A 115,343-nucleotide genomic window follows, 5' to 3' on the forward strand; every position below is an offset into this window, starting at 1 on the left:
CTCTTCGAGCATGACGAGGATCATGCCGATGGAGATGAGAGACTTCTGCATGTTCCAGACGTGCGATGCGATGTCGGCGACATAGCGATAGGGGACGATGAAGGGATGGATGAAGAAGCAGATGGCCCAGATGAAGAATCCGGTGAGGATAGCGAGGCGTCCTGTGCTGCGGCCGGGGAGACGGCGGCGGAACTTGAGTCCGGCGATGAGGTAGACGCCGGCGAGCGACCAGTAGACGGCATCTCGATACTGGCCATAGTAGGCAAGCAGGCCGATGGTGATCCATCCGGCGAGATGGATGATTGTGACGCGCTGCGGGCGGCGAAGAAGGATCGAGCTGGCAATGGCAATGATGATTCCGAGAGCGACCCAGGGATAGTAGGCCACTCCCTTGAAGATGTGCAGGCCATAGGTGGTATTGATGGCCAGCAGGGGAAGGCCGTTGAGGGCGAGATAGAGAAAGCGTGTCCTGGCAGGGATGGGGTGCTTGCGGGAGTCCCAGGTGAAGACCATGCCGGCGAGCAGGTAGCAGTCGAGAACGACGATGTGCAGGATGGTGGCAGGCAGGCCGTTTTGCGCATAGAAGATGTGCGCCATGGATTCGACGAGCGTAATGAGCAGTCCAGCAATCCAGATATCGGCTTGCTCCTGCGGGTGCCGACGGCGCATCAAGAGCAGAATGGCGATTAAGATCGCCAAGGCAGAGAGGTCGGGGAGAAAAGAGTAGTTCATCAGGCTGGTTGCTTTCGTTGGTTAGCAGGCCCTTCTTTTGCCGACAAAAGAAGAGGGGCCCATGGTTAGCCTGCTGCATGGGGAGTTTTTGTACCAACATTATGAGTCAAATAGCGGCCGAAGCGAAGATGAATTTATTGTCTTCGGCCGCTATTTGACCGTAAAGGCTGGAGTTGCTGGAGTTACAGGGACTATTTGCCGAGCGATGCGGCTGTGATGGTTTCCCGGATCAGTGGGGCCACGGTTGGCGGCGCGTCCGCGATGACGATGGTGTCGAGCAGCATCTGCTCCGGTTCGTTGAGCAGAGCGGCGTCTTCGCTGAAGAGAGTGAAGAGCTGTTGGCCCTGTTCGATGCGGTTGCCGAGCTTGGCGTGGGACTCGATACCCGCTTGCGCGCTGACGGGATCGCCGGGTTTGGCACGGCCTGCGCCGAGCCGCTGAACGGCCCAGCCGACCTGCTTGCAGTCCATGGAGGCGAGATAGCCGGAGCGTGAAGCCTTGAGTACGCGCGTGGCGGAAGGTTTGTGGCGGGTGGCGGGTGCGTCGAAGACGCTGATGTCTCCTCCCTGGGCTTCGATGATGCGGAGCCAGGCCTTGTAGGCTTCGCCGGACTGGAGGATCTGGTCGGAGAGCTTCGCGCCCTCTTCGGGATTGCTGGCGTGGCCTGCGAGGTGCAGCATCCAACCGGAGAGGATATTGGATAGCTCGATCAGATCGGCCGACATGGGGTGACGCTTGTTCTGCATGATGTCGACGCACTCCCAGACTTCGATCCAGTTGCCGGAGAAGCGGCCGAGTGGCTCGTCCATCGAGGTGAGGAGGGCGGCGGTGCGGGTGCCGGCGGATTCGCCGGTACGAACCATCAGCTCGGCGAGGAACTTTGATTTTTCGTAGGTGGGCATGAAGGCGCCGGAGCCAACCTTGACGTCGAGAACGAGGGCGTTGAGGCTCTCGGCGAGCTTCTTGCTCATAATGCTGGCCGTGATGAGGAAGGGGGACTCGACGGTGCCGGTGTGATCGCGCAGGGCATAGAGGGTGCGGTCGGCTGGGACGATGCGCGGTGTCTGGCCGATGAGTGCTGCGCCACACTTGCGAAGCGTATCGGCGAGTTGCTGCAGATTGAGCTGCGTATTGAAGCCGGGAATGGTTTCGAGCTTGTCGAGTGTGCCGCCAGTGTGCCCGAGAGAACGGCCGCTGATCATGGGGACGCAGATGCCGGGGACTCCAGAGGTTGTTGGGTGGGCGAGACCCGCGGCGGCGAGGATGGGGGCGATGAGCAGGGATGTCTTGTCGCCGACTCCGCCGGTGGAGTGCTTGTCGATGGTGAAGGTGTGAAGCGGTGCGGCGTCGAAGGTATCGCCGGAGAAGCGCATGGCCGAGGTGAGCGTGGCAAGTTCGCGCGGGTCGAGGCCGCGAAGGAAGATCGCCATGAGAAGTGCGGCGATCTGTGCGTCGGTGACGAGCTGGCGGTCGGGAGTGCGCTCGACGATGGCGCGAACTAAGGCGCGGATTTCGTCGTCGGTGAGGGTGAGTCCGTCGCGCTTGTGAAGGATGACGTCGATGGGATGAATGTTCATGGGAGCTGAAGAGTATCAGTTATGCGTTGTCGGTATTTAAACGGAATGCGGCAGGCAGGAGATCGTGCATCGTCATGCGCGTAAGAGAGCCGTCTTGGGCAGGGAAGAAGATTTCGGTTGTTGCGGAGCTGAACTCGTGGAGGGTCTGGCGGCAGGCTCCGCAAGGCTGGCTGGAGGCGTTATTGAGGTTAGCGATGACGGCGGCGCGAACGCGGAGGGCGGGGCCGTGCAGAGCGACGGCAGCAGCGATGGCGGATTGTTCGGCACAGGTGGTGAGGCGGTAGGAGGCGTTCTCGACGTTGCAGCCGGTGACGATGTTGCCGTCTTCGAGGAGGAGGGCGGAGCCGACGCGGAAGTGGCTGTAGGGTGCGTAGGCGTTGGCGGCGACGGCGCGCGCTTTCTGCTGCAGAGCTTCGAGTTGCTTCGAAGAGATGCCCGATGTGTTGTTTTGCGACATGGGATTGAGGCTAACGGGTGCACTTTAGCGAAGGCAAGCGGACGGGGCTAACGATCTGTGTGCCTGTCTCCGATATAGAAGATGTGGACGAGCTGACGAAAGAATTCATCGCAGAGAGCCAGGAGGGTCTGGACCGCATGGAGCGGTGCCTGACCGAGCTGGAGACGAGGCCCGAGGATTGCGCCCAGCTGGTGGGTGAGATCTTCCGGGCGGTGCATACGATCAAGGGAACGACGGGATTCCTCGGGTTCTCGCGGCTGGAGAAGCTGGCGCATGCGGGTGAACATTTGCTGGGGTCGCTTCGCGAAGGAAGGATTACGGTAAGCGAAGAGCTGATCAGCGGGCTTCTGCGCCTGCTGGATGGGCTACGGGCCATTCTTGCTTTGATCGATGAGACGGGGAGCGAGGGGCAGCGCACAGGGACCGAAGATCGTGAGCTTATCGAAGAGCTGGCCGCGCTGAACAGCGAAGCGGAAGATGACCATTCGTCTGTAAACGAGCCAACGCCCATCATCATGAAGACTGCGGAGACGCACGTTGCGGCGGAGTCGCAGGCAGAGAAGACGCCAGCGGTTGCTGCCGCAGGCGCTGGCGCAAGCAACGACAAGACATTACGTATCGATGTGGATGTGCTGAACCGCATGATGAATCTGGTGGGCGAACTGGTGCTGACGCGCAACCAGATGCTGCAGAGCGGCGTGGAGTCGACGAGCTTTCCTGAGCTTGCTCGCAGGCTCGATAGCGTGACGGCCGATCTGCGTGAGACGGTGATGCAGGCACGCATGCAGCCGGTCGGCAATCTGTTCGGAAAATTTCCGCGCATGGTTCGCGATCTGGCGCGGACGTGTGGCCGCGAAGTGCGCATTGAGTTCTTCGGCCAGGAGACGGGCTTAGACAAGAGCTTGCTGGAGGCGATCAAAGATCCGCTGACGCATGCGGTGCGGAATGCGGTGGATCATGGCATCGAACCGGCGTCGGACCGCGTGCTTCGAGGCAAGCCTGCAGAGGGATGCATCACACTGAAGGCCTTCCATCAAGGAGGGTCGGTCGTCATCGAGGTTTCGGACGATGGCGGCGGAATCGCAATGGAGCGTGTTCTGGCGAAGGCCATCGAGCGCGGTCTGGTGACGGCGGAACAGGCAGCGGAGATGAGCGAGCGCGAGGCGCTGCAACTGATCTTCCTGCCAGGCTTTTCGACGGCTGCCGCGGTGACGACGGTTTCTGGCCGCGGCGTCGGTATGGATGTGGTGCGAGCCAATATTGAGAAGGTAGGCGGCAGCGTTGAGCTTGAATCGAAAGTGGGCGTCGGAACGACGTTGCGCCTGCGGGTTCCACTGACGCTGGCGATTGTGCCTGCATTGGTGGTTCGCAGTGGCGGACAGAGCTTTGCTTTGCCGCAGACGACGCTGGTGGAGCTGGTCTACATCCCGGCGCGCGATGCCTCGCAGGCCGTGGAGCGGGTGGGTGCGGCGGAGGTCTATCGTCTGCGTGGCCGCCTGCTGCCGATGGTGTGGCTTGACCGGCTGCTCGGGTTGAAGACGTCAGCTGAAGAGCACGGGTTCTACATGGCTGTGCTTGAGGCAGAGGGATGTCGCTATGGTCTGGTCGTCGATGACCTGCTCGCCCCGGAAGAGATTGTGGTGAAGCCGTTGTCGGCGGTGCTGCGCGAGGTGGGATTGTTTTCGGGAGCGACGGTGCTTGGAAATGGCGCTCTGGCGCTGATTCTCGATATCGCAGCTACTGCGGCTCGTGCGGGTGTGAAGCCTGTGGTGGAAGAAGAAGAGGAGAAGACAGCAGAGGTAAGGCAGAAGCATGAAGAGCTGTTTCTGGTTTTCGAAGACAGGGCGCGTGAGCGCACGGCGCTTCCGCTGGAACTGGTGGAGAGGATTGAGAGTGTTCCTCTGAGCCAGATTGAGTATGTGAACGGACGTGCTTTGCTGCAGTATCGCGGCGAGCTGTTACCGCTGCGTGACGATGGCCATGTGCTTGACGAACTGGAAGCGGATGGACCGCAGCATGAGGTAGCGACGGTATTGATCTGTGGCGATGCGCATGCGAAGACGGCGTCGCGCATGGGAGTTGTGGTCAGGCGTGTGCTGGATGTTTCGGATGGAGCGCTGGTGGACCAGGACAAGGCCACGGGAGGCGTGGAGATGGCGTTGGTGAAGGAGAAGCTGACGGCGGTTTACCGCGGCCTGGACGCAGAGATGACGACGGGATGGAGGGATGTGGCGTGAAGATTGTGGCGCAGGAGTTGGAGCAGATTCACGAGGACGACAGCATCTCGTTGTGCTCGATGTTTGCAGGCGATGAGAGCTTTGGCATTGATACCGGCAAGATCCGTGAGGTGCTGGGGAAGAGAGAGCTTGAGCGTGTTCCGATGGCCCCGGTGTTTGTCGCAGGCGTTGTGCCTTATCGCGGCGATGTTCTGACGGCGGTGAGCTTTCGCGCGTTGCTTGGACTTAGTGAAAGCGAGAGGCCGGGGTGCGTGCTGGTGCTGGAAGACGATGAAGGACAGGAGCGGTTTGGGCTGCTGGTGGATTCGGTCGGCGGCGTAGTGACAGTGAGCAAACGCATGCTGGAGTCGAATCCATGCACGCTGGATTCGCGATGCAAGTGGTTGTTTGATGGCGCGTACAAGATGCAATCTGGCTTGATGATTCAGCTTGACCCGCAGAAGCTGCGTCCCTCGCGCCTGGCGGAGACGGGGATGTTTCGGCATGGAGCGCCAGGAGAAGCGGCATGAGGGTGTTGATTGTGGACGATTCCAGCTTTGTGCGGGAGTACCTGCGGCATCTGCTGGACGGCATGGGCATGGCTTGCGAAGAGGCTGCGGACGGCAGTGCTGCGCTGGAGGTGCTGGCGGCGCAACGAGACCGGGAGTTCGACCTGATGCTGCTGGATGTGAATATGCCGGTCATGAACGGCCTGGAATGCGTGAAGGCGTTGCGGCAGGCGAGACTGCAGCCAGAGATGAAGGTGATGATGGTGACGACTGAGGCCGACAACAGCTTTATCCTGCGGGCTCTGGACAACGGCGCTGACGAGTTCCTGATGAAGCCGTTTACGCAGGAGAGCCTGCGCGAAAAGATGATGCTACTTGGCTTTGCGGCTTGAAGTTGGAGCGTGACGAGATCGGTTTGAGGAAAGAAGGAAGATGCAGACGGAGACTATGAGGCAGCGTCCTCTCCGGATTCTTGCCGCAGATGATTCAGCCGTGATGCGCGGCGTGATGCGAGCGCTGTTTTTGCGTCATGGCGCCGATGGACGCGGCGCCGAGTTGCCGGGCATGGAGCTTGTAGGCGCTGCGCGTGATGGCGTGGAGTGTCTGGATGCCGTCCAGCGTTTGAAGCCGGATGTGCTTGTTCTCGATCTTGAGATGCCACAGCTGAGCGGGCTGGAGGTGCTTGACCGTTTGCGCACGTCGCGGTCGATGCTGCCGGTGATTATGTGCAGCTCGCATACGGAGCGTGGAGCGCGTGCAACGCTGGATGCGCTTGCGCGCGGGGCTTCGGACTATGTGATGAAGCCTGCCGGGCAGAGAGATTTTGAAAGCGCGTTGTTCTCTCTGGCGCAGCAGCTATTGCCGCGCATTGCGGCGCTTGCTGCCGGACGCAGAGAGAACATGATTGCGGTACGTTCCGCAGCTCCTGCTTCGACGGCTGTTCAGGAGAGACGATCGGATGCGAGCCACGAACGCCGTGCTCCGCTTGAGGTGGTAGTGATTGGCGTTTCGACGGGAGGCCCGGCTGCGCTTGAGCAATTGCTGCCGCGACTATCGGAGGATTTTCCTGTGCCGGTGCTGATTGTGCAGCACATGCCGAAGCTTTTTACGGGCGTGCTGGCAGAGCGATTAGGCAGAATCTGTCCGCTGAGAGTGGAGGAGGCCTATCACGGGGCGCAGATCAGGCCGGGGACGATATGGCTGGCTCCAGGAGATGCGCATATGGAGGTGATGCCGCAGGCTCTGAGCAACTGGGATGCCGTCAGACCTGCGCGCGGTGCGGCTATCAAGCTGCACTGGCAGGAGCCGCTGCATCACTGCCGGCCAGCGGTGGATTATCTTTTTCATTCGGCTGCGAGGTTGTATGGCGCGGGTTCTCTGGCGCTGGTGCTGACGGGGATGGGCTCGGATGGATTGGATGGCGCACGCGCGATTCATGCACAGGGAGGCGTCGTACTGGCGCAGGATGAGGCGACTTCGGCGGTCTGGGGGATGCCGGGCCGCGTGGCGGAGTCGGGCATCGCTGCGGCAACGCTGCCGCTTCAGGCACTGGCGCGTGAGGTGAATCAGTGGGTGCGTACAGGACGTCCTGCCAGAGAGACGGAGGCGCTGCGCGTAACGAACCACGCGCGTACGCGTGGGGAGGTAGCGCATGGGCTGTTCTGACGCGGATTACAGTTATTTACGCGATCTGGTATTGCAGCAGTCGGCGAATTTGATTGATCCGTCTCGCAATGCGCTATTCGATACCAGGTTGACGCCGGTGGTGCAGATGGCCGGTGCATCGAGCGTGAAAGACCTGGTGAAGATGCTGCGCACGAATCGTCCGGCGCATCTGCATCGTGCAGTGGCCGAGGCAATGACGATCAATGAGACGAGCTTCTTTCGTGACGTGAAGCCATATGAGCTTTTGCGCAGAACGATTCTGCCGCGGCTGATGGAGGAGAAGAAAAAAGAGCGGCGTCTGCGGATATGGAGCGCAGCGAGCTCGACCGGGCAGGAGGCGTACAGCATGGCGATGCTGATGCTTTCGCATTTCCCGGAGCTTGCGGATTGGGATGTGAAGATTGTCGGAACGGACATTTCGCGCCGCGTTGTCGAGTATGCGAAGCGTGGGCGGTATAGTCGTCTTGAAGTGAACCGGGGTTTGCCTGCGGGGATGTTATTGCGCTACATGGTGCGCGATGGAGAAGAGTGGGAGATCAGTGCGCAGGTGCGTGCGATGTGTGAGTTTCATTGCGCGAATCTCTGTATGCCGCTTTCCTTTCTGCCGGTCTTCGATCTGGTGCTGTTGCGGAATGTGCTGCTGTATTTTTCGCAGCAGGACAGAAGCACGGTCTTCCGCCATGTGCATCGGCAGATGGCGCGCGAGGGGTATCTGCTGCTGGGGAATGCAGAGCAGGCGGACGAATCGACGGACCAGTTTGCGGTGGAGTTCTCTACGAATGAAAGCTCGTACTTCTACCGGCCTGCGTGAAGAAGAGGTTTATTGAGGAGGCTGCTGTGCGGGTTGCTGCTCTTTTTTCTTGTCGCCTCCGCCACCGAAGATCTTCTGGAAGATGTTCTTTTTCTTTTGTGGCTGCGGTTCTGCTGGCTGCGGCAGTGCGGGCTCGGCATCGGTTCCATGCGGGGCATGGGACACCGGCTGACTGACGGGAGGCTCGGCGGGTTGCGGTTCTGGAGACGCATGTCCGCCGAGACCGAAGAGCTTCTGGAAGAAGTTCTGCGGATTCTCGTTCATCTGGCTGCAGGAGCCGGTCGGTGCGGTGCCATCGAGAAAGGCTGCGTATAGGTTTTTCTCGGGGCAGCTGGAGTCGGCGAGCAGGCCGGAGACGCGGTCGATGCGCGCGACGGTGATGCCTGAAGGCGGCGAGAAGGACTTGACGTCGGAGTACTGGGGAAGCTGGATGGCCCGCTTCATGAACTCGGTCCAGATGGGAGCAGCGGCGTCGGCGCCCTGGAGCTTGATGTCGGTGTAGTCGTCGTTGCCGACCCAGACGACACAGAGCAGGGTGGAGGTGTAAGCAGCGAACCAGGCATCGTGCTCGGTGCCGGTCTTACCGGCAGCCGGTGCGGTAAAGCCGCGTCCGCGTACGCCAGCGGCGGTGCCGTAGTTCATCACACCTTCCATGAGGGACTGGGTGAGAAAGGCGACGCGGGGATCGAGAACCTGCTTGGCTTCCGGCGAGTAGTCGGCGACGATGTCGCCGGAGGAGTTGCGCACGGAGGCAAGCATCCACGGATTGATGTGGACGCCATTGTTGGCGAAGACCGTGTATGCACCCGCCATATCGATAGGCGTGGCGTTGTAGGTTCCAATGGCCATGGAAGGGGTGCCCCGCGCATTGGTGATGCCTGCAGAGCGGGCGAGCGCGGCGACGTTGTTGTAGCCGACCTGTTGCGCAAGGGCGATAGTCGCGATGTTCAGCGAGTGCGCGAGGGCATCGGCGGCGGTGACCATGCCAGGGTATTCGCCCTTGACGAAGTTGCCGGGTATATAGGACTTGCCCCCGGTTCCGAAGTCTTGAGGATCGTCGTTGATCTTGGTAACAGCGGTGAAGGGGCCGTTGCCGTCGAGGTTGGTTCCGTTCAACGAGGTGTTATAAGCGGCTGCATAAACAAAGGGTTTGAAGATCGAACCCGTCGGGCGCTGGGCGACAGCATGATTGAGCTGCGAGGTCGCATAGTTTCTTCCGCCGACGAGAGCGAGAATCTGGCCGGTGTGGGGATTGAGAGCAATGAGCGCAACCTGCGGGTAGGTGATGGGGCCATTGTCCTGCTTGCGGGCGTAACGCTTACGCACAAGTTCGTCGACGCTCTTCATGCCGAGCTCAACAGCTTCTGAGGCGACCTGCTGCAACTCAGGATCGAGCGAGGTATAGATGCGCAGGTTCTGGTGCGCGAGGTCCTGATCGTTGATGCGCTGAACAAGCTGATCGTGGACCATGTCGACGAAGTAGGGAGCTTCGCTGGCCTCGACGTTGGGGGCAGCGAGCTTCAATGGCTCGGCCTTGGCATGCGTGGCCTCGCTGGGCGTGATGGCGTTGGTTTCGACCATCGAGTCGAGGACGATATTGCGGCGGGCCAGTGCGCGTTCGGGATGGCGATACGGATTGAGGCGGCTGGGGCTCTGAATCATGCCGGCCAGCATGGCGCACTCGGCTGTATCGAGCTGCTTCATGTCTTTGCCGAAGAAGGCCTGTGAAGCCTCGCCAAAGCCATTGATGTCATAGCTGCCGCGATGCCCCAGGTTGATCTGGTTGGCGTAAATCTCGAAGATCTGCTGCTTGGTGAAGCGTGCCTCGAGCTGAAAGGCGACGAGAATCTGGGTGAGCTTGTACTTGATGAACTCCAGCTTGTTGGAGCGGTTGGGCTCGACGAAGAGCAGCTTCGCCAGCTGCATGGTCAGGGTCGATCCGCCCCCGCGCACTTTGCGGTCGCCGATCATGTCGTGCCAGATCCAGCCGAGCATGCTGACGTAGTTAATGCCGCCGTGCTCGAAGAATCTGCGATCTTCGATGGCCAGCACGGACTGCACCATGCGCGGAGGGATGTCTTTGTAGGTGACAAGCAGCCTCTTGGTGCGGCTGTTGTCTTCGGAGAGTGCCGTAATGAGCTGCGGTTCCAGCTCATAGGCGCTTAGTTCCGCGCTGTTCTCCGCAGTGATCTTCTGCACGACGCCACCTGAGGTGGAGATGGTTGCGCCGTCGGTGGTGTGATAGCTCTCCGGGCCAGGCTTGATAAAGATGCTGTCGCCGTTGAGCTGGTAGGTGCCAAGCTGCGGATTGCTGTTGTAGCCCGCGCGCCGGAGGTCGGAGGCAATGGCAGAGGCAGTCAACTTCTGTCCGTCGCGCACTTCGCGGGGAGCAGCATAGATCTGCGAGACGTTGGCGAAGATGGGGCCGTTTTTCAGGCGATCGTCAACGATGCGCTCGTACTTGAAGTAGAGATAGCCAAAGAAGGCGACTGCGATCACAAGGCAACCGAGCACGGCGACAAGCGCCATGCGCACGAAGCGGTTTTCAAGATGTAACCGCTCGATCAGGCTGGTTCGCGTATTGCTCGATTTGCTGCTGCCGTATTTGAGTTTGACGGGCAAAGTGCTCTTTCTATAAGACGCTTAGATGGCCAAAACCGGGGATCAGGGTTGCAACCGGGATGTTACCTGTTTGGCAACCGTTGCTGCTACGGCATCGAGTGCAACCTCTTGCATAGTGCCTGCGAGACGATCGACAACCTCAACCTTGCCCTCAGCAACGCCGCGTCCAATATTGATTCGATAGGGGATACCAATGAGGTCGGCGTCCTTGAACTTGACGCCCGCACGCTCATCACGATCGTCCAGAAGGACATCGATGCCTGCGGCTTCGAGTTCTGCTGCAATTTTTTCACCTGCGGCGAGCAGGTTGGCTTCCGCGACATTGGTGATGGTAACGACAGTCTGGAAGGGAGCGATCGCCGGATGCAGCGCATAAGCCGAGCCATTGTTCGCGGCGGCGGAGGATTCGATGGCAGCGGTGAGGATGCGCTCGATGCCGATGCCGTAGCTGCCCATGATCGGCGTGACTTCCTTGCCGTCGCGGTTGAGGACAGAGGCTCCCATGGACTTCGAATACTTGTAGCCGAGCTTGAAGATGTGGCCGATCTCGACGGCTTTGCCGAGACGCAGCGGCTCACCGTTGATGGGATCTGGCTCGCCTTCATTGATGTTGCGAACGTCGGCGGTCAGCGTCGGCTTGAAATCGCGCATCGGCGTGACATTGCGGAGGTGGTACTCCTCTTTGTTGGCCCCGGCGATAAGGTTGGTGCGACCTTCGAGAGCCTTGTCGAGAATGACGAGCGTGCCCGGCTTCTTCGGATGCGGCGCAGCCTCCACGCCGATGGGGCCGAGGTAGCCTGCCGGAGCCTTGAAGATTTCGATGATCTCTTCCGGCGTCATCGGACGCAGTTCACCGCCTGCAAGCGCTGCGAGCTTGGCTTCGTTGAGCGAGTGATCTCCGCGCAGGAAGATGACCACCGGGCGCACAGCGCCGAGCTTGTCGTGGTCGGCCTTCGGCAGATCAACGATGTAAGCCATCGTTTTGATCTGATGCTGCGGCTGGACGTTGAGAAATGCGCCGACCTCTTCAATCGTGCGCTGGCCCGGCGTGTGGACGAGCTCGGGCGAGCCGTCGCCGGTGGCTGCAAGGTCTTCGACCGGGGCGAGTTTGGAAGTGGCCTTCTCGAGATTGGCGGCATAGCCGGACGGAGCGCTGGCGATCAGGTCTTCGCCTGCCTCGGTGTAGACCATGAACTCCTGCGAGGCGGAGCCGCCCATGGCTCCGGAGTCGGCTTCGACGGCAACGAACTGAAGACCGCAGCGGGTGAAGATGCGGCGATAGGCTTTGTCGTGTTTGTTGTAACTCTCATCGAGGCCCGCCTCGTCGATGTCGAACGAGTAGGCGTCCTTCATGATGAACTGACGCACGCGCAACAAGCCGGACTTCGGCCGTGGCTCGTCGCGGAACTTGGTTTGAATCTGATACCAGATCTGCGGAAGCTGTTTGTAGCTGCGCAGCTCGTTGCGCGCGATGGAGGTCATCACCTCTTCGTGCGTCATGCCAAGGCACAGGTCGGCGCCTTTGCGGTCCTTCAGGCGGAACATGTTGTCGCCCATAACCTGCCAGCGGCCGGACTCTTCCCATATCTCGCGCGGATTCAGCGCGGGCAGCAGAAACTCCTGTCCGATCTTGTCCATCTCCTGGCGCACGATGCCGACAATCTTGTTGATCGACCGGTTGCCGAGAAAGAGATAGCTGTAGATGCCTGCGCCGAGCTGGCGGATATAACCGGCGCGCAGCAGCAGCTTGTGACTGGCAACTTCGGCGTCTGCAGGAGCTTCACGAAGGGTGGGAATGAAGAGTTGGGACCAGCGATGCATGGGTTCTGTGATGACCTTTTCTGTCCGTTATGTTGATTGCTTTTTATTCTAACTTCCAGCGACCGCTTATGTGTTCAAGGAGAGGCGATAGCGGCACTTCCTGGGATGACCCTTCTGATGGATGATGCAGTCCTTGGGCACATCGACGATCTCAATGAGCTCCGCTCCTGTTAGCTCAAGCGTTCTGCGCGAGGCGATGTTCTCCGGATCACATGTAATCCATACCGGATCGATTCCTAAGTTCGCGGCTAATGGCATCAGCAGACGAACAGCACGAGCGGCATAGCGATGGCCGCGGTGCTCGGGCAAGACGCTATAGCCAATGTGGCCGGCATACATTTCGACATGCTTCGTCGAGCCGATCCTCAGACGAGCATTGCCCATCGTCTCGCCGGAGATGGCATGAGTTAGCAGAAACTGATAGGTCGGGACATGGTGCGTTATGTCTAATTCGAAGCGATCGAGACGCAGCAAGAGGTCTTGATCACGAAGCTCGCCTGGCAGAATGGGCATTTTCAGCGGAGAGTCCACATGCACCCCCGGCTAGATGAGTTCCAGCGTCCACAGATCGTGCAGGTGCAGAACTCCTTCGGCACGGCCTTCGGGAGAGGTGACGATCAGCGAGGTGATCTTCTTCTCCTCCATCAGAGCGAGTGCAGAAGAGGCAAAGGCGGAGGCTGCGATGGTGATGGGGTGCGGGTTCATGATCTCGGCGGCAGTGTGGTCGAGCGCGCGTCCCCCGTCGCGCTCCAGCAGGCGGCGCAGGTCGCCGTCGGAGATCATGCCGAGCAGGAGGTTGTCTGTGTCGAGCACGGTGGTCATGCCAAGCTTGCGACGCGACATCTCGTAGATGACCTGCGGCATGGGCGTTGCGGGCAGGACGCGGGGCAAAGCGTCGCCGGTGTGCATCAGCTCGCCCACGCGAGCCAGGCGCTTGCCCAGCCTTCCGCCGGGATGCAGCTCGGCGAAGTCTTCGGGCTTCCATCCGCGGCGCTGGCTGACTTCGAGGGCGAGGGCATCGCCGAGGGCGAGCATGACGGTTGTGGAGGCTGTGGGCGCGAGATTGTGCGGGCAGGCTTCGGTGGAGACGCTGGTATCGAGGACGACATCGCTGGCCTGAGCCAGCGTTGATGCTGCCGCACCGCAGAAGGTAATGAGCTTGTCGGCCAGCCGCTTGAGGAGAGGAAGGAGGCGCAGAAGCTCCTCGGTTTCGCCGCTGGCGGAGAGGACGATGACGGTGTCACCGTGCGAGAGCATACCGAGGTCGCCATGTACGGCTTCGGAGGGATGGAGGTAATGTGCGGGTGTCCCGGTGGAGCGTAGTGTGGCGGCCAGCTTGCGGGCGATAATGCCGCTCTTGCCGATGCCGGTTACGACGACACGGTTCTGGTGCGCGATGGAATTGAGGAGCAGCTCAACGGCCTGGTTGAAGGCGGTGAGCATGGGGCCATCGAGGCGAAGAGCAAGCTCGTTGAGCGCTGCGGCTTCGATGCGAACGAAATCGGACGGGCGCGCGGAGGTGAGATTTGTGTCGGACATCTTTGACCTTATTGAGGTTAGCAGAGCAGAGCCGATGCATAGCTGCGCCCACGAAACGAGCTTTGCGTCTAAACTGAAAGAGACAGCCTGTTTGCGGCAAATCACTGCCGGTAACGCAGGCGGAAGGGCGTAGGCGGCGATGCGGAGAGTTCTGATTCTGAGCGTGATGGTGGTGGGCATCGCGCTGTTGCTGTGGGCGGGCTGGCACAACCTGCGCGAGCGCAGGCTGGCCATGCAGCAGGCCCGCGACCGGCAGGTGGTGCTGATTCCTGAAAAGCAGGGCGAGGCCGGGGAGCAGGCAGGTGAGATGCCAGTGATGCGCGGCAAGGCTGCTCCCGCGTTTGCGCTGACGAGTCTTGAGGGGAAAAAGGTTTCGCTGGCCGACTACAAAGGCCGTCCGGTGCTGGTGAACTTCTGGGCGACATGGTGCGGGCCGTGCAAGGTGGAGATGCCGTGGTTCGAACAGTTCCGCAAGCAGTATGCTGCGCAGGGTTTTGAGATTCTCGGCCTGGCGGATGACGTGGATGCAGGCAAGGATGCAATCGCTAAGGTTGCTTCAAAAGCTGGTGTTACGTATCCGATTCTGCTGACGGATGGCAAGGTGCAGACGGCTTACGGCGGCCTGGACGTTCTGCCGATGTCGTTCTATGTGGACCGCAACGGCGTGATTGTGGAGCAGACTGCAGGACTTGGCTCGAAGGATCAGATTGAGGCGAATATCAGGAAGACGATTGCATCGGGCGCGCCGTCTCAGGCAGGTGGACAGTGATGCGAAGGCTTCTGCTCGGTATATCGCTGGCTGGTCTGTCGATGGGTGTTGCTGCGGCGCAGTCAGGATCGCTGACTTCTTCGGTTGTGAAGACGAAGCAGTACATTGTGTTTGCTTCGGATGAGCAGGTTGTGACGGCGGGGAAGAAGAGCACTGTAGAGCTGCACTTCAAGGTCAACGATGGATTTCATGTGAACTCGCACACGCCGAAATCGGAGCTGCTGATTCCGACGAATCTGACGTTGCAGCCAGCGGCCGGTGTTACGGCATCGGCAGTGGAGTATCCCGCGGGAACGGCTTTCAGCTTTAGTTTTGAGCCGGGCGAGAAGCTGGATGTTTATACAGGAACGTTCACGGTGAAGATTCCTGTGGTTGCTGCGGCGGGTTCGCACACGGTTCAGGGTGTTCTGCATTACCAGGCGTGCGATAACGCGGCGTGTTATCCGCCGAAGAGCCTTCCGGTGGAGTTCGTGTTAACGGCGAAGGCTGCGGGAGCGCTGGCGCGATAGCCTTTGCGGCCTGATTCATCAAGGGTGGCAAAGGCGATTCCCGAGCGCAATCCACAGCCGCTGCGGCAAGACGCGGTGGCATGATGAAGCGAGTTCCACCAGACAAAAGAGCTGAGGCAATGGAAGAGTTCAGAAGGCTGACCAGACTACCCGCGTATGTTTTCAACATCACCAGCGAGATGAAGGCTGCGGCTCGCAAGCGGGGTGAAGACATTATCGACTTCGGGATGGGAAATCCCGATGGCGCGACGCCAAAGAATATCGTCGACAAGCTGATTGAGGCGGCGCAGAAGACGCAGACGCATCGCTATTCACTTTCGCGAGGCATTCCGCGGCTGCGGCGCGCGATTTCGAACTGGTACAAGACGCGCTATAACGTCGATATCGACCCCGAAACCGAGGCGATCGTGACGATCGGCTCGAAGGAGGGCATCGCGCATCTTTGTCTGGCGGTGCTCGACGATGCGGACACGGTTGCGGTGCCGAATCCGAGCTATCCGATTCACATCTTCGGGCCGGTGATTGCGGGCTCGCGGGTGCAGAGCATCAATATTGCGGATGCGGCCAATGCAGACGATATTCTGGCGCGGCTCGAGGCGGAGCTGCCGAAGATGAATCCGCGTCCGAAGCTGCTGATTCTGAACTTTCCGTCGAATCCGACGGCGCAGACGGTCGATCTCGCTTTCTTCGAGCGCGTGGTGGCGCTGTGCAAGGAGCTGGGTATCTACCTTATCCACGATCTTGCGTATGCGGACCTGGTGTTCGACGGCTATCGTGCGCCGAGCGTGCTGGAGGTTCCGGGCGCGAAGGATATTGCAGTCGAGTTCTTCACGTTGTCGAAGAGCTACAACATGCCCGGCTGGCGTGTGGGCTTCATGGTAGGGAACAAGAAGCTGGTGTATGCGCTGGGGCGGATCAAGAGCTACTTCGACTATGGGACGTTTACGCCGATCCAGGTGGCTTCGATCCAGGCGCTGGAAGGGCCGCAGGAGTGCGTAAAAGAGATTGTCGATAACTACAAGGCGCGGCGCGATGTTCTGGTGCCGGGGTTGAACAAGCTGGGCTGGCCGGTCGAGCTGCCGAAGGCGACCATGTTTGCCTGGGCGAAGATTCCGGAGCGGTATCGTGCGCTGGGCTCGATTGAATTCTCAAAGAAGCTGCTGACGGAGGCGAAGGTTGCGGTATCGCCGGGTGTCGGTTTTGGCGAGCATGGAGACGGTCATGTGCGCTTTTCGTTGATTGAGAACGAGGAGCGGACGCGGCAGGCGCTTCGCGGCATCAAGCAGATGTTCCGCAATGGCTGACCCCCTCCCCTTATGATTTGCGTAAAGTATTCATAAGTCGATGCTTATTTGTAAAGTATTCAAAACAGATGGGTTACCGCTTCGAAGCGGTAACCCATCTGTTTTTCTCGTCTACTTCTTCTATTGTGACAGATTAGATGGGGTAAATCGGCACTCGATAAACAACATGGAATGAATGGGATAAGCCATTTTGGCACTTGACAGGGTTGGGAGTGGCGGGTGCGGTCAGGCCGAGCGTCTCGCAGGTGCGGCATCCTGCGAAATCCTCGGTTCCCCTTCGACCCGCTTGGCTTGCTCAGGAAGAGAGGTGCCGGTTGAGGGGCTGAAGAGACTAGCTGCTGCGGATGCGAGTGTGGATGCCGTCCCACAGGGCGATACGGGCTTCCAGCGCTTCGGCGGCGGTTTCTGCGGCCTCGGCCCAGTGCTGTGGGGTGGGGCAGAGGTGGCGCATCATGGCGAGCGCCTTGGGACCGTGCTCGTCGCCGTCGAGTTCGATGTGGCGCTCGAGGTAGAAGCGGAAGGGAGCAATGCGTCCGGGGAGTTGGTTGTCGAGGTTGCGGATGAACTGCGTGAACATCTCGGGGATGAGGTCTTCGCGGCCGAAGGTGAAGGCGGCAGCGATGCGGTGGGGCTGTCCGGTCGCGATGATCTGGAAGGTGGTGCGCACGAAGGCTGCGGCTTCGGAGGGGATGGCGGCGAGGGCTTGGTCGAGGGGCGTGCCGGAGGCGAGCGAGGCGAGGAGGGCGTTCATAGGGGCGATGTCGGCGCCGCAGCTCTGCATGGCGTGGAGGTAGAGCTCGTAGTGGGAGAGAGGCTGACCCTGGTACTCGTCGCTCTCCTCGCCGAGGACGATCTCGTTGATGAGACGGCGGGAGACGGGGTCGGCGGAGGGAGTCCATGGCACATCGACGCAGGTGAGGTTGCACTGGAGGGCTTTGAGGAGCGACATAAAGTCCCAGACAGCGTAGACGTGCGACTGCATGAAGAGGTGCAGCGCTTCGAGGGAATGGATGGAGCGGTAGAGAGAGTGATTTGTAAGGGCGGTTTGAAGCGGAACGAGGGAGGAGAGGAGGCCGGCTTCGGTGGTGGGTGTTTCGATTGATGCGGGCATTGCTTCTATTTTAGCGGGGAGATGGAGCGGGCCTCGAGAAATGCGAGGCCCGCTTCTTTTTTTCAAGCTTATTGTTTTACGACTGCGATGGCCGGGTCGGTCATGCTGTCTTCGTCCGTTTCCACATGGCCGGCGATGCGTTGCTGGAAGGTGGAGTCGGAGTCGACTTCGACGATGAAGTCGTACCAGCCGTAAGTTTTTTTGAGGTTCCAGTATTTATTGAGCGATTCACCGGATTCGATCTTGTGGGAGATTTTTTCGCCGGTGTAGACATCGGTGATGCTGATCTGAGTTGTTGCGGAGCAGTTGGTGATCTCGAGTGAGATGGCTGCGTGGTCGTCGTTGTTGCGCGTGTGGACTTCGAGGTTTGCCTTGCCCTCGCCGGAGAAGCTTCCTTTGAAGGAGCGGAGGAATCCGTTTGGGCCGTAGACCGAAAGATCATAGGCGTTCTGGTTGTTTGTCCATTGATCGGAGACTTCGGCATAAGGCCCGACAGTATAGGTCCATGGGCCGGTTTGTGTGTTGCCGGAGCGCACGTGATAGACGATAGCGGCTTTGCCGGTATTGCCGAAGGTAAGGGAGACGGCGTTGTTTTTGACGTGTCCGTGGACGAATGGCCGGTAGGGGAGAGCGCGTGCGGGACGTGTTCCGGGTTCCTGTACGGGCATGGTCTGATCGGTTGGCGGAGCTGGTTTGTAGTCGGGATGCTTTTTGTTGTCGGGCGGGAGATAGGCAACGGTGCTGGGTAGCGGAACCGTTGCTGCGTTTGGTGTAGCGAAGTTGAAAGCGGAGGTAAGATCTCCGGCGACGGCGCGACGCCAGGGGGTTATGTTGGGTTCCTTGATTCCGGAATGCTGTCTGCCGAAGCGTCGTTCGATGAAGCGGATGAGTGAGGTGTGGTCGAAGACCTCGGAGTTAACCCAGCCGCCTTTGCTCCACGGAGAGATGACGACCATGGGAACGCGCATGCCGAGGCCGTAGGGGCCTGCGGGATAGGTAGCGCTGCCGGGGAAGATTTCGTTGGTGATGGGGACGGTGGAGATGCCTTGTGTGCGGGTTTGTGGCGGGACGGGTGGAGGCATGTGATCGAAGAAGCCGTCGTTCTCGTCGTACATGAGGAAGAAGACGGTCTTGCTCCAGACGTCGGGATTGGCGGTGAGGATATCGAGGATTTGCGAGACGTACCAGGCGCCGTAGTTGGCGGGCCAGTTGGGGTGTTCGGTGTAGGCTTCGGGAGCGGCGATCCACGAGACCTGCGGGAGATTGCCGGAGGAGACGTCCTGCTTGAAGATGTCGAAGAGCGTGCCGCCCTTGAGGATGTTGGTGCCGGTTCGAGCCTTGTCGGCGAGAGGCGAGCCCTGCGGTGCGTTCTGGTACTGGTGAAAGTAGAGCAGTGAGTTGTCGCCGTAGTTGCCGATGTAGGCGTTGTCGCCGGTCCATCCCCAAGAGCCCGTTGCGTCGAGACCTTCTCCGATGTCCTGATAGATCTTCCAGGAGATGCCGGCTTTTTCGAGCAGCTCGGGGTAGGTGGACCAGTCGTAGCCGGCTTCGGCGTTGTCGATGACGGGGCCGCCGTTCTTGCCGTCGTTGCCGACCCATCCGGTCCACATGTGGTAGCGGTTGGGGTCGGTGGGTCCGAGGAGCGAGCAGTGGTAGGCGTCGCAGACGGTAAAGGCATCGGCAAGGGCGTAGTGGAAGGGGATGTCACTGCGCGTGAGGTAAGCCATGGTGGTGGAGCCCTTCTGCGGCACCCACTGGTCGTTGTTGCCGTGATTCCAGGCGGCGTGCGTGGTGTCCCAGTCGTGGGCGAGGTCTTCGAGGAACTGCAGGCCGAGGTTGGGTGCTCCTGGGTGGAAGGGAAGGACATAGTTGTTGCCGTTGCTGGGCTGCTGCCAGACGGGGTTTCCATTGGCGAGGGTGACGGCGCGGGGGTCGCCGAAGCCGCGGACGCCGCGGAGGGTGCCGAAGTAGTGATCGAAGGAACGGTTCTCCTGCATCATGAAGACGATGTGCTCGACATCTTCGATGGAGCCGGTGCGGTTGTTGGCGGGGATTTCCAGAGCGCGGGCGATGCTGGAAGGGAAGGACGCGGTGACGGCACCTGCAGCGAGGAGCTGCAGAAAGGAGCGGCGGTCAGTTGCCATGGGGAGCCTCGCAAAAGGAAGTGATAACTGCTGAGCGAGGCTAGTGGGCGTTTATTTCGAAGAGGTGACAACGGAGTGACAAGTTTGTAATGAAAGAGGCAGCACAGTACGCTGCCTCTTTTCAATGCGTTACTTCTTGTTCGCTGATTTCTTCTGGGCTTCGAGGAAGCGGCGGACTCGGTCTAGCGAGCGGGCTTTGCCGAAGACGATCATGCTTTCGAGCAGCGGTGGAGACATCGTGCTGCCGGTAATGATGGCACGGAGGAGCATGAAGTTTTCTTTGACCGACCACTGCTTTTCTTCGCCGAGTTTTTTGAGTGCGGCTTCGAGGGCGTCGTGGTTCCAGTCGGTGGCTTCGAGTGTGGCTAGCTGATCCTGTGCGAAGACGAGTGTGTCTTCAGGGGTGCGCTTTTTGGGGACCCAGACGTCGGGTGTGGGGAGGACGTTATCGGAGAAGAAGAAGCCGGTGAGGTCACCGAACTGGGTGAGCGTCTCGATGCGGTTCTGCATGAGTGCGGCGATGTGGCGGAGGTAATCGTCGCCGAAGACGCGGGTGCGGACGGCGAGGAAGAAGTCTTCGGGGGAGAGTTTACGGAGGTACTCGCCGTTGAGCCACTTGAGCTTGGTGAGGTCGAAGACGGGGCCGCCGACGCGGATGTTGGTGAAGACGAAGTGCTCGACCATCTCGGCGAGAGTGAACTTTTCGATGACGCCATCGGCGCCGGCGAAGTCGGCGGGCATGCCTCCGCCCATGAGACCGAGGAAGTTGATGATGGCCTCGGGGAGGTAGCCGGAGTCGCGATAGTAGATGAGCGAAACGGGATTTTTGCGCTTGGAGATTTTGGACTTATCGAGGTTACGCAGCAGAGGCATGTGCCAGAAGCGCGGAGCCTGCCAGCCGAAGGCTTTGTAGAGCAGGACGTGTTTGGGCGTGGAGGAGATCCACTCCTCGGCACGGATGACGTCGGTGATCTGCATGAGGTGATCGTCGACGACATTGGCGAGGTGGTAGGTGGGGAAGCCGTCGGATTTGAGAAGGACCTGATCGTCGACGTTGCCGTGCTCGAAGGTGATGTTGCCGCGGAGCTCGTCGCGGAAGGTGGTCGACGCGGTGAGGTCGTTGCCGTGTGGAGGGACGGCGAGGCGGATGGTGAAGGGCTTGCCCGCGGCTTCATTCGCGGCAATCTGATCGGCGGTGAGGTGACGGCAGGTGCCGGGATAGCGCGGGGGCAGTTTGGCGGCAAGCTGCTGCTTGCGGATGTCGTCGAGCTCTTCGGGGGTGCAGAAGCAGCGGTAGGCGGTGCCGTTTTTGAGCAGGATGTCGGCGTGCTCGCGGTAGATTTCGGTGCGCTCGGACTGGCGGTAGGGGCCGAAGGGGCCACCGGTGTCCGGGCCTTCGTCCCAGTTGAGGCCGAGCCAGCGGAGGGAGTCGAAGATCATCTGCTCGGAGGTGGGGACGAAGCGGGTGCGGTCGGTGTCCTCGATACGGAGGATAAATTTGCCGCCGCGCTGGCGCGCGTAGATGTAGTTGAGCAGGCCGATGTAGGCGGTGCCGACGTGGGGGTCGCCTGTGGGGGAGGGAGCGATGCGGACGCGGATGGGAGCTTCAGTATTGGTGCTGGTCATGATGGTGGTCAAACTTTAATGCTAGCAGAGGGTGGTGCGGATTCGTGGCTTGGTGCTGACATGAGCACCAGGCTTTGGTGACGTGGAGAAAAAATGCGGGGGTTCCTCGGCTCCCCTTCGACGCGCTTCGCTTGCTCAGGATCGCTCGGAATGACACATCGGTGGTGAAGCTATTGGTTGCGACGGATGAGGAAGAGTGCGCTTGCGAAGATGCCGGTGGCTGTTGCTGTGAGCAGGATGATGGCGTGACGGTAGGCACGCTGGGTGGCGGGTGGAGTTCCTGCGGTGTTGTCGCGGCACTGGGTGCACCCCTGTGCGTGGGTGTATGTCGTTGTGAGTGCCATGGTGGTGAAGAACAGTGCGATCCGGAGATGCTTCATTACTGGAAGAAGGCGAGGAGGGCGAAGAGGAAGATCCAGAAGAGTCCCATGGCGTGCCAGTACCAGGCGGTGCAGTCGATGAGGATCTGGCGGGTCTCGAGCAGGCGTGAGGCATAGAGTGCGGTGAGCGCAGCGATGAGAGCTCCGATGCCGAGGAAGAGATGGATGGCGTGGGTGTAGGTGATGAGGTAGAAGAAGTGGCTCGACGGGTTTGAGCTGAAGAAGACGTGCTGGATGTTGAGCTGATGCCAGGCGACGGCTTGTCCGGCGAGGAAGAGGAGGCCGAGGGCCGTGGTGGCCACGAGCCACGGAAGGACGCGGCGGGTGAGCGGCTTGCCGATGCCGAGCCATTCGTCCATGACGTCGGTTTCGCGGAACATGCTGCGGCGTGCGACTTCCATGGTGACGGAGCTAAGGATAAGGACGGCGGTGTTGAGCCAGAGGATCGGCGGGATGGCTGTGGGCAGCCACTGGTTGACGTATCGGTTGTAGACGTCGATATGGCTGGAGTTCTGCGCGACGAAGAAGGCGCTGACGATGGCGACGAAGAACATGAGGTCGCCGGCGAGGGCGAAGAAGAGTCCAAGACGGGCGCGGCTGAGTTTTTCGCGGGGCCCGCGGCGTCCCTGAGGACGATCGTTCCAGTTGTCGTTGTCACCACCGCCGCCGGTTCGCTTGTCGGTTGGTGGACGCCGACCGTGGCCCCCCTCGTGGTCGTCGAGGTGACGCTTTTTATCGCGCTCAGTATTGATAGGGGTGATGGTGGACGGCATGGACGGCCTCTCGCAGAAAGGAACGCACAAATAGCTTACTCTCGTTTGATGCTTTTGATGTCAACAGAGGCGTCTTCGATCCATTGCGGGAGGAATGATTCGTCTCCGGAAGCGGTGACGATGTACTGGCAGGGTGGGCGGTGGGCCATGAGTGGCTCGGTGGGAAGGTTGAAGCAGGGGTACCACTCAAGGGTGGTGGCCTGCCATGGATTGGCAGGCGTGGCTTCGCCGTGGCGAAAGCTACGGACGAGGTTGACGAGGAAGATGAGCTGCGAGGCGGCGAGGATGAAGGCGGAAGTGGTGATGTGGAGGTTGAGGGGGAGGGTGGCGGCGAGAAGGTGTCCGGCGGCGTTCGGGATCTGGGTGAGTTGGGCGTAGTGGCGGGGTTCTCCGGCGAGCCCCGTGAAGTGCATGGGGAAGAAGGTGTTGTATGCGCCGTAGAGGGTGAGCCAGAAGTGCCAGCGGCCGAGGCGTTCGGAGAGGAGGCGTCCGCGGCTGATGAGCGGGAACCAGTAGTAGGTGGCGGCGAAGAGTGAGAAGACGCCGGCCATGGCCATGATGAGGTGGAAGTGCGCGACGACGAAGAAGGTATTGTGCAGGTATTCGTCGAGGATGGGCTGGGCGAGGATGGGGCCGGAGAGGCCTCCGGTGATGAAGAGGGAGACGAAGCCGAGGGAGAAGAGCATGGCGGTGGTGTAGTGCGGGCGTGAGCGCCAGATGGTGGCGATCCAGCTAAGGACTTTGGCGGAGGCGGGGAGAGCGATGACGAGCGTGGTGATGGAAAAGGCCGTCGAGGCAAAGGGGTTGAGTCCGGCGACGAACATGTGATGTCCCCAGAGGAGGATGCCGAGGACACCAATGGCGAGAGTGGTGGCAATCATGAGCCGGTAGGCGACGACGGGGCGGCGGCTGAAGTTGGCGAGGACCATGGAGGTGAGTCCCATGCCGGGGAGGATGGCGATGTAGACCTCGGGGTGTCCGAAGAACCAGAAGAGGTGAAGCCAGAGGAGCGGAGAGCCGTTGCCGGGGTGTCCGGCGGCGTGGATGACGCCGGATACCTGGTCGCCGGGCGGGATGAAGAAGGCGGTCCCGGCGTGGCGGTCGCAGAAGAGAAGCAGCAGGGCAGCGAGCAGGACGGAGAAGGCGAGGACACTGAGCAGCGCGGCAGTGAACCACCCCCAGACGGTGAGCGGGAGGCGGTCCCAGGTCATGCCTTTGCAGCGAAGACGGATGATGGTGACGAGGGTGTTGATGGAGTTGATGGTGGAGGCGATGGAGAAGATGGCGATGGAGGCGAGCCAGAGATCCATGCCAAGTCCCTGGCCGGGACCTGCGGAGGGGATGGCGCTGAGTGGGGGATAGGCTGTCCAGCCAGAGATGGCGGCGCCTTCGTAGACGAAGGGTGAGGAAAGCAGAACAGCGAAGGCGAGTGCGGTGAGCCAGAAGCTGAATGCATTGAGGCGAGGGAAGGCCATGTGCTGCGCACCGATCTGTGAAGGCAGGATGAGATTGCCGAATCCTGATTGCGGTGCGGTGGTGAGCACGAAGAAAAGCATGATGGTGCCGTGCAGGGTAACGAGCGAGAGATAGTCCTCCGGCAGGATGGAACCGTGGAGCGGGAGCTTCCATGAGGGCCAGACGAGGTGCGTGCGCATGAGTAGCGAGAGAAGCGTGCCGGTGATGACGGCGATGAGCGCGAGCGTGAGGTACTGGCGGCCGATGGTGCGGTGATCGGTGGAGAAGAGGTGCGTCATGCGACGGCCTCGAATCGGTAAATACGTGTAGGCATCCTGTGAAGAAATGCGGAGGTTCCTCGACTACGCGCTACACACTCCGCTCGGAATGACACTGATTGCGGGAACGTCATTGGTGCGCTGCCTCCTGCTTTTTCTTGAGCCAGGCCTGAAAGTCTTCGGGCGGCAGGACGCGGAGGTTGGCGCTCATGCGGTAGTGGCCGAGGCCGCAGAGTTGGGTGCAGAGAATGGCGTAGGTTCCGGGAGCGGTGGGGGTGAAGTGGATGTGGATGGTTTCGCCGGGGATGGCGTTTTGTTTGAGACGTAGTTCTGGGACGGCGAAACCGTGGATGACGTCCTGCGCGCGAAGGGCGAGGTCCACCTCTCGGTTGACTGGTAAGACGAGCTCGGAGGCGACGATGTCGTCGGTCGAGTGCGGGTCGGTGGGGTCGATGCCGACGGGGTTGCCGGTGGAGGCGTCGGCGAGCTGGGGTCGCGTGATGCCGAAGGTGGCGTCGGGGCCGGGATAGCGGAAGTACCAGGCGAACTGGAGTCCTGTGGCTTCGACCTGCATGGCTTCGTGAGAAGCTCCGGTGTAGCGTGTGGCGGCCCAGAGGCGTTCGGCGCGGATGCCTAGTGTGGCGAAAAGTGTGGCGAGGAGCGCGAGTGGGAGGTATTCGATGGCCCAGAGATGGCGCGGGGTGGCGTTTCGTTTGGCGAAGAGTCCGATGAGGAGGATAAGGTGCGCGAGCGTAGCGAGAGCAGCGATGATCCAGAGGTTGAGGAGGAGGTGCTGGTCGAGCGCACGCCCATGTGCGCTGGCGTCTGTCGGGAGCAGTGCGATGGAGAGCGCAGGATGCACAAGGGAAGGATAACTTCTGCAGAGATGACTTTGCTCTGGTTCGCATCCTGCAAAGAAATACGGGGGTTCCTCGGATCCCCTTCGACGCGCTTCGCTTGCCCGGGCTCGCTCGGAATGATCCTTCTTATAAGGCAGTAAGTTACGAACAGTGGGATTAGCGGCGGAGGAGGCGTTGCCACCAGCTTCTACCGGGCTCTTCGTCTTCGTAGAGGTCGATGGGTTCCGGTTGCGGACCGAGCGGCGTGTTGTTGAAGGCGGCGAGCGGGTTGGAGACGCAGAGCAGATGCGCGTATTCGGGAGTGTATTTTTGCGCGACGAGGTTATGGGCGTCACGCAATTTGGGTGGGCGCGAGCTGACGTTGTGGGCGTCGGTGGCGAGGAAGTGGACCCAGCGTTTGGAGAGGAGATCGTGGGCCATCTTTTCGGCCTTGCGCCCCATGTGTCCGGTGACGGAGCCAGCAGTGACCTGGACGAGGACGCCGGCGCGGAGCCACTCGACGATGCGATCGGGCTCGTTCTGGAGCGTGGGGTTGCGCTCGGGATGGGTGAGGATGGGGATGAGGCCGTCGAGCTGCATCTGGTAGAAGGTTTCGCCGAGAGTGCGGGGAACGGTGAAGTCGGGAATTTCGATCAGGAGGTAGCTACCGCGGTTGATGCTAAAACGGGTGGGGTCCTCATGTGCGTGCTGGATGTTGTCGTACGACATGTGGAAATCGCAGCCGCGGCCGAGTTTGAGCTGGATGCCTTCGGTTGTAATGAGGCGCTGGAGCTGCGCGATCTTTTCGTCGATGATCTCGGGAACGTAGTTCCAGTGTCCGTTGGCGTGCGGGGTGCAGGCGACGTGGGTGATGCCGTCGGCTGCGGCGAGACGTGCCATCTCAAGCGAGAGATCGAGGCTGGTTGCGCCGTCGTCCTGGTTCCAGAGAAGGTGATGATGGATGTCAATCATCGCTGTTCAGGCTACCACCTGGTGTAGGAAGAGAGATGAAAGCGCAGATCCTTATTTGTTGCGCTCGCTCAAGATGACACTATTCGGATTACTTCGCTGCCGTAGCTAATGACTCGGCCATGGCTTTGAAGAGGAGGAGACCGTCGGCGGAGCCGAGCAGCGTTTCGCTGGAGCGATCCGGGTGCGGCATCATGCCGAGAACGTTGCGGCCTTCGCTGAGGATGCCGGCGATGTTCTCGAGCGAGCCGTTGGGGTTGGCCTGCTTTGTGACCTCGCCTGAGGTGGTGGCGTAGCGAAAGGCGATGCGATCCTGTGCGTTGAGCCGGGCAAGGGTGTCGACGTCACAGAAGTAGTTGCCTTCCATGTGGCCAATGGGCATCTGGAGGACGCGGCCTTTGGCGAGGCTGTGCGTGAAGGGCGAATCGATCGTCTCAGTGCGGAGGTGGACCTGCTTGCAGATATAGTTCTGTCCTGCATTGCGCATGAGTGCGCCGGGGAGTAGACCGGACTCGCAGAGAATCTGGAAGCCGTTGCAGATTCCCAGAACGAGTCCGCCGTTGTTGGCGAACTTTGTGACGGACTGCATGATGGGGGCGAACTTGGCGATGGCTCCGGTGCGGAGGTAGTCGCCGTAGGCAAAGCCGCCGGGGACAAGGATGGCGTCGCAGCCTTCGAGGTCGGAGGAGGCATGCCAGAGGAAGGTGACGGGCTGCCCGACGAGGTTCTCGACGACGTTGTAGGTATCGTGGTCGCAGTTCGAGCCTGGGAAGACAAGGACGCCAAATTTCATAGAACACCCGAAGGGAGGATTTGTACTTCAAGGATAACATCCGCAAGAAGCGCGAAAATTGAAGGAAGTACCTTAGATACTGCAAGGAAGCGTGTTTTTGACACCACAAATCGATGTTGGTAGCGTTAGGTTATTGCTTCACCCATGTGAGCGTTACGTCCCCGTCGTCTAGCCCGGCCCAGGACACCGCCCTTTCACGGCGATAACACGGGTTCGAATCCCGTCGGGGACGCCAAACCACTTCTTCTGCATTCTGATTCGGCGGGTCTATACGCCCTATGATGTAAACATGCCAGTTGCTGCTGTGCGGTACAAGTATCTTGATGCTTTGACGACTGCGTTTGTCGTCATCCTGCTTGTCTCCAATCTTGTGGCGCAGAAGGTTTGTCAGATTGGTCCTTTCGCCGTGAGTGGGGCGATTCTGTTATTTCCGATCACCTATATCTTTGCTGATGTCTTTACGGAGGTCTATGGGTTTTCGGCGTCGCGTCGCGCGATCTGGTTGGGCTTCTTTGGCACGGTGCTTCTCTATGTGATGGGTGCGGCTACAATTGCCCTGCCGCCTGCCCCGGGATGGCATAACCAGCAGGCGTTTTCGGCAGTTTTCAGCTTCATTCCGCGCATCCTTGCGGCGAGCCTTTTGGCGTTCTGGGCTGGAGAGTTCGCGAACTCCTATACGATGGCGCGTCTCAAGTTGCTGACAAACGGGAGCAAACTTTGGACGCGGACGATTGGTTCGACTATCGTGGGACAGGCTATCGACACGACACTCGTCGTTTTCCTGACCTTTGTAGGGACGGTTCCGCTTTCAACGCTGGGAAACATGATTTTGACCGGCTATTTTTTGAAGGTGGGCTACGAGGTCCTGGCGACTCCAATAACGTATCTGGTCATCGGGTGGCTGAAGAGAGCCGAACATGCCGATGCCTTTGACCGTCATGAAAACTTCAATCCCTTTGTTTTTCGTAGTGTGGAGCCGGAGCAAAGTTAACCTTTTCCGCATCGTTCGAGATTTGGATAGCATCTAAAGGGGAAATCCAAAGCCTGGCAAAAAAGTCGATTTCTGCATAGATCAGATTGCTGGGCTTTGTGCATTGGCCGACACGCTATAGACAGGCATATTTGCCAGTTCGAAGGAGATGTACCTTGCCCGAGATGAAGTTGAAAAATTACGTTCTGCTTGCCTCTATAGGCGTTGCTGGTCTGGCTCTTTCCGGCTGCAGCCGTCAGGCTCCTGCTGCTGCCCCGCCGCAGGCGATGCCGGTTAAGGTTGCGTCGATCACGTTTTCTCCGGTAGCCACTACGGATACGTACGTATCGACGATTAAGGGCCGCCGCTCTGCAACGATGCAGCCACAGGTGGATGGCAACCTTACGCGCATTTTGGTCAAGTCGGGAGACATGGTAAAAGCCGGCCAGGTGATGATGCAGATCGATCCGCTGAAGCAGGCTGCGACGGTGCAATCACAGCAGGGAACTCAGGCGCAGAAAAAGGCGCTCTACGACTACAACAAGATTCAGGTTGAGCGGCAACGCAAGTTGTACGAGGCCGGTGTCGTCTCACGGGATGCTTACGATCAAGCCATCCAGGCCTATGAAAATTCAAAGGCAGATTATGAGGCGAATGCGGCTCTGACGGATACGCAGAAGCAGCAGCTGGCGTACTACCAGATTCGCGCTCCGTTTACAGGAATTGTGGGAGACATCCCGGTCCATGTGGGCGATTATGTTTCGCCGACGACGTTGCTGACTACGGTGGATGAGAATGTCGATCTGGAAGCCTACATCTACGTCCCAACAGAGCGCGCTGCGCAGATTCGTACCGGTCTTGCCGTCGATATTCTGGACAGCGATGGGAACGTCGTTACGAAGTCGACCATCAACTTCCTTTCGCCCCAGGTAGACAACGGTCTGCAGAGCATCCTTGCCAAGGCCCCGATCCCACGTGGCACGAAGCTGCGTACAGAACAGCTGGTCAAGGCTCGTGTGACGTGGAATACGAATCCGTCCCCTGTGGTTCCGGTGCTTGCCGTGACACGAGTGGGCGGTCAGGCGTTCGTTTTTGTGGCTGCTGAAAAGGACGGCAAATATTCTGCGCACCAGGTTCCTGTGTCACTTGGCGAGACGTTGGGGAATACCTATCCGGTTCTGCAAGGTTTGAATCCTGGTGACAAGGTCATCCTTTCGGGGATTCAGTTCCTTCAGGAAGGCGTTCCAGTTCAACCAATCGCATAAAGCATAGACGATGATTTCCACCGCAGAGTGCTGCTTGATCTAGCGCCGCGAAGAACATTGCAAGGGCCAGTCAACAGATTGGCGAGAGGTTATCTTGGTTGACTTTTTTATCCGACGTCCTATCTTTGCCACCGTCTGCGCCCTGCTGATTATTCTTGCGGGTGCGGTGGTTATCCCAACGCTGCCGATCTCGTTGTATCCCCAGCTGGCACCGCCGCAGGTAGTTGTTACCAGCAACTACATCGGCGCCAATTCGCAGATTGTAGAGTCTGCCGTAACGATCCCGCTTGAGACTTCGATCAACGGCGTCGAAGGCATGCGTTACATGAGTTCGACAAGCTCGAACGACGGTACTTCGCAGATCACGATTACCTTCCGCACGGGTTATGACCTTTCGATTGCTGCGGTCGACGTTCAGAATCGTGTGGCATCGGCGCAAGGCCGTTTGCCAGCTACCGTAAACGCGACCGGTATTACGATTACGAAGGCCAACAGCAACTTCGTGTTCGCTGCCGGCGTGTACTCAAAGGATGGCCGTTATTCTTCGGATTTCGTCTCCAACTATCTTGACGTTTATGTGAAGGATGCGCTGAAGCGCGTTCCCGGCGTCGGTGACGTCATCATCTTTGGCGAACGTAAATATGCCATGCGTGTATGGCTGGATCCGGCGCGGCTTGCTGCTCGTGGCTTAACGGCGCTGGATGTCACCAACGCTCTATCGGAGCAGAACGTAGAAGTCGCAGCTGGTCAGCTTGGGCGTCCGCCTGCCGATAGCAAGCAGGCTTTTCAGATGGCTGTTCGTGTCGTAGGCCGTCTCTCTGATCCGAAAGAATTTGAAAACATCGTTCTAAAGAACTCGACCGCCAACGGTGGCCTTGTTCTGTTGAAGGATGTCGGGCATGCCGAGATCGGGGCAGAAAACTACGATACAGACCTCAGGTTTTCTGGCCGCGAAGCTGTTGGTATTGGTGTGCAGCAGCTTTCAAACGCGAATGCACTTGAAGTCGACAGAGAGTGCAAGGCGGTACTTGCAGATCTGGCCAAGTCTTTTCCTCCGGGACTGGAGTATATCGTTGCGTTTGACACCACTACGGTCGTCGGCGACTCGATCAACGAAGTTGTCCATACCATCTTTGAAGCGATCGCTATTGTTATTATCGTCATCTTCCTCTTCCTGCAGGATTGGCGCGCGACCATCATTCCCGCGGTAACGATTCCGGTCTCTCTGATTGGAACGTTTGCCTTTATCAAGCTGTTCGGCTTCTCGATCAATTCACTGACGATGTTCGGCATCACGCTAGCGACTGGGCTGGTAGTCGACGATGCCATCGTGGTTATTGAAAACGTACAGCGTCATATTGCCGAAGAACATTGCGACAGTCACAGAGCTACCTCCCGAGCCATGGCTGAGGTGACGAGCGCTGTTATCGCAACCTCACTGGTGCTGATCTCAGTGTTTATCCCGGTTAGCTTCTTCCCGGGAACGACCGGCATTCTGTATAAGCAGTTCTCGCTGACGATTGCGTTTTCCATTGCGATTTCTGCCTTCAATGCACTTACGCTGTCTCCTGCTCTTGCGGCAATTCTGTTGCGGCCTGAGAGGGAACATGGCGGATTCCTTGGACTTTTTGAGAAGGGATTGCAAAAGGTCATTAAGGGATATGCCTACGCGGTGACGCATGTCGTCAGAATGCGGTTTGTCATGCTCCTGTTGTTCGTAGGCGGCCTGGCGGCGACGGCGTACATGTATGTTCATGTACCGACGGCATTTGTGCCTTCAGAAGATCAGAACTACTTCATCAATATCGTCCAGACGCCTCCAGGTGCATCGCTGGCTTACACCTCAGAGGTTGCGGATCGTGCGGCTGAACTTATCCGCCAGAACGATGATGTGTTTGGCACCTTCTCCGTTATGGGCTTTTCGCTTGCTGGTGGAAGCTCGCCGAACTCAGGCGTTATCTTTGCTCCTCTCAAGCCGATTGAAGAGCGCAGCAAGAAAGGGCCGGGGCATACTGCGAAGGATATTGTTGCGGAACTGGCTCCGAAGCTATTTCAGGTGCCCGGCGGCATCGTAGCTGCATTCGAGCCGCCGGCTATTCAAGGTATCGGTTCGGTCGGTGGTTTCCAATTCATGTTGCAGGACCAGGGACGTAATACTTTCGGCGATATCGATCGTATTGCACATGCGATGGTAGCGCAGAGCCGTGATCCGAATTCGGGGCTTGTCGGTTTGTATACGCCTTACACATCGAATGATCCTCAGCTCTTTGTCTCGATCGATAGAGAGAAGGCAAAGTCGATGGGCGTTCCATTTGCGCAGATTACGGCAGCGTTGGGAACATATATGGGATCGAGCTATGTCAACGATTTCGATTTCAACAACCGTTCGTATCGCGTATACGTGCAGGCAGATCAGAACTTCCGTAAAAACTCGCGAGACCTGCGGCAGTTCTATGTTCGTTCGGATGCAGGCAAACTTGTTCCGCTGGACAACCTGGTCTCGATCAAAGAGACTTCCGGCCCGCAGGTGATCTATCACTACAACATCTTCCGCTCTGCTGAAATTGACGGTGGCGCGGCTCCTGGCCTTAGCTCGGGACAGGGACTGCAAAAGATGCAGGAGTTATTCGAAAAGAACAAGATTCAGGGAATGATGTATTCCTGGACGGGTCTTGCTCTTGAAGAGATTGAATCTGCAGGTAAGGCGGTTGTTATCTTTGGCCTTGGCTTGCTGGTCGTTTATCTCACACTCTCGGCTCAGTACGAAAGCTTCGTGCTGCCATTCATCATTCTGCTTGCCGTTCCTATGGCAGTTTTAGGAGCTCTGGGGCTTGTCTCTGCGCGTGGTCTTGTGGACGACGTGTATGTGCAGATCGGTCTGGTCATGCTGATTGGTTTGTCTGCGAAGAACTCGATTCTTATCGTCGAATTTGCAGAACAGCAGATTGAGCATGGTAAGAGCGTGCTGGATGCGGCAATCATTGCGGCTGAGCTTCGTCTCAGGCCGATTCTGATGACTTCCATCGCGTTCATCCTTGGCGTGCTTCCGCTTTACTTTGCATCGGGTGCCGGTGCGCTGGGCCGTCATTCAGTAGGTACAGCGATTGTGGGCGGCATGATTCTGTCTACAGTGCTAAACCTTTTCTTCATTCCAGTCCTCTACGTTGTGGTCAAGGGCATCCTGATTAAGTTGAGCTCGAGGCCAAGACCGCGTCCTGATGGCTGCGATGATGATGCGACTTCGATGGAGTCTCAGGAAGTTGCAGTCAACCAGTAAAGCATGAATGATTATGCGTGAGGACGCGCATAATCATTCGTATTGACGCGGTGATTTGTGGCGCGTCATTCTTGGGCTGGAGATCTGCATGAGCACCCAGCCCATTGAGCTTACTGATATTCCTCCTATTCAACTTGCGCGGCGGGCACGGTATCTCATGTGCCCGCCGCATTTCTATGACGTGAACTATGTCATTAATCCATGGATGGAGGGGAATCTGCATCGCTCTTCTCGCGAGCGAGCGGAGCTTCAATGGCGTAATCTCTATCGCGCTCTCACGCGGCTGATCGATGTGGAGTTGATTGCACCGCAGTCGGGCTTGCCGGATATGGTCTTTACTGCAAATGCTGGACTGGAGCGGTCCGGCACTGTTGTTTTGAGCCGCTTTTACCATCAGGAGCGTCAGAGCGAGGAGCAGTGTTTCAGGCAGTGGTTTCAGGAAGCGGGCTATACCGTTGTTGAGCTTCCGACTGATGTTCCGTTTGAAGGCGAAGGAGATGCGCTCTTCTCTATAGATGGCAGCCGTCTTTGGGTGGGATATGGAAGACGGACGGCGCGTGAGAGTCACCGTTTTTTAGCAAGGGCACTGCGTGTCGAAGTGATTTCTCTTCACCTGACGGACCCGCGCTTCTACCACCTGGATACCTGCTTCGCGCCGTTGGATGATGGTTATGTAATGTATTATCCGGATGCGTTTGATGCCGCTTCATTAGAGAAAATTGAGGAATATTATCCGCTGGAAAAGCGAATTCTTGTGAGCGAAGAAGATGCCATCCGGTTTGCCTGCAATGCGATTCATGTAGATGGGACGGTTGTTCTGAATTGTGTCAGCAGGGAATTGACGGGACGATTGGAGTCAGCAGGCTTTCGGGTCGTTCAAATTGATCTGTCTGAATTTATTAAGGCTGGTGGTGCGGCGAAGTGTCTGGTTATGAATCTTGCAACAGAGAAGATATCTCTAAATCTTTAGGCGCTGATGAACGTTCGCTAATTCTGCCCAGGGATTGTCCTGGAGCCGATTTTTCCACGCCGGAAAATCAATGATGAGGAACGCGGGCCGTTCCTCTGATTCGCTGAGCTCATGCCAGCTAAGCGGCATGGAGACTGGAGCGCCCGGTCTGGCGCGTGGCGAGTAGGCTGCAACGGATGTAGCTTCTCTTTCGTTGCGGAGGTAGTCGAGAAAGATCTTTCCGCTGCGAGCCGCTTTCGTCATCTTGGTCAGATACCGGCTAGGGTTTTCTTTCTCCATTTCGACGACGAAGCGGCGTGCGAAGTCTTTTAACTCCGCCCAGGTATGTGTTGGTTCGATGGGGCTTACTACGTGAAGACCTTTTCCGCCTGTGGTCTTCACGAAGCTTTCTATGCCAATGCGCTTTAGTCGTTTGCGTACTTCTTCGGCGGCCTTTTTTATCTCGGGCCAGCTTAGTGTTTCATCGGGATCGAGGTCGAAGATCAACCGATCAGGATGTTCGAGGTTGTCGTTTTTCGATCCCCAGGGATGTAATTCGAGCACGCCAAGCTGTGCGAGACTGGCAAGCATTTCACGAGAGCCGACGGTGATATAGGCTTCAATCGCGCCTGTCTTTTTGTTTGGCACATTGACGCTGCCGATGTTTTTAGGAAGCGTCGCATTGACATGCTTTTGGAAGAAGGATGGATGGCCGATTCCGTCCGGGCATCGCACCAAACTCACTGGACGGCCGGTGATGTAAGGAAGCAGCCACTCGGCGATGTTCCAGTAGTAGTCGGCTAGCATCTGCTTGGTCATGCCGGAGCTCTCATCCAGAACTTTTGCAGGATGCGTCAGACGTACGGGGGCATGCATTGCATTCGATGTGCTGGGTGGATCGTCGCCTTTGCTTATGGGATGGATATGCTGGCGTGATCGTCGCGGACCCATCGAGGCAGATGGCTCTTCACGAACGACTTCTTTAGCAGCCTTATCTTCGCGTATGCCTAGATAGGCAGACTGACGAATCAGATTATCTGCACTCCACGCGGCGAAACGTACCTGAACCACCATCTCCGGGGTGACCCATCGTGCACCCTTCTTTGCATCCTGCGGGACAGATTCGAATGCGGGTGTTTTTCGTTCGATCTTTTCCAGAGCCTCACGAAGTAACTTGTGCGTCTTTTGCGTAAAGCCGGTGCCTGTGCGACCAGCATAGATAAGCTTGTCGTCTCGAAAGTATCCGAGCAACAGTGCGCCAACTCCATAGATCCCGTTTGTTGGGAGTGTGTAACCTCCGACAACGAACTCTTGTTCGTGCAGGCACTTTGTCTTGATCCAGTCACTGCCTCGGCCGGAAAGGTATTTTGCAGAGGCGCGCTTGGAGACGATGCCCTCAGCCTGTAGCTTGCATGCCTCGCGCAGTAATTTTTCTCCGCCGGTTTCGATGTGCTCGCTTAAACGGAGCCGGTCTGCATCGGCTTGGCTGAGTAACTGTTTCAGCATACCTTTCCGCTCTTTCAGCGGGAGTTCGCGAGTATCTCTTCCATCCAGATGAAGCAGATCAAAGGCGAAATACGTGAGGGTATGTTTGGCTCCTTCCTGCAACGAAGCCTGGAGATCGGCAAAGCTTGTTGTGCCGTTGGGAGCGACGACAGCCAGTTCTCCGTCGAGCGTTACCTGGTTGACGGAGAGCTTTGCAATTTCGTCGGCGGCAGACCGCATTCTTGCAGTCCAATCCAGGCCGGTACGTGTCAGCATCTGTACGCGGGTTCCATCTTTACGGGCCTGTATTCGATAGCCGTCGAGCTTCAACTCATGCAGCCATCCATCGCCAGATGGCGGGACGTCCGCCATGGTTGCGAGTTCGGGGGGCACAAAAACGGGTTGTTTTTCCTTCGGAAGATTCTTTAGGAGGTGCTGCATTGTTGCATTCGATTGTTTTTTCTGTTCGGGGCTGAGGCTTGATGCTGGCTCTTTACGAAACCATGCCCGCTCTTGCGAACGAGTATCCTTCGAGTTCCAGACGTGATCTTCGTTCCGTGCGATCTCGTCCATTGTGCGACCTGTGACTACACTGTCAGGCTCCTCTTCGGTGATTGGCGGAGCATCCTGGGGCCGCTCGTACTCATCGTGTTCTTTGATCAGCAGCCAGTTGGGTTTCTTTTCTTTGGCCCACTTACCGCCCATACGAACGAGAGCCCATTTACCTTTGAGCTTTGTGCCGTGCAGGATAAATTTCAGACTGCCGTCGCGCAATCCGGCGTCTACATCGGGGTATGCGGCCTGGAGTTCCCATGTGCCCTGGTCCCATAGCATGACAGTCCCGCCGCCGTATTGTCCTTTGGGAATGATGCCTTCGAAGCCGCCGTATTCGATGGGGTGATCTTCAACCTGAACGGCCAGGCGCTTGTCGCCGGTGAAGTAGCTTGGGCCTTTTGCGATTGCCCAGCTTTTGAAGACGCCGTTCCAGCCGAGCCTGAAGTCATAGTGCAGGTGAGAGGCGGCGTGTTTCTGCACGCAGAAGGGAAGTGATTTTGATAAGCGAGGGGCATGCTCGCCGCTGGGCTCATCGGTGATACTGAAGTTGCGCATCGCGCGATAGCGCGCTAATTGCTCGTCAACGGCATCGGCTGCCGATTGTGTTGGTGGCGCTTCGATCTCTTTCTTTGCAGCGGATCGTTTCGTTGCAGTTTTACGAGGCGCACTCTTCTTCGAAGCCGTCACGGCCATCTCCCATTACAGGATTTGTGAACGAGCTTATGCGGATTTACGCTTTCCCGCGGACTTGCCAGGCTTCACGAGAGCGATTCCGTCTTTCGCGGACGCCTTGCTCTTCACCGAGCTCGCCGGCTTCTTCGGAGCCGGCTCTTCAGCGGGTTCGCCCACACTCTTACGCAGAGCATCCATCAGGTTGACGACTTTACCCTGACGTGGAGCAACCTCATCCTGCGGAATTGGCAGGTGCTTGATCTTGGCTTCGACCAGCTCTCGCACCGCAGATTCGTATTCATCCTTGAATGCATCTGGCTCGAACTTCGCCGCCTTGCGCTTGATAAGCTCCATGGCCAGCTCAAGGGAGTCGGCGTTGACAGGAACCTTCTTGATGTCCTTGAAGTATTCGGCAGGGTTGCGAAGCTCTTCCTGATAGCGCATCGTGTAGCCCATCATGCCGCCAAGGTTGTCGTCCTCTGCTGCTGTGATGGCGAAGACATGCTCGCGTCCACCAAAGGCGATCTTTCCCAACGCCATCTTTTTTGTCTTTTTTAGTGCAGTACGAACGACAGCAAATGCTTCAGCCTGTACGTCATCTTCGGGGACAATGAAGTAGGGCTTTTCCATGTACTCCGGCCCAATCTCATCGATTCCGACAAACTGTGTGATGGAGATCGAATGCTTGGAGGGAACGCGAAGCTGCTCCAGCTCCTTTGGCTCGACGATGACGTATTCGCCCTTGCGATACTCGTAGCCTTTGACGATCTCGTCTTTCTCGACGGGGTTTGCAGCTTCGCCAGGATTTTCTTCGAGAGAGGAGGCAAGCACCTTCTGGTGTCTTACGCGTTCGCCGGTGCTGCGGCTGATCTGATGAAAACGTATCTCGCTCTTCGACTCTGTGGCGACAAAGAGCTTTATGCCAAACGACACCAGCGATATCTGTATCTGTCCAGACCAGTAAGGACGTGCCATGCCTGCCTCATGCGAACGGCGATGTGTGCCGTTATTGGTATTTCAGGCGAAACCGCCTGTTTGCTATCTGATACCTCACCCTACTGCCGCGATGCCGGAAATTCAATACAACATTTTGTGGCTTTAAAGAGAAACACCACAAATATGGGGCGAAGTGCGGGATGCCACCTTATAGAGTGTTAGCCACGTCGCTACCGCAGAATTTCAGGCAAACCGTAAGGCCACAACACCAGCGGTCGAGAACCGGGCCTCGGCGGTCGATCCTGCCGCAGCCAGCGTATTGCCGGTCCAGCTTCCGGTCGTGATCCAATCGCCCTTCCGCAGGCCCTCCGTTCGGCTTGCACCTTCATTTGCAAGCCAGGGAAGCAGACGCATCAGGTCTCCGGCTGTGTTGGAGCCTGTTCTTTCGACACGCACGGCTCCATCGACGGTGAGTGTCACCGACTCCTTCGTGAAGTCGATGTTCTGCCAGTTGGGTACTGCGTTGCCATAAACGAATCCGCCATGCATCGCCATGTCGGCGGTGCTCGTCAACTTCGATGCCTGAGTGGGATCGACCAGGGCTGTCTCCAGAATCTCGATCGCCGGATGCATGCTGGCGATCGCTGCAATTACTTCTTCCCGCGTGTACGGCGTCTCGCGTGGAGGGAGATCTTTGCCTATCAGAAAGGCGATCTCAGCCTCGAGGCCACGATACCGGTGAACGAGGCCGCGCATCTCGCATCCGCTGCATGATATCCACGCCTTCGGCATCGGTGCGAACGAAGGCGTTGCATCCGGGGTGGGAGCACCAACCTTCCATCCGCCGATGTCTTCATAGGCCCACGACATCCTGTCTTGAATGAAATAGGCCTCATCGAGCGTCGTCGGCTGCAAACCCTTTGGTAAGTCATTGATGGGCTTGCCCGTTCTACGAGCATCGAGCAACAGGTCGGCGGCATTAATCAGGTCTTTTTCGCGGGCTCCGGTCATGGGGAACAGTGTGCACCTATCGACCTGCGCAACGCAACTCTGTCTAAAATTCTCCCGAATCCAGTTACTTTTAACCTGCGTACTCTATCCAAATAGAGTCTGGGATTTGTGCCTCGATCGAAAGGAAATCATTCAATGGGACGGCGTACTTCAGAAGGACATACCCCGCTTCGCTCATCGGATATCACGCCTCAGCCGGTATTTGAGCGCTTCCAGCAGCAACGCCGGCTTTTGCTGACAGGAGGAGCTGCTCTGGGCATTGGAGCCTTCGCAGCCAGCAGAATTCCGGGGTTAATTTCGCCATCGACGGAAGTTCATGCCCAGGCTCTGGCGGCTTCTCCCAGCAAATACACCACATCGGAGAATCAGACTCCCTTTGCCAAGGCGACTGCGTACAACAATTTCTACGAGTTCGGCACGGATAAGGATGATCCGGCGAAGCATGCGCATACCCTGAAGACGCGACCGTGGACCGTGCAGGTCACCGGCATGGTGAAGAAGCCCCTCACCCTTGATATCGATACCATTCTTAAATACCGCCCGGTTGAGAGCCGCGTGTATCGGCATCGCTGCGTGGAAGCGTGGTCGATGGTGATTCCGTGGGACGGCTACTCGCTCTCGGAGTTCATCAATCTTTGCCAACCGCTACCCAGTGCGAAGTATGTGCAGTTTCTCTCGCTGGCGGATCGCAAGCAGATGCCTGATCTTCCTTTCGGCTATAACTGGCCGTACAGCGAAGGACTCCGACTGGATGAGGCGATGAACCCACTGGCATTACTGACCTTCGGTTGCTATGGACAGGTGTTGCCTAATCAAAACGGCGCTCCGATCCGCATCGTTCTCCCCTGGAAGTATGGCTTCAAGAGCGCGAAGTCCATCGTGCGCTTCCATTTCACTGACAAGCAGCCGCATACAACCTGGAATGATCAGAACTCGTCGGAGTACGGCTTCTACTCCAACGTCAACCCCAAGGTCGATCATCCGCGCTGGAGCCAGGCGCGCGAGAGACGCATCGATAGCTCTGCATTTCCGCATTACATTCCGACCCAGATGTTCAATGGATACGCGGATCAGGTAGCCAGTCTCTACAATGGGATGGACCTCAAGCGCAATTATTGAGTTGTACTCACTCGACCGCAGATGTCAAAACGAACGATCATTCTTCTAAAGACGCTGGTGCATCTTCTCTGCCTCGCACCATGCGTGGGGTTGCTGCATGACTACACCTCGGGGAAGCTTGCGTCGGAGCCCGATCCCATTAACTCCATCACGCACTTTACGGGCGACTGGGCTATCTGGATGCTTCTGGCCTCGCTTGCGGTTACGCCGCTGCGAAGGCTTTCGCCGCAGATCGCATGGCTCATCCGCTTCCGCAGGATGATCGGCTTGTATGCCTTCTTCTATGCAACGCTTCACTTGGCTACGTATATCTTTCTGTTTTCCGGCTACGATCTTCCAACAGTCCTGGCTGGAGTTCGCTCAGGGCATCCACATATCATCATCGACCAGTGGAAGCAGGTCTGGCCTGCTATTTGGGACGATGTACTGAAACGCCGCTTTATTCAGGTGGGCTTTCTGGCGTGGCTTATCCTTTTGGCACTCGCGGCCACGTCGCCTGCTGCAATCATGAGAGCGATGGGAGGTAAGAACTGGCAGCGTCTGCACCGTCTTGTTTATCTGGCCGGAGTTGCCGCTGTGATTCATTACTGGTGGCTGGTGAAGTCCGGGGTGCTGTCTCCGTGGAAGGTGACTGCGGGGCTGACGGTGCTTCTGCTTGCTCGCCTGATCTATTCCATTCATAAACGGTTTACTCAGCAACGAACAGTTGCTCAAACCGTTAGGAATTGAGCTGCTATTTTCTGCGACTGAGTGTTCTCCACAAGGAACGAATTCCCCAGAAAGCTACGATCAACAGCGCCGCAAAGAATACGAAGACCATGATGAGGTGGATGAGCAACATAGAAGATCGTCTCGGTGTGTAAGAGTAAAGCTGTCATAGAGAAATGACAACTCCAGATTCTTGAGTAAGGTACTTTATTCACCACAACTTCTGCTGCATCATCCATGTCTAACCAGCAAGAGGTACTTTTATGCGTCTGGTCCTGCTTGCCCTTCTGGCTGCTCCACTAACGCCTCTCTTTTCACAAAGTAACGATACGGCAATGAAGCCGGCTCAAAAAACGCCTGCTACCGCCCATGCGAAACAGGCAAAGCCAAAGCCTGCGGCCAAAGAGGCGCCGTTGGCACCGCTCTCGGTACATGAGCGTACCGTGCAGCTGCTCAATCGCTTTACCTTTGGCCCGCGTCCCGGTGAAGTGGAGCAGGTACTTGCACTCGGAGCGGACAAATGGTTCGAGCAGCAGCTTAACCCAGCCTCGATCAATGATGATGCTCTCGGCAAGCGGCTCGGTGACTTCCCAACTCTCAACATGTCTCCCGATCAGGCTCTGCTTATCTTTCCCGATCGAGGGACGATTCAGGCCGTTGCCGACGGGAAACGTCCTTACCCGGCCGACCCCAATCTCGCAGCGTTGTACGAGGTACAGGTCTATAAGCTGAACAAAGATCTCGATAACAAGAAGATCAACCCTGACGGTAAGCCGGCCTTCCCGCAACCTTCTGATGCCGAACTGGCAGAGCAGAAGAAACAGGACCAGGCAACGGCTGCCCGCATTGCTGGTGATCTCTTCGCGCTGCCTCGCAATCAACGAATGGCTGCACTCATCAAGCTCCCCGTGCCGGAGCGCATCGCCTTCACCAGCTATGTTGCTGGAGATCAGCGAAACCTTCTGCTCTCCGAGTTCTCTCCACGCGAGCGCGAACTCTTCAATGCGATGGGTTCAAATGTTGGAGCTTCCTATCAGATTGGCAGCGAGCTCTCGCAGGCCAAGATTTTGCGCGCGATTCTTTCGGAGCGTCAGCTTCAGGAGGTGATGACGGACTTCTGGTTCAATCACTTCAACGTCTTCATCGGAAAGGACTCGGACCAGTGGTACACGACGAGCTACGAGCGAGACATCATCCGCAAGCATGCTCTCGGTAAGTTCCGGGATCTGCTTCTGGCCACGGCAACTTCGCCGGCGATGATGGTCTATCTCGACAACTGGCTTTCCATCGGCCCCGACTCTCTCGCTAACGGTGTTAATCCTGCCAACCCGAACTCAAAGAAAGGCAATCGTGGTTTGAATGAAAACTACGGTAGGGAGGTGATGGAACTGCACACGGTCGGCGTCAATGGCGGCTATTCTCAGGCTGACGTTACGGCGCTCTCCGCGGTTCTGACTGGTTGGACTGTCGATCGACCCAATCAGGGCGGTCCTTTTATGTTCGATCCCAAACGGCATGAGCCCGGCCCGAAGCAATGGTTTGGGCACACGATCACCGCAGCATCCATGCCTAATATGCAACCGGGAATGAGCGAAGGCGTGCAGGCGCTGACCATTCTCGCGGCCAGCCCAAAGACAGCACACTTTATTAGCTACAAGCTTGCACAACGTTTTGTTGCGGACGATCCTCCGCCTGCGCTGGTCGATCGCATGGCTGCGACGTTCCTCTCGAGCGATGGTGACATCAAAGCCGTGCTTCGCACGCTGGTACAGTCGCCAGAATTCAACTCGCGGAAGTATTTTCGCAATAAGGTTAAGACGCCCATGGAGTTCATTGCTTCGGCCTTTCGCACAACAGCAACCGATCCGGCCAATCCAGGCGCACTTGTTCAGACGCTGAGGACGATGGGGATGCCGCTCTACTTTGCGCTTCCTCCGACGGGCTACTACATTACTGCCGATCAGTGGATGAATTCGTCCGCGCTTGTGGATCGACTGAACTTTGCGTATTCGTTGACGGAAAACAAGCTGGCGAATCAGAAGTTTGATTCGGCCCATGTGCTTGCTCTGGGGCTCATGAGCCAGTCCAACGTCGCCGATCATGCAGCGACATCTACGCCTCGGCCACATTACGCCGAGACGCTTCTCAGCACGAACGAACCGGTAAGCGCGAGTGGGCAGGACGTTGCGTTAGGCGTGCTGGAAAACTCGCTGATCGGCGGAGAGGTCTCCCAGCAGACGAATCAGCTCATCCACAAGCAGATCGATCAGCTTGTAACTCCAACGACCTCCTCGTCGGAGACGCTCAATCTGCTGACCGCGCTGGTAATGGGAAGCCCGGAGTTTCAACTACGCTAAGAACAAGGCCTTCGATCAACATCGAAGGCCTTGTTCTTAGCTCTATCCTTTTAGTGTAACGTGCTGTGCCTTCACTTGCGCGCGCACAACCAGCTCTGCTGCGAGCAGGCACTGTGTCTGGTCCTGTGCTGTATGGGTGCGGTTTACGATGTCGGAGACAAACTGCGGTCCAAAGGGTAGCGACAGGTTATTGCAGTCAATGTACCGGGCCGATTCCTTATTGACGACGTAGAGATTGTTGCCGGACTTCGACCGTGTGACATCAATGTATTTGCGTACCTCAATGTAGCCTTCGGTGCCGAGGATAAATAATCTGCCGTCTCCCCATGTGCCGAGCGCATCGGGCGTGAACCAGTCGAGACGTACGTAGCCGAAACCTTTATTGCCGCGCAACATCATGTCCCCGAAGTCTTGAAACTTGGGCTTCTGCGGATGGTTCACATTGGCAACCTGCGAGGCAACAACCTCTGCCTCTGTCGAGCCGGTGTAATAAAGGAACTGATCAACCTGATGGGAGCCGATATCGTTCAGGATGCCGCCATATCGCGCCGCATCCCAGAACCAATCCGGTCTTCCTCCAGCTCCACCAGCATATGGATCGGCGCCCTTCTGCACGATCTGGTGCGGAGCGATGTTGATGGTCTGGATGACGCGGCCGATGGCTCCTTCCTTTATAAGATCGCCGGCCTTCACCGCTGCTTTCACCTCGAAGCGTTCGCTGTAGAGGATTCCGTAGATACGCTTTGTCTCGGCGATTGTTTTGCGGATTTCATCGATCTGAGCCAGCGACGTTGCACCCGGCTTATCGCTCAGGTAATCCTTGCCTTTCTTCATCACGCGAACACCAAGAGGCGCACGCTGATCGGGAATCGTTGAGCTGAGCACTAGCTGGATGGAAGAATCGTTGAGAATCTCGTCCTCAGAAGAAACGATCTTTACGTCAGGAAATCGTTTTTTGAACGCTGCCAGCTTGTCCGGCTCGGCTCCATAAGCAGAGACGAGTGTGCCGCCTCCGCGCTGAATCGCACCGACCATGCCGTAGATATGGTCGTGGCTCATGCCGCAGACGGCGAACTTGATGGAGTACTTTGGCTTGGCGTCGGCATCCTGGCCGGGCGCGGCAATCTCATGCACAACACGCGCAGGGTCGATCGCATGCATCTCCGCAAGCGCTGGAACACCTGCCATCAGACCGGCTGAACCTACTGCGCGCAAAAAATCCCGACGCCCAAACATATCCACTGCCATCTCTCGTATCTCCTGGTAGCATTTTCGCTGCACTGCGAACTATATCAATTTCAACATGCTGCTGGCTCAAGGAAAAAGAAGCTCTTTATGCCAGCCGTCTTCCTGAAGCGTGAACAGGAAGCGGTGATGCAGCCGGTTTTCCCCGGCAATCCAGAACTCGATGCGCCTGGGCTGAATGGCATAACCCTTCCACCATGCAGGGCGGGGGACTTCGTTGGGGAATTGCATTTCGTACTCGGCGACTAGCCTTTCCAGGATGTCGCGGTTCTCCAGGCGGCGGCTTTGGCGTGAGACGGAAGCGCCTAGCTGGCTGCCTCGCGAGCGTGTGTGGAAGTAAGCATTGGCATCTTCGGGTGGCAGCTCAAGCACGGGTCCTTCAACGCGGACCTGGCGCTCAAGGGTCTTCCAGTGGAAACAAAGTGCAGCGCGTGGATTAGCTGCAAGTTCGCGACCCTTTCTGCTTTCAGCATTGGTGAAGAAGCAGAAGCCGCGCCTGTCGACTTCCTTGACCAGAACCATGCGCACGCTGGGTGTTCCGTCCCAGTTGGCCGTGGCGAGTGCGGCGGCGTTTGGATCGTTAGGCTCGCTTGCAGTCGCTTCGTTCAACCATGAGTGGAAGAGTGCAATTGGTTCCGTTGCCGCTTCGATGGATCGCAGGTCCATATTCTGAAGTTTACTAGGATTGTGCTGAAGTCTGAGGCTAGAGGAGTCCTTCAAACAGGTCGGTACCGAGATGCGCAGGTTGAGCATCGTTCGTGGCCACCAGCGCGTAGTATTCCTCAGCGCCGTGTTTGGCGAAATAGCCTCGAGTTCGCTCAATCAGCGGAGTCTGTGAGATGTGTTGTTCGAAGGCTTCGCTTTTGCGCTTTTGCACCGAGCGAATGTCCAGGGTGACGGTCCATGGCATCGGGTGCGGCGGCTGACGGTCGGGGATGAAGAATCTGGTTGTCTGGTAGAACAGTCTGTCGGGCTGGAAGGCTGGGCTTATTTCGGGAAAGCGCTTTGGTTGGGCCGACCAGTGGAAGGCTGCGGTTGTCCAGAAGGAGACCATCATGTGGTCGGAGTGTGAGTTGGCTCCGCCGTCGCCGCCGAAGGTGACGACAACGTTTGGGCGAAAGGTGCGTATCCGTTCGACCAGTTGTGCGGCTGGTTCAGGAAACGGCACGTGAATCAATTGTGCATCGTGATGGTTCAGCAGTTCATATCTGGTGACGCCAAGCACTTTGCAGGAGGCTGCAAACTCGGCACGTCGCATCGCTCCCAGCTCTGCGCCTGAAGCGGTATCTCCGCGGCTGCTGGCTGCCTGTCCGTCTGTCATGCAGACGACGTACGTTTCTATTCCGCGCTCGGCTGCGAGAGCCAGAGCGCCGCCGAAGGCAAAGCATTCGTCATCAGGATGCGCGGTCACGCACATCAGTCGCAGGGGCAATCCGAGTCCTCCGCTGGCTGGGGATTGAGTTCGTCGAGGTCGAAGAGATCGCCGGAGACGAGGTCGTCGATGGCTGCATTGCGATCGGAGGCTTTGACTGGAGCGAAGCTTCTGCGGTGCAGTGCAGTTGGGCCATGCTCCTGCAGCGCGCGTCTGTGCGCAGGCGTTGCGTAGCCTTTGTGCGAGGCGAGTCCGTAACCAGGATGGATCTCGTCCAATTGGCGCATCAGAGCGTCGCGATGCACCTTGGCGATGACAGATGCAGCTGCGATCGACAGGCTCAGCGAATCGCCGTAGATGAGCCTGGTCTGATGGCAGGGATGATCGATGCGCATGGCGTCGATCAGGAGATGATCGGGCGTGATGGATAATCCTCGCACGGCTTCGAGCATTGCGAGTCGCGTTGCCTGATAGATGTTGATGCGGTCGATGGTTTCTGCGTCGATCTCGGCGATGCAGAAGGCAAGTGCTACGCGGCGAATTCTGCGGTCGAGCCGTTCGCGGTCTTTGCGTAGAAGCTGCTTGGAGTCTTTGAGTCCTGCTTTGGCGAGTCCTGCGATGCGTTCGGGAAGGATGACGGCTGCAGCGACAACAGGGCCGAAGAGCGCACCGCGTCCGACTTCGTCGACACCAGCGATGGCGCGGAAGCCGCGATAACGAAGAGCCTGTTCCGGCGCGTCGCTGCAGATGAGCTGGCGAAGCAGTTGCTGCTTGGCCGTTGCTGCAGAGACGGTTCGTTTAATGCGTACGCGCGCTGCTGTTGCCATAAAAAACTTCTGCGAGAAGTTTATAACTTTGAGCGCAGAAGAAAGCCACGGCCTGAAGGCCGTGGCTTTGTGGAAATGATGGATGAAATGAACTAGCTGGCGCGTTCGACTTCGCGCAGACGAGCTGCCTTACCGCGCAGACCGCGCAGGTAGAAGAGCTTCGAACGGCGAACTTCGTAAGAGCGAACCTTCTCGACCTTGTCGACAACCTTGGAGTTGTAAGGGAAGACGCGCTCGACGCCCTGGCCGAAGCTCATCTTGCGAACGGTAAATGTGCCCTGCGGTCCCTTGCGGCAAGCGATGACCATTCCTTCGAACGCCTGCAGGCGCTCCTTCTCACCCTCGCGGATCTTGACCTGAACGCGGACAGTGTCGCCGGGAGCGAAGTTCGGGATATCGGTCCGCTCAAGCTTCGCGGCCAGTTTCTGCATGATGGGATGGATTGACATGACTACTTCCTGTGTATGAACTCGAGTCTTCAGTTTACACCAAATCGTGCAAAGAGCGGGTGTTACATGCATTTGGATGGAGGGGTATGCGGCTTGATGCCCCGCCTGCGAATAACAAATGGCGAGGTGATACCCCCTCCCCCGGCTGATTTTTATAAGGCATTTGTTTTCATCGGGTTGCTCGATTTGCACAAGGCAAAATATTGAAAAACAAGGGCTTATATCTAAAAATATTGATTCTAAAGGTGAAAGCCCCACCCGATTGGGTGGGGCTTTCTATCTTGGCTACTGATTTAACTCTAGCAGATGGATGGGGGTAAACCGGCACTTTTCTGCGACTCTATTTGCTTTGTTTTGTGCGGTTTGTGAAATAGGGGGACTTGACAGGATTTATGGCGCGGCGGGTTATGGCGTGCGATTGCCTTCCTGTTCGAGCTCCCACCGGATTTCGTCGAGCGTGCGGAGATCCTGTCGGCTGAGGGAGGTGTTTTCGAGCAGGTCCGGGCGGTTGATCAGCGTTTTGCGAAGGGCCATTCTTCGGCGCCAGAGACGGATGGCATCGTGGTTGCCACCCTGGAGGACCTCGGGGACACCGATGCCCTGGAAATCGGCAGGGCGCGTGTAGTGAGGATAGTCGAGGATGCCTCCGGCGCCGTGGGTGGTTCTGGGTGGGGTGTCGGCGGTGTTTGGCTCGAGTGCGGTATCGTCGGCGCCGAAGCTTTCGAAGCGGGCTGAGTCAGGATGACCGAGCGCGCCGGGGAGCAGGCGCACGACCGCATCGACGATGACGGCTGCGGCGAGCTCGCCACCTGAGAGGACGTAGTCGCCGATGGAGATCTCGCGATCGCAGAGAAGCTGGTTGATGCGCTCGTCGACGCCTTCGTAGCGTCCGCAGACCATCACGACGCGATCGAGCGTTGAGAGCTCGTGCGCGAGGGATTGCGTGAAGGGGCGGCCCTGCGCTGAGAGCAGAATGACCGTTTCGCGTTTGGGGTCGCGTTCGGATTTGGCCGCAATGCCGAGCGAGGCGACGGCGTCGAAGATGGGCTGCGGTTTGAGTACCATGCCTTCGCCGCCGCCGAAGGGCCTATCGTCGACGGTGCGGTGGCGGTCGTGCGTGAAGCTGCGCAGGTCGTGCGCGGCGATGTTGACGAGACCGGTCGCGCGCGCCCTGCTGAGGATTCCGTACTCGAAGGTGCTGGTGAAGAAGTCCGGAAAGATGGTGATGATATCGAAATGCATGGAGATATTCAGTCTCTTAGGGTATCGAATCTGGAGTGGTACACCAAAGTTGCAGACGAATTGACTACGAAGTAATGGGTTTGGCAATGAAATTTCATGCAGGATGACTTAACCTCGAATTAAGCGTACGTATCCCGCAAAGCTAAAGGGTCTCGGGGTGTTATTCAGGGTAAAACTGGTCTTCGCGGGCGTGCTGTTCGCTGCGCTCCCGGGGTTCACATACCGCGCCAGCGGGCAGGCGCTCATGATTCGCGCAGCAGATACTTTTCAGGGCGACGATGCGGAGAAAGAGTCGTCGTCTGCCGATTCCAGGGATGCGGCATCGATTGCAGAACCGTATGACCATGCTACGAAGCTGGTCAGGCCCATCGACCCAGCAGAACGCACAGGGCCGTTTTCGAGCGTGAGGATCGGCGTGAAGGCGGATACACTGGGCGCGGGGCTCGAGCTGTCGACGCCACTTTCCAGACATTTTGGTCTACGCGCGGGCGGGAATATTTTCTCGTTCAACTATCGCTTCAATATCGACGGAGTGGACTACAACTCACGGTTTAATCTGCGTTCTGGCAGCGCGAATCTGGACTGGTTTCCAGGGCGTGGGGGATTCAGGATCGGGATGGGAGTGCTGTACTTCAACAACACGCTGTCGGCGATCTCGGGCGTGCCTCCGGGGAATTACTTTGAGCTGGGCAGTCAGGGTTTTGTAAACAGCGTGGACGATCCTTTGCATGGAACGGCTGGTGTGGACTTCTCACGGCATGTGGCGCCGATGGTGTCGGTGGCCTACAACCTGATCGGTAAGAGGGAGTCGAGCAGGATCACGATGCCGTTGGAGCTGGGAGTGGCATATACGGGGCCGGCGAAGATTTATGTGACGCTGGATGGCACGGCCTGCGTGAGCGATGGCTGCTTTACCTTTGCGGAGAATCAAGAGGCGCAGCAGAGTCTTCAGGATGAGATTAAAAAGCTGAACAACAATCTGTCGAGCTATCCTGTCTACCCGATTTTCTCGATTGGGGTTACGTATCGGCTGGGCCGTCGCTAACGATTAATATCGATCAGGCCAGCGGGGAGATCGAGCACGATTTTTTTTGCGGCAAGATCGACGGACCGCAGAAACGCTTTCGCATAGGGGATCAGGATTTCATCGCCGTCGGGGGAACGCACTTCGAGCAGAGAGGGTATGTCTTCAAGTGGAACGCCATCGGATGAGGTGGGGAACTGGACGCCGGTCACCTCGCCGACGGCTGTGTCGCGGTCGTAGACGGTGCATCCGGTGAGGTCGCTGATGTAGGTGGAGTCTTCGTCGAGGCTGACGCGGTGGTTTTCGGCCACGATGAGATCGAGGCCGGCGAGGGATTCGGCCGCTGAGATGGAGTCGATGCCGGAGATCTGAAGAACGACCCTGCCCCTGTTTTTACCGACAGGGAGCCAGGAGGAGACGATAGTAACCTGCCTGGCATCACTGGGGGCACCCTGAAATTCAGGCGGAGCCAAAAAGAGGCCCTCGCGGCCGGCTAGCTGGTCGGGGAAGTCGGTCAGCAGCTCGGCCAGGAGCTCTCCTTTGCGGCCTTGCGGACGAAGGAGATGGGCAAGCACGATCCAGGAGGCAGTATTCGACGACATGGCGTGCTCAGGATACCCGGTTCAGGCTATAGCTTTCGAGGGCTACCCATTGGGAGCGTCGATCTCGATGATGTCGAGTGCATAGCGATGTTTCTGCTTCATGCTGGCCGCTGCAAGAATGGTACGAAGCGAGCGAGCAGTGCGGCCCTGTTTGCCAATGACTTTACCAATATCAGTGGCGGCAACGCGCAGCCGCAGGACAGTTGTATCGCCCTCCGGAACGGCATCGACAGAGACTTCGTCAGGTGAATCAACCAGAGCCTTGGCAATCTCAAAAACCAGGTCCGTCATATTTTTTGCGCTATCATCTCCGCTATCTACAGACATCCTCAACACACCTCCTGGGTTAGAAACAATGCGGGGCTTGCTCTACCCTCAGCCTCATCGTGCGAGGTCTTGTAAGAAGTGTTTTAAAACGAGCGTCGCCACGGCTTGCCGATGAACCTGAAATCCTACAAAGCAAGCGCTATGCAGTTTGTTCAGGCCACCGGTTCGCAATAAGAGAAGTCTACGTGAGAGGTTTGCAGATGCAATACGGAGAATCTGGGTTGCCAGCAAATCTTTGGGAACCTGGGGACATTCCCGAAGTCAACATCTAAGGTAACTTAGGCAGCAGCTGGAGCCGAGGTGGCAAGAAGCTTCTCGACACGGTCAGAGAGCTGGGCACCCTTGCTGGTCCAATAGTCGATACGGTCACGCTTGAGCTCAACGCTGGCGGGATTTGTGCGGGGATTATAGGTGCCAACTACCTCAACGGAACGGCCATTACGAGCGCGGTCCTTCTCGATAACAACGATACGGTAGTGGGGCTGCTTGCGGGCGCCAACGCGCGCCAAACGGATCATCAACACAGGAAAAGCCTCTCTTTAGAGAACGTTTAGTTTGGGTGACAACACAGCGGCGGAACCCGGTAGCGGGCAGACAACCGCGGAGAACCCAACAACTAAGTATCGCGGAAATTGCAGCTTTTCGCAATGGAGAAAGACCGGAGACGAGGAAGAAGGGCCTCTCGCTTTGTTCCGGTTTGGGGGGAGCTGGGCGGGTCCGCGAGGGTGGTTTTGGTCGGGATATCATAGTTACCTCCCTCTATGACATGAAAAAGCTTCGGGAGTGGTTACTTGTGAGGTAGACTCCTGTGTGTCAGCCGAGTACGGCCGTTCGCTGGCATGGGGCGGCCTTTCATTGGCAGGAGGAAGATCCCGTGGGCCAGCTGCAAACAAAAAAGGGAGAAAATCCGGTCAGGACGGCTGTACGTTTCCCGATGAAGCTACCTCTGGTTATCCAAACGGAGCAGGGAGAGCTGCAGGCAATGACGGAAAATATCTCGGCAAACGGTCTTCTGTTTGTATGCGACCGGTTGCTGGAGGTAAATAGCAGACTTGAGTTCACGATCGCGATGCCAGCGGCGGTAATGGGCTCGGACACAGATGTAAGGATTCACTGTATTGGCCGCGTTGTCCGCCACTTCCAGCAGGACGGGAAGCAAAAGATTGGCGCCGTCATCGACGAATATTTTCTGAAGGCATGAACTATGTCGGTTGTTCATTTTGATTCATCACGAGACTCTGAGGAGCATCAAGAAGACGGCGCCTCCCCTGGTATCCGCGTTATTCTTGCCGACTCCCAAGCGATTTACCGCGTTGGCATGCGAAAGGTCTTTGCCCTGGAGGACGACATCCGTGTGGTCGCTCAGGTGGAGACGCTCAGTAACCTCCATATGGCTCTTCAGCGGTATCCCACCGATGTTGTTGTGCTCGAAGGACAGCTGATTGCCGGGACGATCGATGCGGTTCCAGAACTGGTGCGCCAGGCTCCGGGAGCAAAACTGATTGTGCAGGTAATGGAGACCGACGAAGCCAATACAGTCGAGCTGTATCGACGTGGTGTGCGCGGCGTCGTGCCGCGGTCGATTTCGCCGGACCTGCTGGTGAAGTGCGTGCGCAAGATCGCCGAAGGGGAGACGTGGATCGACAACCAGTCGATCAACTGGGTGATCGAGGCGTATCGCTCGCAGGCCACCACGCTGACCGATCCCAAGGTGCAGCCGAAGCTTTCGAAGAAAGAGCTTGCGATCATCAGCTGCATTACGCGCGGCATGCGGAACAAGGAGATCGCCTACCAGATCGGAACGACCGAGCAGGTGATCAAGAATTATCTGCGCAAGGTGTATGACAAGCTCGGTGTATCGGATCGCCTGGAGCTGGCGTTGTACTGCCTGCACCATGAACTGCTGAAGAAGTACACGACCGAGGCGGAGAGCGCTCTACTACAGCAGACAGAGCCGACGCAGCCGCTGCGCGCGAAGATGTAGTGCAGAGTTATTGAGAAATGGAAGGCCGGAGAGAATCTCTCCGGCCTTTGTTTTGCGCGATGCCGATTGCGGTTACTTCTTGTCGATCTCGACGTCGATGGAGAACTTGATGTCGTCGCCGACGACGGCGGTGGGAACCTTAGGGCCGAAGTTGAAGTCGGAACGCTTGAGGGTGCCGGAGGCGGAGAAGCCGCTGCGGGTCAGGCCCTTTGCGTCGGTCTGTGGAGGTGCGGGACCGTCGACGTCGAGGGTAACGCTCTTGGTCACGCCGTTGAGGGTCAGATCACCGGTCAGTGTGAGCTTGCCGCCTGCATTCGAGAGAGAGGTCGACTTGAAGGAGAGTTGCGGGTATTTGGTTACGTCGAAAAACTTGGGCGACTTGAGGTCCTGATCCCGCATATCGACGCCAGTTGCAACGGTGCTGGTTTCGGCTGTCGCTGTAACGCTGGACTTGGTGATGTCCTTTTCGTCGTAAACAACCGTGCCCTTCACGCTGCCGAGGGAGCCGTGCACATTGGAGACACCCATGTGGCGGACCGTAAAGTTGATGCTCGAGTGAGCCGGGTCGATGTTCCAGTTCGAGGTCTGGGCATATACCTGGGAGCCAGCCAAAGAAGCAGCCGCAAGAGCGAGTGCCAGGATAAATCGGTTGCGCATAGATCGTTCCTCTTTCTTTTCAGTAAATCCTAAAGATAAACATCAGATGTTGGGAAACTGTAAAACGATGCTACAAGATTGTGCCTGAGTTGACGCAGGCCAGAATGTAAAAAGTTTCGCGGAGGGGACACAAAGGAAAGAAGTCCAACCAATAGCGGTGCTTGAATGCTAGCATCCGCGATATGGCTTTTTTCGGTGAACTCAAGCGCCTGAACCCTGCCCAAAGAAGTACCTTTGCAGCCTGCTTTCTGGGCTGGACGCTCGATGCCTTTGATTTCTTCCTGCTTACGGTCTGTTTGAAAGCGATTGCCGCGGACTTTCATGTGGGTATCCCGGTGATTGCCGAAGCGATCTTCTGGACGTTGGTGATGCGTCCGCTGGGAGCGCTGATCTTCGGTGTGCTTGCGGAGCGATACGGTCGGCGTCCGACACTGATCATCAACATTCTGTGTTTCTCGCTGTTTGAGCTGGCCTCGGCGTTTGCTCCGACGCTGCGTAGCTTTCTTATATGCCGCGCGCTGTTTGGAGTTGCGATGGGAGGCGAGTGGGGCGTGGGGGCGGCACTGGCGTTGGAGTCGCTGCCAGCGAGTGGGCGCGGGTTCTTCTCGGGGATTCTGCAGGAGGGGTATGTTGTCGGCAACCTGTTGGCGGGTGCGCTTTACTGGCTGTTGTTTCCTCACCTGCACGGAACGGGGATGCTGGCCGGGTGGCGTGTGATGTTTATGATCGGCGCGCTGCCTTCGTTGCTGGCCTTCTATATGCAGTTCAAGGTGAAGGAGTCGCCGGTCTGGGTGGAGGCGGAGCAGAGAAGAAAGGCTGAGGGTGCAGGGAAGCCGCGCATCGACTTCAAGCACTTTGTGACATATCTGCCGACGTTTCTGTTTCTGGTGCTGCTGATGACGTGCTTCAACTCGTTCAGCCACGGTACGCAGGATCTTTATCCGACGCTGCTGGAGAAAAATCATGGTCTGACGCCGAGCACGGTCGGTCTGTTGATTGTGATCAGCAATCTCGGCGCTCTGACTGGAGGCATTTTATGCGGCGCGTTGTCGGAGAAGTTTGGACGCAAGCGAATGATCATCATCGCCGCATTGATGGCGATTCCAATGATTCCGCTGTGGGCCTGGTCGCATACCGTTCCGATGCTTGCGTTGGGTGGTTTCCTGATGCAGTTCGCTGTACAGGGAGCGTTCGGAATTATTCCGGCGCACATCAATGAGCTTTCGCCGGGGCCGGTGCGGGCTGTGTTTCCGGGCTTTGCGTATCAGCTGGGGAATCTTTGTTCTTCGCGCAACGGAGTCTTTCAGGCGGCGCTGGCGCAGAGGTATTGGGGCGGCGTGCTGACGACTGTGATGTCGTGGACGGTTGTGGTCGGAGCAATCGCGATCGCCATCGTAACGGGGTTGGGCCGCGAGGCGCGGGGCGAGAACTGGTCGCAGATGGAGGCGACGAAGGTTGCGCATGAGGAGAGCCTGTCCTGAGGCCGGGGATGTATCCTTCTGCAGGCAGTTTTACGTCTGCCGGAATGAGGTCTTGGTATGGGAATGACGGGGCAGGTTCTTACGGTGGCGGCACCGTACCTGATTGAGCAGGACTGGAAGGCCTACACACCGGAGCAGCATGCGACGTGGGCCGAGCTGGTGAGCCGCCGGATGCCGCAGCTCCGCCAGCATGCGTGCCGCGAGTATCTGGATGGCTTCGAGCAGATTGGCCTGCGGGAAGACCAGCTCCCCGATCTGAAGGCGGTGAGTGCGCGGCTGAAGCCGCGCACGGGTTGGCAGTCGACGCCGGTGAGTGGATTTCTTCCGCCGGATGCGTTCTTCGAGATGCTGGCGGCGAGGATGTTTCCGACAACGACATGGCTGCGTAGCAGGGAGTCACTCGAATACACGCCGGAGCCGGATATCTTTCATGATGTTTTTGGCCATGTGCCGATGCATGCGCATCCGGTGTTTGGCAATTTTCTGCAGCACTATGGGCAGGTGTGCGCTGGGTTGATGCATGATCCTGTCGCGCTGGAGCGTATGGGGCGCGTGTTCTGGTTCACGGTTGAGTTTGGAGTGATTCGGCAGGATGGTGAACTGAAGGTGTATGGCAGCGGGTTGATCAGCTCGCACGGAGAGTGCACGCGTGTGCTGGCGGGTGGATGCGACGTCAAGGATTTCAATCTGGATGCGGTGATGAATCAGGAGTTCGATACGGGCACGATGCAGCCGGTGCTGTATGCGGTCGAGTCGTTCGATCAGATTTATGAGGCTACGAAAGAGGCGGAGAAGCGGCTGGGATAACAACTTCGTTTCGTTTTGCAATAGAGTGGTGGGATGAATCTGCACCGCTCTTTCTGTTATCTCGCCCTTGGCTTCGTCGCATCGTGTGTTCTGTCGTCAACACCTGTCCACGCAGCCAGCACTGCGCCGATGACGGATGCGCAGAAGGCTGCTCTGGCGCGGCAGGTTCGCGAGGAGCTTCTTCATGCGTGGAACGGTTACAAGCAGTATGCGTGGGGACACGATGCGCTGAAGCCGCTAAGCAAGCAGCCGCATGACTGGTATGAGCATTCGCTGCTGATGACGCCAGTCGATGCGCTGGACACGATGCTGGTGATGGGGCTGACGGAGCAGGCGGATGAGGCTCGCAAGCTGATCGACGAGAAGCTGGACTTCGACCAGGACATGTATGTGAAGGATTTCGAGATTACGATCCGCATGCTGGGCGGATTGCTCTCGAGCTATCAGATGACGGGCGACAAACGTCTGTTGGCGTTGGCGGACGATCTTGGCCGCCGCATGTTGCCGATCTTCGATTCGCCCACGGGCATGCCGTATGAGTATGTGAATCTGCATACGGGCGCGGTGAAAGGAGTAGAGAGCAATCCTGCGGAGATTGGCAGTCTGTTGCTGGAGTATGGGATGCTGGCGCGGATCACCGGTAAGCCGATTTATTACGAGAAGGCCAAGCGCGCGATGATCGAGCTGGACAAGCGCCGATCGAAGCTTGGGCTGGTTGGCGTAGGCATCAACGTCGAGACGGGCAAGTGGACGAACGGTACGGCGGGCATCATGGGCGGTATTGATTCGTACTACGAGTATTTGTTGAAGTGCGCGATTCTGTTTGGCGACAAGGACTGCGAGCGCATCTGGAAGGAAAATATTGCGGCGATCAACAAGTACCTTGCTGACCAGCGTCCTGACGGCTTGTGGTATGGGCAGGCCAACATGGAGACGGGGCAGCGTACGACGACATACTATGGTGCGCTCGATGCCTTCTTTCCGGCGGTGCTGGCGCTGGATGGAGACCGCGACAGAGCGGTTCGTCTGGAGGACTCAAGCTACAGGATGTGGAACTTTGCGGGGATCGAGCCGGATCGCTTCGACTATGTGAAGATGCAGGTGGTCAACGGCGAATATCCGCTGCGTCCGGAGATTGTCGAGTCGGCCTACTATCTGTACCACTACACGCATGACCCGAAATATCTGGCGATGGGGCAGACATTCCTTGAGTCCCTGGTGAAGTATTGCCGGACAGATACTGGATTTGCCGCGCTGAGCGATGTGCGTACGAAGAAGAAGGATGACAGCATGGAGAGCTTCTTCTTTGCGGAGACACTGAAGTATCTCTACCTGCTGTTCGCTCCACCATCGACGCTGGACTTCGATGCGATTGTGTTTAACACAGAAGCCCATCCGATGAAGCGCAGTCTGGCAACGCCAGCGGCGGTCCGCTAAGGCTTCTTCGGGAGCAGGCCGGTAATGCGTTTCTCGAGAGCGCTGAGGTCTGTCTCGCCCTGGACGCGTTCGATGATTTTGCCGTCGGGGGAGATGAGGTAGCTGATAGGCAGGCCGAGGACGCCGCCGTACTGCTCGCCGATCTTCTCGTCGCCCATGATGACCGGATAGGTGAACTGAAGCTTGCGTGCCGCTTTCTGGACGGGCGCTGCGTCGTCGTCCATGGAAACGCCGAGGACTTGCAATCCCTGCGAGGCGTATTTCGTCTGCCATGTGTTGAAGCGTGGAATTTCGGTAAGGCAGGGGCCGCACCATGTGGCCCAGAAGTTGAGCAGCACCAGCTTGCCGCGATAGGTGGAGAGGCGGACAGGTTTGCCGTCGAGCGTGTTGCGCGTGAAGTCGGGCGCTGTGCGGCCCGCTGCTGGTTTAGCTGCGAATTTTGCTGCGGTCTGTGCCGGCAGGTTCGGCGATGCGGTGACGAGAGCGACAGCGAGAAGGATGGCGTGAGGTGTAGCGATCTTCATTTAGCGGCCCTTTTCGGTCGGGTAGCCCTTGTTGACCCAGTCTGTGCCGAAGTTTTCGGCGAGGTAGAGAACCTTCACGTTTGTGAAGCCCTGCTCATGAAGCAGGTTGTAGGCGGGAGCGATGTTAGGGCAGCGTCCCCACGGGCAGCAGCCGCAGTAGAGGACGATGGCGGTGCTCTTTGGCAGTGATGCGACGCGTGCTTTGATAGCGTCGATGCCGGCGGACTGCCCTGCGGGGCCGGCGTATTCGGAGCCGGGGATGTGGGCCTGCGCGAAGAGAACATGGGAGCCGGTCTGGAGGATGAGCGGCTTTGGTGCGCTGGATTGAAGCGCCGCGGCGAAGTCGGCTGGCTGGATGAGGTCCGCCGTTGGGATCGAGGATGCGGGGACGTGCTCATGCTGCGCCTGAGCGAAGCTGATGTGCGTCATGAAGAGGATGGTGGCGAGGAGGAGGGAGTGCCGAAGGAGCTTCATGAAGATTAGTTTAAGCTTGAGCCTTTGCTGGATGCACTTCTGGGCCGATGAGGAGGATGACGGGAGCGGGGCCGACATTGGCGCTTCGCAGCCCGGCGAGCGTGGTGGTATAGGTGTGCTGCTGCGGTGTTGAGGCGCTGGAGACGGCGGTACACGGTGTAGTGGGAGCTATGCCTGAGGCGATCAGGTCGGCTGCCAGAGTTTCGAAGTCGCGGCCGGGCATGTAGATCACGAGTGTCGCTTCGTCGGGGAATGAGCCGGACCAACTTGGTGTGAGCGAGAGTTTACCTGCGGCATGGTGCGCGGTGGCGAGGATAAGTTTCGAGGCGCGGGTGCGATCGGTGAGCGGTGCCTCCAGTGAGGCGGCGACGGCAAAGGCTGCTGTGATGCCGGGTACGATCTCGAAGGGGATATGGTGCTCGCGGAGGAAGGCAATCTCCTCAGCAGCGCGGCCGAAGACGAGCGGGTCGCCGGATTTGAGGCGCACGACGGAGGAGTCGTTGCGCGTGTGTTCCAGCATGAGGTCGTGGATGCCTGCCTGCGTAATGCGCGGCTGTCCGCAGCGCTTGCCGACGGGGATGATGAGTGTTGTCGGGCTGGCGAGCTCGAGGATCTCTTCGGATACGAGGTCGTCGGGGAGGATGACGTCTGCGGTCTTGAGCAGATGCGCGGCGCGCAGGGTGAGGAGCGCGGGGTCACCGGGGCCTGCTCCCACGAGATAGACCTGGCCGGGCTCGGCATCGGGGATCGAGATCACGCCTTCTCCTTGGACAATGGATTGGTGAGCGCGTGCTCGCGCGCGAGGAGGCGGGAAGGGCACTCGTTGTAGCTGCAGACCTGACGCTGTGCCAGCTCATGCAGTAGCAGACGACGCGATTCGTTGAGCGGCTCTGCGGCGACGACTTCGCGGCGGAGGTTGCCGAGGTCGGCGAGCCAGTCGCCGAGGTCCAGAGGCAGTTGCTCGTTGAGCTGTTTGCGCAGTTGCTGCGCGAGCGCTGGTGAACTGCCTGCCGTCGAGATCGCGATCTGTAGGTCGCCGCGCCGCACGATGGAAGGGAAGTAGAAGTCGCAGAAGGGTGGGTCGTCGACGGCGTTGCAGAGCACGCCCGAGGCGGTGGCTTCAGCGAAGACGGCGCGGTTGACGGCAGGATCGTTGGTGGCTGCTACGACGAGGAAGGCTCCGGCAAGGTCCCCTGTTTTGTAGGGGCGCGAGTGCAGGATCAACTCGCCGGTGGCTGCCTGCTCGGCGATGGTTTCGCTGGCTTCGGGAGCGATGACCGTGATGCGTGCATCGGCGGCGCGCAGAGAGGCGATCTTCGATTCGGCGAGATTGCCTGCGCCGATGACGACGCAGGAGCGGCCGGTCAGTTTGAGGAAGATCGGGAAGAGGGACATAGATGTTCTGTACCGATGATAGACCTGCATGCAAGACGACCGCAGATGATGCGGATGAGCGCGGATTTGATCCGTACCCATCCGCGTTTATCCGCGGTCGATTGTCTTAGGCGTCTGCTGCAAGTCTGCCGGCACCTACCGGCGGGGCATCGCGCTCGACCGGTTCGATCACTTCTCCGGCGAGCTGCGCGCGCAGGGTGGCGTCGTCGGTGCGGTCGAAGTAGCTGCGCAGGTCTTCGCCTTCGGTGCGGGCCTGGAGGTAGCCGTTCAGCAGACGCTCGATAGCCGCGGGAACATCCGTTGCAGCGGCACGGTAGCCGAGCTGGCGTGCCGGGCGAGCATACTTGCCCACGGAGCCACCGACGCAGAAGAAGAAGGCATCGACCATCTGTCCGTCTTTCTTGATCTTCTTGCCTTCGAGGCCGATGTCTGCGATCCAGTGCTGGCCGCAGGAGTTGGTGCAGCCGGTGACATGCAGACGGATCTGCTGATCGAAGCCGGGCAGGCGCTCTTCGAGCTCAGCGACGAGCCACTTATTGAAGCCCTTGGTCTCGGCGATGGCGAGCTTGCAGAACTCGGTGCCGGTGCAGGCAATGGCGCCGCGCCAGAAGGGCGAGACATCCACGTTAAGACCGAGGGTGTTGAGCTCGACGACGAGCCCTGCGGTTTCGCGATCCGGCACGTTGACGATGAGGATGTTCTGGCCGATGGTGGCGCGCAGCTGCCCGTTGCCGTACTTGTCGGCTAGGTTGGCGAGCTTGATCAGCTGGTCGCCGGAGAGACGTCCGTTGATGACGGAAGCACCCACTGAGGAGAGGCCGGGCTGGCGCTGAGGGCGGATGCCGATGTGATCGCGGTAGATATCGGCAGGGACTTCGTCGGCGGAGACAGGGCTGGGATCGAGCTTGTAGCCGAGCTTTTCTTCGAGCGCGGCGAGGAAGCTCTCGGCTGTCCAGCCGAAGCGCATGAAGAGGTACTTGATGCGCGCACGGGTACGGTTTTCGCGCAGCTCGGTCTGTTCCTTGAAGATGCGCACAACCGCGGTGACGACTTCTAATGCTTTATCTTGCGGGATAAAAGCGGGGATGCGCTCGGCGATGTGAGGCTCGGTGGAGAGGCCACCGCCTACGCGGAGGGTGTAGCCGATCTCTTCGCCGCCGTCTACGGTGCGCTTGATGGCAGTCAGCGCGACATCGTTGATCTCAGGAAAGGTGCACCAGACGGGGCAGCCGGTGACGGAGATCTTGAACTTGCGCGGCAGATTGTAGAACTCGGGATTCGCGGTGAGGTGATGCGCGATCTCGACGGCGAGCGGAGAGGCGTCGATGATCTCCTCATGGTCAAGGCCAGCGAGCGGGCAGCCGGTGACGTTGCGTACGACGTCGCCGCAGGCTCCCTTGGGGGAGAGGCCGACTGCGGTAAGGGCGTCAACGACGTCGACGAGGCCGCCGATGGTGAGCCAGTGGAACTGAATGTTCTGTCGCGTGGTGATGTCGGCCAGGTTGTTGGCGTACTTTTGGGCGAGCTGGCCGATGACGCGGGTCTGTTCGGAGGTGAGCAGGCCGTTGGGCAGGCCGATGCGCATCATGAAGTATTCGGTCGCCTTGCCTTCGCCATTGGCGCCGCCCGTAACGCCTTTGCCGTCACCCTGTGTGTAGACGCCCCACCATTTGAAGTAGAGCCCGGTCCATTCGGGCAGAACGGTGTCCCGGCCATTTTGGGCGAACTCGCGGACCTCATCCCAGGCATTCCAGGGATTCTTGGCTGCCTTGAGGCGTTCGCTCTTCTGCGCTTTGGTCTCTTTTACCGCGGCTGTTGGCGTGGTGGACATGCTTTGCGATTCCTTCAGATAAATTTGGATAGAGCAATAAAAATCCCACTCGGTAGAGTGGGTGTGTGCAAACTTTGCTTTGTAGGGATTCGAGACTTGGAGAGAAGTCCTACGAAGTTGGGCAAAGGCAGCAACACACCGCATCGCAACAACACATGCGACAGGCGGTGGTGCGACAGATACGGCCGTTTGCCATACTTAAAGGGTAGCTTCCTAAGGGGTTAGAGTCAAGAAAACAGTGTGACGCGCCCAGCGGCGATGCGGAAGGAGTTTATTTTGAAGCGGATTGCACAGATTGCATGCATCGGATGGATGGTACTGGCGGCCTCACTGGGAGCCAGCGCGGCGGAACGCCGGATGGTGACGGAGAAGATCGAGTGGACTTATACCGACCGCCCTGAGGTTCCGAACGCCGCTCTGCCCAATGTTCTGCTGATCGGCGACTCCATCACCCGTGCCTACTACAAGGCTACTGCGGAGGAGCTGGCAGGTAAGGCGAACTGTTACTTCTTCGCGACCTCGGTTTCCGTTGGCGACGAGAGGCTGGCTGGGCAGCTTGCCGAGTATTTCAAGATGATCGGCGTGCGGTTCGATGTCGTTCACTTCAACAATGGGATGCATGGCTGGGGCTATACCGAAGAAGAGTACCGCAGGTACTTCCCGGAGTTGGTGACAGCGGTCCGTCATGGCGCACCGGAGGCCCAGCTGGTGTGGGCAACCACGACTCCGGTACGTAAGGACAAAGTCGATGGAGCGACGAATGCACGGATCGATACACGCAATACGATTGCAGGCGAGCAGGTAGCGAAGCAGAGAATTGCTATCGACGACCAGCACCAGCTGATGTTGGCCCATCAGGACCTGCATTCGGACGATGTGCACTTCACGGCGGAGGGAAATGCGATCCAGGGAAAGCAGGTAGCCGCATCCGTGATCAAGTTGCTGCCGGCGAAGAAGTAGCCGCCGGTTTCGCATCAAGAATCAGTTTTACTAAATGGCTGAACTGATTGTCGTATATGCCTTTAAGCGTGGCAGCAATCACTCCGGCGATATCCTTCTGCTTCGGTTCGTTGTCGAAGTGGTAGGCAATGACCATGTTCAGGCTGGGAACGACGAGGATGTAGTGACCGCCTGCTCCCTCGGCGGCGTACATGCCCGGCAGGGTTGCTCCATCTTCAAGTAGCTTGCCGCCGTGCTCAATCCACCAGAGATATTCGTATCCACCAAGTTCCATGCGGCCCATGTGGACCATCTCCTGCGCGTGAGAGCTTTTGTAAACCCAATCGGCGGGAAGGACCTGATGCTTTCCCCAGCGGCCCTAGCACAGGTAAAGCTGGCCGAAGCGGGCCATGTCACGGGCGGTCATCTCGAACATGAAGCCAGGGTGGCTGGATTCAGGGCCACCGATGTAATAGACATCGCCGGGCTGAAAGTCCTGCATGTGAAGCGGCCTGGCGATGTTTTTGGCAAAGGCGTCGCCGAGTTTTTTGTGGGTCTGCTGCTCGAAGATGCTGCCGAGCGCGTTGTAGTCCCAGTTGTTGTAGAACCAGAAGGTGCCGGGTGGGTGACTTCCGCGAGCGGGACGGCCCTTCTTCTGAAAGTCGAGCTCGAAGCTGGCAGCGTGATAGATACCGGAGCGCGCGCGCAGCAGATCGACAATGCGCGCCTGGCGTTCTGCCGGTGTGAGCGGATCGGGAGAGTCATCGAAGCCGATCTGCTCCAGTGTCTTATGGATGTCGATGACGCCTTTTGCGGAGTAGACGCCATAAAGGGAACTGACGAGGCTCTTGCGGACCGAGAAGGTCGTGATCTTCTTGTCGACGTTGCCCCACTGCTCGATTACCCTCCCATTCTGCATAATCACGACAGAATCGGAATGGATGGAGTCTGCGTACTGATGGGCAAGAGCCAGTTTCTCTTTTGACCAACCTGCCTGAGTGAGATCAGCCATGCTCCAGTTACGGCCGGGAACGGTGCAGGATGTCGTCGTCTGCTCTGCCGCGTAGGACGGCATGGAGGCAACAACTGCGAGAAGGTACAGAACTGGAATGGCAAGGGGTGTACGTTTCAGCAGCATTCGTATCCACCTTGCTTCAGAGCATTGCAGCAGATGTCTTACTCGGCCTGGGACAGCGAGAACTTGTGCCGTACATCGGAGCCGCGCACCCAGAAGATGACATCTTCGGCGATGTTGGTTGCGTGATCGGCGGAGCGTTCGAGGTTGCGCGAGATGATGATGGCGTTCAGGGCCTGCGCACTGATCTCCGGCTGCTCCTGCATGACCTCGACCATTTCTGCCTGCACGATGCGATTCATCTCGTCGATCTCATCGTCCATCTCCAGCACGTGCTCGGCGAGCCGGGCGTCAGCTTCGAAGAGAGACTGGATCGCCATGCGGATCATGACGCCGACCTTCTCGCCCATGTCGGGAATGTCGATCGGCAGCTCAATCTGTGGGGCGCCGACGAGGGTCTGTGTGCGTTGGGCGATGTTGGTGGCCTGGTCGCCGATGCGTTCCAAGTCGCCGTTGATCTTGATGACCGAAAGGATAAAGCGCAGGTCGATGGCCATGGGCTGCTCTTTGGCGAGCAGATCGTACGCCATCTCGTCCACGTCGCGCTCGGCGGCATTGATGGCGGCTTCGATCTCTTTGACGTGTTCGCAGAGCGCGAGATCTCCGGTGAGATACCCTTCGAGAGCCAGAGAAAGAGCCTGTTGCGAGAGAGCGGCCATGGCAAGGAGCTTGTCTTTGAGAGCAACCAGCTGCTGCTGGAAATTGATACGCGGCATGCAGTCACCTCCTTCGGTGGGTGATGGTCTTCTATTGTGACGCACTCGGGGTGCCAATGTAATGAATTTATGGCTGCAGAGTGGCGAATTGTGTACGTCTTTGGTGGGAGTGGACTCTAGTAGAGCAGGTACAGAGCGCGCCTCTGTTTGAAGTCGTCCAGATCGGTCTGCCAGGACTTCACGATCTTACGCGGATCGTCGTTGTTCTTGAGCGAGAGAATCGTATTCACGCTCAGCAGCAGGCGATCGGCACGGTCGAAGTTGAACTGCCTGGGGAAGAGCCGCTGGATTGCTGCGATCATCTCGAGGCCCATAGCTGGGGAGTCCAGTGCAGTGCGATCGGTCAGCGTCAGGTGCACGGCGGGCAGAGTCTGCCCATGATAGGGGTAATGGTTTGCGTCCTCGGCGATGGCGACCGTCGTTGCAGAGAAGCTGATGCCGGCGATATTGCGGGCATTCAGCGCGGCGGCTAGAGCGGGAGCGTCGAAGAAGGGGGCGGCGATGTTCTCAAACGGTACTGGCGTCCCGCGTCCTACAGAGACATTCGTGAACTGTAGCAGCTCTACGCCGGGATACAGTGTGGCCGCATTGACGGAGCGCAGATTCGGGCTGGGATTCACCCAGGGCAGACCGGTCTGGTCGTAGTACATGGAGCGCTGCCAGCCCTGCATCTTGACCACGGTGAGCGGAACGCCCAGCGGTGCCTGCACATTTGGGGCGTTCAGGACGGGGCGCCTACGTTCACCGTTGATATAGCGCGCCAGCTCACCCAGCGTCATGCCGTGGCGAACGGGAAGCTGCATGTAGTTGATGTACGACTCGCGATTGGGATCGGAGACTGGCCCCTGCACCTGCAGCCCGCCAATGATGTTGGGGCGATCGAGCACGATGATCTCCAGCGGATGCCCGAGTTTCTTCTCGTCCGCTGCTGCCTCGATGAAGTAGCCGGTCTGCGCTTCGTAGGTGTAGAACCGGACTCCTGCATCCTGCAGGTCGATCACGACGGCATCGAGGTCTTTGAGCTGGTCGTGAGTGGGATGTCTCGAGGCTGGGGTGGCCCCGTAAAGTGATGTGACGGCAATGTGGGTGGTTGGATCAACCTCTCCGGAAATGCCAGCCTCATCTTTTGTTCCGAACAGACCGTGCTCGGGAGAGAAAAGAGCTTTTACTTCTAGGCCCGGTACAGACTTAGGCGCCTCGGTTGCCAGCAGGTCGATAGTGCGACGGCCATGAGCGTCGAGCCCGCTTTGGTTCGTGAGGATACCTACACGCAGATGGCCGCCGTGGCGTTTTGCTGCTTCGGCCAGGTCGGCGTAATGCGTGGTTTCGAGAACGTCGATGCCGGTGAGAGTCTGGCTTGAGTTGTAGAGATGCAGAGCCCTGGCTGCTGCAGTGGCAACCTGCCCACGCAAGGCAGAGACGGGCGCATTCCCGCGTGGGTGGATCGCGTTTGCCAACAGGACGACGTAGGTGTCGGACTGCGGGTCCATCCAGAGCGAGGTGCCGGTGAAGCCGGTATGGCCGAAGCTGCCGATGGGGAAGATGCTGCCGCGCGGACGCGAGAAGGCGGTGTTGATGTCCCAGCCGAATCCGCGTGTGGCGATGCCCTTGGTGGGCTGTCCATCGGGAGTAAAGATGGTAGCTCCGCCCTCTGCCGTTGCAGGTTGCTCCGGCCTGGTCATCAATTGCAGCGTGGACTGCTTAAGCGGGAACGGGCCTTTGTCGCGCAGCAGTTTTTCAAGCAGAGCATCGGCGTAGAGAGAGATGTCGTGTGCGGTGGAGAAGACCCCGGCGTGGCCCGCGACGCCACCCATGCGGCGTGTTGTCGGGTCATGGACTGTGCCGCGAAGGAGGTGGTCGAAATCGGGATTCGCGGAGGGGTTGTCCTTGGATTCGTCGTCGTGGGCCGTCGGTGCAGTCTGAGGAATCAGTGCCGTGGGACTCCAGGTGTTCTTCGGACAAACCATGTGCATCGGCAGGCGGGGATGTGAGCCCGGCTCTATGGCAGAGCCGGCTTTGAGTGCAGGACCACAGGTCTTATCGAACGGGTGATATATCGTCGACAGCATTCCCAAAGGTCTGAAGATGTTTTCCTGAGCATAGACGTTGAGCGATTCGCCGCTTAGTTTCTCCACCAGTGCGCCGAGCGTGATGAAGTTGATGTCGGAATAAACGAACTTCGTGCCTGGAGGATTGTCGAGCTTCGACTCCATGGCGCGCTTGATGCCTTCGGCCTTGTCTGGCGTAGCGAGACCCCACGAATCCTTGAGTGAGACATCAGGCGGCAGTCCGGAGTAGTGCGTCAGCAGCTCGCGGATCGTGACCTTTTCCTTGCCGTTGGCGGCAAACTCGGGCAGGTACTTCGCGACCGGATCGTCGAACTGAAATTTGCCCTGCTCGTATAGCTGCATCATCGCCGTTGCGGTCGCCAGACACTTGCTCAGTGAGGCCATGTCGAAGATGGTGTCCTCCGTCATGGGCTCGGCGGCTGTCGAGCCATCCGGGCTGGCCTCACCGGCGATTTTGCGGTTGCCGTAGGCCTGATGAAAGACCACTTTGCCGTCGTGTCCGATGACAATAACAGCGCCGGGTAGCTTCTTTTGCGCGATAGCTTCGTTGACCAGCGAAGAGACCTCGGCGAAATCATGCGTGGTCGCAGGTGTTGTCTTCGCGGATGCCGTCTGCGTTGCAGCGATGGACGATGGCGCAAGCAGAGCCAGCAGCAGGGCTACAGTCACTGCTGCTTTGGCGCTGCTCTTCGGCAATAGAACGCTTGCGACGTAACCAACGCCGAAGGTCACTATGGCTCCAATCAGCACGTACCACGTCCAGGCAACGACAGGCAGAGTCATGTTTCCTACCAATGGAAGATTCTTCAGATAAACAGGACTGCTTTGCAGCCACAGCGCCATGTTGAGGGCGAAGCCAACGACAAGGCCCATGGTCGCGCCGGTTTGCGTGGCTCTCTGCGTGAGCGTGCCCAGCAGAAAGACTCCGAGCAGCGCTCCATAGGCGACCGAGGCAATCGAGAGACCGATTTCAACGACGTGGCCTTTGCCTCCAGCCTGAATGCTGTAGACGGCGATGGCAAACAGCACGAACGCCCAGACAACAGTCGAAGAGCGCGAGATCATCATGCGTTCCCGTTCGTCGGCTTCAGGCCGCCAATGCATGTAGAAGTCGACCACTGTGGTTGAAGAGAGTGAGTTGAGCGCTGCCGAAAGGTTCGACATTGCTGCGGCAAGAATCGCTGCCACCAGCAGTCCAGCGATCCCAATCGGCATTTCGCTGACGATGAAGGAAGGGAAGAGCCGATCTGGAGCAGGATTGCCCGCAGCTCCAGCTCCGTAGAAGACCCAAAGCCCTGCACCGATCAACAGAAAGAGTGTGAACTGCACGAAGATCACACCGCCGGAGGAGAGCAACGCCAGCCGCGATTCTCTGAGGTTTTTGCCTGCCAGCAGACGCTGTACCATCAACTGGTCGGTTCCATGCGAGGCCATCGTGAGGAAGGTGCCGCCCAGCACGCCGGCCCAGAAGGTGTAGGTCGTCGTAAGATTCAGCGCAAAGTTGAAGATGTGGAACTTTCCAGCAGCACCGGCCACTTCATGGATATGCTGCCAGCCGCCAGGAACGTGTGTGCCGAGCGTGACAATGGCGACGAGGGTGCCTGCGATGTACAGAACCATCTGCACCACGTCGGTCCAGATTACGGCCGTCATGCCGCCTTCGAACGTATAGAGCAGCGTCAGCGCGGAGATGATGGCGATGGAGAGTACGTCTCCGGTGCCGATCGCGATGGCGACAACGATCGATACGGCGAAAACACGTACGCCCTCCGCTGCTGCGCGTGTAATCAGGAATAAACCGGCGGTGACTTTGTGCAGTGTCTTGCCGAATCGCTGGTTAATGAGCTGATAGGCGGTGAGTATTTCGCCCTGGAAGTAGCGCGGCAGAAAGAGCACTGCGACGACGATGCGGCCGATCATGTAGCCCAGTACGATCTGCAGAAAACCGAAGTTGCCGGTAAAGGCGACGCCCGGCACGCTGATGATGGTGAGCGTGCTGGTCTCAGCTGAAACGATTGACAGCGCAATCGCCCACCATGGCACGCTGCGGTCGGCGAGAAAGTAGTTCTTCAGCGACTTCGATCCGGCATCCTTGCCGCGAAAGCGCAGTCCGAACAGCGTAATGCCCAGCAGGTAGGCAACGATCAGGACCAGGTCCAGTGTATGGAGATGGTGTGTAGCTAGAGGCATTTAGCGAGTGTATAGTGCAGAGCCCGCTTTCTGCATCGTCTGAATGGCGTACCCGTCAGGCGACGGGCACACCGTGCAGCAGCGTCTTCTCCAGCTTTCCGGCGGAGTTGAAGAGATTGAAGTTCGCCGGTTTCCCGGGCGCGATGGCCGAGGCGACGTCTTCCACCCCAAGCATCGCCGCAGGATTCGATGAGGCAAGCCGTGCCGCAACCTCCAGCGGAGCTCCAGTGAAATGCTGCAAGTTTGCGACAGCCCGGTTGAGCGTAAGCACGCTTCCTGCCAGCGTCTCCTTGCCGTGCGTCAGGTCGTCGGCAGCAAATGCACGGCCATTCGCGACCTTTACCGCGAAGGTCCCCAGCATGTAATCGCCCTCAGGCATCCCGGCGGCGGCCATGCTGTCGGTGACGAGAATAGCGCGCTCGGGTCCTTTAGCCTTAAACCACAGGCGAACAAGCTCTGGTGCAACGTGCACGCCGTCGCAGATCAGCTCGGCGAAAAGCTTTTCAGAATCCAGAACCACACCCAGGATGCCCGGCTCACGGTGGTCCAGCGCCCGCATCGCGTTGTAGGTGTGCGTCGCGCTTTTGGCGCCGGCGTCGATGGCAGTCCGTGCTTCCTCGCTGAGAGCATTGCTATGGCCAATGCTGACGTGTACACCTCTGGCGATGCAATGGCGGATCAGATCGATGGCCCCCGGCACCTCCGGTGCAATGGTGATCAGGCGGATGTGTCCCCGTGCCGCCTGTTGAAAGCGATCGAAGAGAGCAATGTCGGGAGGCAGAATATCGGCAGGCGGATGCACACCGCGCTTCGCATGCGAGATAAACGGCCCCTCCAGATGAATACCGATGGGACGTGCCGTGCGTGGATCATGCGGAGCGTCAATCGCATTGGCGATGCCGTCGAGCGAGGAGAGTGTCTTATCGATGGGCGCTGTCACCGTAGTCGGGAGATAGTGACCAACACCGTTGCCGGCATGGAAGCGGCTCACAATGTCGAGCGCTTCGGGGGTGCCTTCCATCACGTCGTGATTTGCCCCGCCGTGCGTGTGAATGTCGAAGAAGGTCGAGGTCAGCGTCGCTTCTTCTGTGTGGGGCGCAGCGCCAGGCTCGATACTGGCGATAAAGCCTTCGTTGTCGAGTGTGATCAGAGGGTATTCGACGATTCCGGATGAGGTAACGAGGCGGCGAGCTGCAAGTGTCTGATACATGTCTATTCCTGGAAAGTTTTACAAAGCCGCCCAGAGGGCTTCCTGCTAGATTGTGGTCTCTTTTAGATTAACGCGAAATCCAACTGTTGTGGTTTAGTTCGCGGGAGGAGCCGGGATACCGATATCGGAGGCCGGGGGAACCGTCTGTGAGTTGGCCCACTGGCGCTGTGCCGTGCGCATCTTGTCGATTCGGCCGAGCCACATCTGAATCGTGAAGTCATAACGCTCCAGATTATTGCGCAGGAAGTAGGTGCGGTTGCTCTTCAACCACGCCTGCTCGTACAAGTCGCGCAGCAGGGAATAGTTGTTGCGCATATCCTGCAGCCTGCCGTTGACTCCATTGATCAGGTTCAGCTCGCGGGCTACATCTTCGCGGTCTTCCTTCTTCTTCGAGCCCTGCAAGGCATAGGCATGTGCATAACTCGCTGCGATCTCGTCGGAGATCTGGAACTTCAGCCCGATCAGATCCATGCGGCGCGCACCAAGCTCCAGCACATCGAGAGCGTCGCTCTCGCGCAGGTTCGGGTTTGCGTTGCGCGCCTCAGCCACCAGCGTCAGCGCACGCTCCGCATGTAGACGCAGCTCAGGGAGAATCGCTCTGATTTGCGGAGCGATCCGTTGGCCATCCGCATTCCACGGGTCCTGCCAAAAGAGCAGATCCTGGGCATCGGTCTTATAGGGAGAATCTTTCAGCAACTTATGCGCCGCCATGATCTCCTGCTGCGCCTGGTCGATCTTGCCGGTCGTATCGCCGTGGAAGTTTTCGCCAAAGCTGGATTGGAATGTCGGGATCGAAGCCTCGCCCTGATGCCACGCCGCCTCAGCCCCAAACAGAATGCCGTACCAGTTGGCATTGGATAGGGCCTCGCCGTCGTCATCCCAGATTGTATTGAGCTGACCCGTTGCGCCCAGCTTCTGCCCATCGAGCGTGAATTGCTGGATATTGGCCAGCCCGTTGTTCCAGTTCGGATAGACGCGCGACCAGTTGTTAATGCCTGGAGCCACCCACGTCTCAAAACCGGCATCGGTAAAGGGCTTGATGTAGCGCGTAAAGCCCTTGGGCTGTGGGTTGTACTCCCACGGCACAGCGATCGTAGCCTGTTTGAAGGACGGTGGAACCTGCTTCAGCAGATCAGGCTCCTTATAAGCAATATCTCCCCAGAACAGCAGCTTGCGATTCAGCGGCTTTAGATCAGCCACAATCTTTTCGAGAAAGTCGAGATAGACCTGCCCGAGTCCTTGTGAGTCGACGGCTGCCTTCGTCTGCCCTTTACCCAGCTCGACTGTTTCGTCGGCTCCCAGATGCAGGAAGGGGCCGGGGAAGATCTGCGCCAGCTCGTTGAACATGTCGTGCGTCAGCTTCTGCGCCTCCGGCTGAGCAGGAGCCAGCACATGCCCGTGCGGCGTCTCGGCAATTGGCGAATACTTCTCCCAGTCCAGCAGATAGTGCAGATGCCCGAAGGCCTCCTGCTCGGGGATGATGGTGATGTGATACTTCGCCGCGTAGGCCACCAGCTCGCGCGCCTGGGCCTGCGTCAGCGTTCCGCCGGGAGGCGCCATTAAAGGATGGCCCGTGTACTGCATCGTGTGCTCGAAGTACGGCGAATAGATATTCAGCTTGTAGGCCGCCAGCACGCGGATCTGCTTCTTCTGAAACTCGAAGGTCGGCACGGGTCCGCGAGAGAGGTCGTCGCTCAATCCGCGGTAGCGCATTGCTGGCCAGTCGCGGATCGTTGCCGTACGCAGCACTGCGTTAGTCCCATTACCCAAAAACATCTGCTTGACCGTCTGAATCGCATAAAAGATGCCAGCGTCGCTGGCTGCCGTAATGGCCAGCCCCTTGCCGTCCGGGATGATGGCATAGCCTTCGGCCTTCATCTCGGCAGGGAAGTCCACTGGCCCAGGAGTGCCTTGTTTGCCTGAAGCGTCGGCAAGGATAGACCGCGAGATCGGTGAGCCATAACGAGTCACCAGAATATTGACCGGCGAGGATGCGCTGACGGCGATGCCTTGCGAGGCAAGGTAACTCTTCAGGTCATCGATCGCTAACTGGTCCTCGGCCGCGCACGGGGAGCCACAGCTGATCTGTACTCCCTGGGAAAGTGGCTGGACGGCAGCAGACTTTACTTCACGCGGAACCGGGATCAGCTTTAGCGATGACTGGGCAATAGAAGGGATGGCAAAAGAGACGAGAAGCAATCCTGCGACGCGGAAAAATTGCATGGGGATAACGGTATACCAAGTCACCGCATATACGGAGGTTGCGCTTGATATCGCCGTGCGAACATCGATTTCGCTTTTATCGGCGAGGGTCTAATTTCACTGGCTTTTTTTATGAATGCCGTGCAAATTCTCTGTCTGTTCACACAACTTTGCCACGATAATCCCAACGGCAAAAAAGGTAAGGATCAGCGCAACTACGGATTGCGGTACAGAAAAATCCGAGTTCTCCATCTCTGTTTCTCCTTGTTTGCTGGAACTCACTTGCGAGGATCCATGACGAAACATTTACGAGCCGCCGTAGCCGCGATGCTGGTTATTAGTACAGTGTCGATGCAGGCGCAAACGGGAACTCCAGCCAGGACGACGAAAAAGGTCGTCAAGAAGAAGGCCGAGACGCCGCTTGAACGTACGCTACGCGAGCTGCGTGAGCAGATGCAGGCCCAACAGGCTCAGATCGATTCCTTGAAGCAGCAACTTGCCGATAAGGATGCGAAGCTGACCACAACGTCGCAGGATGCTCAGGCTGCCAATGCCTCGGCTGCTGCGGCTGCAACCCAAGCACAAAACGCTCTGACCGCCATCCAGGCCAATCATGACCAGATGGACACTCTCTCCAGCTCGGTCAACGACCTGAAGATCGCCAATGTCGGTCTTGCGCAGACGCTGAGCGACACCAAGCGCGAGTTCAACTCCGCAATCGAGTCGCCGACCACGCTGCACTACAAGGGAATCACCATTACCCCGGTGGCTTTCTTCGCATTTGAAACAGTGTGGCGTTCACGCGCGATGAACTCGGACGTCAACACACCTTTCAACGCGACACCCTATATGGGAGCCGCTCAATCCCGCGTCAGCGAGTTGAACTTCTCCGGACGCCAGAGCCGCGTCGGTGGCCTTTTCGAAGGCAACACCGGTCCGTTCAAGCTCTCCGGCTACGTCGAAGCCGACTTCCTCTCGGCAGGTGCTACCTCCAACGAGAACCAGAGCAACAGCTACACCCTTCGCCAGCGTCAGATCTGGGGCCAGGCCGCAACCAAGAGCGGCTTCGCTGTAACCGGCGGTCAGATGTGGTCGCTCGTTACCGAAACCAAGAAGTCGACGGACAACCGCACCGAGAACCTGCCCATGGTGATCGATGCTCAGTACCACGTCGGTTTCAGCTGGGCTCGTCAGCCTTCGATCCGCTTCCAGCAGAAGCTCGGTGGTTTCACCGCTGCGGCTTCGCTCGAGCAGGCTGAGTACATCTACTCGGCTTCCAACTCTCCTGCAAACTTTTTCATCGGCAACGCCGGTGCGGGCGGCGGTCTCTACAACCTCACGGCGAACTACTCCAACAACGTCGCTCCCGATGTCATCGTCAAGGGTACCTACGATGCCAAGTACGGACACTTCGAAGTCGGTGGCCTCGCTCGCTGGTTCCGCGATCGCTACTACCCTGGGGTCACCTCGCTTAGCGGAGGCATTCCGGTTGGAAGTACAGTCGGCGCGCTCAACGACACTAAGACCGGTGGCGGTTTCTTCGCCAACATCCGCGTGCCCGCGACGAAGTACCTCGACGTGGGTGTCCACCTGCTGACCGGTACCGGCGTAGGCCGCTACGGAACCTCGACGCTGCCTGATATCACTGTTCACCCCGATGGCACCCTGGCTCCCATCAAGGCCGATCAGGGACTCATCTCGCTTGAGGGACACGTAACGCCGAAGCTTGACGTCTGGGGCTATGCCGGTGGCGAGTATGCGCAGCGCACGACCTATCTTGCGACCTCAGGTCCTCAGGTAGGTAAGCTCGTTGGCTATGCTCCTATCTCTGCCTCGAATGCTGGTTGCAACACCGAGACTCTTCCGACCAGCACCGGCAACGGTCTTGCCGGTGGAGCTCCATACAACCCTGGAACTCCCTCAAGTGCAACATGCTTGGGTGCAACCCGCGCAGTTATTCAGGGTACCCTGGGCTTCACCTATCGTGTCTACTCCAACCCCAAGTTCGGCCGCCTGCAGTATCAGGGACAGTACAGCTACCTGACCCGCGAGGCCTGGACCGGCGTAGGCGGCGCACCGAAGGGGACCAACAACATGGTCTTCACCGGTATGCGTTACTACATCCCGTAACATCAATAGAAGTAGAAAATGAATGGCTGGGTGAAGACAAATCACCCAGCCATTCATTTTGCGTGAAGTTAATACTGGAATCGTCAAGTCTTAATCAGTGTCGAACTATCGTGGCGGTGCTGGAAGCGAGGTTATTTGTAACGCAAATCCATAAATCTAACCAGGGAGTAAACACATGAAGATTCGAGTTGCGCAGATAGTGTTATCAACACTGGTATTGATCGGTGGTTTCCTGTTTGTAGGGAATCATTTTGGGAAAACCATTCCCGTTCACGCCCAAAGTTCACCTACGGTGCAAGCAGCAGTGACCAATGCGTGCAATATAAATGGAGATGGTAGTACATATACCTGTTCTCTCACGTGGCCATCGGGATTTAGCAATACGAATTACGTTACAGTTTGCAATCCGCAGTCCCAAATATCTGCGCAAACGACTTCAGGTGTTACAGCTACAAGCCCAGGTCCCGAGACTTCGTGCATAGCAGTTTCTTACTAAAGGCTTCATCGTTGAGAAGTTTTGAGGGCGCCCCGATTTCGGGCGCCTTTCTTCTTTGTTGAATATGTGCAAAAGTGGTCGACCAATTGTCCTCAATTTGTTAAGCTTTTTCTCTGCTTTTTGTTCGGAGTCAAACCTAATTCTGGAAAGATGTCTCCGGCAAAACGTAAGATGAGGTCTTTGAAGACATAAGCGTTTTATCCAGAGGTGTTTTTTCATGCTTGATCCCATGCGGTTGTTTCCCTCCGAACCGGCAGCGCGCAAAGTCGCTGCCAGCTTGTACGAGACGGTTCGTGATCTCCCCATCATCTCTCCGCACGGCCATACCGATCCGGCATGGTTTGCCAAAGATGAAGCCTTTCCCAATCCGGCGGCACTCTTTATCCAGCCGGACCATTACATCTTCCGCATGCTCTACTCCCAGGGAGTCTCGCTCGAGTCGCTCGGCATCCCTCAAGCAGATGGCAAGCCGCAGCCAGTCGATCCCCGCGAAGTCTGGCGCATCTTCGCGAAGCACTATTACCTCTTCCGTGGAACGCCCACACGTCTCTGGTTCGATTACTCGCTGAGCGAAAACTTCGGTCTCAAGGAACGTCTCAATCCCGGTAACGCCGATCAGTACTACGACATCATCGACAAGAAGCTTCAGACGCCAGAGTTTCGTCCTCGCGCACTTTATGAGAAGTTCCGCATCGAGGTCATCTCTACCACCGACTCGCCTCTCGATACGCTCGAGTATCACAAAGCTATTCGCGAGTCCGGCTGGAAGGGAAGAGTCCTGCCAACCTTCCGCCCCGACGCCGTCATCGACGCCGAATACTCCGGCTTCGTCGAGAACATCGAGAAGCTTGGCTCCATCACCGGCGAAAACATCGGTACCTTCAAGGGCTACCTCAACGCTCTCCGCAAGCGTCGCGAGTTCTTCATCACCATGGGGGCTACGGCGACCGATCACGGTCACGTCTCCGCGATGACCGCCGACCTCGACCCCCAGACGGCCGAGTCGCTCTACCAGCGGATCCTGTCCGGTAAGTCGTCTGCCGAGGAGCAGCAGCTGTTCCAGGCGCAGATGCTCACCGAGATGGCTGGTATGTCCGCCGAGGATGGCCTCACGATGCAGCTCCACCCAGGCAGCATCCGCAATCACAACAAGCCGCTCTACGAGAAGTTCGGCCGCGACAAAGGCGCCGACATTCCATCGCCCACTGAGTACGTTCGCAACCTGCGCCCTCTGCTGAACAAGTACGGCAACTCGACTAACTTCACCTTCATTCTCTTCACGCTCGACGAGTCCACATTCTCGCGCGAGCTTGCTCCGCTGGCAGGACACTATCCTGTGCTCCGGCTCGGTCCGCCGTGGTGGTTCCATGACTCGCCAGAAGGCATGATGCGCTTCCGCGAGACAGCCACCGAGACGGCGGGTTTCTACAACACCGTCGGCTTCAACGACGATACCCGCGCCTTCCTTTCCATCCCCTCGCGCCATGATGTAGCCCGCCGCATCGACAGCGCCTTCCTCGGCCGCCTGGTCACCGAGCACCGTCTCGATGAGAATGAGGCCTTCGAAGTCATCAAGGACCTGACCGTCACCCTCGTCAGGAAGGCCTACAAACTCTAGCCTTCGCGACACCAAACAAGAGGCATGGCTTAGGCCATGCCTTCTTTCTTTAGAGAGACTTTCAAGCGATCGCTACTCTTGATGAAGTGTCTTCCGAGCGAAGCTCAACGCGCGTAACCGAGAAACTCCGCATTTCTGTCACAACCGTCAGCGGAGCGCCGCTTTGAACAACGCCGTCATCTTCACGTAAGCCCTCTCCGCCTCTGCATGGTTGTATGCCGGATTATCCGAGACCGTCCATCCATGCCGCGCCGGATAGGTCTCGCTTTCGTAGATGCCTCCCCATTCCTTCAGCTTCTCTTCGAAGTGTGCAATATCGTCCGCCGTCATGCTGCCATCTTCGCTTGCATGTCCAAAGTAGAGCTGCGCCTTCACCTGTGACAGCACGAGATGTGGGCTTGCCGGGTTATCTGCCTTATAGAGTCCACCACCATGGAACGACGCCACTGCACCCACACGATCCGGCATCACCGCCGCAGCACGCAGCGCCATCCCACCTCCAATGCAGTACCCGACTACGCCAATCTTGCCTTTATCCGTCGTCGGCTGCCCTGTCAGGTAGTCCAGATAGACAGCCAAATCCTGCGTCATCCTCTCCGGCGTTAACGGAGAGCTCAACTCTTGCAACCGCTTCGTCCTCTCCGGGGTGCCATGCTTGGCCTCCGGCGGAAATACCGGCGGCCTGCTCGTGCGATAAAACGGATTCGGCAGCAGCACGGTGTATCCCTCGGCAGCAAGCCTCCGTGCCATCGCTCGCTGGATCTCCCGAATGCTTCCGATATCCGGAATATGCAGTATGCCCGGCAGAGCCTTCGACGCGTCTGGAGTAAAAAGCACAGCGTCCGTTACTCCATCGGCCGTCGTCAGCTGAATATCCTGTTCCACCATCCCTGTTCTCCTTGGTTCGCAACTGGTTTTACCACGCTCTTCACAAGCGTAAGATGAAATGCCATGAGCCTTTATTTTGCCGCCGGCAGTCCGACTACCGAGATGTCGGCCGACGATCTTCGCACCCACCTCTTCTCTGCATTGGATGCACTCGGAAAGAAGAATAAAGTTCTCGCCGTCCCGCCTGACTTCACCCGCTTCCACTCGCAGGCTGGCGTGCTCACCGAACTCGCCTGGCAATACTACGGCTCACGCCTCACCGACGTCCTCCCTGCACTCGGAACGCACAAGGCCATGACCGATTCCGAAATTGCCACCATGTATGGAGCCACGCCGCGCGATCTCTTCCGTGTCCATGACTGGCGCAACGACGTTGTCACTCTTGGCGAAGTCCCTGGTTCCTTCCTCTACGAAGTCTCTGAAGGCAAAGTCGACTATCCTTGGCCCGCACAGGTCAACAAGCTCCTCCGCGACGGCGGACATGACCTCATCTTGTCGATCGGACAAGTCGTCCCTCACGAAGTCGTCGGCATGGCCAATTACAACAAAAACATCTTCGTCGGCACCGGCGGTTCCATGGGCATCCACCGCTCGCACTTCCTCGGTGCTGTCTATGGCATGGAACGCATGATGGGTCGTGCCGACACTCCCGTCCGCCGCGTGCTCAACTACGCCAGCGATCACTTCGCCACCAACCTGCCCATCGTCTACGTTCATACCGTCGTCGGCAAAAACGCTGATGGAAAGCTTGCCGTCCGCGGCCTTTTCATCGGCGACGATGCCGAATGCTTCGATCTCGCGGCCAAGCTCGCGCTCCAGGTCAACTTCCAGATGCTCGACCGCGAGATCAAAAAGGCTGTGGTCTTCCTCGACCCGCACGAGTTCCGCTCCACATGGCTCGGCAACAAGAGCGTCTACCGCACCCGCATGGCTCTGGCCGACAATGCTGAACTCATCGTCCTCGCCCCTGCCGTTCACGAGTTCGGCGAAGACCCCGCTATCGACAAGCTTATCCGCAAGTACGGCTACTGCGGTACGCCGAAGACGCTCGAGTACGTGAAGGAAGATCCCGCACTCGCCGGCAACCTCTCCGCTGCCGCGCATCTCATCCACGGCTCCAGCGAAGGGCGCTTCACCATCCGCTACTGTCCCGGCCATCTCACCCGGCAGGAGATCGAGAGCGTCCACTTCCAGTACGGCGACCTCGCCACCTACATGGCCAAGTACAACCCCGAAAAGCTCAAAGACGGCTGGAACATTGTCGACGGCGAAGAGATCTTCTACATCTCCAACCCCGGCCTCGGTTTGTGGGCTTATCGCGGACGCTTCAAAGATTAGCCAGGATGGATCGATTTGCGTGACACATGGCGGATGCGTATTCTGTCCGTGTAAAATTGGTTGGACCACTAGAAGATTCAGACAGGAAAAATAATGAGTGACAGTAAAGTCCCGCAGCTCTCACGGTTCTCGATCGGTGTTGGCGATCGCTTTGCGCACCAGGCCAAGGCGCAGCTCGCTGCGTGCATCCAGGCACTTCATGCTGGCGTGGAAGTGTCACCGGTATGGAACAAGTCCAACCGCGAGCACACCATTATCGGCAGCGACCCTGCCCAGACGCGCACGGCTGCTGACGCTGCGGTGAAGCAGCTGGGCTGGACAAAGCCCTACTTCCTCGACGCCGACCACATCAACCTCAACACCGTCGAGCGCTTCCTCGCCCCGTGCGACTTCTTCACCCTCGACGTTGCTGACATGATCGGCAAGCCCGCCGCCGAGGCCGACGTTCGTGCCTTCGTCGCTCGCCATCCTGAGCTCATCGGCACCGTCACCATCCCCGGCATTGTCGAGCCCTTCAAGACCGACGCCGCCTTCGTCACCGCCGTCGCCAACAAGTTTCTCGCCGCCGTGCAGGACGCGGGCCGTATCTATCGCTTTCTTGCCGAGAAGAAGCCCGCAGGCAGCTTCATCCCCGAAGTCTCGATGGACGAGACCGATTCGCCCCAAACTCCCGTCGAACTGCTCATCATTCTTGCCGCCATTGCCGACGAGAAGATCCCCATTCAGACCATCGCGCCGAAGTTCACCGGTCGCTTCAACAAAGGCGTCGACTATGTTGGTGACGTGCAGCAGTTCGACCGTGAGTTCAACGAAGACATCGCTGCTATCGCCTACGCCGTCAAAACCTACGGTCTGCCCGCCAGCCTCAAGCTCAGTGTGCACTCCGGCTCCGACAAGTTCTCCATCTATAAATCCATCCACAACGCCATCACTCGCTCCGGCGCCGGTGTCCACGTCAAAACGGCGGGCACTACCTGGCTTGAAGAACTGATCGGCCTGGCCGAAGCAGGCGGGCAGGGACTCGCCATCGCCAAAGAGGTCTATCGCGAAGCCTACGGCCACCGCGAGGAGCTTTGCGCGCCTTATGCCACCGTCATCGACATCGACGTTGCAAAGCTGCCCACCCCCGACGCTGTCGATGCATGGACCAGCGAGCAGTACGTCTCTGCCCTCCGTCACGATCAATCCAACCCCGCGTACAATCCCAGCCTGCGCCAACTGTTGCACGTCGGCTTCAAGGTCGCCGCCAAAATGGGGCCGCGCTATATCCAGGCGCTTGAGGCGAATGAAGACGTCGTCGCGCGAAATGTGACGACGAACCTCTTTGATCGACACATCCGCCCCATCTTTCTGGGATCATAGTTTTGTTAAGGGCACGGCTTAGCCATGCGCAAAAGATTCAGCAGAGAAAAGGGGCTTTAGCCCTGAGGTAAGGAATGATCGTTGTACTGATGGGGGTCACCGGCTCCGGCAAATCGACCATCGGTGAGTTGCTGGCCCAGCGAACAGGTGCCGTCTTCGCCGATGCCGACGACTATCACCCCGCCGCCAACAAAGAGAAGATGGCCGCTGGCCACCCGCTCAACGACGAAGACCGCCAGCCCTGGCTCGAGACACTCAATCGCCTGATGCAGGACTGGTACCAGTCAGGCAAAAGCGGTGTCCTCGCCTGTTCCGCCCTCAAGCAGAAATATCGCGACACCCTCGCCGCAGGAATGCCCGAAGGCACCGTGCACTTTGTCTGGCTCGACGGCTCGCCGCAGCTTATCGCCGAAAGGCTCGCAGCTCGTCACCACGAGTTCATGAACCCGAATCTGCTCAAGAGCCAGCTCGACACGCTGGAACCGCCCGCAGACGCATTGCGCATCGTGAACGATCGAGCACCCGAAGAGGTCGTCGACCGCATCCTCAATCAGATATCCTCTGGCAACAAAACAAATTCATAGCAGGAGAGAAAGTATTCCATGGCGCACTCGTTGTTTGACCTTACCGGCAAGACGGCCGTAGTCGTAGGCGGAACCTCAGGCATCGGCCTGGCAATGGCAATCGGACTCGCCGAATCCGGAGCGGATGTGGTCGCCAGCTCCCGCCGCGCCGAACAGGTGGAAGATGCTGCCAGAGCCATTGAGGCCAAGGGCCGCCGCTCCCTGCGTTTAACCTCCGACGTCGGTGATCGCGCCTCTCTCGAGAGTCTTCTCGAAGGAACAGTCAAAGAGTTCGGCAAGGTCGATATCCTCATCAACTCCGCCGGAAAGATCAAGCGCGAGCCGACGCTCACCGTCTCGGAAGAGACATGGAATGACATCATGGACACCAACGTGACCGGCACTCTGCGCGCCTGTCAGATCTTCGGCAAGCACATGCTCGAGCGCGGCTACGGACGCATCATCAACATCGCTTCGCTCAACACCTTCGTCTCTCTCAAAGAGGTCACCGCCTATGCCGCCTCCAAGGCCGCCGTCGGCGCGCTTACCAAATCGCTGGCCGTTGAGTGGAGCTCGAAGGGCGTAACCGTCAACGCGATCGCTCCCGGCGTCTTCCGCACCGCTCTGAATCAAAAGCTGCTCGACGAGAGCGAGCGTGGCAAGGAGCTTCTCCTGCGCACGCCCATGGGCCGTTTCGGCAAGACCGAGGAGCTCGTCGGCTCGGCCATCTTCCTCGCTTCCGACGCATCGGCCTTCGTCACCGGCGAGATCCTTGTCGTCGACGGTGGCTTCCTCGCCAGCGGCGTCAACCAGTAGTTGGGCGGGAGCCATTCGTCACGACGAAGAGATGTTTTCTCTCCCCGTGCAAATCTTGTCAAGTCCCTGTTTTTAATAACTTATTCAAATAAAAGCGTTTAGATAGTGATTAGGGGTGCCGATCAGTTACCGGCACCCTGCTATTCTTTTTTATAGGGAATCTGTTAGCCGGATAGCTGCTTCGACATCCTGAAGGAACGCAGGGGTGTCGAAATAACTATTTTATTTCGAATACTTTGCACAAATATGGTCGGGTGGGGACCGTGGCGCTGTGATATTTCCAGCAAGTAGAATTCATAACTATATGGCCTTCTCGCTGGAGAAAGGGACCTTTGACGCGCTCGTCTTCGACTGCGATGGAACGCTGGTCGACAGCGCCCCTGCGCACCTCTACTCCATCCAGCAGGCGCTCGCTCCGCTCGGCCTGACCATGAGTCCCGAATGGTACAAGCAGCGTACGGGACTCGGCCCCGACGACCTGCTTGACGCCTACGAGTCCGACTTCAAGGTCGCATCTCTTATTCGTTCCGATTACTACCAACGCGTGAATGAAGCGTATCTTGCGAACCTGAACCTCATCCAGGAGATTAAGATTGTCGCCGACGTAGCCCGCAAGTGGTTCGGGCAGGTTCCCATGGCCGTCGCTTCCAACGGGGTCTTCAAAAACGTCGAAGCCACCCTCATTGAAACCCGCCTGCGGCCGCTCTTCTACACCATTGTCACCGCCAGCGATGTCGCCCGGCCAAAGCCCGCGCCGGATGTCTACATGGAGGCTGCACGCCGCATGCGTGTCAAGCCTGACCGAGTGATCGTGTTCGAGGACTCAGACGAAGGGCTTCATGCCGCCCAGAGCGCCGGAATGCGCAGCATCGACATCCGCACCGTCTGGTCCCGGGACCTCAGCTCGTCCTGCTAGAGCTTCGACAGGTATTCCATGATTTCGGGACTGGTCCAGTTCTGCGCAGAGACAAATTTGCGCCGAAGCATCCCTTGGCGATCGATCACATACGTCTCTGGAATCTGAGACGTGCCGTAGAGATCCTGAACCTTGAGCGAAGGGTCTCGAACCGTCAGCAGATCGACGTGATATTTCGTCAGGAATCGCTTGTAGGCAGCGGGATCTTCATCACGGCTGATTGCCACAACAGTCACCTGAGGCATGCGGCGCTGTAACTCCATCAAAGTGGGGAGTTCATCGATGCACGGTGCGCACCACGTCGCCCAGAAGTTCACCAGAACAATCTTGCCCCTGAGTTTGGACAGGTCGGCAGACTGCGTCCCATCACTGATAGAAAAGTTGGGCGCAAGGGAATTGACCTTTTCGGGATGCTGCCCGCGGTCACAGCCACTGAATCCGAAACTGAACAACAACGCCAGACCGACGACCGCTTTCCGCACCATACGCTCCTGATTTCTATAATACGAAGTCGTGACCCAGAACGCTGGACAAGACAGCCTCTCACCGGAGATTGAGCTTTCCGTCATCATTCCGGCGCGGAACGAGGAAGCTTCGCTTCCCGCCTGCCTGACCTCGCTGGTGAGTCAGTCCGAACTTGGCTTCGAGCTCGGACGTCATTGGGAGCTGATCGTTGTTAACGACGCCTCGACCGACCAAACTCGCGCTATCGCCTCAAACTTCGCGGCAAAGCACGCTGGCCTGATCGTCCTCGATGCTCCACCACTGGACGCAAGCTCTCGCGGAGGCTTTACCGGCAAGACGAATGCCTGCTGGGCCGCCGCGCAGATCGCTCGTGGCGCATGGCTGCTATTTACAGACGCCGACACGATTCATGAAACGAACGACCTCTCGCGCTCCATCCGCGAGGCCGAACGCCATCACGTCGAACTGCTCTCCTACTCACCGCGACAGATTGTTGCCGGATTCGCGCAGCGCGCATTGATGCCACTCGTATTCTCTGAGCTGGCCAGCGTTTATCGCATGAAAGAGGTCAACGATCCGGAACGCCGCATCGCCGCAGCTAACGGCCAGTTCCTGCTGGTTAAGAGCGAAACCTACTTTGCGGTCGGAGGCCACCGAGCCGTCGGCGGTGACGTGCTGGAAGACGTTGCCCTTGCGCGAAACTTTAAGCGCAACCGTCATCCTATTCGGTTCCGCTACGCTCCTGAGGCGGTCGCAACGCGGATGTATCGTTCGACCAGCGATATGATTGAAGGCTGGACGAAGAATCTAGCTTTACTATTCCCGCAGCCCTTGTATCTCGCTGGGTGGCGTGTTTTGGATTTTTTACTATTTTTCGGCCTGCCAGCACTAGCGCTTGGAGTTCCATGGCTCGTCTCCTGGCAACGAGGAGCGCTGCTTCTCATCTGGGCTCGAACATTATGGCGTTTTTATAGCCGTGTGGCGCGTTCGAACTTCCCGGCCTTTGATGTAGGGCTTTCAATCCTCGGAATACCGCTGTTTGTCTATCTTCTAATCCGCAGTACGATGCAGCATCGCCTGCGTCGATCCGTTGAATGGAAAGGCAGAAGCTACAAGACAAGCCGATAGGAATGAATGCATCCGAGAATGGTGTAGATACGTCAAAATAAAGAGAGTAAAGATGATCTTCCTTACCCGCAAAGCAGAATTCTCCTCCGCGCACTACTACTGGATCGACAACTGGTCTGAAGAAGAGAATCAGCGCGTCTTCGGCAAGTGCGCGAACCGTAACGGTCACGGACACAACTACACACTGGAGGTTACTGTCGCGGGCGAGGTCGATCCAGTCTCTGGCTTTGTCGTCGATCTGAAACAGCTGAAAGACATCCTCGAGCACGAGGTCGTTAGCGTCTACGACCATCGTCACCTGAATCTCGAAGTGCCGGAGTTTCGCACTGTGGTTCCTACTACCGAGAACATTGCAATCGCGATCTGGAAGAGACTGGAAGGCAAGATACCGAATGCAAGGCTGCATCGCGTTCGGGTGTACGAGATGCCCGATCTCTTCGCTGACTTTTACGGAGAACACGCATGAAGGCCTATCTCTCGCGTCGCTATCACTTTAGCGCTTCACATCGTCTGCATACCGATGCCTATGATGAGGCGCGCAATCGTGAGCTCTTCGGAAAATGCAATAATCCACATGGCCACGGTCACAACTATACGGTTCAGGTGACTTTGAGCGGCCCGGTGGATCCTATAACGGGGATGGTTTGCAATCTTGGCGATCTCGACGCCTTTGCGCGTACACACCTGTTGGACCGTTTCGATCACACCAATCTCAACATGCTGCCATGTTTTGCGAATCGTGTCTCAACAACGGAGAATCTATCTAAAGAGATATATCGAATCTTCTCAGAGTTTGCGCTGGCGCATTTAGAGAATGTTCACGTCGAGGAAACCAGTAATAACTCGTTTGACTATGCAGGCAGCCGGATGCCTTGGAATGGCACCTTGTAGTTGCTGACAGATATATAGAAAGGCCCCATCGATATGGCCCGCACGAATAGCACTTTAGACACAACATCGCTTTCCGAGTTTTCTACGCAAGACCTCTATCGCGAAATTCTCACTCGCGTCGGCGAAGACCCGAATCGCGACGGGCTTCTGCGCACGCCTGAGCGCATGGAAAAGGCGATGGCTTTCCTGACGCGTGGCTACAAAATGGACGTGACCGAGGTGCTGCACGGTGCTCTCTTCGATGTCGATTACGACGAGATGGTGATCGTCAAGGACATTGAGTTTTTCTCTATGTGCGAGCACCATCTGTTGCCTTTTTTCGGTAAAGCTCACATTGCCTACGTTCCTAACGGAAAGGTGATCGGTCTGAGCAAGATTCCGCGCCTGGTCGATGTCTTCTCGCGCCGATTGCAGGTGCAGGAGCGGTTGACACGGCAGATCGGCGAAGCAATTACCGAGGCGATTAATCCGCAGGGAGTTGCCATCATTATGGAAGCGCAGCACCTTTGCATGATGATGCGCGGTGTAGAGAAACAGCACTCCCTTACGGTGACCTCGGCAATGTTAGGCGTCTTTAAGACCCAGCTTCAGACGCGCAATGAGTTCCTCTCGCTGGTGCGACGCAACGGAAGTTCTATTTAGCCAGTAAACTAATTGATGGGATGAATGGACTTTTAGTGGTTGATAAACGTGCCGGTGTGACGTCGCATGATGTTGTGGCGATCGTACGGCGGGCTACAGGGGAGCGCTCTATCGGGCATCTGGGTACTCTGGACCCGATGGCGACAGGAGTTTTACCTCTTCTGCTTGGGAAGTACACACGGCTGGCGCAGTTTTTCAATTCATCAGAAAAGAGCTACGACGGTACGATACGTTTCGGCTTTGCGACGAATACCTTCGATGCCGAAGGCGAAGCTGTTGCGGAACATAAACCGCTAACGCATTCGCTCGCAGAATTACGCGAACTTGCAACCTGCTTTCACGGGGAGATTGACCAGATTCCGCCCGTTTTCTCCGCAAAGAAGATTCAGGGAGTGCCTGCCCACAAGCTGGCGCGTGCTGGAGTGGAGGTTCCGGTAAAAGCGGCTCGTATTACGATTCACAACTTTGAGCTTCTCTCGCTCGAAGGAGAAGAAGCGAATTTTTCCATGTGTGTCTCTGCCGGTGGCTATGTACGTTCAGTTGCTCATGAGCTGGGCCAGTTGGCTGGCTGCGGCGCGCATCTTTCGGCGCTGCGAAGAACCAAGGCGGGTCACTTTGCTTTAGCCCAGGCAATAACCGTCGACGAGCTGAAATCACTAACGGTTGCTGCGATTGAGGCACGGCTGCCGCATCCACGGACACTTCTTCCTGAAATGCCTAGTATTACTGTGGACGACCAGACAGCAGGAAGGCTTCGCAATGGGATGCAGGTAAATCTGCCTGACTTTTCTCAGGCACCGTTGGTCAAGATCTTCACGAGCCCGGTCGATCTGCTGGCTATAGGGCGCCGTGTTGCTGGCACACTGATGCAGCCTATCGTCGTGATGGGTTAGCGACTCTTCTTAAGCTGGGGCTGGATCAGCGAGTAAACATTCTGCGCGACTACTTTGTTGCCTTGTGCTGTGGCATGCGTACGGTCGGCCTGCATCATGCCGTCAACGCCGAATACGCCTTTGAGCAGGAAGGGAAGCATCGGAATGCGATACTGCCGGGCCAGCAGTGTGTAGGTTTCGTTGAACTGTTGAATGTAGTCGGGACCGTAGTCAGGCGGCAGAGTGATTCCAGCGAGCACCACCTTTGTGCCGCTACTGGTAATCGTGGAGACAATCTTGTCGAGATTCGCGCGAGTGTCAGCAATTCGCAGACCGCGTAGCCCATCATTGCCGCCAAATTCCACTACAACAAGCACTGGTTTCATTGCGAGCACAGACGGCAGGCGTTCAACCCCATCTTTTGTTGTGTTGCCGCTGATACCAGCATTGACCACCTTGTACGAATAGCCCTTGCTGTCCAGATCGGATTGCAGGTAATCGGGATAAGCCTGCCCGGCCTCTGTGCCGTAGCCTGCTGTCAGGCTGTCGCCAAAACAGACGATACGAGGCCGGGGATCGCTTTTAAGGGAATCTTCCGTCGATGGCGAAACTTCAACAGGTACAGCATCGTTCTTCTTAGTAGCAGGACTGGTGGGTGCGGGCTCCGGGGAGGTCGTCGATCGGCAACCGCTCAACGAAATCAGAAGAACCGCTAGTATAGGAACAATTGCGACTCGCCGCATACATATGAATCTATCAAGACTGGACATGTTCGATAGAAACAGGCTGGAGGGAAAAGTGACGGAGCCCGCGGTGATCGTCGTCGACGGTTTGCGTAAATCCATTCGTAACGGTACGCGCAACGTAGATATTCTGAAGGGAATCAGCTTTGAGGTACCGCGTGGGCAGTTTATTGCCATTATGGGGGCATCAGGAAGCGGAAAATCTACACTACTGGGCCTGCTGGCTGGCCTTGATAGCCCCAGCGCAGGCGATGTGAAGCTGAACGGTACAGCAATCTCTTATTTGCCCGAAGACAAGCTGGCCAAGGTGCGTGGACGCACGATTGGGTTTGTCTTTCAGTCGTATCAACTTGTGCCTACGCTGACCGCGCTTGAAAATGTCCTTCTTCCTTATGAGCTGAATGCAGATGGCAGCGCTGACGCCGGGCTGCAGCGGGCACGCGAACTTCTCGTCAATGTGGGGCTGAGTGATCGCATGGACCATTATCCGGTTCAGCTTTCGGGCGGTGAGCAGCAGCGTGTCGCGCTTGCCAGGGCGTTCATCCTGCGGCCGCCTATCGTATTGGCCGACGAGCCTACGGGCAACCTCGATACGACAAACGGCGCTCATGTGCTGGAGTTGCTGCTGAATCTGAATCGCAGCGAAGGAACGACGCTGGTTTTGGTTACCCACGATCCTGTGCTCGCTGAATATGCGGATCGTCGCATCGTGTTGCGTGATGGCCTGGTTGTTTCAGACGAATTGACGGAGAAGCCTTCTCCAGAACTGGTTCGCTAGTAATGTCCTCTCTTTCCTATCGCACGGCGCTGAAGATTGCACGGCATGAGCTGCGCGCCTCCAGGGGCAAGTTCTTCTTCGTCGTTCTATCAATTGCTATCGGCGTGGGCGCGTTGACGGGCGTGCGTGGATTTTCATCGTCGTTTCGATCCGCACTGCTCGACCGTGCGCGTTCGATTATGGCCGCCGACCTATCTGCTCGTATGTTCCAGCAACCGACGCCAGCTGAACAAAAGGGGCTCGATGCCATCGAAGCAGAGTCGATTGAGATAACGCCGGTGACGGAATTGCTCTCGATGGCAAGCGCCGCCAAAACGCTCGATCCGTTGCTGGTCTCACTCAAGGCCGTTGATCCGCAGAAATATCCTTTTTATGGAGACGTGCAGCTTCAGCCGGCCGGCAAACTGAAAGATGTTCTGACGGCGGATTCCGTGGTAGTGGCGGACGATCTGCTGGTGCGTCTGCGTTTGAACATCGGCGACTCGCTGAAGATCGGCAATCGCATCTTCCGCATAGCTGCCGTTGTGGTGAACGAGCCGGATCGGCTCTCAGGAAATTTTGCCGCTGGCCCACGCGTATTCATCTCGCGTGAAGGACTCGATGCAAGCGGTTTGCTGGCTCCGGGTAGCCATGCCGGGCAGCGTTATTTGTTCCGCGTACCCAAGCCTGTGAACGGAGCGCCGATTTCAGACTCTGCTGTTGCGCAGTTGAAGGACCGTCTGGAAAAGCTGCTGCCTGAGGCGCAGGTGATCGACTATCGCGAGACGAATCCGGCGCTGACGCAGGGACTGGACCGCGCAACCAGCCTTTTGTCGTTGATGAGCCTTGTCGCGCTCGTGCTTGGCGCCGTCGGCGTTGCTATGGCGATGCGTGCGCATCTCGAACAGCGGCTGGACACGATTGCGATCATGAAAGCAGTCGGCGCCAGTTCTGGCGAGATCATGCGTATCTATCTTATCCAGACGCTACTTCTCGGCGTGTTAGGGGCCGTGCTGGGTATTGCTGTAGGAACCGGCGTGCAGGTCGCCTTTCCATATGTCCTTGGCAAAATGCTGGATGTGCAGACGAGCGTTCATCTTCAGGTGCGGACAATTTTAACCGGGTTCGCTGCAGGCATTCTCACGACACTTTTGTTTACACTGCCTCCGCTTCTTGACATTCGTTCTGTACGACCTGTGCTGATCTTCCGGCGTGCTGTTGAGGAAAGTGCCGATCCATTTGTCACAGCCTTCTTTCGAAAGGTGATAAAGAATGCGGCGCAGATTCTTGCCATCGTTCTAATACTGGCTGGACTGGCGGTGATTGCAACAACGTTGTCCGATTCGGCTATTGTCGGACAGGTCTTCTCTCTTGGTTTGGTTGCCGTGCTTTTAGTTCTTCTGGGGGCATGTGCGCTGTTGCTTGCTGGTTTGCGTTGGTTTCTCGCGCGCACGCGGCTCAGCCTGCCTTCAGCTATCCGGCACGGCCTGGCGAATCTGTATCGCCCCGGCAATCCGTCAGCAGCTCTACTGGCTGCGGTTGGCATGGGGGTGATGCAGATCATGGCGGTCTTTCTTGTGCAGCAGGCTGTCGTACGCGAGTTGCATATCTCCAGTGCGCCCAATCTGCCGAATGTTTTTCTGATCGACATTACGCCAGGAGAAGTTGACGGCGTGAAGATGATGTTGAAAAGGCAGTCGGCAGTTACAGCCGAACCGGAATTGCTTCCTGTCGTCTCGTCACGGATTATCGCGCTTGATGGTGTTCCGGCGAATCAGGCAAAGCTGAAAAATTTTCCCCGGCGGATGTTGCAGAGCATCTCGCTGACATCGTTTCCGGCAGCTCCGGCAGGGACGACGGTTACGAGCGGCAGGTGGTGGAAGGCGGATGAGACGGCCCCGGTTGTTGCTATTGGTCAGAGGCAGGCCGAGCGTCTGGGAGTAAAAGTCGGCTCGAAGGTGACCTTCGCGGCACAGGACTCGCAGATCACAGCAACAGTTGTTGCGCTTATAAAGAACGATGGACAGCACACTTATGCTCGTGCCGAGTTCGTCATGCCTCCAGCAGTTCTTAAAGGACTGCCTGTGGTGTGGTACGGAGGCGTACATGTCGATCCGAATCGCGTGGGTGAGGTGCAGCGCGCGCTATACAAGAGCTATCCGACGATTACTGTCATCAACGTTGCGCAGGCGCTGGAAACAGTTCGTTCAATCGTCATTCAGATCACGTACGTCATTCAGTTTTTGGCAGCATTTAGTGTTTTCGCGGGCATTGTGATTCTTGCCAGCGCGATTGCCGGAACGCGCTATCGCAGGATTCGCGAGGTCGTCGTTTTGAAGGCTCTGGGAGCTACACGAATGAGGATCGGCACCGTATTTTCCGTAGAGTTTGCCGTCCTTGGCCTTGTCGCAGGCGTGGTAGGAGTTGGTTTTGCCAACCTGATTGCTCGAACGCTGCTGGACAGAATGACTGTTCCGTATCAGTTTCATTGGAGCTGGACTGTCGCAGCTCTGCTGGCTACGTCAGCGATTACGGTATTTACAGGATGGGCAGCGAGCTTTCGTGTACTGGGCCAGAAGCCTCTTGAAGTGCTGCGAGAAGAGTGACGTGTTGGATAGGCAGCGTTGTACGATGGATTGTGATCTGTAATCTATGCGTTTGGTGTTGTGAATGACGGCTGTCGAAGGCAGGGTGCGTGAAGCGCATCGAAAACGGTTCGAACAAGAAGGCAAAATCTATTCTGCGCCCGCGCGAGTCAATCTGATTGGCGAGCATACGGATTACACAGGCGGCCTGGTGATGCCGATGGCGATCGGTTTTCACACTGTAGCTGCGATCAGTCCGCGCCAGGATGGCCGCGCTATTTTTTCTTCTGCCAATTACGGCGAGGTGCGTGAGTTCGATATTGCTTCGTTGGACAAGCAGCCGACGCGTCACTGGAGCGACTATCCGGCTGGGGTTGTGTGGAGCTTGAAGCAATCGGCCCTGACACCCGCTGGCTTCGATATGAGCCTTGAAGGTGATGTTCCGCTTGGCGCCGGACTCAGTTCATCGGCTTCGGTCGAGGTTGCGGTTGCGGTTGCGATTCTTTCGCAGATGGGACGAAAGCTTCCGCTTGAGGAGTTGGCTCCATTGTGTCGACGTGCTGAGAATGAATATGTTGGCGCGAAGAGCGGCATCATGGACCAGTTCATCGTAGCCGGAGGTGTTGAGCATCGCGCGATGATGCTGGATTGCCGCTCGCTCGAATATGATCTGCTGCCATTACCGGAAGAGGTTTGCATTGTGATTGCCAACTCGATGGTGAGGCACTCCGTGGCGACCGGCGATTATGGCAATCGGCGCGACGAGGTGGAAGCAGGACAGGCAGTGCTGCGCCGCGAGAAGCCAGGAATTGAGCTTCTGCGCGATGCGACGCTTGCTGATCTTGTGGCTTGTCGCGACAAGATGTCTCCGGAAAGCTTTGCCAGGTGCAAGCACATCATTACAGAGAACGCGCGCGTTCTGGCTGCACGTGAAGCTCTGCTAGCGAGCGATATGAAGCGGTTCGGCGAATTGATGGTAGAGGCGCATGCAAGCATGCGCGATGATTTTGCGGCCAGTTGCGCCGAGGTCGATATGCTGGTCGAGATTGCTAACCGGCAGCAGGGCTGTTTTGGTGCGAGGATCACGGGTGGTGGTTTCGGCGGCTGTACGGTGAATGTTGTGAAGGCCGAGCTGGCGGATGCGTTTGTGGAGCAGGTGAAGCAGGAGTACGAGCGGGCGGTGGGCATCAAGGCGGATTGTTTTATTTCGTCGCCTTCGGACGGCGCGCTTGCTTTGGCGGCAAAGGGTGGTGCTGCATGAGTTCGTTGAATCCGCAACTGAATCCGCTGGCGCAGCAGAATCCGCATCGCCGGTTCAATCCGCTGAAGCGGGAATGGGTGCTGGTTTCGCCTCATCGGACACAGAGGCCGTGGCAAGGGCAAGTGGAGAAGCCTGCGCAGGCTTTAGTTGCGAGCTACGATCCGGAATGCTATCTCTGCCCGGGGAATAAGCGCGCTGGCGGGCTGCAGACGGACAAGTATACGAGCACGTATGTGTTTGAGAACGACTTTGCGGCGCTCAAGCCGGATGCTCCGCGTTTTCGCGAGGACGAGGGCGGTCAGGGCTTACTGATCGCCGAGGGGGAGAGCGGTGTCTGTCGCGTGATCTGTTTTTCGCCGCGGCACGATCTGACGCTGGCGAAGATGGAGGTCGCAGACATCCGCAAGGTGGTCGATCTTTGGGATGCGCAGATGCGGGAGCTTGGCGGCCGCGATGACATCCGCTACGTTCAGGTCTTCGAGAATCGCGGCGCGATGATGGGAGCGAGCAATCCGCATCCGCATGGTCAGATCTGGGCGAGCCGTTCGGTGCCGAATGAAGCGGTTGTGGAGCAGGCGGCGCAGGCGGTCTATCTGAAGGAACATGGATGCTGTCTGTTGTGTGCGTATCGCAAGCTTGAGGTAAAGCTGGGCGAGCGAGTGATTGCATCGAACGGCAGCTTTGTGGCGGTGGTGCCTTTCTGGGCGGTGTGGCCGTTTGAGGTGATGATTCTACCGGTCCGGCATGTTGCGGATCTTGAGGCGCTGACTGCGGCTGAGCGGGACGATCTGGCTGCGATGTTGAAGCTGGTGACTTCGACGTACGACAAGGTTTTCGACGCTCCGTTTCCTTACTCGATGGGGCTGCATCCGCAGCCGTTCGATGGAGAGGAGCATCCGGAGTGGCACTTTCATCTGCACTTTTATCCGCCGCTGCTGCGGTCGGCGACGGTGCGGAAGTTCATGGTGGGTTTTGAGCTGCTGGGCTCGCCACAGCGGGATATTACGCCGGAGTCTGCGGCGGAGACGCTGCGGGTGGCCAAGGAGAAGTAGTCCCCATCCCCCCCGTACGTTTTTGTGCAAAGTATTCATTGCACATGGTTTATAGGTGTAGTGTCTAACTTGTTCCGAATGAATATTTTAGGTGTAAAGTATTCATTCGTAATAGTTTAGGGGCGCATTTCGATAGCCAAACAAGCATTTGAGGATCGTACCCGCGAGGAGCGATCCGAATCGTCATCTGGACTTAATAGGAATGATTTAAGTATACCGGATGGGGTGAAACTCATCGGCAGATGGATGTTATTGAAATCGCGGCGGTTTATGCGATTCACCCCTTGACAGGATTTTTGTTGAAAACAGTTGGGTGGCTTTGAGCAAGAAATGACCTCACGGACTAAAACCCTTTCTCTTCGCGAATATGCGCTGCACGGCTGAGGGCGTGCTCTTAACAGAACCAAGATTCTTTTGAGAAGGCGGGAATGTTGTGCGGATAAGACTCCTGCAAAAACAGGAGTCATGCCGAAGGACACAACCTCTCTGAGAAATATGCAGAGCGGGGCTGCTGAATGGAATTACATGGAGACCAGGAGCGTGGTGATGGCAATTAGGAAGGTAAGTCCGCTGGTATGGGTGGCAGCGGCTCTGGTGGTTGCGGGTGGTGCGGCACGTGGATGGGCACAAGAGGGGCAGAAGGCGATCGATCTGCCGACAAGCAAGCAGCTTCTGCCTCCGGCTCCAGGTGATCCTCAGAGATTGAACAGCCTTCCACTATCGATAGCTGTCTCTCCAGACAAGCGCTATGTGGTGACGGTGAATGCCGGGTACGGCACGTATGAATCCAGATACATGCAGTCGCTGGCGGTGCTGGATACACAGACGGGGAAGGTGGAGGACTTTCCTGATGACTGGACGGTGGTGGGAGCGAAGCAGACGCTTTACTCAGGGTTAGCGTTCAGCGGAGATGGCAGGCACATCTATGCGAGCCTTGGTTCGGAGACGGACCCTGAGGGCGGCAGCGAAAAGAAGATTGGCAGCGGCATCATCGTATATGGATTTCATGATGGGAAGATTGCCCGTGAGAAGTTTCTGAAGATTCCGATGCAGCAGCTTGCTGCGGGGCGGAAGACTTCGCTGATCGATGGCAAGGAAGGGGACAAGGGGATTCCGTTTCCGGCAGCCATTGCGGTGATCGGTAAGCCGGGAGCGGAGCAGTTGCTGGTGGCCGGCAATCTGACCGACGATGTGTGGCTGATGGACGCGTCGACGGGCGTGATCGAGAAGCGGTTCGATCTGGCGGAGACGAACGCGGTGCCGAGCGTGTATCCGGTGGGGCTGGCTGTGACTGCAGACCAGACGAGGGCATTTGTAGCGTTGTGGAATGCGTCGGAGGTGGTGGAGCTGAATCTGCAGAAGGGAACGGTGGGGCGCAAACTGGCTCTGCTGAAGCCGAAGAGCGCGATTGCTGCGGGTACGCATCCGTATGCGCTGGAGATCGCTCCCAATGGCAGGGTGCTGTATGTTGCGCTGGCGAACCGTGATGCGGTGGCTGCGGTGGGGATCGACAAGGGGCAGTTTGCGGTAAAGGGATACTTCGATACACGGTTGCCGGGGCAGAGCTACTTTGGTGCAGAGCCGGATGCGCTTGCGGTTTCGGCCGACGGCAAGAGGTTGTATGTGGGCAATCAGGCGACGGACGCCGTGGCAGTAATGGACACGACGAAGCTGACGGCCAAGACGGCGACGAAGGGCATGGTGGAGCCGGTGGGTTTTCTGCCCACGGAGTGGATGCCGACGGCGATGACGATGGTGGACGGCAAGCTGTATGTTGCGACGGCGAAGGGGAAGGGCACGGGGCCGAATAATTTTCCGCAGCGTGTGACGGAGGAGACGAAGGCGAAGTACGGGAAGTCGAAGTCGACTTACATTGGCACGCTGATCTATGGTTCGGTGGCGACGCTGGATGTGGCGGCGATGGAGAAGGAGCTTCCGAAGTGGACGGCGGAGGTGCTGGAGTCGAATCGGATGAAGGCGGCGGAGGAGAAGATCCGATTTCATGATGGCTCGGATAGCCGCATCAAGCATGTGATTTACATCATCAAGGAGAACCGCACGTACGACCAGGTTTTTGGCGATCTGGAGCAGGATGGCAAGCGGGTGGGGAACGGCGATGCGAGCCTGACGATGTACGGCAAGGACATTACTCCGAACCAGCATGCGCTGGCGCTGCGGTTTGGTGTGATGGACAACTTTTATGACTCGGGTGAGGTGTCGGGCGACGGGCATGTGTGGTCGACGGCGGCGATTGGTACGGATTATCTGGAGCGCTCGTGGGAGCAGGATTATCGCGGCTCGCAGAGGACGTATGACTTTGAGGGTGTGGTTGCGGATGGGTATCCATTGCTGCAGAACATTCCGGATGTGAATGAACCATGGAGCGGCTATCTGTGGGGCAATCTGTCGCGGCATGGAAAGACGTATTACCACTTTGGCGAGTACATCTCGTCGACGTTCTGCGACGTGAAGAAGAGCGGCAGCTCGCAGGAGGGCCCGCTGCTGGAAGGGCTGAAGTGCGCGCGGCCTGCGATCAAGCCGGGTGAGGCGATTCCTGCCCAATGGGGCGGCGGCGTGAACAAGTGGCCGTGGGCGATTCCGATGATCGCAAAGAATATTGCGACGAAGCCGGAACTGGTGGGGCATTTCGCGGAGGAGGCCCCGGACTTCAATCTGCGGATTCCGGAGCAGATTCGCGCGGAGATCTTTATGCGCCATCTGAATACGTGGGCTGCGGATCGCAAGGCTGGCAAAGATACGATGCCGAACTTCATTCTGCTGAGGATGGGCAACGATCATACGGCGGGGACGACTCCGGGAGGGCCGACGCCAAAGTCGTCGGTTGCGGATAACGATCTGGCGATTGGACGTATCGTCGATGCGGTTTCGCATTCGGCGTACTGGGATGACACGGCGTTATTCATTCTGGAGGACGATGCACAGAATGGCGCAGACCACGTGGATGCGCATCGGAGCCTGGCGCTGGTGGTAAGCAAGTATGCTCCGAAGCAGGCGGATGGCGGGGCGTTTGTGGACAGCCGGTTCTATTCGACGGTGAGCATGATTCGGACGATGGAGACGCTGCTGGGCTTGCCGCCGATGAACAATAACGACGCGTTCAGCTCGATGATGAGCCCGCTGTTTACGGGTGCGGGCGATCAGGCCCCGTTTGTGGCGGACTATACGAATCGCGATAACGGGTTGATCTATACGGCGAACGAGAAGACGGCGGCGGGGGCGCGGGAGTCGGAGAAGATGGACTTCACGCATGCGGACCGGGCGAATGCACAGAAGCTAAACGTTATCCTATGGAAGGATGCGATGGGTGGTGCGAAGCCCGTGCCGCAGATGCTTCTGGAGAAGAGGAAGAAGGCAAAGAAGGATGACGATGACGACTAGTGTTGCGCCGTTTCGGTTGAAGCCGTGGTTTAGCCCTCGGCCGTGGGGAAGGAAAAGTCTGAAGCCGTGGTATGAGGACACGGGCACGACGGAGCTGGTGGGTGAGGCGTGGCTGACGGGTCCGCAGTGCGTGGTGGAAGAGGGAGATCTTGAAGGTAAGACGCTGGAGTCGCTCTCACCGAAGCTGGGGGGTGAGTTTCCTCTGCTGGTGAAGCTGCTGTTTCCAAATGAGAAGCTGTCGGTGCAGGTGCATCCGGATGATGCGCAAGCGCAGGCGGCTGGTGAGGCTCGCGGGAAGACGGAGTGCTGGTATGTGCTGGAGGCAGAGCCGGGGGCTTCGGTGATGCTGGGGCTGAAGCCGGGTGTCACCACAGAGCAGCTGGCGGCTTCGGTTGCGGATAAAACGATGGAATCGCTTGTGGAGAAGGTTCCGGTGTCGGTGGGCGATATGTTGTTTGTCGATGCAGGCACGGTGCATGCGATTGGGCCGGGTGTGGTGCTGCTGGAGACGCAGCAGACGAGCGATGTAACGTATCGGCTGTATGACTATGGGCGACCGCGGGAGCTTCATCTGGAGCAGGGGCTGAAGGTGATTCGTCCGAAGACGGAGGCGGGTAAGGTGGCTCCGCGACAGATGGATGGGTTCACGCGGCTGATCGAGAAGAAGTACTTCACGGTGGATCGGTTCGATCTGGGGGAGATGGAAGAGCGTCCGATCACGCTGGCAGGGCCGGCGTGCCTGGTGGGGATCAAGGGGAATGTCTGGGTGATCACTCCGGGAGAAGAGATCGAGCTGGAGCCGGGGAAGGCCGTAGTGATTCCTGAGGGTACGGGCGAAGTGATCGTGGAAGCGGAGAAAGCTGCCAGTTTTGTGCGTTGTGTGGCTCCGCCGCGTGCTTCGTAGAAGTTCGTAGCAGAATAAAAAAGCCCCACGCCTCCATAGGAGATGTGGGGCTTCGATTTTGTGTGAGCGGCTAGCGGAGAAAGACGGCCAGCTCGTTTGCTGCTGCTCGTAGATGCGGGAGGAAGCGTGTCTGCATCTCGAGGGTAGAGATGCGGGGGGCGTTCCCGCTCAGGTTGATGGTGGCGACGGCGCGTCCGTTGGGAGCGAAGACAGGGACGGCGAGTGAGCGGAGGCCGACCTCGTACTCCTGATCGCAGAGCGCGTAGCCGTTGCGACGGGTATTGCGAAGAAGGAGACGCAGCTTTTCAACCGAGGTTACGGTGCGCGTGGTGAAGGGGGTAAGGGCGACGCGAGCGAGGTACGCCTCGAGCTGGTCGGCGGGCAGGTAGGCGAGCAGGATGCGTCCCATGCTGGTGCAATAGGCAGGCAGGCGGCTGCCGATATGGAGGTCGACGGCCATGACGCGGTTGACGGTGGAGCGGGCGACGTAGACGATGTCGTCGCCGTCGAGAGTGGCCAGAGAGAAGGACTCGCGGAGCTGCGCGGACATGCGCTCCAGGATGGGCTGTGCGGCCGAGGAGAGCGTGTTGGAGGCGGTGTAGGTATGCGAGAGGGTGAGCATACGCGGGCGCAGGGAGTAGCGCGAGCCGTCCTCGGCTCCGGCGAAGCCAAGCTTGGTGAGGGTGTAGAGACAGCGGCGAACGGCGGCGCGGGAGAGTCCGGTGCGCACGCTGAGCTGCGAGATGGTCATCTGCGGGTTCTGTTGCGTAAAGGCCTGAATGACAATGAGGCCGCGCGCAAGCGAGGTCATGAAGTTGGGGTCGCCGGTGAAGACGTCGAGGGAGGACGCAGGTGTTGGCTTGGTTGCAGCAGGCGGCGCAGCGGGAGGAGGAGTTGCAGCGGCCGTAGGACGAGTGGCTAGGCTCATGAGTCCCTTTCCTGGGCGGCTGCCGCACGACACAAAAGTGGGGCGATAGCCGATCTACACATACGATAAACGCACGATTTTGTTTGATGCAACAATTCCGTGCATGTTGAGCGATAATCGCCCTTTGTTGATTGAGGAATGATACTGAGAACTTCGCGCTTGTTTCCCGAGAGTCATCCTGGCAAAAAATGAGAGGTTTCGTCGTCGCACTCCGTTCGCTCGGAATGACGGTTTTAGGGAGAATCTTGCCAAGGGTTGGATAGCTTGATGTCTTAGAGGAACAGCAATGTGTTTCGAGAAACTTTTCGGCGCGGAAGTTGGTCTGCGTTCAAGCCCACGACATACTTCGGCTCTACACTAGAACTGATTTGCATCGATCCAAAGTTGGTTAAGTCTCTATCTGCAGTCCAAATGATTTTTGGTAGGGGCCAGTGATGGAGAGTAAAGAGGAAGTCGAAAAAGGAGAAACGAACGTATGACGGCAATAAAGACAGTACCCCTGATGGAGCGCGCGGCCTGGAAGGCTTTGAAGAGCCATGCTGATCAGATTCGTGGCAGGCATCTGCGTGAGTTGTTTGCAGAGGATTCGGGGCGCGGCGAGCGGCTGACTCTTGAGGCCGCGGGGCTGTTCGTCGACTACTCGAAGAACCGGATTACGGACGAGACGCTTCGGCTGCTGGTGGCTCTGGCCGAGGAGTCGGGACTGAAGGCTCGTACGGAGGCGATGTTTACCGGAGAGAAGATCAACATCACGGAAAACCGCGCTGTGCTGCACGTTGCATTGCGTGCGCCGAAAACGGAGAAGATCTTCGTTGATGGCGAGGATGTTGTTCCGGGTGTTCATGAGGTGCTGGACAAGATGGCGGGGTTCGCCAATCGCATTCGCAGTGGCGAATGGAAGGGTCATACGGGCAAGCGGATCAAGAATGTCGTGAACATCGGCATTGGTGGTTCGGACCTGGGGCCGGTGATGGCATATGAGGCGCTGAAGTATTATTCGGACCGCAACCTGACGTTCCGCTTTGTATCGAATGTGGATGGCACGGACTTTGCCGAGGCGGTGGTCGATCTCGATCCTGAAGAGACGCTGTTCCTTGTGGCTTCGAAGACGTTCACGACGCTGGAGACGATGACGAATGCGCATACGGCGCGTGACTGGGCATTGCTGAAGCTGAAGGACGAGAAGGCGGTGGCGAAGCACTTCGTCGCTATCTCGACGAATGCGAAGGAAGTCGAGAAGTTCGGCATCGATACGGCGAACATGTTCGGTTTCTGGGACTGGGTCGGCGGACGCTACTCGATGGATTCGGCGATTGGGTTGTCGACGATGATTGCGATCGGGCCGGAGAACTTCAGCGAGCTGTTGGCGGGCTTTCATGCGATGGATGTGCACTTCAGAACGACGCCGATCGAGAAGAACATACCGGCGTTACTGGGGCTGCTGACAGTCTGGTATACGGAGTTCTTCGATGCGCAGACGCAGGCGGTGCTGCCGTATGAGCAGTATCTGAAGCGCTTTCCGGCGTATTTACAGCAGCTGACAATGGAGTCGAACGGCAAGCATGTGACGCTGGACGGGACGACCGTGGATTATCAGACAGGGCCGATTTACTGGGGTGAGCCGGGAACGAATGGGCAGCACTCGTTCTATCAGCTGATCCACCAGGGAACACGCCTGATTCCCTGTGATTTTATTGGGTTTTCGAAGACGCTGAATCCACTGGGCCGGCACCACGACATGTTGATGGCCAATGTATTTGCTCAGGCTGAAGCCCTGGCTTATGGCAAGACGGCGGAGCAGGTGAAGGCTGAAGGGACGCCGGATTGGCTGGTTCCGCATCGCGTGTTTGAAGGGAATCGTCCTTCGAATACGATCCTTGCGGAGAAGTTGACGCCGAGGGTGCTTGGCTCACTGGTGGCGTTGTATGAGCATGCAGTGTTCACGCAGGGCGTGGTGTGGAACATCGATTCGTTCGACCAGTGGGGCGTGGAACTGGGCAAGGTGCTGGCGACGAAGATCCTGGGCGAGCTTGAGGCCAAGGACGAGCCGAAGCTGGCGCATGACAGCTCGACGACGAACCTGATTCAACGGTATCGGAAGACGAAGTAGGTTGGTGATGTCAGGAAGCCCCGGATGCGTCCGGGGCTTTTCTTTTTTGACTATTGAGGAGGAAAGGAAAGTAGATTCCTCCGTTTCGCTATGGAATGACACGTCTAAATGTGTCTGAGTGCGGCGAGGACGTCGGTGGGTTCGGGGCGTACGCGGAAGTCGGCGTGAGCTTCGGCGAAGGTGATGATGTTCTGCTGATTGACGACAAAGGTGCCGGGCAGCGGAAGGCGCCAGCTTGCTTCAGTCGCGGTGTGATAGCTGAGCCCTGCATTGTTGAAAGGGATGTTGACGAGGATGGACTGGAAGTAGCGGCGCTGTTCAGCAGAGACGCTGTAAGCAAGGCCGAACTGGTTGGCGACTTCGGCACCGGGGTCGGAGAGGAGCGGGAAGCCGAGGTGATGCTGATCGAGCATGAAGTTGCTCTGGCGAGCGTTTTGTGGAGAGATGGCGACGAGGAGCGCGCCGCGGCTGCGCAGCTCGGGGTAGAGGTCGCGCCAGGTTTCAAGCTCGGTGACGCAGTAGGGGTCCCAGCGTCCGCGAAAGAATTTAACGACGAGCGAACCGAGAGCTAAAAGGTCAGCGGAGTGGACGAGTTTGCCGGTGGCTGCGTCGGTGAGCGAGAAGGACGGGGCAGGGGAGCCGGGCTTGAGAACGCGGTCTTCAATGCCGGTGGCGAAGAGCTCGGCGATGGCGCGCTCGGAGAAGGCGAGGCGCTCGGGCTGGACGAGAGCGCGGGTGTTTTGCGTGATGCGGTCGAGCTGGTCCTGCAGCGATGTGTTGGGCGAGTTATTGAGCGAAGCAGCCACGACTCTATTATCGCAGCCGCTTCGCGGAAGAGGTGTGGATTGCGTTACATGCTTGAAGTAACGGCAGCTCCAGAGTGACAGGATGCTGCAGGAATCGAAGCTTTTACATGTTTTGCAGCTTGCCGGGATGCGTTGGGAGCAGCGATGGAGCTGTGAGTTGCAGGGAGAGATTTGAGCAGGGTGGTAAGGCGTTCGAATGCCTGATCGCGCGCGGTCTTGTTGGCGGGGTTGGTGTTGGCGGGGTCTTCGCCTGCGCGCATGAAGCCGTGGCCCGCGCCGTCGTAGGTGACGGGGTCGTACTTCTTGCCCGCGGCTTTCATGGACTCGGTGGTTGCGGGGATGGTGGCGTCGATGCGGGCATCGTTGCCCCCGTAGAAGCCGTAGACGGGCGCAGTGATAGAGGCGAATTCAGAGGGTGGCGGACCGTAGAAAACGAAGGCTGCGGCGAGGTCTTTGCGGTGCGTGGCGAAGGCGAAGGACTTGCCTCCTCCCCAGCAGAAGCCTGCGGTCACAAAGGTGCCGTTGGCCGAGGGAATCTTTTTGGCGTAGTCGGCGGCAGCGTCGAGGTCGGCATTGACCTGATCGGCGTTGAGGCCGGAGACGGCTTTGGTGGTGGCGTCCATGCTGGTGAAGGAGTCGGAGTTGCCGCCGTTGGGCCCGGCTCCGGAGAGCAGATCGGGCGCGACGACAATGTAGCCTGCGACAGCTAGTTCGTCGGCCATCTCCTTGGCCCAGTCGGAGAGGCCGAAGATCTCGTGGATGAGGATGACGACGGGGACTTTTTTACTGACCTCGGGATAGACGACAAAAGCCTGCAGGGAACGGTCGCCGTGTTTGAGGGTGACGTATTCGCGATGACGAGGTGAGGCGTCGAGCCTGGACTTGGCCCACTGCTGAGCAGAGCAGGCGACGGAGGCGAGCAGAACGAGAGCAGCTGCAAGGAACGTTTGGCGGCGCATGGGCGCAAGTGTAGTCCGAAGAGATGACAGGAGCAAGACTCGTTGAGATCAGGATCGCACGCAGGAGCAAAGCGTTGCATTACGAATGCCCGATTGCCTCGTCCGCAAAGCTTGCCCAGTCAAGTTGTTCGGTTCTGTTTGTGAGCAGGTCTCGAATCGCCTCGGCAGAGAGTGGAGGCGATATGAGATAGCCCTGCACCTCATTGCACCCGCGCTCCTTCAGGTAGGAGGCCTGTGCGGCGGTCTCAACGCCTTCTGCCACGATGCCGACCTGCATGACATGAGCGATCCCAATGATGGCCCCGGTTAGCCTTGATTGCGGGTTCTCCTTGCCGATCTCGCGCACAAAGAGCCGGTCGATCTTGATCTTGTCGATGGGATAGCGAATCAGGTAGGCCAGTGCCGAATACCCGATTCCAAAGTCGTCCAAGGCAATCGAAACGCCGAGCCGCTTCAGCGCCTCGAATGTTTTCAGCGTATCAGGCTGCGGAGTCAACAAGGCTCGCTCCGTGATCTCGAGTTCGATCAGCTTCGGAGAAACTCCTGCATGCTTCAACCAGCCTTCAAGCTTCTCGGCGAAGTCTGCTCTCGCTAATTGCCTTGGAGCTACGTTTACGCTCATGCGAACGTTTGAAAGCCCCTCCGTCGCCCAGCGAGCCGTCTGCGCAATGGCACCCTGCAGGACCCAGTCGCCGATCTCAATGATGAGGTCGGATTGCTCGGCTATCGGGAAAAATTCTTCCGGCGAAATCTGCTCGCCTTCATGCGTCCAACGCAGCAGCGCCTCGACACCCGTGACCCGGCAAATCTTCAAATCCACCTGAGGTTGGAAGACCAGTTTCAGCTCGTCGCGTTCAATGGCATGCTGCAATGCATTTTCTCGATGCACTCTCTCGAGCAGCTGATCCAGCATCTCCGGGTGAAATACTTCTGTCTGCTGCGGCCCACGCCGCTTGGCTGCCGTCAGCGCGATATCTGCTTCCTGCAAGGTCGTTCTCCACGGCGTCTCGGGCTGGAGGAAGCTGATTCCAATATTCACCATTGCCTTGTGCTGATGCCCGTCAAACGATACAGATTCATCCAGCACGCGATGGATCGCTTCGGCATATTCGCGGGCCTGTTCTCGTCCTTTATCTAATACAACCGCTGCCGAAAACTCATCGCCTTCAAACCGCGCCAAACACTCCACCACGGGGAGCACATCTTTCAGCCTGCGGGCGACGCTCAGCAGAAACAGGTCGCCGGCACGATGACCATATGTATCATTCACCTGCTTGAATGAATTGATGTCGATAAAGAAGACCCCTGTCTCTCTATCTCTGCCGCTTCGCTGCGAGAGATCTTCGAGGACCTCTTCGAAGTGCAGACGGTTTGGAAGCTCGGTCAGCCTGTCGTGATAGGCCACATAACGCAGCTCGGCGGCTGCGTTTTCGTGCTCGGTTACATCGCGCGCAATCAAGGTCAGACTTCGATCGCCGGTAGTATCGTCGATCAGGACATCGTGATGCCACTCGCACTGCAGCGCTGTTCCGGATTTGGTTACGTTTGTGTACAGCGACGATTGCGCGACTCCATTGGATAACGCGTCACGCCAATCCGACTGGGCTTGGTCTCTGCTTTCCGTGAGGAAGATCAGGTCGCTGATTTTTTTTCCGCCAGCGTCGTTTGGGCCGTAGCCAAACAGCTTTTCTGCCGCAGCATTCCACTCCTTGATGCAAAACTCGCGATCTACCTTGATTCTTGCCAGTGTCGATTGTTCAAACGAACGCTGATGGTCGCCGAGTAATCTGATTTCACGCGCATGCAATTCGTCTACGGCTCGACGGCTCTTTAAGACGCCTGCAACCAGAATGGCAAACCCGAACCCAATGGCTACAGGAAGCGGAATGACAGGAATGCGGGCAAGCGGCCCACGCAACGCATAAAACACCCAAAGCGAGGCACGCAGCCAAACAAAGATGGAGACGATCCGATCCACTCCGCTTCCGCGGAGCAGCTGATAGCCGAGGACCCCGGAGCCGCAGGCTTCCAAGGCCACGTTGATACGAATGCTCGAATCAATATGCCCCGTTCCTGCCAGAGCGCAGGAAAGCAGTGCAGGAATCAGCCACAGCCACCATGGCGCGCGGCGTTCAGAATGGACTTCTCCGAAATCCATAGCGGCTCTGAAAAAGCCGTAACTTGCCAGCGCAGTGGCCGCTGTTGCTATCAGCTGCACCGCGATGGGTGGCAGCTGCTGTTTGAACAGCCACGGAGCAACGCACCATAATGCACTTGTTGATGCCAGTTCTGCCAGTGCAAACGATAAAAAGAAGCGCTGCCTGCCGTCGTTCCACCACAGCACCAGCAGTGCCGCTACAAAGAGCAGGTGGGGCACTGCGCTCGCAATCCAACTCCAAAGGTTCATGTCCATCTTGCAGAGTTACCCTGCCCTCCGGCACGCACTCATCGGACCCTTTACTGCAGAAGATGATCCTACCTCTCAACGTCCAACCATACCCAATCCCAATTCGAAATTCCCTTGCACTCTAGTGGTAACCCGATAGAGGATGAGAGGGTTACCCGTTACATTACAATGTCTACACCGCGTTCGCGAGGCTCCCCCTTTGGACATTCATACAGCACATATCGAGCATGTTGTGCTTCTAGCCCTCTATACATTGTTGGCTATTGCCAATTCATGGCTTTACAGGGGCATGAAGGGCGTAAATGGGTTCTGTCTCTATAGTTTATTCACCCTGCTGGGGGCAGCAGCCGTGGCTTTGCGTGGGCAGATGCCCGATCCCATCTCGATCATCAGCGGAACAGTTTTTGTTTCGGTGGGTTATGCGTTCCTGTTCCTTGGCCTGAAGGACTTCTTCAACCTGAAGACGACCCAGGCTTATTTCCAGGGGCTTGTGATGCTGCTGATGGCGGCGGCGATGGTGCAGTATGGCTGGATTGAGCCGGACACCAGCAAACGGCTGATCTTCTATAGTTTTTTCCTCTGCCTCCAGCAGATTCACATTACGGTCCTGCTCTTTCGCAATCACGACCCGGCACTCCTGATTCCAACGCGTTCGATGGCGTTGATGGTGATCGCCCTTGCTCTCAGCAACTGCATACGTATTGTCGGCGTTTCTGTCCATGGAGCGCCGCACAACTATCTCGATGCCGGACCTTTTCTTGCGTGGATACTTATTGCCAATTCGGCGCTTCAGGCTGGAATCATGATCTCGTACGTATGGCTTACCGCGGCGATGCTTCGCGGCAAGCTTGAGGTTCAGGCGACGACAGATCCTCTTACTGGAGTACTTAATCGCCGTGGTATTGAGATCGCAGCCGAACAACGCATTCTGGCATGTCTTAAAGATGGATCTCCTCTCTGCGCGATTGTCATCGACCTTGACGATTTCAAGAGCATCAATGACTCCTATGGCCATCACTGCGGCGACGCTACATTGATTGCTGTGGCATCGTGCCTGCAGCGAGGTATACGTCCCACCGACCGGCTGGCCCGTATTGGTGGAGATGAGTTTGCTCTTCTTCTTCCGAATACACCTCACGACGAAGCGATCGCTATCGCCGAGCGCTTGCGATCCTCTATCGCTTCAACCGATGTCACGTATGGAGAGATACACACACGCGTCAGTGCAAGTTTCGGCCTTGCTCAACTGCAGCCAAACGATACGACGTGGGAGCAGCTTTTCCTTTGCTGCGACAAGCTTCTTTATGAAGAAAAGCGCTCTATCCCTGCTGCACCCTCGCGGAAAGATGTCCGAGGCTCTGAGCTTGGGTTGATGCCTTACTAACGACTTCAAATTTTGAGAGCCTATGCGATTCGACTCTGATCATAGAAATCTGACAATGAAGTATTTCCTTATCCTTTTCTTTTTCGCCGGCCTTCCCCTAATTTCTGCGCAAAATTTTCCAGATGTGAAGCCGAGCCCTGCTCAGCTTCAGTGGCAGGACCTTGAGATTGGCGTCATTATTCATTTCTCGACCAACACCTTTCTAAACCGTGAGTGGGGTGATGGTACGGCTTCGCCCTCGACCTTCAATCCCGCCAACGTCGACACGGACCAATGGATGCAGGCGGCCAAAGCAGGAGGCGCAAGGTACGCTGTCCTGGTTGCAAAGCATCATGACGGGTTCGCCCTCTTCCCCAGCAAGCAGACCGACTACTCGGTAAAAGCCAGTCCATGGCTCAACGGTAAAGGTGATCTTGTTCGCCTCGCGTCTGATTCAGCACGCAAGGCCGGTCTTGGTTTTGGCGTCTATCTTTCGCCGTGGGATCGTCATGATGCGCGCTATCCCGATCCTGTGGCGTACGACAAGTACTACCTGGCGCAGCTCACCGAACTTGCCAGCCACTATGGTCCGCTCACGGAGTTCTGGCTTGATGGCGCAGGTTCTGCAGGACGCACCTACGACTTCGACAAGATTGTTCAGGAGCTGCGTACGTACCAGCCCAACACGCTGGTCTTCGCCGACGTTGCGCTTTACAAAAATGCTGACATTCGCTGGGTCGGCTCTGAAGATGGCACCGTGCCTTACGAGAACTGGAACGTGATTGACCGCACCGGTTATCTTCGCTGGCGGCCTATCGAAGCCGATACACCACTACGCAAGCTGCACTGGTTCTGGCACCCGAACGATGAGACATCGCTTCTTTCTGTTGAAGAGTTGCTCAAGATTTATACAAAGACTGTCGGGCGCGGCGCGCAATTGATGCTGGGGCTGGCGCCCGACAACACGGGAAAACTACCGGAGTCCGATGCTGCGCGTCTTCGTGAATTCGGTGAGGCGGTACAGCGTCTTTATGGGCCGGACAAAAATCTTGCCGTGAAAGCGGTTCATGCTGCAAGCGATCCTGCTTCTGCGGCGTTTGATAACGATCCTTCGACGTTCTGGTCTGCTCCTGAACGTCACGCCACTCTTGAGCTTCGTTTCGACAAGCCTGTCACCTTCGATCGCACGGTTACGATGGAGTGGCTCAACGATGGGCAGCGAGTGCAGGAGTACAGTATCGAGGCATGGCAGAATGGCGCGTGGAAACAGCTTGCTCACGCACAGGCTATCGGGCATAAAAAGATCGATATTTTTCCTGCTATCACAACGCAGCGTGTTCGCCTGAATCTGCTTTCAACTGTAGGTTCAGCTGGTATTCGCGAATTTCAGATCTTCAACGGAGCAAATAACAATTGAGAGGTCTCAGGCTTCTCTTTAGCCTTGACACAGCATCCTATAGATAACGGCGACGTTTCGTCTTGATGGAGAGATGATGGTCATACTACTCATCATTCTGATTCTTGTATTTGGCTTCGGCGGTTATCGTATGGGACCGGGCCTGGGCTACTACGGTGGCGGAACTCTTAGTCTGATCCTTACCATCGTTCTCGTCCTGCTTTTATTGAAGATTATCTGACGATCATCGTCTCGATGACCCACCCAGCAGGGACCCTAGTACGCCGCGGATGAGTTGTCTTCCAACCGTGCTGCCCATGGAGCGCGCGGCGCTTTTCACCATTGCTTGCACAACGGTGTCTCCGCGTCGTGAGCTGCCTCCGCCCAATGCGTTGCCAATTACCGTTCCGGCAGCTTCGATGCTTCCAAGCCATCCTGACTGGGATTCTCCTTGTGTTGGTCCCGCTCCATCGGCAGCTACTTTGCCTTTCAGCTTCTCGTAAGCCGATTCACGATCGATTGGCGTCTCGTACACTCCGGCGATCACGGAGTTTTTGATGATGGCAGCGCGCTGTTCCGGCGTAATCGGCCCGATCTGGCTGTGTGGCGGACATACCATCGCTCGCTCCACCACACCGGGGATCCCTTTCTCATCGAGAAAAGAAATCAGGGCCTCGCCTACGCCCAATTGCGTGATGACTTCTTCTACGTCCAACTTTGGGTTCGAGCGGAATGTCTGCGCTGCGGCTTTCACTGCTTTCTGGTCCTTCGGCGAAAACGCGCGCAGTGCGTGCTGTACACGATTACCAAGCTGACCCAGCACGGTGTCCGGCACATCAATCGGATTCTGGGTGACGAAGAAGACGCCCACGCCCTTCGAACGAATCAGACGCACAACCTGCTCGATGCGCGACTGCAGCACCGGCGGAAGATCGTTGAAGAGAAGATGCGCTTCGTCGAAGAAGAAGACCAGCTTCGGCTTTTCCGGGTCGCCGACTTCGGGGAGTTTTTCAAATAGCTCGCTCATCAGCCACAACAGAAATGTCGCATAGAGCTGCGGCGACTGCAGTAGTTTATCGGCTGCAAGAATATTGACGATGCCTTTGCCGTTGGCGTCCGTCTGGATCAGATCCTCGATATTCAACGCTGGCTCGCCGAAGAACAGGTCGCCGCCTTGCTGTCCTAACGCGACTAATCCGCGTTGAATCGCTCCAATGCTTGCGGCGGAGATATTGCCGTAGCTTGTCTGGTATTGCTTCGCATTCTCCGAAACGTGCTGCAGCATCGCCTGCAGGTCTTTCATATCCAGCAGCAGGAGGCCGTTGTCATCGGCGATCTTAAAGACCAGCGTCAGCACGTCTGTCTGCGTATCGTTCAGATTGAGGATGCGGCTGAAGAGCAGAGGGCCCATCTCGCTTACCGTTGCGCGCACCGGATGTCCCTCTTTGCCGAAGACATCCCAGAACACCACGGGGCATCCGGAGAAGGTCCAGTCACCCAGGCCAAGCGACTTCACCCGCTCATCCAATTTGGGTGAGCTCTTACCCGGCTGGCTAATTCCCGAGAGATCGCCCTTCACATCCGCAGCGAATACGGGAACGCCGATCGAGCTGAGCGCTTCGGCCATGACCTGCAACGTCACTGTTTTTCCCGTCCCTGTCGCTCCGGCTACCAGTCCATGGCGGTTGCTCATTCCAGGCAGAAGGTGGAGCTCTTCGGCCCCCTTGGCGATCATCGGCATTTCCATCATCTCGGCACACTCTCCATCTCGTAACGTCTATTCAGACTACAACGCGGCCTCTTTCACCATCCGCACAACCTCAATCTCTTCGCCTGCGCCTACGGGAACCTGAACGCGGTCTACCTCGCGGTATCCTTTCAACGCGTATAGGGTGACCCCCGTTAGTGTGCTTCCCATTTCAAACCGGCGAAACCCGGCGTCTACGGCGGCCTCTTCCGCAATGCGCAGAATCAGGCTTCCGAGTCCTTTGCGTGCAAACTTCGGGTGCACAAAGATTGCACGTACTTTTGCAGCGTCGGTTGCTGGATTCAGCAGCTCCGGCTCGATTCGCTCCATCTGGGCGTCTCCGCCATAGAGCGTTTTGCGCTTCGACCATCCACCGCAGCCAGCTATCTCGCCATCTTCAGCGAGGGCAACGTAGTAGGTTCCATCTGCGATCAGTTGGCTGTCGATGGTGAAGACGGTCTTCAACGAAGCCTCGATCTGACGAGGGGAGTAGTCTTCAGCTTGCAAACCACGCACCGATGCATCGATCAATGCACGGATTTTATCCATATCTTCTGGTGTTGCTTTTCGCAGATTAAACTCGGCCATGCGTAAAGTATAAAAGCGCTGGCTCAGCCTTCAGGGCGTACGCTCAGTGTGCTGCGAGTGCGTGATCGATGCCTTCCTGCGTTGAGGGCACATTCTTTGATCCTGCGAGAAAAGTAAGGTCTTGAACGGCGAGAGGGGCGGCAGCGTGGCTGGCTTGAAGAACCATTGCTCAGCTCCGCGTTTCGTGGGTGAGGTGGGTTGTCTTGGTTTGCTGCGTTTTCTGGCGCAGGTTGGTGGAGGCGAGCTGGAGGCAGTAGAGGAGGAGTCCGGCGCGACGCGGGTCGATGTTGTTGGTGGCGATGCGGACGAGGAGCTCGCCGAGCGATTCCTCGATGTGGTCGTGGCTGGTGGGAGTGGAGAGCGCGAAGGTGCTGCGGCGGGCGATGCGCTCGTGCGGGCGAACGACGGGGCGGCGGGAGTCGTGGTGGAAGTAGCAGAACTGCTCGTCGCGCATGCGCGGGCTTCCGCAGCGGTGGTCGTCGGGGAAGACGTGGTGGCACTGGAATTGGTTGTCGGGCTGGTCGTTGTTGATGGTGGCTTCGTTCATGGGTATCCCCCCTTGTTTTTTTGGCAAAATCTTCAAAGCAGAGAATTTAGGTCTGGACCTCGGGTGCACTTGGGGTGCCAAACCTGCGGATTAAGTTAAAAGGAAAAGCCCCGGCGTGTGCCGAGGCTTCTTTTGTATCTACTTCTATTTTAGAAAATCGAACTAAATTGATCGGCGCTTTTGAGAGATTTATTTCGGGTGGGGAAGTGGTTTGGTTTGTTTTCGATGTGGGATTGAGTGCGGGTTTTACACAGATTTGGGGGCTTGACATGAATTTCGGGTGGTCCCGGTTTGGTTTCGGGGCGCAGATGCGGATTTGGCTTCCATTGACATCAAAGGCTTCGCTCGAATGCCCAATCATGCCTTCCGCATGATTGGGCATTCGATGTGTTGGAGGGATTTTGATGTATGGGCCACCCGCCCTATTTATAAACTACACAAAGGAAGATAACTCTTCAATTGCACGCAGCCACTCACGTGTCCACGAACCATCGTTTTTGCGTTCTTCAAAGATCATTCGAGGAGTCTCCTCAAGACTTGCCCAGTTTGAGTCTGCCGTGTTGATTAAGTCTTGAGCGGTGACGGACTTTAGTGTGAGCCGTTGTTCGACGTCTGCAAACCACCACAAATATTGTTTCCAGCTTAGAGCTAACCAAGGTTTGTTATTGGTAAACGCGTTGATTATGTCTGCCCCAAAAGGATTTCGTCTCGACGCTTCACTTAGCATGCCCCTCTGTTGAAGCCGTATAAGGTCGGATTGGCGAACAAGAGCCAACAAAGCCTCTTCGATCCAATAAGGTATTTGACCACCACCATCTTTCGGTTCGTCGAATCTTCCTAGCGTGAAGCGTCGGATATTGAAGAATTTTCCGGTTGCACAGGCAGTTGCACCAGCGGCCTTCCAGAGAAGGACATCAGTTGAACAAAATCCGACCAGAACTCGCATTCCTGCGGATTCGAGTTTCTCAATGACCTTCATAGCACCCTTCAATGCTTCCGTATCTTTCTGTTCCCTCCGAGGTTCAGTAGTGCTGTAGAAGACCAGATAAACTTCGTTGGTTTTGGCGCGGCTGAGAATGGAAGTGACGGTATTCGAATAGTTTGGGGTGCCGGTTTGTTCGAGGTCTACGATCGCTGTCATGATACTTCTGTGCGTCGATCCAGTCAGGCACTGAGTGAGATGGTCACTTGTGAGGACAACTTGCTCGTAATATGCGTCAGAAAAGGTTCGGGGAACCATAGCAGGTGAGCATATGGCATTTGGGGCCATTTTGAGAGCCGTTGATAATACCAAATCGGCTGTTTGCTTCCACCAGTCGAGGGCGCTTAGGTCTGCAGTATCGACATCTTTTGGGAAATAAGGCCAAGACGGAAGGCATCCCCTCTCACTGCGAGGGGAATATAGCTGGGGATCGAATATCACTTCGAAGCTAGTACGTTGCTTCTCTCGCGTTTTTTCGACATATTTCAACATTTCATCCGAGGTCTGGTTAACCGGGCTCAATATCGAACCTTTGTAGGTGGCCAGATTCAGATCAAAGGTCAGGTTGGCCGAGTCGTTACCCATTTGGTGATAAGTAGCCATATAACCCTCTTACTGAGTTCGCCAAGCATCCCGAAGTTGGCTCGGCGTTCTAAAACGATCAATTGGGAATTGATTCACCATCTTCCGGAGAGCAGGCAAATGCGATTCCACTGCAAATCGAAAAAACTGCGCCTGTGGGTCCGACCCGTCTGCAACTCGGTCTACACACTCATAACCTGAGTCAAGATCGGTCGAATAAGGATGTTTGCGACCTTGAGCCATCGTGAGTGTTACTCCAAGAGCAAACTGATCTGACCTCCAGTCAATCATCTCCTTCCGATTATTAAGTTGTTCAGACGGAGCAAAAAGTGGTGTGCCTGGGCCCATCGATACCCATGTTTGAGTCAATGAAGAACGGGAAAGATCTCTAACGATACCGAAGTCCACCACCACAGGTTGCCAAGATAACGAGGACCGAAACATGATGTTGTCAGGTTTTAAGTCACGATGAACTAGGTTGAGTTGATACAAGTGATCGAGTACTTCGATCAGAGCCGCACCTACTTCTAGTGTTTGTTCTCTTGTTAGGGGTGTTGTTTTCACTCTGTCCGCGAGCGTGCCGCCTGCTATGTACTCCTCAATAAGACATGTGTATGTCGATGTACCCAAACTAAAGGTCTCAACGGATTCAAGCTGGGCGATATTCGGATGACTGCATCTAACTATGGCATCGATTTCACGTTCAGTTCTAGAGTGAGAGGATTTGTGTCCAATTACTTTTAAGGCCAGCGAGCGCGTTCCATCATCTACAAGAAAGGTCTCCTTAAATGCTCCTGCCCCAACCCGTTTACGAAAATGCAGACTTTTTTTTGCAGCGTAAGCCTTCGCTACGATTTCCATGGGCGCTCACGTTCACACCGAAGCAAGACTTCTAGCCTGTGCAGTAATCCAAGGCTCTAGTGGCGGAGATGGATTGGGCGTGAATAGGATTTTTATTTGCCCACCTACAATACAGCAAATTCCCACTCCTCTTACTTCGAATTCATTCATAAATTTAAGGGCGAAGTTTGCTTTTGGTTCTGGCATGAGAATGTATGACTCTTCAGCGAAGCACGTGTTTCTGTAAGCTTGATCGAGGGCTTTACGCCAGTCGATAAGCTTTGCCTCAATTGCGATCGTGGAGTTGTCGGTCGTAATGACTACGTCGGTCTTACCGCGAGCGTAGAAAAATTCCTGAACAATACCTACTTCCCCCCACGGTGTTTCACCCGAACGCAGTAGGTCAACAAACGTCGCCACTAGTGTCGCTTCTGAACTCATGCTTAAAAGGTCCTAACGCTCTTTTCGCCCAATTGTCCTTCAAAACTAGCTGTTCAGTACATCCATTTTCAGATGTACCTAGCTAGCTATCGTCCGAACCTCTGCCTACCCTGCAACTGGCTCATCATTCTTTGCTGGGCTTTCATGCCGCCGCCTGAGCCCATGGTTTTGAAGACCTTGCGCATCTGGGCGTACTGGCGTAGGAGATTGTTGACGTCCTGGACGGTGGTGCCGGAGCCGTGGGCGATGCGTTTGCGGCGGCTGCCGTTGATGATCTCGTGGTCGATGCGTTCTTTTTGGGTCATCGAGTTGATGATGGACTCGACGCGGGTGAACTGGCTCTCGTCGACGTTGTCGATGGCCTGCGACATGCCGGCGAAGGGTCCGACGGAGGGGAGCATCTTGAGGATGGACTTCATGGAGCCCATCTTTTTGATCTGACGGAGCTGGTCGCGGAAGTCCTCGAGGGTGAAGCCGTCGCCGGAGAGGGCCTTTTTGGCGAAGGCCTCGGCCTTGCCGCGGTCGAGTTTTTCTTCGGCGCGCTCGAGCAGGGTGGCGATGTCGCCCATGCCCATGATGCGGGAGACGATGCGGTCGGGGTGGAAGGGCTCGAAGGCGTCGGGTTTTTCGCCGGTGCCGAGGAACTTGATGGGCTGGCCGGTGATGTTGCGGATGGAGAGGGCTGCGCCGCCGCGGGCGTCGCCGTCCATCTTGGTGAGGATGGCTCCGGTGATCTGGAGGCGGTCGTTGAAGGCCTTGGCGGAGTTGACGGCGTCCTGGCCGGTCATGGCGTCGGCGACGAAGAGGATCTCGGAGGGGGAGAGGAGCTTTTTGAGCTGCGCCATCTCGTCCATGAGGGCTTCGTCGATGCCGAGGCGGCCGGCGGTGTCGACGATGAGCATGTCGCAGCCGAAGTTGGCGGCTTCGCGCTTGGCTTCCTTCGCAAGGCGGAGGACGTCGTCGGTGCCCGGTTTGTCGCTGGTGATTTTGCCTTCGTAGAGATTGGCGTTGATGGATTGAGCGACGACGCGGAGCTGCTCGCGGGCAGCGGGGCGGTAGACGTCGACGGAGACGAGCATGGGCCGGTGGCCGGCCTTCTTGAGCCACTGGGCAAGCTTGGCGGAGGTGGTCGTCTTACCGGAGCCCTGGAGGCCAGCCATGAGGATGACGGAGGGCGGCTGGGAGGATTTCTGGAAGCGGGCGGTGTCGCGGCCGAGGATGTTGACGAGCTCGTCGTGGACGATCTTGACGAGCTGCTCGGTGGGGGAGAGCGCGGTGGCGACCTGGGAGCCCATGGCGCGGGTGCGGATGTGCTCGATGAGGGAGTCGACGACGGCGAGGTTCACGTCGGACTCGAGGAGAGCAATGCGGATCTCGCGGAGGGCGTCGCCGATGTTTTCGTCGGTGATGGTGCCCTGGCCACGGAGGTTTTTGAAGGAACGCTGGAGCTTATCGGAGAGATTCTCGAACATGACTGGTTTAAGTTTACCAGTGCGGAGCGGAAGATTTGACGGAGCTAGTTGACCTGGACGAGGGTTCCTCCCTTGACGAAGGTGATGACAAGGTCGACGAGGTGGGTATTGGGGTCAGAGAAGGCCTTATAGGTGGCTGAGTAACCGTTGAGGGAGCGGAGCGCAGTGTTCTTGTTAAGGAAGGTGGTGAGGTAGTTGACGTCGTAGAAGTCGCCTGGGTTCATGCGCCATGCGGAATCGAATTCCTTGCGCTGGACGTCGGAGAGGCCTTCGGCTTTGACGGAGTGCAGGCGGTACTGCTCGCCGGGGACGACGTGGACGGTATAGGAGACGTGGTGCGTGGCTTTGTCGAGGGAGGCCGGGGCCTGCACTTTGACGTCCTGATAGCCCTTGGCGTAGTAGGCGCGGGCAAGCGTGGTGAGGCTTTGTTTGAGGGCGAGCTGCGAGGCGACGTCTTCAGGTTTGAGCTTGGCCTGCTTGTCGAAGTCGGCGGTGCTCATGACATCGGAGCCGGGCCAGGTGAGGCGGGAGAGATGATAGGGCTCGCCTTCGCTGACAGCGGCGGTGAGATCGAGGTTGATGGCGTCGGAGGTGACCTGCGGCGCGGAGTGCGTGTAATTCGTGACCGAGGCATTGAGATAGCCGTCGTTGCGATAGACGTCGGTGATGAGCGAGGTGATAGTGGACTCCGTAGTGAGCTGATCGAAGGGCTCGCCGGAGACTTTCTGGGCGACTTTGTCGAGCTTGGGCTGCAGAGCCGGAGATGTGGAAGCGAAGTGCAGTGTATGGACGCGGACTTCGGGGGAATCGATGAGGAATTTGACGGATGTCGGTGTGGCTCCGGCGCCGGGGGAGACGGGTATTGCGACGACGGTCGCGGTGACGCTTTTTTCGGCGAGCATGGCTTTGAGGGCGGCGACGACGCTGTCCTGCATGTTGCCTGCGGTTGGCACGGTGCCCTGGTAGAGAGGGACGCGGGTTTTAAGTGCAGCGGAAAGCTCTTCCGGAGTCCACCAGACGAAGTTGGCGAAGCGGGCAGGCAGAAGGTTGTCGTTGGGCATCATCTTGAGCGAGAAGACGAGGCCCGTGGATTGGGACGCGAACCGAATGTCGCTGAAGAGGCCGGTGTCGTTGAGTTTTTGTGCGGCGGCGTTGAGCTCGGTGACAGTGGAATTTGCGCCGGGCGTGAGATGCGTAAAGGCTAAGAGCTCGGCTTGGGAATAGGCAGGTGCTCCGGTGAAGGAGATGCTTTTGGGCAGGATGACGGTTTGGGCGTTCAGGCTGTTGGATACAGGCAGAAGGCAAAGGGCAAGTAGAGCAAGAAAACCAGTGGTCGGACGCATTGTGAGGAACAATATCGCAAAGAGTGCGGAGTGAAAAGAAGAAAGTTAAGGGCAAAGCGTGAGGCTTCTTATTTGTTGGGGGGATGATAGCTCGAAGTATCTCGATGCAGAATTTGCTGGTACCAATCAGGGGGTGTGTTGGATGGTTCGTAGCTTGGTGGGTACATCGAGTGGGTGTGGGGTCCGCGGTTCGGGTGGATGACCGGATAATGAGGTCATGCAGCAAAAGGGCCAGGTGGCGGGAAACGTTCAGATCGTGCGTGAGTATGCGACGTTTCTACGCGTGGAGAAGGGCATGCGTCCGGCGACGTGTGAGGCGTATCAGCGAGATATCGAGCAGTTTGCGGAACATGTCGAGGGGCGCGATGGCTTGCTGGTGACGGCTCAACAGCAAGACGTGAGCGGTTTTATGGAAGGGCTGCGCGGACACGGTGTGGAGTCACGATCGATTGCGCGGAAACTTAGCGCCTTGAAGGGCTTTTATCGCTGGCTGTTGATGGACAAGCGGATTACGCATGATCCGACGGTGAATGTGGAGTCGCCATCGAGCTGGAAGATTCTGCCGAAGAGCCTTGCTGAGGGTGAGGTAGCGGAGATGTTGGAGCGTACGGGGGCTGCTGCTCATGTTGCAGATGCGGATGGCTTGTCGCTGCGCGATCACGCGATTCTGGAGCTGCTGTACGCAGGTGGGCTGCGTGTATCGGAGATATGCGGTCTTCATGTGGAAGACCTGCAGCTCGACTCCGGGCGTGCTCTGGTGCGGGGCAAGGGCGACAAGGAGAGGATTGTTCCTCTGGGCCGGTCTGCGGTCGAGGCGCTGGAGCAGTATCTGAAGCTGGGGCGTCCTGAGCTTGTGCATGGAGCGATGCAGCGGGCGCTGTTTCTGAGTGTGCGCGGCAAGCCGCTGACGCGGCAGTGGGTATGGGAGATGGTGAGGGCGGCAGCGCCGAGGAGCAGCAAGGCGAGTCCGCACAAATTGCGACATAGTTGCGCGACGCACATGGTGGAGCATGGCGCGGACCTGAGAAGTGTGCAGACTCTGTTGGGGCATGCAGACATTGCAACGACGCAGGTGTATACGCACGTGGCTCTGGGACGGTTGAAGCAGGTACATCGGATGCATCATCCGCGCGGCAAACGATATGGGGCGCGGGCGGCTGGAGAGTAACGAATGCGCGAAGGCGGCGAGTTCGTCCAACTGGCAGAACGGTTTCTGGCGATGCTCGCGAATGAGCGCGGCGCGTCGGAGCATACGGTGCGTGCGTACGGACGCGAGGTGCGGAGCTTTGCTGCCTATCTGTCGGATAGCCTGGGCGAAGGTGGACAGATGGTGCAGGTGGAGCATCTGCACATCCGAGCGTATCTTGGCGTGTTATATGAGCGTGGTCTGACGAAGGCGAGTGCGGCACGGGCACTGGCTGCGGTGCGGAGTTGGTTCAAGTGGCTGGCCAAAGAGGGTGTGGTGGAGCAGAATCCGGCGCTGCTGGTGAGCACGCCGAAGCTGCCGAAGCATCTGCCGCGTGTGCCGAGTGCGGAAGAGGTGAATCGCGTACTGAACTCACTGGAAGAGACTCCTTTGGCGGCAAAGAGCAAAAAAGCGAAAAAGGATTCTGATGACGGCGATGCCGTTGCGTGGCCGGAGCGCGACCGTGTGATCTTTGAGC

Annotated in this window: 102 protein-coding genes and 1 tRNA gene (2 of these 103 only partly in view); 47 read left to right on the forward strand and 56 right to left on the reverse strand. The window is 57.5% G+C overall.

Translation table 11 applies throughout. From position 1 onward, the window contains the following. The 3 genes from KFE13_RS17960 to cdd all read right to left on the reverse strand — a co-directional run. A protein-coding gene (locus tag KFE13_RS17960; protein ID WP_260704966.1) for a GGDEF domain-containing protein crosses the window boundary here: on the reverse strand, positions 1 to 732 show its 5' portion. Its footprint begins 573 nt before the window's first position; only the first 732 of its 1,305 coding nucleotides appear in the window; the start codon lies at positions 730 to 732; the stop codon falls past the left edge of the window. Positions 733 to 923: 191 nt separating this feature from the next. Beyond that, a complete protein-coding gene (locus KFE13_RS17965) occupies positions 924 to 2,309 on the reverse strand; it encodes a thymidine phosphorylase (protein ID WP_260704967.1) in 1,386 nt (461 codons plus the stop codon). 19 nt (positions 2,310 to 2,328) lie between these two features. After that, positions 2,329 to 2,766 (reverse strand): cytidine deaminase, encoded by a 438-nt coding sequence (cdd, locus tag KFE13_RS17970; protein WP_260704968.1) that lies wholly within the window; start codon positions 2,764 to 2,766, stop codon positions 2,329 to 2,331. A 17-nt stretch (positions 2,767 to 2,783) separates the two neighbouring features. On the opposite strand from cdd, the gene KFE13_RS17975 reads away from it, so the two are divergent. From KFE13_RS17975 to KFE13_RS17995, 5 genes are read left to right on the forward strand one after another with little or no spacing between them, the layout of a single operon-like run. Continuing rightward, positions 2,784 to 5,003, forward strand: a complete 2,220-nt coding sequence (locus KFE13_RS17975) for a chemotaxis protein CheA (protein ID WP_260704969.1) — start codon at positions 2,784 to 2,786, stop codon at positions 5,001 to 5,003. Next, positions 5,000 to 5,512, forward strand: coding sequence for a chemotaxis protein CheW (locus KFE13_RS17980; RefSeq protein ID WP_260704970.1), 513 nt, complete (start codon positions 5,000 to 5,002; stop codon positions 5,510 to 5,512). Before KFE13_RS17975 ends, KFE13_RS17980 begins: the two co-directional genes overlap by 4 nt. Then, positions 5,509 to 5,883, forward strand: a complete 375-nt coding sequence (locus tag KFE13_RS17985; RefSeq protein WP_260704971.1) for a response regulator — start codon at positions 5,509 to 5,511, stop codon at positions 5,881 to 5,883. Before KFE13_RS17980 ends, KFE13_RS17985 begins: the two co-directional genes overlap by 4 nt. A gap of 40 nt (positions 5,884 to 5,923) precedes the next feature. Beyond that, on the forward strand, positions 5,924 to 7,156 hold the full coding sequence (gene cheB, locus KFE13_RS17990) for a chemotaxis-specific protein-glutamate methyltransferase CheB (RefSeq protein ID WP_260704972.1): 1,233 nt from the start codon (positions 5,924 to 5,926) through the stop codon (positions 7,154 to 7,156). Next, entirely contained in the window at positions 7,143 to 7,967 is an 825-nt protein-coding gene (locus tag KFE13_RS17995) for a CheR family methyltransferase (protein WP_260704973.1), read from the forward strand. Before cheB ends, KFE13_RS17995 begins: the two co-directional genes overlap by 14 nt. A gap of 9 nt (positions 7,968 to 7,976) precedes the next feature. Here KFE13_RS17995 and KFE13_RS18000 read toward each other — a convergent pair whose 3' ends face one another. The 4 genes from KFE13_RS18000 to KFE13_RS18015 all read right to left on the reverse strand — a co-directional run bounded on the left by KFE13_RS18000 (position 7,977) and on the right by KFE13_RS18015 (position 13,949). Beyond that, entirely contained in the window at positions 7,977 to 10,589 is a 2,613-nt protein-coding gene (locus KFE13_RS18000; protein ID WP_260704974.1) for a transglycosylase domain-containing protein, read from the reverse strand. A 42-nt stretch (positions 10,590 to 10,631) separates the two neighbouring features. Continuing rightward, positions 10,632 to 12,410 carry a proline--tRNA ligase gene (locus KFE13_RS18005; RefSeq protein ID WP_260704975.1) on the reverse strand — a complete coding sequence of 593 codons (1,779 nt, stop codon included), beginning with the start codon at positions 12,408 to 12,410 and terminating at the stop codon, positions 10,632 to 10,634. Positions 12,411 to 12,476: 66 nt separating this feature from the next. Further along, complete coding sequence (locus KFE13_RS18010) at positions 12,477 to 12,923, reverse strand: GNAT family N-acetyltransferase (RefSeq protein ID WP_260704976.1); 447 nt, start codon at positions 12,921 to 12,923, stop codon at positions 12,477 to 12,479. A gap of 30 nt (positions 12,924 to 12,953) precedes the next feature. Then, entirely contained in the window at positions 12,954 to 13,949 is a 996-nt protein-coding gene (locus KFE13_RS18015; RefSeq protein WP_260704977.1) for a KpsF/GutQ family sugar-phosphate isomerase, read from the reverse strand. 139 nt (positions 13,950 to 14,088) lie between these two features. On the opposite strand from KFE13_RS18015, the gene KFE13_RS18020 reads away from it, so the two are divergent. The 3 genes from KFE13_RS18020 (at position 14,089) to alaC (ending at position 16,531) form a co-directional block, all read left to right on the forward strand. After that, positions 14,089 to 14,718, forward strand: coding sequence for a TlpA disulfide reductase family protein (locus KFE13_RS18020; protein WP_260704978.1), 630 nt, complete (start codon positions 14,089 to 14,091; stop codon positions 14,716 to 14,718). Continuing rightward, positions 14,718 to 15,227 carry a protein-disulfide reductase DsbD N-terminal domain-containing protein gene (locus tag KFE13_RS18025; RefSeq protein ID WP_260704979.1) on the forward strand — a complete coding sequence of 170 codons (510 nt, stop codon included), beginning with the start codon at positions 14,718 to 14,720 and terminating at the stop codon, positions 15,225 to 15,227. The genes KFE13_RS18020 and KFE13_RS18025 overlap by 1 nt, the downstream gene beginning before the upstream one ends. Positions 15,228 to 15,346: 119 nt before the next feature. Beyond that, positions 15,347 to 16,531 carry an alanine transaminase gene (alaC, locus tag KFE13_RS18030; protein WP_260704980.1) on the forward strand — a complete coding sequence of 395 codons (1,185 nt, stop codon included), beginning with the start codon at positions 15,347 to 15,349 and terminating at the stop codon, positions 16,529 to 16,531. A gap of 331 nt (positions 16,532 to 16,862) precedes the next feature. Here alaC and KFE13_RS18035 read toward each other — a convergent pair whose 3' ends face one another. The 9 genes from KFE13_RS18035 to purQ form a co-directional block, all read right to left on the reverse strand. Next, positions 16,863 to 17,642 carry a DUF3050 domain-containing protein gene (locus KFE13_RS18035; RefSeq protein ID WP_260704981.1) on the reverse strand — a complete coding sequence of 260 codons (780 nt, stop codon included), beginning with the start codon at positions 17,640 to 17,642 and terminating at the stop codon, positions 16,863 to 16,865. Between the two features lie 68 nt (positions 17,643 to 17,710). Continuing rightward, complete coding sequence (locus KFE13_RS18040; RefSeq protein ID WP_260704982.1) at positions 17,711 to 19,786, reverse strand: phosphocholine-specific phospholipase C; 2,076 nt, start codon at positions 19,784 to 19,786, stop codon at positions 17,711 to 17,713. Positions 19,787 to 19,915: 129 nt separating this feature from the next. Then, positions 19,916 to 21,424 (reverse strand): glutamate--tRNA ligase, encoded by a 1,509-nt coding sequence (gene gltX, locus KFE13_RS18045; protein WP_260704983.1) that lies wholly within the window; start codon positions 21,422 to 21,424, stop codon positions 19,916 to 19,918. Positions 21,425 to 21,582: 158 nt separating this feature from the next. Beyond that, positions 21,583 to 21,792 carry a hypothetical protein gene (locus tag KFE13_RS18050; RefSeq protein ID WP_260704984.1) on the reverse strand — a complete coding sequence of 70 codons (210 nt, stop codon included), beginning with the start codon at positions 21,790 to 21,792 and terminating at the stop codon, positions 21,583 to 21,585. After that, complete coding sequence (locus KFE13_RS18055) at positions 21,792 to 22,565, reverse strand: cytochrome c oxidase subunit 3 (RefSeq protein WP_260704985.1); 774 nt, start codon at positions 22,563 to 22,565, stop codon at positions 21,792 to 21,794. The genes KFE13_RS18050 and KFE13_RS18055 overlap by 1 nt, the downstream gene beginning before the upstream one ends. Before the next feature lie 35 nt (positions 22,566 to 22,600). Continuing rightward, the gene (locus tag KFE13_RS18060; protein ID WP_260704986.1) at positions 22,601 to 24,319 is read right to left on the reverse strand and encodes a cytochrome c oxidase subunit I; all 1,719 of its coding nucleotides are present in this window, start codon (positions 24,317 to 24,319) and stop codon (positions 22,601 to 22,603) included. Between the two features lie 109 nt (positions 24,320 to 24,428). After that, the gene (locus KFE13_RS18065; RefSeq protein ID WP_260704987.1) at positions 24,429 to 25,160 is read right to left on the reverse strand and encodes a cytochrome c oxidase subunit II; all 732 of its coding nucleotides are present in this window, start codon (positions 25,158 to 25,160) and stop codon (positions 24,429 to 24,431) included. A 154-nt stretch (positions 25,161 to 25,314) separates the two neighbouring features. Further along, positions 25,315 to 26,109, reverse strand: a complete 795-nt coding sequence (locus tag KFE13_RS18070) for a tyrosine-protein phosphatase (protein WP_260704988.1) — start codon at positions 26,107 to 26,109, stop codon at positions 25,315 to 25,317. A gap of 88 nt (positions 26,110 to 26,197) precedes the next feature. Then, positions 26,198 to 26,899 (reverse strand): phosphoribosylformylglycinamidine synthase subunit PurQ, encoded by a 702-nt coding sequence (gene purQ / locus KFE13_RS18075; protein ID WP_260704989.1) that lies wholly within the window; start codon positions 26,897 to 26,899, stop codon positions 26,198 to 26,200. A 157-nt stretch (positions 26,900 to 27,056) separates the two neighbouring features. On the opposite strand from purQ, the gene KFE13_RS18080 reads away from it, so the two are divergent. From KFE13_RS18080 to KFE13_RS18100, 5 genes are all read left to right on the forward strand, one after another. Further along, positions 27,057 to 27,134: transfer RNA gene (locus KFE13_RS18080), tRNA-Glu, on the forward strand. Between the two features lie 54 nt (positions 27,135 to 27,188). Further along, the gene (locus tag KFE13_RS18085; RefSeq protein WP_260704990.1) at positions 27,189 to 27,890 is read left to right on the forward strand and encodes a queuosine precursor transporter; all 702 of its coding nucleotides are present in this window, start codon (positions 27,189 to 27,191) and stop codon (positions 27,888 to 27,890) included. Between the two features lie 164 nt (positions 27,891 to 28,054). Further along, positions 28,055 to 29,134, forward strand: coding sequence for an efflux RND transporter periplasmic adaptor subunit (locus KFE13_RS18090; protein ID WP_260706997.1), 1,080 nt, complete (start codon positions 28,055 to 28,057; stop codon positions 29,132 to 29,134). A 94-nt stretch (positions 29,135 to 29,228) separates the two neighbouring features. Further along, a complete protein-coding gene (locus KFE13_RS18095; RefSeq protein WP_260704991.1) occupies positions 29,229 to 32,411 on the forward strand; it encodes an efflux RND transporter permease subunit in 3,183 nt (1,060 codons plus the stop codon). Positions 32,412 to 32,499: 88 nt separating this feature from the next. After that, positions 32,500 to 33,381 (forward strand): dimethylarginine dimethylaminohydrolase family protein, encoded by an 882-nt coding sequence (locus tag KFE13_RS18100; RefSeq protein ID WP_260704992.1) that lies wholly within the window; start codon positions 32,500 to 32,502, stop codon positions 33,379 to 33,381. On the opposite strand, the gene ligD is transcribed toward KFE13_RS18100, so the two are convergent. The 3 genes from ligD to KFE13_RS18115 all read right to left on the reverse strand — a co-directional run bounded on the left by ligD (position 33,370) and on the right by KFE13_RS18115 (position 38,019). After that, positions 33,370 to 36,087 carry a DNA ligase D gene (gene ligD / locus KFE13_RS18105; RefSeq protein ID WP_260704993.1) on the reverse strand — a complete coding sequence of 906 codons (2,718 nt, stop codon included), beginning with the start codon at positions 36,085 to 36,087 and terminating at the stop codon, positions 33,370 to 33,372. The genes KFE13_RS18100 and ligD overlap by 12 nt on opposite strands. Positions 36,088 to 36,120: 33 nt before the next feature. Further along, a complete protein-coding gene (gene ku, locus KFE13_RS18110) occupies positions 36,121 to 37,047 on the reverse strand; it encodes a non-homologous end joining protein Ku (RefSeq protein ID WP_260704994.1) in 927 nt (308 codons plus the stop codon). Between the two features lie 204 nt (positions 37,048 to 37,251). Next, positions 37,252 to 38,019: a 2-keto-4-pentenoate hydratase gene (locus KFE13_RS18115; RefSeq protein ID WP_260704995.1), complete on the reverse strand. Its 768-nt coding sequence runs from the start codon at positions 38,017 to 38,019 to the stop codon at positions 37,252 to 37,254. A gap of 135 nt (positions 38,020 to 38,154) precedes the next feature. On the opposite strand from KFE13_RS18115, the gene msrP reads away from it, so the two are divergent. From msrP to KFE13_RS18130, 3 genes are all read left to right on the forward strand, one after another. Beyond that, positions 38,155 to 39,138, forward strand: a complete 984-nt coding sequence (gene msrP / locus KFE13_RS18120) for a protein-methionine-sulfoxide reductase catalytic subunit MsrP (RefSeq protein WP_260704996.1) — start codon at positions 38,155 to 38,157, stop codon at positions 39,136 to 39,138. 21 nt (positions 39,139 to 39,159) lie between these two features. Further along, positions 39,160 to 39,867 (forward strand): protein-methionine-sulfoxide reductase heme-binding subunit MsrQ, encoded by a 708-nt coding sequence (locus KFE13_RS18125; RefSeq protein WP_260704997.1) that lies wholly within the window; start codon positions 39,160 to 39,162, stop codon positions 39,865 to 39,867. 242 nt (positions 39,868 to 40,109) lie between these two features. Further along, positions 40,110 to 42,203 (forward strand): DUF1800 domain-containing protein, encoded by a 2,094-nt coding sequence (locus KFE13_RS18130; RefSeq protein ID WP_260704998.1) that lies wholly within the window; start codon positions 40,110 to 40,112, stop codon positions 42,201 to 42,203. A gap of 42 nt (positions 42,204 to 42,245) precedes the next feature. Here the strand turns inward: KFE13_RS18130 and KFE13_RS18135 are convergent, their stop codons facing one another. The 6 genes from KFE13_RS18135 to trmD all read right to left on the reverse strand — a co-directional run bounded on the left by KFE13_RS18135 (position 42,246) and on the right by trmD (position 47,338). Further along, positions 42,246 to 43,451: a Gfo/Idh/MocA family protein gene (locus KFE13_RS18135; protein ID WP_260704999.1), complete on the reverse strand. Its 1,206-nt coding sequence runs from the start codon at positions 43,449 to 43,451 to the stop codon at positions 42,246 to 42,248. A 66-nt stretch (positions 43,452 to 43,517) separates the two neighbouring features. Continuing rightward, positions 43,518 to 44,114: a pyridoxamine 5'-phosphate oxidase gene (pdxH, locus tag KFE13_RS18140; protein ID WP_260705000.1), complete on the reverse strand. Its 597-nt coding sequence runs from the start codon at positions 44,112 to 44,114 to the stop codon at positions 43,518 to 43,520. 37 nt (positions 44,115 to 44,151) lie between these two features. Beyond that, positions 44,152 to 44,880: a PIG-L deacetylase family protein gene (locus tag KFE13_RS18145; RefSeq protein WP_260705001.1), complete on the reverse strand. Its 729-nt coding sequence runs from the start codon at positions 44,878 to 44,880 to the stop codon at positions 44,152 to 44,154. Beyond that, complete coding sequence (locus KFE13_RS18150) at positions 44,865 to 45,647, reverse strand: ribonuclease HII (protein ID WP_260705002.1); 783 nt, start codon at positions 45,645 to 45,647, stop codon at positions 44,865 to 44,867. The genes KFE13_RS18145 and KFE13_RS18150 overlap by 16 nt, the downstream gene beginning before the upstream one ends. Positions 45,648 to 45,739: 92 nt before the next feature. Further along, positions 45,740 to 46,096 carry a 50S ribosomal protein L19 gene (gene rplS, locus KFE13_RS18155; RefSeq protein ID WP_390891589.1) on the reverse strand — a complete coding sequence of 119 codons (357 nt, stop codon included), beginning with the start codon at positions 46,094 to 46,096 and terminating at the stop codon, positions 45,740 to 45,742. A 405-nt stretch (positions 46,097 to 46,501) separates the two neighbouring features. Beyond that, the gene (trmD, locus tag KFE13_RS18160; RefSeq protein WP_260705003.1) at positions 46,502 to 47,338 is read right to left on the reverse strand and encodes a tRNA (guanosine(37)-N1)-methyltransferase TrmD; all 837 of its coding nucleotides are present in this window, start codon (positions 47,336 to 47,338) and stop codon (positions 46,502 to 46,504) included. A 157-nt stretch (positions 47,339 to 47,495) separates the two neighbouring features. Here trmD and KFE13_RS18165 point away from each other — a divergent pair, with 157 nt between their 5' ends. Further along, positions 47,496 to 48,383 (forward strand): hypothetical protein, encoded by an 888-nt coding sequence (locus tag KFE13_RS18165; RefSeq protein ID WP_260705004.1) that lies wholly within the window; start codon positions 47,496 to 47,498, stop codon positions 48,381 to 48,383. Here the strand turns inward: KFE13_RS18165 and rimM are convergent. From rimM to rpsP, 3 genes are all read right to left on the reverse strand, one after another. Beyond that, positions 48,380 to 48,964 carry a ribosome maturation factor RimM gene (gene rimM / locus KFE13_RS18170; protein WP_260705005.1) on the reverse strand — a complete coding sequence of 195 codons (585 nt, stop codon included), beginning with the start codon at positions 48,962 to 48,964 and terminating at the stop codon, positions 48,380 to 48,382. The genes KFE13_RS18165 and rimM overlap by 4 nt on opposite strands. A 42-nt stretch (positions 48,965 to 49,006) precedes the next feature. Further along, positions 49,007 to 49,291, reverse strand: coding sequence for a KH domain-containing protein (locus KFE13_RS18175; RefSeq protein ID WP_260705006.1), 285 nt, complete (start codon positions 49,289 to 49,291; stop codon positions 49,007 to 49,009). A gap of 278 nt (positions 49,292 to 49,569) precedes the next feature. Next, positions 49,570 to 49,809 (reverse strand): 30S ribosomal protein S16, encoded by a 240-nt coding sequence (gene rpsP / locus KFE13_RS18180; protein ID WP_260706999.1) that lies wholly within the window; start codon positions 49,807 to 49,809, stop codon positions 49,570 to 49,572. Positions 49,810 to 50,165: 356 nt separating this feature from the next. Between rpsP and KFE13_RS18185 the strand changes: the two genes are divergently transcribed. Both KFE13_RS18185 and KFE13_RS18190 read left to right on the forward strand, forming a co-directional pair. Next, complete coding sequence (locus tag KFE13_RS18185; RefSeq protein ID WP_260705007.1) at positions 50,166 to 50,492, forward strand: PilZ domain-containing protein; 327 nt, start codon at positions 50,166 to 50,168, stop codon at positions 50,490 to 50,492. Between the two features lie 3 nt (positions 50,493 to 50,495). Then, positions 50,496 to 51,275 carry a response regulator transcription factor gene (locus KFE13_RS18190; protein ID WP_260705008.1) on the forward strand — a complete coding sequence of 260 codons (780 nt, stop codon included), beginning with the start codon at positions 50,496 to 50,498 and terminating at the stop codon, positions 51,273 to 51,275. 72 nt (positions 51,276 to 51,347) lie between these two features. Here KFE13_RS18190 and KFE13_RS18195 read toward each other — a convergent pair whose 3' ends face one another. Continuing rightward, positions 51,348 to 51,932 (reverse strand): YceI family protein, encoded by a 585-nt coding sequence (locus tag KFE13_RS18195; protein WP_260705009.1) that lies wholly within the window; start codon positions 51,930 to 51,932, stop codon positions 51,348 to 51,350. Positions 51,933 to 52,114: 182 nt separating this feature from the next. On the opposite strand from KFE13_RS18195, the gene KFE13_RS18200 reads away from it, so the two are divergent. From KFE13_RS18200 to KFE13_RS18210, 3 genes are read left to right on the forward strand one after another with little or no spacing between them, the layout of a single operon-like run. Continuing rightward, a complete protein-coding gene (locus KFE13_RS18200) occupies positions 52,115 to 53,413 on the forward strand; it encodes an MFS transporter (RefSeq protein WP_260705010.1) in 1,299 nt (432 codons plus the stop codon). A gap of 57 nt (positions 53,414 to 53,470) precedes the next feature. Then, the gene (locus tag KFE13_RS18205) at positions 53,471 to 54,220 is read left to right on the forward strand and encodes a phenylalanine 4-monooxygenase (protein ID WP_260705011.1); all 750 of its coding nucleotides are present in this window, start codon (positions 53,471 to 53,473) and stop codon (positions 54,218 to 54,220) included. A 33-nt stretch (positions 54,221 to 54,253) separates the two neighbouring features. Further along, complete coding sequence (locus tag KFE13_RS18210; RefSeq protein WP_260705012.1) at positions 54,254 to 55,657, forward strand: glycoside hydrolase family 47 protein; 1,404 nt, start codon at positions 54,254 to 54,256, stop codon at positions 55,655 to 55,657. Here KFE13_RS18210 and KFE13_RS18215 read toward each other — a convergent pair. From KFE13_RS18215 to cobG, 5 genes are all read right to left on the reverse strand, one after another. After that, positions 55,654 to 56,181, reverse strand: a complete 528-nt coding sequence (locus KFE13_RS18215) for a TlpA family protein disulfide reductase (protein ID WP_260705013.1) — start codon at positions 56,179 to 56,181, stop codon at positions 55,654 to 55,656. The two genes, KFE13_RS18210 and KFE13_RS18215, sit on opposite strands and share 4 nt — an antisense overlap. Then, positions 56,182 to 56,655: a rhodanese-like domain-containing protein gene (locus tag KFE13_RS18220; RefSeq protein ID WP_260705014.1), complete on the reverse strand. Its 474-nt coding sequence runs from the start codon at positions 56,653 to 56,655 to the stop codon at positions 56,182 to 56,184. A 10-nt stretch (positions 56,656 to 56,665) separates the two neighbouring features. Further along, complete coding sequence (gene cobA / locus KFE13_RS18225) at positions 56,666 to 57,412, reverse strand: uroporphyrinogen-III C-methyltransferase (RefSeq protein ID WP_260705015.1); 747 nt, start codon at positions 57,410 to 57,412, stop codon at positions 56,666 to 56,668. Continuing rightward, entirely contained in the window at positions 57,409 to 58,050 is a 642-nt protein-coding gene (locus KFE13_RS18230; protein ID WP_260705016.1) for a precorrin-2 dehydrogenase/sirohydrochlorin ferrochelatase family protein, read from the reverse strand. The genes cobA and KFE13_RS18230 overlap by 4 nt, the downstream gene beginning before the upstream one ends. A 106-nt stretch (positions 58,051 to 58,156) precedes the next feature. Beyond that, the gene (gene cobG, locus KFE13_RS18235) at positions 58,157 to 59,881 is read right to left on the reverse strand and encodes a precorrin-3B synthase (protein ID WP_260705017.1); all 1,725 of its coding nucleotides are present in this window, start codon (positions 59,879 to 59,881) and stop codon (positions 58,157 to 58,159) included. 276 nt (positions 59,882 to 60,157) lie between these two features. Here cobG and KFE13_RS18240 point away from each other — a divergent pair, with 276 nt between their 5' ends. Then, a complete protein-coding gene (locus KFE13_RS18240) occupies positions 60,158 to 60,841 on the forward strand; it encodes an SGNH/GDSL hydrolase family protein (RefSeq protein WP_260705018.1) in 684 nt (227 codons plus the stop codon). On the opposite strand, the gene KFE13_RS18245 is transcribed toward KFE13_RS18240, so the two are convergent. The 7 genes from KFE13_RS18245 to KFE13_RS18275 all read right to left on the reverse strand — a co-directional run bounded on the left by KFE13_RS18245 (position 60,816) and on the right by KFE13_RS18275 (position 70,594). Further along, the gene (locus KFE13_RS18245; RefSeq protein WP_260705019.1) at positions 60,816 to 61,124 is read right to left on the reverse strand and encodes a hypothetical protein; all 309 of its coding nucleotides are present in this window, start codon (positions 61,122 to 61,124) and stop codon (positions 60,816 to 60,818) included. The genes KFE13_RS18240 and KFE13_RS18245 overlap by 26 nt on opposite strands. A 75-nt stretch (positions 61,125 to 61,199) precedes the next feature. Continuing rightward, complete coding sequence (locus KFE13_RS18250) at positions 61,200 to 61,958, reverse strand: serine hydrolase domain-containing protein (protein ID WP_260705020.1); 759 nt, start codon at positions 61,956 to 61,958, stop codon at positions 61,200 to 61,202. A 38-nt stretch (positions 61,959 to 61,996) separates the two neighbouring features. Then, positions 61,997 to 62,671 (reverse strand): phosphate signaling complex protein PhoU, encoded by a 675-nt coding sequence (gene phoU, locus KFE13_RS18255; RefSeq protein ID WP_260705021.1) that lies wholly within the window; start codon positions 62,669 to 62,671, stop codon positions 61,997 to 61,999. A gap of 116 nt (positions 62,672 to 62,787) precedes the next feature. Next, a complete protein-coding gene (locus KFE13_RS18260) occupies positions 62,788 to 66,930 on the reverse strand; it encodes a sodium:solute symporter family transporter (protein WP_260705022.1) in 4,143 nt (1,380 codons plus the stop codon). 55 nt (positions 66,931 to 66,985) lie between these two features. Then, on the reverse strand, positions 66,986 to 68,140 hold the full coding sequence (gene nagA, locus KFE13_RS18265) for an N-acetylglucosamine-6-phosphate deacetylase (RefSeq protein ID WP_260705023.1): 1,155 nt from the start codon (positions 68,138 to 68,140) through the stop codon (positions 66,986 to 66,988). Between the two features lie 93 nt (positions 68,141 to 68,233). Then, positions 68,234 to 70,363: a beta-N-acetylhexosaminidase gene (locus KFE13_RS18270; RefSeq protein ID WP_260705024.1), complete on the reverse strand. Its 2,130-nt coding sequence runs from the start codon at positions 70,361 to 70,363 to the stop codon at positions 68,234 to 68,236. Positions 70,364 to 70,459: 96 nt separating this feature from the next. Beyond that, the gene (locus KFE13_RS18275) at positions 70,460 to 70,594 is read right to left on the reverse strand and encodes a hypothetical protein (RefSeq protein ID WP_260705025.1); all 135 of its coding nucleotides are present in this window, start codon (positions 70,592 to 70,594) and stop codon (positions 70,460 to 70,462) included. Positions 70,595 to 70,636: 42 nt separating this feature from the next. Here KFE13_RS18275 and KFE13_RS18280 point away from each other — a divergent pair, with 42 nt between their 5' ends. Together KFE13_RS18280 and uxaC are read left to right on the forward strand one after the other, a co-directional pair. Then, positions 70,637 to 72,472: a hypothetical protein gene (locus KFE13_RS18280; RefSeq protein WP_260705026.1), complete on the forward strand. Its 1,836-nt coding sequence runs from the start codon at positions 70,637 to 70,639 to the stop codon at positions 72,470 to 72,472. A gap of 713 nt (positions 72,473 to 73,185) precedes the next feature. After that, a complete protein-coding gene (uxaC, locus tag KFE13_RS18285; protein ID WP_260705027.1) occupies positions 73,186 to 74,586 on the forward strand; it encodes a glucuronate isomerase in 1,401 nt (466 codons plus the stop codon). 147 nt (positions 74,587 to 74,733) lie between these two features. Here uxaC and KFE13_RS18290 read toward each other — a convergent pair whose 3' ends face one another. After that, complete coding sequence (locus tag KFE13_RS18290) at positions 74,734 to 75,474, reverse strand: dienelactone hydrolase family protein (RefSeq protein ID WP_260705028.1); 741 nt, start codon at positions 75,472 to 75,474, stop codon at positions 74,734 to 74,736. Positions 75,475 to 75,537: 63 nt separating this feature from the next. Here KFE13_RS18290 and KFE13_RS18295 point away from each other — a divergent pair, with 63 nt between their 5' ends. The 5 genes from KFE13_RS18295 (at position 75,538) to KFE13_RS18315 (ending at position 80,469) form a co-directional block, all read left to right on the forward strand. Then, the gene (locus KFE13_RS18295) at positions 75,538 to 76,812 is read left to right on the forward strand and encodes a lactate racemase domain-containing protein (protein ID WP_260705029.1); all 1,275 of its coding nucleotides are present in this window, start codon (positions 75,538 to 75,540) and stop codon (positions 76,810 to 76,812) included. Between the two features lie 93 nt (positions 76,813 to 76,905). Further along, positions 76,906 to 78,174 carry a tagaturonate epimerase family protein gene (locus tag KFE13_RS18300; protein ID WP_260705030.1) on the forward strand — a complete coding sequence of 423 codons (1,269 nt, stop codon included), beginning with the start codon at positions 76,906 to 76,908 and terminating at the stop codon, positions 78,172 to 78,174. 74 nt (positions 78,175 to 78,248) lie between these two features. Further along, entirely contained in the window at positions 78,249 to 78,758 is a 510-nt protein-coding gene (locus KFE13_RS18305; protein WP_260705031.1) for a gluconokinase, read from the forward strand. Between the two features lie 18 nt (positions 78,759 to 78,776). Continuing rightward, on the forward strand, positions 78,777 to 79,553 hold the full coding sequence (locus KFE13_RS18310) for an SDR family NAD(P)-dependent oxidoreductase (RefSeq protein ID WP_260705032.1): 777 nt from the start codon (positions 78,777 to 78,779) through the stop codon (positions 79,551 to 79,553). Positions 79,554 to 79,857: 304 nt separating this feature from the next. Next, a complete protein-coding gene (locus KFE13_RS18315) occupies positions 79,858 to 80,469 on the forward strand; it encodes an HAD family hydrolase (RefSeq protein WP_260705033.1) in 612 nt (203 codons plus the stop codon). Here KFE13_RS18315 and KFE13_RS18320 read toward each other — a convergent pair. Further along, positions 80,466 to 80,954: a TlpA family protein disulfide reductase gene (locus KFE13_RS18320; protein WP_260705034.1), complete on the reverse strand. Its 489-nt coding sequence runs from the start codon at positions 80,952 to 80,954 to the stop codon at positions 80,466 to 80,468. The genes KFE13_RS18315 and KFE13_RS18320 overlap by 4 nt on opposite strands. A 28-nt stretch (positions 80,955 to 80,982) precedes the next feature. On the opposite strand from KFE13_RS18320, the gene KFE13_RS18325 reads away from it, so the two are divergent. Genes KFE13_RS18325 through truB form a run of 5 tightly spaced genes read left to right on the forward strand, consistent with a single transcriptional unit; the run spans position 80,983 to position 84,488 of the window. Next, complete coding sequence (locus tag KFE13_RS18325) at positions 80,983 to 82,062, forward strand: glycosyltransferase (RefSeq protein WP_260705035.1); 1,080 nt, start codon at positions 80,983 to 80,985, stop codon at positions 82,060 to 82,062. Positions 82,063 to 82,114: 52 nt separating this feature from the next. Then, complete coding sequence (locus KFE13_RS18330; protein ID WP_260705036.1) at positions 82,115 to 82,528, forward strand: 6-pyruvoyl trahydropterin synthase family protein; 414 nt, start codon at positions 82,115 to 82,117, stop codon at positions 82,526 to 82,528. After that, positions 82,525 to 82,953, forward strand: coding sequence for a 6-carboxytetrahydropterin synthase (locus KFE13_RS18335; protein ID WP_260705037.1), 429 nt, complete (start codon positions 82,525 to 82,527; stop codon positions 82,951 to 82,953). Before KFE13_RS18330 ends, KFE13_RS18335 begins: the two co-directional genes overlap by 4 nt. 33 nt (positions 82,954 to 82,986) lie before the next feature. Continuing rightward, a complete protein-coding gene (folE, locus tag KFE13_RS18340) occupies positions 82,987 to 83,595 on the forward strand; it encodes a GTP cyclohydrolase I FolE (protein WP_260705038.1) in 609 nt (202 codons plus the stop codon). Between the two features lie 20 nt (positions 83,596 to 83,615). After that, entirely contained in the window at positions 83,616 to 84,488 is an 873-nt protein-coding gene (truB, locus tag KFE13_RS18345) for a tRNA pseudouridine(55) synthase TruB (RefSeq protein WP_260705039.1), read from the forward strand. Here truB and KFE13_RS18350 read toward each other — a convergent pair. Continuing rightward, on the reverse strand, positions 84,485 to 85,210 hold the full coding sequence (locus KFE13_RS18350; RefSeq protein WP_260705040.1) for an arylesterase: 726 nt from the start codon (positions 85,208 to 85,210) through the stop codon (positions 84,485 to 84,487). The two genes, truB and KFE13_RS18350, sit on opposite strands and share 4 nt — an antisense overlap. 70 nt (positions 85,211 to 85,280) lie before the next feature. Between KFE13_RS18350 and KFE13_RS18355 the strand changes: the two genes are divergently transcribed. The 6 genes from KFE13_RS18355 to KFE13_RS18380 all read left to right on the forward strand — a co-directional run bounded on the left by KFE13_RS18355 (position 85,281) and on the right by KFE13_RS18380 (position 95,168). Beyond that, positions 85,281 to 85,988 carry an ABC transporter ATP-binding protein gene (locus tag KFE13_RS18355; RefSeq protein ID WP_260707000.1) on the forward strand — a complete coding sequence of 236 codons (708 nt, stop codon included), beginning with the start codon at positions 85,281 to 85,283 and terminating at the stop codon, positions 85,986 to 85,988. Positions 85,989 to 85,990: 2 nt separating this feature from the next. Continuing rightward, entirely contained in the window at positions 85,991 to 88,573 is a 2,583-nt protein-coding gene (locus tag KFE13_RS18360; RefSeq protein ID WP_260705041.1) for an ABC transporter permease, read from the forward strand. Positions 88,574 to 88,637: 64 nt separating this feature from the next. Then, positions 88,638 to 89,813 carry a galactokinase gene (galK, locus tag KFE13_RS18365; RefSeq protein WP_260705042.1) on the forward strand — a complete coding sequence of 392 codons (1,176 nt, stop codon included), beginning with the start codon at positions 88,638 to 88,640 and terminating at the stop codon, positions 89,811 to 89,813. After that, positions 89,810 to 90,865 carry a UDP-glucose--hexose-1-phosphate uridylyltransferase gene (locus KFE13_RS18370; RefSeq protein WP_260705043.1) on the forward strand — a complete coding sequence of 352 codons (1,056 nt, stop codon included), beginning with the start codon at positions 89,810 to 89,812 and terminating at the stop codon, positions 90,863 to 90,865. The genes galK and KFE13_RS18370 overlap by 4 nt, the downstream gene beginning before the upstream one ends. Before the next feature lie 546 nt (positions 90,866 to 91,411). Further along, complete coding sequence (locus tag KFE13_RS18375) at positions 91,412 to 94,264, forward strand: bifunctional YncE family protein/alkaline phosphatase family protein (RefSeq protein ID WP_260705044.1); 2,853 nt, start codon at positions 91,412 to 91,414, stop codon at positions 94,262 to 94,264. After that, positions 94,254 to 95,168, forward strand: a complete 915-nt coding sequence (locus KFE13_RS18380) for a type I phosphomannose isomerase catalytic subunit (RefSeq protein WP_260705045.1) — start codon at positions 94,254 to 94,256, stop codon at positions 95,166 to 95,168. Before KFE13_RS18375 ends, KFE13_RS18380 begins: the two co-directional genes overlap by 11 nt. 70 nt (positions 95,169 to 95,238) lie before the next feature. Here the strand turns inward: KFE13_RS18380 and KFE13_RS18385 are convergent, their stop codons facing one another. After that, complete coding sequence (locus KFE13_RS18385; RefSeq protein ID WP_260705046.1) at positions 95,239 to 96,096, reverse strand: IclR family transcriptional regulator domain-containing protein; 858 nt, start codon at positions 96,094 to 96,096, stop codon at positions 95,239 to 95,241. 475 nt (positions 96,097 to 96,571) lie between these two features. On the opposite strand from KFE13_RS18385, the gene pgi reads away from it, so the two are divergent. Then, entirely contained in the window at positions 96,572 to 98,206 is a 1,635-nt protein-coding gene (pgi, locus tag KFE13_RS18390) for a glucose-6-phosphate isomerase (RefSeq protein ID WP_260705047.1), read from the forward strand. Positions 98,207 to 98,310: 104 nt separating this feature from the next. Here pgi and KFE13_RS18395 read toward each other — a convergent pair whose 3' ends face one another. From KFE13_RS18395 to KFE13_RS18405, 3 genes are all read right to left on the reverse strand, one after another. After that, the gene (locus tag KFE13_RS18395; protein WP_260705048.1) at positions 98,311 to 99,012 is read right to left on the reverse strand and encodes a peroxiredoxin-like family protein; all 702 of its coding nucleotides are present in this window, start codon (positions 99,010 to 99,012) and stop codon (positions 98,311 to 98,313) included. 44 nt (positions 99,013 to 99,056) lie between these two features. Next, positions 99,057 to 99,971: a dienelactone hydrolase family protein gene (locus tag KFE13_RS18400; protein ID WP_260705049.1), complete on the reverse strand. Its 915-nt coding sequence runs from the start codon at positions 99,969 to 99,971 to the stop codon at positions 99,057 to 99,059. Between the two features lie 79 nt (positions 99,972 to 100,050). Then, complete coding sequence (locus KFE13_RS18405) at positions 100,051 to 102,384, reverse strand: putative bifunctional diguanylate cyclase/phosphodiesterase (RefSeq protein WP_260705050.1); 2,334 nt, start codon at positions 102,382 to 102,384, stop codon at positions 100,051 to 100,053. Positions 102,385 to 102,577: 193 nt separating this feature from the next. On the opposite strand from KFE13_RS18405, the gene KFE13_RS18410 reads away from it, so the two are divergent. From KFE13_RS18410 to KFE13_RS18420, 3 genes are all read left to right on the forward strand, one after another. After that, positions 102,578 to 103,762: a GGDEF domain-containing protein gene (locus tag KFE13_RS18410; protein WP_260705051.1), complete on the forward strand. Its 1,185-nt coding sequence runs from the start codon at positions 102,578 to 102,580 to the stop codon at positions 103,760 to 103,762. A 124-nt stretch (positions 103,763 to 103,886) separates the two neighbouring features. Beyond that, complete coding sequence (locus tag KFE13_RS18415) at positions 103,887 to 105,158, forward strand: alpha-L-fucosidase (protein WP_260705052.1); 1,272 nt, start codon at positions 103,887 to 103,889, stop codon at positions 105,156 to 105,158. A 76-nt stretch (positions 105,159 to 105,234) separates the two neighbouring features. Beyond that, positions 105,235 to 105,378: a DUF3309 family protein gene (locus KFE13_RS18420; protein WP_260707001.1), complete on the forward strand. Its 144-nt coding sequence runs from the start codon at positions 105,235 to 105,237 to the stop codon at positions 105,376 to 105,378. 3 nt (positions 105,379 to 105,381) lie between these two features. Here the strand turns inward: KFE13_RS18420 and KFE13_RS18425 are convergent, their stop codons facing one another. From KFE13_RS18425 to KFE13_RS18460, 8 genes are all read right to left on the reverse strand, one after another. Continuing rightward, complete coding sequence (locus KFE13_RS18425) at positions 105,382 to 106,887, reverse strand: helicase HerA-like C-terminal domain-containing protein (RefSeq protein WP_260705053.1); 1,506 nt, start codon at positions 106,885 to 106,887, stop codon at positions 105,382 to 105,384. 36 nt (positions 106,888 to 106,923) lie between these two features. Next, complete coding sequence (locus KFE13_RS18430; protein WP_260705054.1) at positions 106,924 to 107,433, reverse strand: GNAT family N-acetyltransferase; 510 nt, start codon at positions 107,431 to 107,433, stop codon at positions 106,924 to 106,926. A gap of 208 nt (positions 107,434 to 107,641) precedes the next feature. After that, a complete protein-coding gene (locus KFE13_RS18435; protein ID WP_260705055.1) occupies positions 107,642 to 108,046 on the reverse strand; it encodes a hypothetical protein in 405 nt (134 codons plus the stop codon). A gap of 406 nt (positions 108,047 to 108,452) precedes the next feature. Next, positions 108,453 to 109,604 (reverse strand): hypothetical protein, encoded by a 1,152-nt coding sequence (locus KFE13_RS18440; protein WP_260705056.1) that lies wholly within the window; start codon positions 109,602 to 109,604, stop codon positions 108,453 to 108,455. A 9-nt stretch (positions 109,605 to 109,613) separates the two neighbouring features. Next, positions 109,614 to 110,444: a serine/threonine protein kinase gene (locus KFE13_RS18445; protein WP_260705057.1), complete on the reverse strand. Its 831-nt coding sequence runs from the start codon at positions 110,442 to 110,444 to the stop codon at positions 109,614 to 109,616. Between the two features lie 12 nt (positions 110,445 to 110,456). Continuing rightward, on the reverse strand, positions 110,457 to 110,864 hold the full coding sequence (locus KFE13_RS18450) for a hypothetical protein (RefSeq protein WP_260705058.1): 408 nt from the start codon (positions 110,862 to 110,864) through the stop codon (positions 110,457 to 110,459). A gap of 86 nt (positions 110,865 to 110,950) precedes the next feature. Next, entirely contained in the window at positions 110,951 to 112,336 is a 1,386-nt protein-coding gene (gene ffh, locus KFE13_RS18455; protein WP_260705059.1) for a signal recognition particle protein, read from the reverse strand. A 44-nt stretch (positions 112,337 to 112,380) separates the two neighbouring features. Beyond that, entirely contained in the window at positions 112,381 to 113,679 is a 1,299-nt protein-coding gene (locus tag KFE13_RS18460; protein ID WP_260705060.1) for a POTRA domain-containing protein, read from the reverse strand. A gap of 217 nt (positions 113,680 to 113,896) precedes the next feature. On the opposite strand from KFE13_RS18460, the gene KFE13_RS18465 reads away from it, so the two are divergent. Continuing rightward, on the forward strand, positions 113,897 to 114,847 hold the full coding sequence (locus KFE13_RS18465) for a site-specific tyrosine recombinase (protein WP_260705061.1): 951 nt from the start codon (positions 113,897 to 113,899) through the stop codon (positions 114,845 to 114,847). Between the two features lie 3 nt (positions 114,848 to 114,850). Next, a protein-coding gene (locus KFE13_RS18470) for a tyrosine-type recombinase/integrase (protein WP_260705062.1) crosses the window boundary here: on the forward strand, positions 114,851 to 115,343 show its start. The gene runs 500 nt beyond the window's last position; only the first 493 of its 993 coding nucleotides appear in the window; the start codon lies at positions 114,851 to 114,853; its stop codon lies off the right edge, out of view.

Source organism: Edaphobacter flagellatus, from assembly GCF_025264665.1.
GTDB classification, from domain to species: domain Bacteria; phylum Acidobacteriota; class Terriglobia; order Terriglobales; family Acidobacteriaceae; genus Edaphobacter; species Edaphobacter flagellatus.

Coding starts and splice junctions, on each gene's coding strand:
- KFE13_RS17965 (WP_260704967.1), bottom strand. CDS start 2,309: ATGAACATTCATCCCATCGACGTCATCCTTCACAAGCGCGACGGACTC.
- cdd (WP_260704968.1), bottom strand. CDS start 2,766: ATGTCGCAAAACAACACATCGGGCATCTCTTCGAAGCAACTCGAAGCT.
- KFE13_RS17985 (WP_260704971.1), top strand. CDS start 5,509: ATGAGGGTGTTGATTGTGGACGATTCCAGCTTTGTGCGGGAGTACCTG.
- cheB (WP_260704972.1), top strand. CDS start 5,924: ATGCAGACGGAGACTATGAGGCAGCGTCCTCTCCGGATTCTTGCCGCA.
- KFE13_RS17995 (WP_260704973.1), top strand. CDS start 7,143: ATGGGCTGTTCTGACGCGGATTACAGTTATTTACGCGATCTGGTATTG.
- KFE13_RS18005 (WP_260704975.1), bottom strand. CDS start 12,410: ATGCATCGCTGGTCCCAACTCTTCATTCCCACCCTTCGTGAAGCTCCT.
- KFE13_RS18010 (WP_260704976.1), bottom strand. CDS start 12,923: ATGCCCATTCTGCCAGGCGAGCTTCGTGATCAAGACCTCTTGCTGCGT.
- KFE13_RS18015 (WP_260704977.1), bottom strand. CDS start 13,949: ATGTCCGACACAAATCTCACCTCCGCGCGCCCGTCCGATTTCGTTCGC.
- KFE13_RS18020 (WP_260704978.1), top strand. CDS start 14,089: ATGCGGAGAGTTCTGATTCTGAGCGTGATGGTGGTGGGCATCGCGCTG.
- KFE13_RS18025 (WP_260704979.1), top strand. CDS start 14,718: ATGCGAAGGCTTCTGCTCGGTATATCGCTGGCTGGTCTGTCGATGGGT.
- alaC (WP_260704980.1), top strand. CDS start 15,347: ATGGAAGAGTTCAGAAGGCTGACCAGACTACCCGCGTATGTTTTCAAC.
- KFE13_RS18035 (WP_260704981.1), bottom strand. CDS start 17,642: ATGCCCGCATCAATCGAAACACCCACCACCGAAGCCGGCCTCCTCTCC.
- KFE13_RS18040 (WP_260704982.1), bottom strand. CDS start 19,786: ATGGCAACTGACCGCCGCTCCTTTCTGCAGCTCCTCGCTGCAGGTGCC.
- KFE13_RS18050 (WP_260704984.1), bottom strand. CDS start 21,792: ATGAAGCATCTCCGGATCGCACTGTTCTTCACCACCATGGCACTCACA.
- KFE13_RS18055 (WP_260704985.1), bottom strand. CDS start 22,565: ATGCCGTCCACCATCACCCCTATCAATACTGAGCGCGATAAAAAGCGT.
- KFE13_RS18060 (WP_260704986.1), bottom strand. CDS start 24,319: ATGACGCACCTCTTCTCCACCGATCACCGCACCATCGGCCGCCAGTAC.
- KFE13_RS18070 (WP_260704988.1), bottom strand. CDS start 26,109: ATGATTGACATCCATCATCACCTTCTCTGGAACCAGGACGACGGCGCA.
- purQ (WP_260704989.1), bottom strand. CDS start 26,899: ATGAAATTTGGCGTCCTTGTCTTCCCAGGCTCGAACTGCGACCACGAT.
- KFE13_RS18085 (WP_260704990.1), top strand. CDS start 27,189: ATGCCAGTTGCTGCTGTGCGGTACAAGTATCTTGATGCTTTGACGACT.
- KFE13_RS18090 (WP_260706997.1), top strand. CDS start 28,055: ATGAAGTTGAAAAATTACGTTCTGCTTGCCTCTATAGGCGTTGCTGGT.
- KFE13_RS18100 (WP_260704992.1), top strand. CDS start 32,500: ATGAGCACCCAGCCCATTGAGCTTACTGATATTCCTCCTATTCAACTT.
- ku (WP_260704994.1), bottom strand. CDS start 37,047: ATGGCACGTCCTTACTGGTCTGGACAGATACAGATATCGCTGGTGTCG.
- KFE13_RS18115 (WP_260704995.1), bottom strand. CDS start 38,019: ATGACCGGAGCCCGCGAAAAAGACCTGATTAATGCCGCCGACCTGTTG.
- msrP (WP_260704996.1), top strand. CDS start 38,155: ATGGGACGGCGTACTTCAGAAGGACATACCCCGCTTCGCTCATCGGAT.
- KFE13_RS18125 (WP_260704997.1), top strand. CDS start 39,160: ATGTCAAAACGAACGATCATTCTTCTAAAGACGCTGGTGCATCTTCTC.
- KFE13_RS18130 (WP_260704998.1), top strand. CDS start 40,110: ATGCGTCTGGTCCTGCTTGCCCTTCTGGCTGCTCCACTAACGCCTCTC.
- KFE13_RS18135 (WP_260704999.1), bottom strand. CDS start 43,451: ATGGCAGTGGATATGTTTGGGCGTCGGGATTTTTTGCGCGCAGTAGGT.
- pdxH (WP_260705000.1), bottom strand. CDS start 44,114: ATGGACCTGCGATCCATCGAAGCGGCAACGGAACCAATTGCACTCTTC.
- KFE13_RS18150 (WP_260705002.1), bottom strand. CDS start 45,647: ATGGCAACAGCAGCGCGCGTACGCATTAAACGAACCGTCTCTGCAGCA.
- rplS (WP_390891589.1), bottom strand. CDS start 46,096: ATGTCAATCCATCCCATCATGCAGAAACTGGCCGCGAAGCTTGAGCGG.
- trmD (WP_260705003.1), bottom strand. CDS start 47,338: ATGCATTTCGATATCATCACCATCTTTCCGGACTTCTTCACCAGCACC.
- rimM (WP_260705005.1), bottom strand. CDS start 48,964: ATGTCGTCGAATACTGCCTCCTGGATCGTGCTTGCCCATCTCCTTCGT.
- KFE13_RS18175 (WP_260705006.1), bottom strand. CDS start 49,291: ATGTCTGTAGATAGCGGAGATGATAGCGCAAAAAATATGACGGACCTG.
- rpsP (WP_260706999.1), bottom strand. CDS start 49,809: ATGATCCGTTTGGCGCGCGTTGGCGCCCGCAAGCAGCCCCACTACCGT.
- KFE13_RS18190 (WP_260705008.1), top strand. CDS start 50,496: ATGTCGGTTGTTCATTTTGATTCATCACGAGACTCTGAGGAGCATCAA.
- KFE13_RS18195 (WP_260705009.1), bottom strand. CDS start 51,932: ATGCGCAACCGATTTATCCTGGCACTCGCTCTTGCGGCTGCTTCTTTG.
- KFE13_RS18200 (WP_260705010.1), top strand. CDS start 52,115: ATGGCTTTTTTCGGTGAACTCAAGCGCCTGAACCCTGCCCAAAGAAGT.
- KFE13_RS18205 (WP_260705011.1), top strand. CDS start 53,471: ATGGGAATGACGGGGCAGGTTCTTACGGTGGCGGCACCGTACCTGATT.
- KFE13_RS18210 (WP_260705012.1), top strand. CDS start 54,254: ATGAATCTGCACCGCTCTTTCTGTTATCTCGCCCTTGGCTTCGTCGCA.
- KFE13_RS18215 (WP_260705013.1), bottom strand. CDS start 56,181: ATGAAGATCGCTACACCTCACGCCATCCTTCTCGCTGTCGCTCTCGTC.
- KFE13_RS18220 (WP_260705014.1), bottom strand. CDS start 56,655: ATGAAGCTCCTTCGGCACTCCCTCCTCCTCGCCACCATCCTCTTCATG.
- KFE13_RS18230 (WP_260705016.1), bottom strand. CDS start 58,050: ATGTCCCTCTTCCCGATCTTCCTCAAACTGACCGGCCGCTCCTGCGTC.
- cobG (WP_260705017.1), bottom strand. CDS start 59,881: ATGTCCACCACGCCAACAGCCGCGGTAAAAGAGACCAAAGCGCAGAAG.
- KFE13_RS18245 (WP_260705019.1), bottom strand. CDS start 61,124: ATGGGCCGCATGGAACTTGGTGGATACGAATATCTCTGGTGGATTGAG.
- KFE13_RS18250 (WP_260705020.1), bottom strand. CDS start 61,958: ATGCTGCTGAAACGTACACCCCTTGCCATTCCAGTTCTGTACCTTCTC.
- phoU (WP_260705021.1), bottom strand. CDS start 62,671: ATGCCGCGTATCAATTTCCAGCAGCAGCTGGTTGCTCTCAAAGACAAG.
- KFE13_RS18260 (WP_260705022.1), bottom strand. CDS start 66,930: ATGCCTCTAGCTACACACCATCTCCATACACTGGACCTGGTCCTGATC.
- nagA (WP_260705023.1), bottom strand. CDS start 68,140: ATGTATCAGACACTTGCAGCTCGCCGCCTCGTTACCTCATCCGGAATC.
- KFE13_RS18270 (WP_260705024.1), bottom strand. CDS start 70,363: ATGCAATTTTTCCGCGTCGCAGGATTGCTTCTCGTCTCTTTTGCCATC.
- KFE13_RS18275 (WP_260705025.1), bottom strand. CDS start 70,594: ATGGAGAACTCGGATTTTTCTGTACCGCAATCCGTAGTTGCGCTGATC.
- KFE13_RS18280 (WP_260705026.1), top strand. CDS start 70,637: ATGACGAAACATTTACGAGCCGCCGTAGCCGCGATGCTGGTTATTAGT.
- uxaC (WP_260705027.1), top strand. CDS start 73,186: ATGCTTGATCCCATGCGGTTGTTTCCCTCCGAACCGGCAGCGCGCAAA.
- KFE13_RS18290 (WP_260705028.1), bottom strand. CDS start 75,474: ATGGTGGAACAGGATATTCAGCTGACGACGGCCGATGGAGTAACGGAC.
- KFE13_RS18295 (WP_260705029.1), top strand. CDS start 75,538: ATGAGCCTTTATTTTGCCGCCGGCAGTCCGACTACCGAGATGTCGGCC.
- KFE13_RS18300 (WP_260705030.1), top strand. CDS start 76,906: ATGAGTGACAGTAAAGTCCCGCAGCTCTCACGGTTCTCGATCGGTGTT.
- KFE13_RS18305 (WP_260705031.1), top strand. CDS start 78,249: ATGATCGTTGTACTGATGGGGGTCACCGGCTCCGGCAAATCGACCATC.
- KFE13_RS18310 (WP_260705032.1), top strand. CDS start 78,777: ATGGCGCACTCGTTGTTTGACCTTACCGGCAAGACGGCCGTAGTCGTA.
- KFE13_RS18315 (WP_260705033.1), top strand. CDS start 79,858: ATGGCCTTCTCGCTGGAGAAAGGGACCTTTGACGCGCTCGTCTTCGAC.
- KFE13_RS18320 (WP_260705034.1), bottom strand. CDS start 80,954: ATGGTGCGGAAAGCGGTCGTCGGTCTGGCGTTGTTGTTCAGTTTCGGA.
- KFE13_RS18330 (WP_260705036.1), top strand. CDS start 82,115: ATGATCTTCCTTACCCGCAAAGCAGAATTCTCCTCCGCGCACTACTAC.
- KFE13_RS18335 (WP_260705037.1), top strand. CDS start 82,525: ATGAAGGCCTATCTCTCGCGTCGCTATCACTTTAGCGCTTCACATCGT.
- folE (WP_260705038.1), top strand. CDS start 82,987: ATGGCCCGCACGAATAGCACTTTAGACACAACATCGCTTTCCGAGTTT.
- truB (WP_260705039.1), top strand. CDS start 83,616: ATGAATGGACTTTTAGTGGTTGATAAACGTGCCGGTGTGACGTCGCAT.
- KFE13_RS18350 (WP_260705040.1), bottom strand. CDS start 85,210: ATGCGGCGAGTCGCAATTGTTCCTATACTAGCGGTTCTTCTGATTTCG.
- KFE13_RS18360 (WP_260705041.1), top strand. CDS start 85,991: ATGTCCTCTCTTTCCTATCGCACGGCGCTGAAGATTGCACGGCATGAG.
- galK (WP_260705042.1), top strand. CDS start 88,638: ATGACGGCTGTCGAAGGCAGGGTGCGTGAAGCGCATCGAAAACGGTTC.
- KFE13_RS18370 (WP_260705043.1), top strand. CDS start 89,810: ATGAGTTCGTTGAATCCGCAACTGAATCCGCTGGCGCAGCAGAATCCG.
- KFE13_RS18375 (WP_260705044.1), top strand. CDS start 91,412: ATGGCAATTAGGAAGGTAAGTCCGCTGGTATGGGTGGCAGCGGCTCTG.
- KFE13_RS18380 (WP_260705045.1), top strand. CDS start 94,254: ATGACGACTAGTGTTGCGCCGTTTCGGTTGAAGCCGTGGTTTAGCCCT.
- KFE13_RS18385 (WP_260705046.1), bottom strand. CDS start 96,096: ATGAGCCTAGCCACTCGTCCTACGGCCGCTGCAACTCCTCCTCCCGCT.
- pgi (WP_260705047.1), top strand. CDS start 96,572: ATGACGGCAATAAAGACAGTACCCCTGATGGAGCGCGCGGCCTGGAAG.
- KFE13_RS18400 (WP_260705049.1), bottom strand. CDS start 99,971: ATGCGCCGCCAAACGTTCCTTGCAGCTGCTCTCGTTCTGCTCGCCTCC.
- KFE13_RS18405 (WP_260705050.1), bottom strand. CDS start 102,384: ATGGACATGAACCTTTGGAGTTGGATTGCGAGCGCAGTGCCCCACCTG.
- KFE13_RS18420 (WP_260707001.1), top strand. CDS start 105,235: ATGGTCATACTACTCATCATTCTGATTCTTGTATTTGGCTTCGGCGGT.
- KFE13_RS18425 (WP_260705053.1), bottom strand. CDS start 106,887: ATGATGGAAATGCCGATGATCGCCAAGGGGGCCGAAGAGCTCCACCTT.
- KFE13_RS18430 (WP_260705054.1), bottom strand. CDS start 107,433: ATGGATAAAATCCGTGCATTGATCGATGCATCGGTGCGTGGTTTGCAA.
- KFE13_RS18440 (WP_260705056.1), bottom strand. CDS start 109,604: ATGGCTACTTATCACCAAATGGGTAACGACTCGGCCAACCTGACCTTT.
- KFE13_RS18445 (WP_260705057.1), bottom strand. CDS start 110,444: ATGGAAATCGTAGCGAAGGCTTACGCTGCAAAAAAAAGTCTGCATTTT.
- KFE13_RS18450 (WP_260705058.1), bottom strand. CDS start 110,864: ATGAGTTCAGAAGCGACACTAGTGGCGACGTTTGTTGACCTACTGCGT.
- ffh (WP_260705059.1), bottom strand. CDS start 112,336: ATGTTCGAGAATCTCTCCGATAAGCTCCAGCGTTCCTTCAAAAACCTC.
- KFE13_RS18460 (WP_260705060.1), bottom strand. CDS start 113,679: ATGCGTCCGACCACTGGTTTTCTTGCTCTACTTGCCCTTTGCCTTCTG.
- KFE13_RS18465 (WP_260705061.1), top strand. CDS start 113,897: ATGCAGCAAAAGGGCCAGGTGGCGGGAAACGTTCAGATCGTGCGTGAG.